The organism is Colwellia demingiae (assembly GCF_007954275.1).
GTDB lineage: Bacteria > Pseudomonadota > Gammaproteobacteria > Enterobacterales > Alteromonadaceae > Colwellia > Colwellia demingiae.
The window spans coordinates 1-97,438 of sequence record NZ_VOLT01000016.1 but is presented as its reverse complement, the minus strand read 5'-3'; the positions used below and the strand labels follow the sequence as shown (position 1 = coordinate 97,438).

Genomic DNA, 97,438 nt, shown 5'->3' with positions numbered 1-97,438 from the left:
TACTGCTCAATGAATTCTGTCGTGATACCAACCGAAGTTGATATCGCATTACATAGTCGCTACCCATCTAACTAAAGATACGTAACTATATTTATTTGCATGAACATCATTCATTAAGCGTTTTTTTTGTTCTCCCCGAAAGGAAAACTATGTAAAACAACATTAATGTGAGTGCTCACACAAATTGCATGATAACTAATTGTTAAAGAAAACGTTTCGATTGAAACGTAGATGAGAGTCACATTCGCTCTACACCTGAGCTACCTAAGCAGCGTTGTTCGTTGCTATTGCCTCGAACTGGATGCGTATAATACGCTTCCGAGCTTTAATGTCAACGTTTATTTTAAACTATTTTAAAAACGTTTAAAACTTGATGTTAACTTACGTTATTTCTCGCTAAAGCGGGTAGATAACGTATCAAAACAGTTCTTTGATGATTCATTTTGTGTGAACCCCTTGGAACTGGAGCGCATTGTAAAGAGTTCTTGGTGTAGCACAAGCACTAATTTCATTTTAAGGTTTGTTTGCACAATAAAAAAGCAATTGCATCGACGTTTTCTCATACTGGTGAATATGTCAGGTTTCTTTACAATACATTAACATTCACCAACAACATCACCAATTAAAATCAAAACCAACAAATACAATAAGATAAGTCTTATTTTATTTTTTAATTATCAATTAAAGTAACTGTAGTAATTATATTTACAGATTACTCCTACTAATTATGTAAAATAATTTTACATAATTTACAATTTTATTAACTAAAAGGTCTTGAAAATCTTATAAAAACGGCTACACAGCTCGAATGTTAACACTTTTGCAACAAAGGCATTATTATTGCTTGTAATAACTACTCGCTATTTTTCATTGACGCTTTATCAATGACAATAAAGAAAGTGTAATAAATATGCACAGCGACGACATAATAATAAAACGGAGATAAACATGCATTTTAAGAAATCCTTAGTAGGGAGCCTGATTACTTTAGCAATCACAGCTACCGCTAGCACAACTGTTGTTGCCAACGAAGTATCAGGTGATATCAGTAAATTCAAGTCAGTGGGAAGTGAAGTTAATACTAAACAAAAAGCAACAGGCTATATTGTTCAACTTAAAGGTAAGACTGCAATTGCTCAAGCTCAAGATATTGGTGAGCTTTTACCTACCAACCAATTAGTTGCCAATACAGGTAATCGTTATAACGCTCATACTCCTGCAATGAAGGCTTATACTAAAGCACTTGAGAATAAGCAAAAGCAAGTGGCTAGCTCTATTGATTCAATCAATATTTTGCATTCTTTCAAGCATACTTATAATGGTTTCACAGCCAAGTTAAATGCAAAGCAAAAAGCTCAGTTAGAATCTCACCCTGATGTTATCGGTGTATATGAAGATAGATTGGAAGTAGTTAACACTGCAAATACTCCTGAATTTCTTGGTTTAACAGGTGCTGGTGGTCAACACGCCATGAACATCAAAGGTGAAGGCGTCATTATCGGTGTTATAGATACAGGTGTTTGGCCTGAAAACCCTAGTTTTGCTGACGATGGTTCTTATTCAGACCCTGCAGACTTAGGTTGGTTAGGTGCATGTGATACAGGGACTGATGAAGAGTTTGCCTGTAATAACAAATTAATTGGCGCAAAATATTTTGATTCAAGCTTTAGTAGCCAATATGATATTCAATATGACCTAGGTGAATTTGATTCTCCTCGCGATGCTGATGGTCACGGTAGTCATACTGCAAGTACAGCGGGTGGTAATGAAAATGTAGCCGCTATGCTTTCTGGTACGCCGGTAGGTACAGTTTCAGGCATGGCGCCACGTGCACGTATTGCTGCTTATAAAGTTTGTTGGAACAGCGATTATAAAAACCCTGAAGGCGGTGATGAAGCGGGTTGTTTCGGTGGCGATACTATGGCAGCAATCGACGCTGCGGTTACTGATGGTGTTGATGTAATCAACTATTCTATTGGTGGTAGCAGAACAGATTTAACAGTACCTGCTACTGCAGCAATGTTAAATGCAACGGCTGCAGGTGTATTTGTTGCTGTTTCTGCTGGTAATGATGGTCCTGATAAAGAAACTGTCGGTACTCCAGCTCCTTGGGTGACAAGTGTAGCAGCATCTACTTATAATGGTACTTCAGCTATTGTTGGTAAAGCGCTTGATATTACTACAGGTTCTTTAGCTGGCACTTCAATCTTATCAGTACCTTCTGGATTTTCTCCAGCAACAGTAGGTCTTTCAGCTGAACTTGCTTTAGCAGAACCAGTACAAGCATGTAATGATGCCCCATTGACTAACGGCGATGATTTAGCCGGGAAAATTGCTCTTATTGCTCGTGGCTCTTGTGCTTTTACTGAGAAGTTTCTCAATGCACAAAATGCAGGTGCGGTAGGTGTTGTTATTTATACTACAGAAGGTACTTCTCCATTTTCTATGGGCGGTACTGATCCTGCAGTAATTATTACTGGTTCAATGATTTCTTTTGCTGATGGCCAATCGTTAACTGCAAGTATTGAAGATGGAAGTACATCGGTTGCATTTACTGATAATACAGCCGCGGGTGAAGCGGTAGAAGTTGGCAATACCATGGCTGATTTCTCTTCACGTGGTCCAAACTTAAATACTTACGATATTATCAAACCTGATATTACCGCTCCTGGTGTTAAAATTTTGGCGGCAACAACTTCTGCACCAATGTTCGGTACTCAAGGTGAGACATTCAAGTATCTACAAGGTACTTCAATGTCTAGCCCACACATTGCCGGTTTAGCTGCACTGTTTAAAGAATCAAACAGTTCATGGTCACCAGCACAAATTAAATCAGCAATGATGACAACAGCTCGTCAAAACTTAACTAAAGAAGATGGTACTACACAAGCAGACCCATATGACTTTGGTTCTGGTCATGTAGCTCCTGTTTCTGCTTTAGATCCAGGTTTATTGTTTGATACTAATCTTGCTGATTATTTAGCATTCCTTTGTGGTCAAGACAAAGAAGCTTTTGTTTCTGGTTACGACACATCTTGTGCTGACTTAACAAGCACTGGTTTCAGTACTGATGCTAGTCAATTAAACCTAGCTTCAATTGCTATAGCTGAGTTGCTAGATCCTGAAACGATCTTTAGAACTGTTTCTAATGCTACGCCAGTTGCTTCATCTTACACTGCAACAGTTGAAGCTCCAGCTGGTTTTGACATTAGTGTTCAAACTTTTGATGCTAACGGCGATGAAACTGAAGTTTCAACATTAGATGTTGCTGCTGAAGGTGGAAAAGCGAGCTTTGCAATTACGGTTAGTCAAACTGATACGACTGAAATCGAAGCGTGGAAGTTTGGCGCTATTACTTGGACAGACGGCGCTGGTCATTCAGTACGTTTACCTCTAGCTATTAAAGCGATACCAAGCGTTCAAATTGAAGTACCTGAACTAATCGCTGGTGACCTTAACCGTGGACGTTTCCGCTTCCCTGTTAAAATGCTTTATTCTGGAAGAACAAGTATTGAACATGCTGGTTTAGTTGCTCCATTTGGAACAGCGGGTACTGTTGAAGCTGATCCTGCACAAGAGTTTGAATTCTTAGGTGCTGGTACTAATTACCACTTGTTCCATATTCCAGAAGGAACACAAGTAGCACGCTTTAGCTTATCTGACGCTTTAGTCACAGAAGAAGGTAGCGACCTTGATTTATACGTTTACCGATGTGATAAATGGAGTTGTGCACAAGTGGCTAACTCATTAAACGGTGGTTCAAACGAAGATGTTGTACTAACAAACCCTGAACCACGTGCAGATGTTGATGTTGGTGACGTTTATGTAACTATGATCCACGGTTACTCAACCGGTGATGCTACAGAGACTGATTATACTATGGTAGGTTGGATTGCAGATCAGGCTGAGAAGACTACTCGTGTAATTTCAAGCCGTAGAGCAATTAAAGGTCGTTTTAACTACACCACAATTCTGACAAGAGGTTTACCTACAGGCACTACATATATGGGTGCGGTAACTTACTTTAATGGTGAAGGTGAAGCTGAAGGAACTACTGTACTAGAATTAAAGAACTAGTATTAAAATCATGTCATACTAAAAATACGTTATGTTGTTAGTCACATAATAGAATTAAAGCCCGCTTAGCATAATTTAAGCGGGCTTTTTATTGTCCTTTAATCAATGGAACTGATTCATATTTAGTTATTATTCAACGTCTCTCCTCAGCCCCACTCCAATTTTAATTAGCTAGTTAAGCTACGACATATTAAAACAACTTAGCGAAGGGTTTTAATCAATCAGTAATACCTTTATCAACTCAGTAAATAACATGTACTTATAGCAGTACACTACCCTTTGTATTTCCTAGTTTCAGTTTATTCCTAAATTAAGCTATGTAGAAGTAAATTAAAATTCCTTGGTATTAAATCAAAAATAAGTAATGGTAAATATATTCAATGGTGTCAATTAACATATGTTATGTTCAGGTTTAGTAAGGACTAATTAGAATTGCCCTGAGCTATTAACCCGATCGACAATATTTATGTGAGTATCCGTCTTTAAATAGTTACTCAAAGATAAGGCTGAGAATTAAAGCAAGATAACTGATCCAAAGTACAAATATCATAATTGCTACAGAGATTAGTTTTGACGCTAGTAAAGGTAGCTTTTGTTATTTAGTCGGAGGGAATTAATAAATACTAAAAGGAGGGTAGCTAAACTTGATCCCTTATACTTTCTTTTAAAAAGTTATAATAGACATAAAAAAGGCCTTACCTAAGTAAAGCCTCTTCGTCTTATTTTAATAGCTCACCAATTAATACGAGAAACTATTAAAAAATAAGAGTTTGAAATTAGCTGTTTTTACGACGTGCCGCTAAACCAGTAAGAGCAGTTAAAAACAATACTAACGTAGCTGGAGTAGGTACTGTAACATTACCTAAAGAAATCTGCTCAGAGTAAATAAAAACACCGCTATTGTCAGATATGGTAAGAACATTGTCATTGAATCCACTAAATATATCTCCTGCCCAAGCAAAAAAACCAAACTGTTCAGTAAGCTCAAAGTTTAAAGTATCTAAACCTACTGCTAAATCATCATGAAAGTAAGTAGCATCAAAAGACAAGAAGTCAAAAGTATAAGCAGTTAAATCATATCCATAAATTTGAAAATCTGTAAAATCTTGTACAATTGATATTCCTTCAATTGCATCCCATACAAAAGAATCGTCAGTATCTATAGTGACATTACCAATTACTGCACCATTATCAAGAATATCTTGGCTAATTAATGTTGCATTAGCAGCACCAGCAAAACTAAAGGCTAAAGATAACGACAATAATGCGTTTAAAACTAATTTATTTAACATGTTATTTCCTATTTATAATATGGCTGTTTTATTTTTATTGTAATAATAGCGGCATCACTTAAAAAGTAATCAACGACTTTATAAGTCTTTGCCGACATTGCATTGTATAAAGCAATAATCACGCCCAAATAAACATAACCCTTAATTACAGTAACTTACCACCAAATAAACAATAAAATTACATTTATTTAACATACACAGATAGGAGTGTAAAAAAAGTTGACACTTTACTAAATAAGCCAGTAATATTAAGTATTTGTTATTATATTAATAATTTGCTAGCTTATGAGCATAAAAATAGGGCTATACTAATTACAGCCAAATTTGCTCGATATATGAGCTAAGTATTCGTTTTACTATTACCTATACGTTATCAATAAGGTTTTTCTATGAAAATAAAAACATTATCTTTTACTGCAGTATGCTTAGTAGGTGCGCTACTCACCTCATCAGTTGTTAACTTTGTAAATGCAAAAGAAATAGCCATTTATCGTTGGGTTGATAAAAACAACATAGTGCATTTTAGCCAAAACCTCCCAAAAGGTGATGAATATAGAGAATTTAGTACTATTTCATCTTATAAGGCATTATCTAAAACTGAAAGAGAAATGATTGCTGAAGAAGATAAAGTGGCACAGAAAGTTGCAGTTCAAGAAAAGCAGCAAGATGATGTTATCGCTAAAAATAAAGCTACATTTGAGAAAAACTGTAAAGCAGCGCGGCTTAATATTAAAATGTTAAATTCTTTGAATGATATACATATTAATGAAGAGAAGAGTGATGGAACTATAGGCAGTCGTCCATTAACCACTCCCGAAAAAGCAGAAAAGATGGCATTAAGTAAAAACCACGAAAATCTTTACTGTGATAAGTAAAAGACTAAATTAACTTAGCCCTACTGACAATACAGTAGGACTAAGTAACAGTACTATTAACCTTATTATCCAAACTATCAATAAGGTTATTTAGCAGAAAAAACTAATTGTTCTTCCTCAACACTCACTTCAATTGTACAACCCTTAGTAAATTCATTACCAAGTATCTTTTGGGCTAATGGGTTTTCAACACCTTGCTGAATTGCACGTTTTAATGGCCTTGCTCCGAATATAGGATCAAACCCCGCAGAAGAAATGAGTGAAAGTGCCTCTTCACTTATAGTTAAATTTAACTCTTGCTCGATTAATCGACCTGCTAACGCTTCAATTTGTATTTTTGCAATTTGCTTAATTTGTTCGGCAACCAACGGATGGAATACTACCGACTCATCAACACGATTAATAAACTCAGGTTTAAAGTGCTGGCCCAATATGTTCATTACTTGCGCTTTCATTTGTGTGTACTCACTATCGCCCGCAAATTCTTGGATAATATCTGAGCCAATATTTGAAGTCATGATGATAACGGTATTTTTAAAATCTACTGTTCGGCCTTGCCCATCTGTTAATCTGCCATCATCAAGCACTTGTAATAATATATTAAAGACATCAGGGTGGGCTTTTTCTATTTCATCGAGCAATATTACTGAGTAAGGTTTTCTACGTACCGCTTCGGTTAGATAACCGCCCTCTTCATAACCAACATAACCAGGAGGTGCTCCTACTAGGCGTGCGACCGAATGTTTTTCCATAAATTCTGACATATCAACACGAATTAATGCATCTTGTGAGTCAAATAAAAACTCTGCAAGTGCTTTAGTTAACTCAGTTTTACCAACACCCGTTGGGCCTAAAAATAAAAACGAGCCTATTGGCTGATTAGGATCGCTCAAACCAGCACGGGATCTCCTAATAGCATTAGATACTGAGGTTACAGCTTCATGTTGACCAATAACATTTTGGTGCAAATAATCTTCCATATGCAATAATTTGTCACGTTCTTGTTCCAACATTTTAGCAACAGGAATACCGGTAGCGCGACTAAGAACATCAGCGATTTCAACATCGGTAACTTTATTGGCTAATAAGGTCATTTCTTGCATTTCAGCTTGGCTAGCTAAGTCTAACTGCTTTTCTAATTCAGGTAATCTTCCGTATTGTAGTTCAGACATGCGATTTAAATCACCGGTTCTTCTTGCTGCTTCAAGCTCAATACGTGCTTGTTCAAGTTCTTCTTTTATGGTGTGAGCGCCATAAAGTGCAGCTTTTTCTGTCGTCCAGATTTCATCTAATTCATCATACTTTTGCTGATTATTAGTGATTTGCTGTGAGATGATTGCCAAGCGCTTGATAGACGCTTCATCATCATCTTTTTCTAGCGCCCTTTGCTCCAATTTTAATTGAATTAATCGCCGTTCAAGTCTATCTAAATCTTCTGGCTTAGAGTCCATTTGCAAACGAATACTGGAGGCAGCTTCATCAATCAGATCGATAGCTTTATCTGGTAATTGTCTATCGCTGATATATCGGTGAGACAACGTTGCTGCTGCTACAATAGCAGGATCGGTAATATTTACCGAATGATGCAGTTCATAACGTTCTTTTAAACCACGCAATATTGCAATGGTATCTTCGACGCTAGGCTCTTCTATTAGCACTTTTTGAAAGCGTCGCTCAAGTGCTGCATCTTTTTCAATGTATTTTCGATATTCATCAAGCGTGGTAGCACCCACACAATGTAAATCACCACGAGCTAATGCAGGTTTTAACATATTACCAGCATCCATTGCACCGTCAGACTTTCCAGCACCTACCATAGTATGCAGTTCATCAATAAAGAGAATGACTTTCCCTTCCTCTTTTGACAGTTCATTTAACACCGCTTTTAAACGCTCTTCAAATTCACCTCGATATTTTGCCCCTGCAACAAGAGACCCCATATCCAGTGACAAAACTCGCTTATTTTTCAATCCTTCTGGCACTTCATGATCAACAATACGCTGAGCTAACCCTTCAGCAATTGCCGTTTTACCAACGCCAGGCTGTCCAATTAGAACGGGATTATTTTTAGTACGTCGTTGTAAGACTTGCAAGGTCCGACGAATTTCATCATCTCGGCCGATAACAGGGTCTAGTTTTCCTTGCTCTGCAAGTTCTGTTAAATCAACTGTATATTTATTTAAGGCTTGGCGGACGTCTTCTGCATTTTGATCGTCAACATTTTGACCTCCTCGTATATGATCGATTGCTGACTTTATCCGTTGCTGGTTTGCGCCTAATTCAGCGAGGATTTGACCTAAAGGACCTTTATCATCGATAACCGCGAGTAAAAACATCTCTGAGGAAATAAATTTATCTGACATTTTTTGCGCATGCTTATCGCAAAGATTTAAAATTCGACCAGAGGCTGCTGATAGTTGTACATCCCCAGCGCTGTCTTGCACTTGTGCTAATGAACTTAAAGCTTCTTCAAGTTTCTGACGTAAAGAGCGCACATCAATACCTGCACTTTTCAATAGCGCAATAATTGAGTTGCCGTTTTGATTCAGTAACGCCATCATTAAATGAACGGGTTCTATGAACTGATGATCTTTGCCGAGGGCAAGTGATTGCGCATCCGCAATGGATTCTTGAAATGACTGGGTAAAGCGATCTAATCGCATTTTAACTCTCCTAACTTTCCCTATTACATAGTTAAGTTATAAGGCTAAAAGATTATTTTTCAATGAAATTTCAGATATATGATTGATATAAGTCAATAAGCTGTTCGTTATTACTTTGGTTAATGAACATAAGTATTAACGTCTACAAATAAGACTCGCCATTCGACCCGTTATTTGTTTTTTTCTATATGAATAATATTTTTCTGTTTCTTGGTAGGTGCACTCTTCGAGACTAGCAATTACAGTGACACCTAAAGATGCTAACTGTAGTCGTGCAATTTGATGTAAATCGGCTAAGTATTTTCCGTTTTCTTGCTTTACAAAAGCATTATTAAAAGCCACGTCTAGTTGAGTAAATGCTAGTTTTACATCACTACCTACTTCAAAAGCATCCTTACCGATGCAAGGGCCAAGCCAAGCAACAATATCAGAAGGCATGCTGTGCATTTTTGCTATTGTTTTAGCTATTATATTAGCAGCGAGCGGACGCCAACCGCCATGGATTGCAGCAACTTCACTGCCAGTCTTATGACTTAATAATATTGGCAAGCAGTCTGCTGTCATTATAGCCAAAACTATCTTTTTCTGACGAGTGATACTGGCATCAGCAACCATAGCTTGTTCATCTACGCTAGTGACTGTCACTACTTCACTACCATGAATTTGCTCTAACCACTGAATTTTTACGTCATCAATTAGTTCTGTATTCGACTTTACCGTCTTATTGAAGAGCTGTTGACTAATAAAATGTTTTAACACATTGCGATTGTGGGAAACTCGCTCCGCGTTATCACCAACATGCATGCCTAAATTAAAATCACCATAAGCTGATGAAACTTGTTCGCTTAACGATTGATTTAATGACAATTGAGGATAGAGACGTGATGTTTGTAGCGCGAGGACTTTATCATCGAGGGAATGTGATGGGTTTAATGGCCATTTTACCAACTCAACAGTAGCGTTGGTAAAATTAGCCAATTTACTATTACAAGTATTCGTCTTTGGCATTAAGCTTATTATCTTCTTGAAGAAGTTCAATTAACTCAACAAAGTCTTCTGGTAACTCTGCATGCCATGTCATTTCTTCTCCTGTAATAGGATGGAACAAAGATAACATAGCCGCATGTAATGCTTGACGTTTGAAGCTACGCAACTTCATTAATAACGCTTCTGTTGAGTTTTTTGGTGGACGAGGACGACCGCCATAAACAGGGTCACCTACTAGTGGATGTGTAATATGAGACATATGAACACGAATTTGGTGTGTTCTACCTGTCTCTAAACGTAAGCGTAAACGCGTATGTAAACGATATTTCTCCATAACTCGGTAATGTGTTACCGAAGGTCGGCCAATGTAAGAGACTGCCATTTGCGTTCGCTTAGTAGAATGGCGTCCAATAGGCTCATCAACTAAACCGCCTGCGGTCATCACACCGTTTGCCACTGCTTCATATTCACGCGTGATTTCACGTAATTGTAAAGCATCAACCAAGTTGGTTTGTGCTGCAATGGTCTTTGCCACAACCATTAAACCAGTAGTATCTTTATCAAGACGATGCACAATGCCAGCTCTAGGGACTACGTTAAGAGCAGGATAATGATGCAACAAAGCATTAAGCAATGTACCGTCTGGATTACCAGCACCAGGGTGAACAACTAAACCTGCTGGTTTATTTATCACTAAAATATAGTCATCTTCATAAACAATATTTAACGGGATATTTTGTGCTTCAAAACGTATCTCGGCTTCAACTTTTGCATTAATATCAACCTCTTCACCGCCGTACATTTTTTCACGAGGAATGAGTAGAACCTCTCCATTTACTCTCACCTGCCCGGCTAAAATCCAATCTTTTATCCGCGAACGTGAATAATCAGGAAACATTATCGCTAATGTTTGGTCAAAGCGTTTACCTAAACACGATTCAGGTACGGTATCTTGATGTTGGATGATCTCTGGCATTAAATTCTCTTTAAACTCGATTAAACCTAGCGTATTAATCAAATTACCATTTGCACTGTGCAAGGTAAGATTGCTAGGGTAGAATGCATATTCTTAAATATATAAGCATTTTACCCGTTTACGCGATGGTTTGATATTTATTTTAATTAAAACAAAGTAGCGATAATAAATTTCATGGATAAATTGACAGTAAAAATTATTTTGACCGTTCTAGCATTGGCCTTAACTGGCTGTTCCTCTTCTGAAAACGAGATAGACAAGGTACCAGATAAATCAGCACAATCTTTATTTGTTGATGCTCGGACAGCCCTTGATAATGGGTTATACCAAAAGGCTATTCAAATACTTGGCGCAATTGATTCTCGCTTTCCTTTTGGCCCTATTTCACATCAAGTACAACTTGATTTAATTTATGCTTATTATAAAAGCGGAGATGCTGCACAAGGCATTGCTTTAGCTGATAGGTTTTTACGTTTAAATCCCAATAACTCCAATATTGATTACGTTTATTATATGCGTGCGCTTATCAATATCTCTACTGAAGAGAACCTATTCCAAGATTTGGCAGGAATAGATCGTGCCGATCGTGATCCTGAGGCTTCACGCAGTGCTTTCAATGATTTTAAGAGCATAGTCACTGATTACCCTGACAGTAAGTATGCTGCAGATTCACGCAAGCGCATGATTTCAATTAAGTCTCGCCTAGCGCAATATGAAATTGACGTTGCTAAATATTATGTAAAACGTGAAGCTTATGCTTCCGCGGCCAACCGTGCTCGCTACGTAGTTGAATACTTTTCGCCCAGCCCAGAAATAGAGCAAGCATTGGAAATTATGGTTAATTGTTACGATAAGTTGGGTCTAACAGACTTGAAGAAAAATGCGATGCAAGTACTTGCTGCTAACTACCCAAATAACAAACTAATGAACTAGTAAGAACAACCGCAACTACCTTTAGGTTAGTGTGAAATAAAAAGCTAAATTATTTAAATAATTTAGCTTTTTTTATATTTCAACATATTGAAATCTGCTCAGTATTATCTCTCAGTTGATATATACCCGTTACCAATCAAAGTGCAGAATTTCAGTGGGAATTAAAACCACTTTAGGCAAGGAAAATAATTTAAGCATAGTCATTCTATGGTTTGATTATTTAACGCCGACTAAAGTGATTTTAAACCCATCAAAGAAGCGCTTGAGCAACCTCACTTCATCGTTGCTGTGACTTATAATGGAGCAACCATTATTTCATCACAGCGCCTTGAATTGAAATTGCTCAAGCACTCTGAAACCTACATCTTGAATGGTAACGGGTATAGTCGATAAACTGAATTGTTATCGTATTACTTAGAGAATGCTTACACTGATAGGAGAGAGTATTGGTTTAGCGAGTAAAGTGAAAAATATCAAAGAGATGCGCGACTATAATGATATTACAGTCGCGTTACATAGTTAAGTTAAGCTTAAATTAGATAGCTTCTCGGTTCTCTTCACCCGTTCTGATACGAATAACACGTTCAACATCAGTAATGAAAATTTTACCATCACCAATTTTTCCGGTTTGTGCCGTTTCTAAAATAGCATTAACACAACGCTCTACATCTTCTTTAGCAATGACGATTTCTAACTTCACCTTAGGTAAAAAATCGACCATATACTCAGCACCCCGATACAACTCAGTATGGCCCTTTTGACGGCCAAAACCTTTAACCTCAGAAACAGTCATACCGGTAACACCAATTTCGCCAAGGGCTTCTCTTACATCATCCATTTTAAATGGTTTAATAATCGCTTCTATTTTTTTCATCTGCGTTGCTCGTCAGTTAAAGTTGTATTGATTAGAATAATAAAGTTATTACAGCGTGTTTAATACAATTTAGCAATATCCAATTGGCTTTTAATTTTGTTAAACTAGTGAAAATTAAGTTCTTCACAGACAAGCCTTGCTAGGAAACCCTATGGATCAGCAAATTATCATTGCCGAAATGAAAGTTTTACCTGAAATTGATGTTCAATTTGAAATAAACCGCCGTGTTGCCTTTATCAAAAAACAATTAGTGCAATCTGGACTAAGTAATTTAGTGTTAGGGATTAGCGGTGGTGTTGACTCTTCAACCTGTGGCCGCTTAGCTCAACTTGCTATTAATGAACTCAATGAGCAACAAAGTGAGAGTGAAGATAAAACAAACTATCAATTCATTGCAGTACGTTTACCCTATGGCATTCAAGCAGATGAAGATGATGCTCAACAAGCGTTAGACTTTATTAAACCTAGTCATTGTTTAACAACCAATGTGCTTGCGGGTGCTGATGGCATTCACCATGAAGTATTACAAGCCATGAGCAAAGCGCAAATATTAACGTCAAGCGATGCCCAAATAGACTTTTCTAAGGGTAATGCAAAAGCCAGAATGCGTATGGTAAGCCAATATCATATTGCAGGTATCATTGGTGCTTTGGTTATAGGTACAGATCATAGTGCAGAAAACATCACTGGTTTCTTCACTAAATGGGGTGATGGCGCATGCGACTTAGCACCACTTTTTGGTTTATCAAAGAGACAAGTTAGAGCCCTTGCTAAGGAGCTTGGTGCGCCAAGCATCTTAGTAGACAAAGCTCCTACTGCTGATTTGGAAGAACTCGAACCGGGTAAAACAGATGAAGATGCCTTAGGTATTAGCTACGAGCAGTTAGATAACTTTTTAGAAGGTAAACAGGTCACTACTGCCGTTCGCGAACACATCATCAATATTTATAAAAAAACTCAACATAAAAGACAAGCAATACCAACAATTTACAGTTAAATGTAATTTTGTAGGCTATCAATGCTTCGCATAATCCATTTTTATTACCTATAACTGAATGACACAAGGCAGTTAATAAAAATGGATTTTTTATGCTTTATACTCAGTCGAATTGTGAAAAAAACACACCGAAAAAAACGTCTAGTACCTCTCATCAATTAAAATTATCGTTAGGAATGACATTAATTGAACTGATGATAAGTATAGGAATTACCTCCATACTTACTACAATCGCTTTACCCAGCTTCAATGATTTTATTGTGCGATTACGAGTCGATAATGAAATCTCACTTCTTAGCCGTCTATTACTTTCGGCACGAAATCATGCAATAAATAGCGGAGATAACGTTATTATTTGCCCCTTAGACAAGAGTGGCACATGCACGGTCTATTGGCATGAGCAGCTCAGTGTCTTTATTGACACTAACAATAATCAGCAATTTGATATCGCCAACAATGAACTATTAATTACCACAAAGAGCCCAGTGACATCAGGTGACATATTGATATATGCGAAAAATAGAAACAAAATAACTTATCAGGCAACGGGGCATTTGTTTGGGTTAAGCAATGGAACGCTAAGATATTGCCCGAAAGACAATGCAGAAAAATCAAGGGCTATAGTGGTCGCACGGTCAGGCCGATTTTACGCGACTACAGATAACAATAAAGATGGCGAAGATGAAACGCGGAGCAACCAGAAAATCATCTGTGAATAATTCAATATTATTAATGCCTTGTCTAAAGACATTTCTAATTCCAGCTGAAACCTGCGTCTTAATGTGATTTGGCTATAGAGTTTATTAAAAAGTATAAGTACTAAATTTTACCTATAAAAAAACCAGCTAAAAGCTGGTTTTTGATTTTAATATTAACCCTACTGGGCTATTTTTACTCGGATCTTATTCTTAGCAACTCTTGTTTCATGCAAACTAGATAATGCTACTTTTGCTTCAGCTTCATTAGGCATTTCTACAAAGGCAAAACCTTTCGATTTAGCTGTTGCTTGGTCTAAAACTAAGCTACATTCTGCGACTGTGCCATGGGCGGAAAATAAAATACGAAGTTCTTGCTCGGTTGTTGAGCGAGAAAGGTTACGAACTAAAAGTTTCATAAAGAACCATTGGATTGTTATTGCGAACTAAATTGTCTCATATATTTGCAATAGACCAAGCTATATTATGCATTTAAAACAAAATAACTTATTGTTAGGGCTCTAACCATCGATAATCGTCTCCCCACAACTAGGAATAGTAATGCCACACTTTATAATGGACTGCTCACAAAGCGTATTAGAATCTCATAAAGAAGAGTTTATCATCGAACAAGTTCACCTTATTGCCTACTCAACAGGGTTATTTGATGAAGGTGATATAAAAGTCAGAATAAATCCCTTTAAGAAATTTATCGTTGGCAATAAAGCTGACGATTTCATTCACGTTTTTGCTCATATAATGCAAGGCAGGACAACTAAACAAAAATCTGATTTATCAAAGCTGGTGGTAACTATGCTTACAACTATGTTTCCTGACATTGCTAATATCGCGATGAATATTAGTGATTTTGAAAAAGCCACGTATTGCAATCGTGCTATGTTGTAGCGGTTTCAATTGGAAAGAAAAGCGCAATAGTGAATAAGTAGCACTTAGCTTGAGACTAATATTAATTTTTACTGCATAGTCACTGAGTTTAAGTATATTACTTCAGCGCTAAGTTGCCGTTAATGATGCACAGACCCTATTCCTTCCTTTATTTTTAGCGATATAAAGCTGTTTGTCTGCTTGTTTATATAAATCTTCTATAGAAGTATTTTCTGTATTCAGTTCAGATATACCTAAACTAATAGTTATATCTATCGAAGTAGTATTATAAATAAAAACTTTATTTTCTATTGTTAAGCGCATCTTTTCAGCAATAACCTTTGCTCCCTCAAGCGACGTATTATTGAGTAAAATTGTGAATTCTTCGCCTCCGATACGAGCAAAAACATCACTGTTACGCATAACCTTTTCTAGCTCTTTTACTAAATCTATTAAAATATAATCTCCAGCTTGGTGCCCATAATTATCATTGACTCTTTTAAAGTAGTCGATATCAAGCATTATTAGCGAAACTGGTTTTTGTTCTCTAAATGCTGTAGCAATTAATTTCTGGGACATTTCAAAAAAATAACGTCGATTATATATATTAGTGAGATTATCCATTATCGATAACCTATGTAATTCATCGACACTTTTTTCTAGATCATCATGCGCCTCAATACTCGATAAACGACTATTGTAAATCGCACTTGAAAGTAAAATTGTAGCGGGTATATAAATAAAAATTAATACAACTAAACCAATATGTTGATGTTCTCCAAAGGAAATCATAATTATGATTTGAGGAATTATCATTGAAAAGAAAAAGACTAAATATGCCTTATATAGTGATGACATAGAGAGTGCCGCAGCAGTTATAATGCCTATGATCATAATCAAGCTAACCAATTCATAGGGCTGAGGTGCATATACAATGGATAAAACTGAAGATATTGTCCACATAAAGGCTTGAAACACATTAGAAAGCATGAAATATAATTCATTTTTTTCTATTTTCTCATGAGACTTTTGTGCTAAATATTTTTTAAACATTGTTGCATTATAAAAGCGATATATAGCCAAAAATATTTGAAAAACAAACCAAACAACTAAAATTGCAACGGGAACAAATCTAATAAATATCCCAAAGTAAGCAGAAGACACTATTAACATAGCAACCATTGCTCTTGGTGTTTGATCAACTAAACTTTGGATAAGTTTAGGATGGACTGCAGCCATGATTCTTCCTAGTGTTTTTATCTATATCACACTAATAAATGATTCATTAAACTATAGTCTAAAGTTATCCTTTATTTACTGATTTCAATCAACTAGTCCTTAAGTAATAAGCTTATTTGATCACAAATAGAAGTATTTTGGGGCAGATATTTAGGCACTCAATTTTCGATAAATGGTGCGGACTTTTATTCTAATTTACTACCGTTAAATGATAGCTCCCTTTACCGCTATTTTTTACTTGGTATAGTGCTGCATCTGCATGTTTAATAATGTCTTCAGATGAACATTCGCTAAATGATGATGTCGTAATACCTATGCTAATCCCAATGGTGAACCTGTTATTATCAATAACAAAAGGTTGAAGAAATTCAGCTAATATATTATTTGCTAGTACTTTTAACGACTCGATAGAATAAATGTTCTCTATTATTACAGAAAATTCATCACCTCCAACCCTAGCAATGACATCACTTTCTCGAAAATGATTCTTTAACTTCTTGGCTACTGCTATTAATAGAGCATCTCCTACAGGGTGACCATAGTTATCATTGATCTGTTTAAAGCCATCCAAATCTAACATCAAGAATGCCAAGGTAAAGTTTTCTCGATGCTGACGTAACAGTGAATGCTTTAAACTCTTCATTAACGAATATCTATTATCTAAACCCGTTAAGCTATCGGTTAACGCAAGTTGCTCTAGTGATTTTTCAGCTTTTTTTCGCTCAGTAATATCAAGTATTGAACCTACAATGCCTTCGATACCTTCGGCGTGAAAATAAGCCTTGTGAAACATAACATCATGAATTGAACCATCAGCATATTCCACCTTAGCTTCATAAATTTGCGTACCTTTTCTTTCAAATAGCGCATTGTCTGCTTCGAAGTAAGTTCTAGCTAGGTCATCATCAAAGAGTTCTAAGACACTTTTACCAATTAATTCATCACGGCTTAAACCAATATATTCTTCAAAGGCTTTATTGCATCCTAAATACCGACCCGTTGCATCTTTATAAAAAATGGGCGTTGGAGCAGCATTAATAACTGCTTGCATAAAGTCTATTTCATTAACGTCAGGTGATACCATGAAAATATCTTATCCTTTTGAATTAAGCTCTTATTGAATTGACAAGTCTGCACTGGCTGAATTGTCGATGATTGTTGAACAAACAATTACTCACCCGTTATTGACGATTAATACTCACTGATAACCTTTAATTTCATATCTAGGTCACTAGAATTTCTAGCTAATAGCTGCAAGAAGTCATCTCCAGGTATGGGCCTTGAAAAATAATACCCCTGCCCATAATCACAGCCAGCATCAATGAGTAACGTCCTTTGTTCTTCTGTTTCGATACCTTCTGCTATTACTTTCAATCCTAACTTTTGAGCCATTGTAATGATAGCTTCAGATAAAATCATATCCTCAGAGCCTGGCGCTATGTTTCTCGTAAATGACTGGTCAATTTTAAGATAATCAAGCGTAAATTTTTTCAAGTATGATAGTGATGAATAGCCTGTTCCAAAATCATCCATAGACAGCCCAACACCCGCAGCTCTAAACTTAGAAAGCCGCTCCATCGTGCTTGTATTATTATTCATTAATAGACCTTCTGTGATTTCAATAACAATGTTTTCGCCAGGTAATTTATTTTCAGCAAGATAAGCTAGCCAATCTAATTGGTCTACCGATTCTCTAAATTGTACCGGTGATTTATTGACACTTATTTGTATATCTAAACCAAGTTGGTCTTTACATTTATTAATATGTTGAACGGTTTGCTTAAATACCCAATCACCTATTTCGATGATTAATCCAGACTCTTCTGCCAGTGGAATGAATTCTGCAGGACTCACCATGCCTCGAACAGGATGTTTCCATCGCAAAAGAGCTTCAGCTTTACGAATAACACCTGTTTGTAATTCAACAATGGGTTGATAAAAGACCTCAAGTTGATTCAAACTAATAGCTTTACGCAAGTCGTTAATTAATTCTAAATGGTCTAGCGCTTGCTCTTGCATTGAGGCGGTAAAATAGCAAAACCTATTCCGCCCGAGGTTCTTAGCAAGATACATTGCTTGGTCAGCATTTTTTAATAGCTCCAAAGTGCTGCTTGCATCATTTGGATAGATAGTGACCCCTAAACTAGCTGAGATATAGGTATACATTTTAGAAATATAAAAAGGCTCACTTAAGGCAAGCAATACTTTCTGACAAATTAATTCAACATTATGTATATCGGATATGTCAGACAAAAGAATAGTAAATTCATCACCACCTAATCGAGCCACAGTGTCGACTTCTCGAATACAATGAGTAATGCGTTTTCCGGCCTCGATAAGTAGTGCATCACCATAGATATGACCTCGAGTATCATTTATTTTTTTGAAGTTATCTAGGTCAATAAAAATCAAAGCGAACTTTTGCTTTTTACGATGAGACACTTTAATTTCTTGTTCCAACCTATCAATAAACATTATTCGATTGGGTAAGTTAGTCAAACTGTCATACTTAGCTTGTCTTAATATCAAAGCATCCTTTTTTTTCTTTTCAGTAATATCTGAAAATAATGCAATCCGTCTGTATACGTTGCCATAATCATTATAAATGGTGTTAATTGAAAGCCATTCAGGATACTCCTCGCCATTTTTCTTAGTATTCCAAATTTCACCTTGCCATGTACCGGTTAGCTTTATTTCTTCCCACATTAATTGATAGAATTCTGGATTTTGCTTACCGGAACTAAAGACATTAGGATTTTTTCCGATTAATTCGCTTGTGCTATAACCTGTAATTTCAGATAAAGCAGGATTAATCGCAATAATTTCATTCTTACTATCAGTGATCATCATCGCTTCAGAGCTATTTTGATACACAATGTCTGCCAGTTTTAAATCTTCTTCCTGCTGACGTTTATTTGTTATATCTTTGCTGATGCCGATCAAACCAACAACCTCACCCTGTGCATTTTTTAATTTTACTTTCGTGATTTCAAGAATGTATGGTTTTGCATTTGAACGAGGGATAGTTTCATAAGAAATATGAGGAGAATCTTGTGCTAAAGCCGCTCTATCGGAATCTAAGCAATGCTGTGCTATTTCATCCCCCAATAGTTCAGCTAAATTAGATGAAGGAGTATTTAGCATATCCTCTTCCTCTATTCCTGCTAAGTTACAAAATGTCTTATTAACGAAATGATAACGACCGTCTATTCCTGTAAACCAAATGCCTATTGGCGAATTATCAATAATGGCGCGTAGTCTTGAACTTATTTCTTCTTTATCAGTCATTAGATTTTGAAAGGATGTCGCCATTTCATTAAATCCAAGCGCTATATTATTGAGCTCATCATGAGTATCAAGCGTTACACGAGCATCAAGATCACCACCGTAAAACTTACCGGTAACTTGAGTGAGAGAGTTAATACTTCTAATTGTTGAGAAATGCAGTCCTATTATAAAGTACAGTACAATAAGAAATAGTGCTGAAGAAAAACCAATACTGACAATTAATTGAGTGTTTGCTTGTTTAACTCGACTGCGAAGTAAAGTACTTAAGGTAAAAGAGAGTGAATTATCTAAAAATTGATAACCGACATCAATAACGGAAGTAGATTGATTATAAAGCTCAAGAGAGCTCAAAGAAGTGGTATCAGCTAAGATCCCTTCTAAGGTAAATTTGATGTGACTCTCAATTGATTGAATTAGCTCCTGAGAGGAAAGGCTTTCTCCATCCGAAATCAATTCCCTCTTAACCTTGTGTACATTCTCTTTAAATACATCAAGAGGCACAATGGTTTTTGATAAGAGTGATATCATGTTTGCTCTAAATTTTACCTCCTTATTAACCAGGTATGAAACACCAACAGCACGTGCCTGGCCAAGTAATTCTAAGGTAATGGGTATAGTGAATAAAAAACTATTTGTTAAATAATAAGAATCAAGATCATTCATTACAAGCAAGTAATAATAGTCAGCCACTTTTAGCTGAAAAGAATTTAAATTGTGAATTAATTCTGTATGTAAATTAAAACTTTCATTAAGTTCTAACGTAACTCCTTTAGAATCTAAATATTGCCATTGCTCAACAATAGTAGACCATTTAGCTACTTGCTTTAACTCTGAAGGCAAGCCACTGCTGACTTTTAAAAAATTTTCATCGACTTGATTATTCACTGACATCTGCTTATCAGCACTGTCACTAACACCTGCAATAACAGCCGCAGACATTCCTCTGTGTTGTTGGAGTGATTGAATTAGTCTTGATGTTTTTTGTGCCTGCTTCAAGCCTTCTAACTGCTGATTAGCAGTACTAATTGATCCAGATAAATAGACTAATAAAGAAATTGAAACAATCAATAAGGAAAGGAGAGAAAGTCCACCAAGTACAATTAATTTACGAGGGTAACTCAGATTGTTCATTAAATTTATAGCGGGGTTGAATAACTGTTTCACAAATATACCTTACATAATTTATGAGTGTCAAAGCGACATATTATACCTATACATTTCCAGATGGGATGTCTTAGATAATTGAAAAATAAAATTAATTGTTCTGTTAATTGTTTTAGCTGTATCAGGAAATATTGATATAAAAAATAAAATTGTTTACCGTCTAAATTATTTCATCACAGCACAGTGCAGACTATTTTCCGTCTATTTATCCTGCACTTTTCATAAGCTATTTATCGATTTTAAATACAGAATAACTTGTTGGATAGACATACCTGAAGCATTATTAAAGGCTCAATTCAAATTGTTCATTTAGAGTTAAATGAGCAATATAATGTACGATAATCATGCTCCAATGGACATATAAAATCATCTTTAGAGTGTCTACCCTTAAGTTAATACACATCAAAATATTAATTGAAGAGTGATAAGCATAACACTATGATTTTAAATGAAAAAATAAAGTGATTTTCATTCTCTTATAATTAAAGGAATAAATCCCCACTTTCAGATCTTTATTATTACATATTTAAATCACGAGTAAGTTGCTTCAATCGAGTATTTCTTGTAAAAACCTTGGTAACTAAACGGTCTAATACAGATGTTTATTCACTTTCATAGAGTCTATCGAAATGGTTAGAGTCACACAAAAAAAGCCTAAAAAACCATGATTCGAAGAAAGTGATTGTTGATGAATTTCACCCACAAAATAAATTAAATAAAAAAAGTTAATATCCAATGTTTTTCGCCAGCATTGCTATGGTAATTAAATTTTGTTTTAATCAATTAACGAAATTTTATTAAGTTCGTGTTACGTTTACTACAATAAAGTTAATGATTTCGTTCATGAGTTATTAACTTAAGTTTTCTATATGCCAAATGGATGAGGATATATATAGGGTCCCCTCATAAATAAGGTATAAGCTCAAATTTAAAAAAATTAATCACAAGCTTGTTTTTACATTTTTATCTATTTCTTTAACACCGCTCATTATTTTTGCCTATATCAGTATCAATATGGCAAGCGACTCCATTCAGGCACAAGCATTTAGTCAATTAGAATCAGTACGCTCGATTAAAAAATCTCAAATATCTAACTACCTTTCTTCATTAAAAGCCAGTTTGCAGGTATTAAATGATGATCCCTATTCATCCGAAGCTTTCAATGCCTTTGATCAAGCCATAACTTCTGCTGGTTTAAATAGTGATGAATGGCGACAAGCAGAAAATAAATATGCTGATCGCTTTATAAAAATTAATAAAGTGAATGCTTGGTATGATCTCTTTTTTATCAATTTACAAGGTGACATTGTCTTTACTGCCGCAAAAGAGTCTGATCTAGGCATCAATATTCCTCAATCTCACATTAACCAAACCAGTCTGGGCGATGCATTACAAAAAACACAGCAAAATGGCTTAACTGAAATATCAGTTACCGACTTTAAACCATACCCACCTTCCAACGATGAGCCAGCTGCGTTTATGATGACAAAGCTTATTAACTTAAGTGGAAAGCACATTGGTTATATTGCTCTACAGTTTCCTTTAAATAAAGTTAATGAAATCATGCAACAACGAGATGGTATGGGCGATACGGGAGAAACTTACCTAGTGGGTGAAGACCAAAGAATGCGCTCAGATTCTTATTTAGACCCTAAAGGACATTCTGTAATTGCATCTTTTGCTGGTGATATTAGTAATAATGGGGTGAATACCGATGCGGTAAAAGCTGCATTTAACGGTGAGACAGCAAGCCGTATTATTATTGATTACAACGGTAATAGCGTACTCTCTTCGTTTACCACTGTAGACTTGGGAGACTTTAAATGGGCACTTATTGCTGAAATTGATGAAGCAGAAGCTTTTGAAACATCCAATAATCTCATTAATATATCAACAGCCATTGTCGCTGGGGTATCAGTCGTTATTGGTTTTATAGCTATCTTAATTGCTAAAAACATTAGTGGCCCTATCGTGCAGGCCGTTGCTATAGCGCAACGAGTATCTTCAGGTGATTTAACGGCAAAGATTGTCGTTAATCAAAATGATGAGTTAGGTTTATTACAACAGGCTATGCACGACATGGTAGCTAAGTTGAAAGATATGATTGAGCATATTTCTAGTTCTGCCGATCAGCAAGCCACTGCATCTCAAGAACTATCTAGCATTACCGAGCTAACCAATGCAAATGTGTCTCGACAACACCAAGCAACAGAGCAAGTTGCTACCGCAATAAATGAAATGAGTGTTTCAATTGACGAAGTAACACAAAACACCTCTGAGGCTTCAAATGCCGCAGATACTTCAACCAAACTGGTAAAGATTAGCTCTATCGCAGTTAATGAGACCATAGGCCAAATCCTCCAATTATCAGATGACATCACTAAATCTAAAATTTTAATTGATGACGTTCAAGCGGGAACCAAAGATATAGCGAATATTTTGGTCACCATTAAAGGCATTGCTGATCAAACAAACTTGCTCGCATTAAATGCAGCAATAGAAGCAGCGAGAGCAGGAGATCAAGGTAGGGGTTTTGCAGTCGTCGCTGATGAAGTGAGAAATTTAGCACAAAACACACAAAATTCTACGGTAGAAATCGAAAAAATGATTAAGTCATTAGAGCTAAACGTCAGTGCTGCAACCGACTCCATGGTTGCAGGTACAACACAAGCTCAGCTCATCGTTGATAAAACAAATGAAGTAACACAGTCATTAACAGAGGTTGAGTCGTCGGTATCAATGATCTCTGATATGAATATTCAAATATCTACTGCCACACAACAACAAAGCTCGGTTGCGCGAGATATAAACCAGCAAGCAACAGAAATAAGTAACATTTCAATTGAGACCGGTGAAAGTACTAAAGAAATATCTTCTGCGAGTGACGAACTAGCGGCTTTAGCAGTAGAACTGACTAATCAAGTTAAAGCGTTTAAAGTATAAGTTTCAATAGCAAATATTAATTATTGAAACTAGTCATTGATAGTAATCAGTTGATATTAGCGGTTTAATAGTTAATATCATTTTGACAAAGCGCATTCACAATAGTGTCAGATGCACACATAAAAAAGCCCTAGCAGACGAGAGTCACTAGGGCTTTTTAATTTTACATAAGGACTTATTAGTTAATTATTAATAACTAATAAGACACTAAGACACTAAGACAAACATATCTAAATAGAACATTGTCATTATCCTAGTTGCTCAGCCTTTTCAATTTCTTTGGAAATGGCTTGCGGTGAGCCGGTATTACGACATAACCAATAATATGCTCCTGGCACAATAAACAAGGTAAATATACTCGCCAATGATACACCAGAAAAAATAACCACACCGATAACCATTCGGCTTTCAGCGCCAGGCCCAACGGCTAGCACTAAAGGAATTGCACTTGTTACTGTGGTAAACGTAGTCATGACAATTGGACGTAATCTTTGCTGAGCGGCACTAATTAATGCTTCTTCAAAAGCAATACCTCTATCACGTAACTGGTTAGCAAACTCAACAATTAAAATACCATTTTTTGCCGCTAAACCAATCAACATAACAATGCCAATTTGGCTATAAATGTTTAAACTCATGCCCATAAGCTCTAACCCAGCAAGGGCTCCAACCAGCGCCAGTGGCACGGTAAGTAATATAACGAAAGGATGAATAAAACTTTCAAACTGCGCGGCTAACACCAAGTAAGTAATTAAGAGTGCAAGTAAGAAAACAAACAAGATGGAGTTACCTGATTCTTTTAGTAATAAAGACTCGCCTTTATAATCAACTTGCACATGCTCTGGCAGTTTATTTTTAGTAACATCAACAAGAAAATCTAACGCATCACCTAAGGCATAACCATCAGCTAAGTTTGCTGTCACCGTGATGCTACGTAAGCGATTATAACGGTTGAGCCTCGACGAGGTCGCATTCTCACCAATATTAAGTAAGTTAGCTAATGGAATTAGTTTTTCCGTTGTGCGAGAACGTACATAAAGATTATCGATATCAGTCGGGCTTTGAAATTGTTTTTCATCACCTTCAACAATTACATCATACTCTTCACCGCGATCAACGAAGGAAGTAACGCGACGTTGACCTAACATTGTCTCTAAGGTTTGAGCTATATCTCCTACTGGAACACCTAAGTCATAGGCACGTTCACGATCTATTTGCACTAATAGCTGAGGATACGTTTCTTTATAATCACTATTAATATTCGACAAGTTAGGGTTCTTTTGCGCTTCCGTGATCAAAATATCACGCCATTGAGCCAGCTCTTCAAAGGTATTCCCTTGTAATACAAAAGACACTGGCGCATTACTACCGCCCCCGCCACCAATACCACGGCGCATAATAGCAAACGCACGGACATCGGTAACATTTTGCACATCACGATTTATTTTGTTAATAAAACTAAAAGTATCAATACTTCGTTTATCCCACTCAGGTAAGCCAACAATGGCAATACCACCACTGCCACCAAAACCAGGAACTCGCACTAACACACGATCTAATTCCCCTTCAGCTTGATAACCTAGAAGTTTCTCTTCAATCTTATGCATGTTTTTTACGTTACTTTCATAACTAGCTCCTTCAGCACCCTGCATAATTAAGAAGAAATTACCGCGATCTTCCTTAGGTGTATATTCAGAAGGTAATTTATTAAACAATAAAAATACTGCCGCTAATGATAAGCCCAGCACAAGCACAATTAACAGAGGTTGATGAATACTACTTGCTAATGCACGGCCATAAGCGGCTTCAAAGCGAGCAAAAGCGCGGTCAAGCTTTTGTCCAAATGAAGAACTTCGCTCTCTATGCTTTAGCATTTTTGAACACATCATGGGCGTAAGTGATAACGCTGTGAGACTCGAAAAAACGACAGCGGCGGCGATAGCAATGGCAAATTCGGTAAATAAACGTCCCATATTGCCAGAGAGAAAGACCAGTGGGACAAATACAGCAACCAATACTAACGTGGTGGCAATAACCGCAAAAGCGACTTCCCTGCCCCCTTCGTACGCAGCCATTAATGGCGCTTGACCATTTTCAATACGGCGGTAAATATTTTCAAGTACTACAATAGCATCATCAACAACAAGACCAATGGCGAGTACCAAGGCTAATAATGTTAGCAAGTTAATGGAAAAACCAAACCAAGATAACGCCATCATTGAGCCAATTAAAGCAACAGGTACCGTCACGGCTGGAATTAAAGTAGCACGAACGTTACCTAGGAATAAAAAGATAACTAAGACCACCATTAACATGGCAATAATTAAGGTGTTGTACACTTCATCGATAGAACCTTGAATAAACACCGAACTATCATAACTATTAGTGATCGTTGTTCCCACAGGGAGAGAGTCACGAATAGCGATCATTTCTTTCCTAGCGGTTTTCACCACATCCAAGGTGTTGGCTTTAGATTGCTTGATGACACCCAAGCCGACCATATTTTTACCATTACCGCGGAACATGTTTTCATCATCTTGCGCACCAATAAATACTTCAGCAACATCGCCTAATCGCACTACTGACTTGCTCTCAGAGTGATTAATGACCATATTGGCAAAGTCTTGCGCTGTTAAATAGCTACGCTCAACGCGAATAGAGAAATCTCTGTCGATTGACTCTATACGCCCTGCAGGTAACTCAACATTCTCATCACGTAAAGTACTTTCAATATCTTGTACGGTAATATCTCGCGCAGCCATAGATGCACGATTCAGGCGAATTTTCATAGCATAGGTTCGACCGCCACCAACGCGTACACGGGCAACACCATCCACCACGGCAAAACGGTCAACGATATAACGATTAGCGTAATCGGTAAGCGCTAACGTGCTCATGGTTTCACTTTGTAAAACGAACCAAACAATTACGCTTTCATCGTCATTAGCTTTAGATACTTCAGGAGGATCAGATTGTTCTGGTAGGTTATTTAATGCACGAGAGATGCGATCGCGTACATCATTTGTGGCCGCATCAATATCGCGGTCTAAATTAAACTCAATGGTAATGCTTGAACGACCAACACGACTATTAGAGTTAATCGTTTTAACCCCCTCAATGCCGCTAATTCTATCTTCAAGTAATTGGGTGATTTTAGTTTCAACAATGGCTGCAGAAGCCCCTGGATAGGAAGTGCTGATATTAACAATCGGTGGATCAATGTCCGGATATTCCCGTAAGGGCAACATTAAAAAAGCAACAATACCAAAAGTTATAATAAGTAAGTTTAATAAGGTAGCGAAAACAGGTCTTTTAACCGATAGATCAGAAAGAATCACTAGGTTTTGCTCCCGTTTTCAGCGGGTGCTTTATTGGTCTTTTCGTTAGCTGACTTAATAGCCTTATCTTTTATCTCAGCTTCTACCTCAGCTACTTGACCAATGATACTGACTGCTGAGCCGTCTCGAAGCTTAAGTGCCCATTCAACAACCACATGCTCACCTTCAACTAAACCTGATAAAACTTCTACTAAACCAGGATGACGTCGGCCAATTTTTATTGCTTTTCGAATGGCTTTCCCTTCCTTTTCAACAAAGACATAATGGATATCTTCAATAGGAATGATACTGCTTTCAGGTAACTGTAATATATTCTCTACTTGTAACAACACACTAATATTGAGCAACATGCCAGGGTGAAGTTTTAATGCTTTATTACTGATAGTGGCGCGCACTTTAATACTTCGCGTACTTGAGTCAATTCGACTATCAATGGCAGTTATTTTACCGATAAATTCTTTATCTTTATAAGCGCTGTTTATCGCGCTAACTTGTTGTCCAACATGAATATGGGTTAGTAAACGCTCAGGTAAGTGAAAATCAACTTTGATAATACTCAAGTCATCTAAACTAGTAATGACATCACCCGCATCAATATAAGCACCTTTACTCGCCTCACGAAAACCCAATACGCCAGCAAATGGCGCACGAATAGTTAAGTCATTTAATTTAGCGCGCGCACTAACGAGTTGTGCTTCAATCGCCTTAGTTTTTGCTTCTTGTTGCTCAACTAAAGACTTCGAAGTAGCTCGACTGGCGAGTAGCTCAGATAATCGCTTTAAATGCGCCTGTGACTCTGACAAATTAGCTTTTAATTCATTAACCTTTGCTAACTCTTCTTGGTCATTCAACTTAACTAATTTAGCGCCTTTTTTAACTCTCTGACCATCGTCAAAATAAATTTCATCAACAAGATCTGAATATTTACTGGTAATAACAACTTGCTCATTAGCTCTCGCTGTACCAACGGCTTCAACGCTTTCAATAAATTCGGCAAGTAATACCGGAACCATTTTTACCGCAACGACACGCTTGAATGTACTTTTTTCTTGCTTAGCTTCTGGCCATTGCAAATAAGTAATTAAGGCCACTAGGATGGCAACTATAATAAATAGGGGTAAACGGCTGATGAGAGACGGAGTACTTGCAGGCGCTGTAGACACAGACTTATTTGGCATAAAATTCTCTAGTAGCATATTGATAGTGAAGTATAAAGCGTATATACCCACACTACATGAAGATGCAGGTTTCAGCTGGAATTAGAAACACCTTTAGGCAAGGCATTGATTGAAAAAAATAGTTATTCTATTGTCGAAATCAATAACGTAGCATAAAGCGTTTCTAAACCAGCCCTACGGGAACTCCTGAGCAATTTATGCTCTTCGTTGCCTCGTTTTTTAAGGGAATAACCATTAATAAAAAGAGGCGCCTTGATCATAATACGCTCAGGTACCCTGAAATACGCAGCTTCAAGTGGTTTGGGTATAGTTTGTACACAAATACTATAACCTATAGCCTACTTAATAGCATTTACCTAGACGGTAACTTAGCTTAAAATATTAACCACTTAACGCAAATTAATGCAAATGAGATAACCCTTTGAACAAATTAGCCGTACTAGCCTTTGCCTTACTATTATTTTTTAGCACCATGTTATGGTATCTCGCGAATAGCTCTTTAAATGATTACCTCAAAAGCCAAGTGATATTGCAGAGCCATTACTATAGCTCGCAAGAAGCAAAACTACTCAGTGCTGATTACTCAGATAATACTGGCATCACTAACTTTACTGACTTTTCTCTGAGCAATATTGATGGCTTAACCCAGCCTTTACTTTTTAAAGCAGATAATATTAGTGCACAACTAGCAAAAGTACCCACCCGCCAGCTTGATTCGCCCAGCATACAGAAGAAAACAACCACTATCGTTCACGTAGAAGAACTTCGCCTAGGCAGCTTACAGGCTTGGTCTGAGATCCCTAAAACAAGTGAAGCAGGTAAAACTAATTTAGAAATTTTGTTTGAGCACATTAATACCCAGCTAGCTACTGATTACCCAGCTTTATATCCACAAATCAGCGCAGGGCTTTATGCAAAAATGTATCCTGAGCGAAGCGAAAGATTGGCCTTAGAAGAGTTAGATACCAACCCAAAAGTACAAACGGTTGAAACCAACCAAGCAGTAATCGCCTCTAATGAAGCTAAGCAGAAAAAACGCTTGTTAGGTAAAGCGCTAACACGGGTAAAAATAAGCTCTGTAATTATTGAAGACTTGACTCTAACCGTCATTAAAGATCATAAAATATTAACCAAGCACTTTAGCAATATACAGTTAGGCAGTTTTGGTAATGAGAATGGTCTAGAGAGTAATCAGTTGGGTGGCGAGCTACTTAAACAAATTCTTGATAACTTAATCAGTATAGAAAACGCTGACTCCATGAAAAAATAAGCGAGTTAGAATAAGCAGTTTTAATAAATTATATACAGAGTTTATATAATTTACTAAAAATTCATTAAAGTTCACTCTCTGCTGCCGATATAGATCAAAACAATAACTTTTTATCACTGTTATTATTAACTTAACCACTTTAAGTTGTGCAATTTATGTCATCTACTATGAAACAATTAATTACTGTTACCGACTTGAAGGGTAATTATACCTATGTAAATCAAGCATATTGCCAAACAACCGGCTATCAAGAAAGTGAACTGCTCAATACGGATACACGTAGTTTAACCCATGAAAAAATGCCAAAGATGGTGCTTGATGAATTATCTGCAACCTTGGAAAAAGGTTTTTCATGGCACGGTTTATTACAACTAAAAAGCAAAACAGGTAATCCAATTTGGCTTGATGTTTTTATTACGCCGCAATATAGCCAAAATAAAATAACGGGTTTTCAATGCATTAGTTCCATCGCAGACACTTCACTTGCTAGCAATGCTGAACAGATCTATCAAGCACTTAATAAAAATAACAGCTGGGTAACCTTTGAGTTTACTAAAAACCATAAGTTTGCTTTTCTAGTTTTACTGTCGATTGTAGCGCAAGGGTTTATTTTTACTCAGCTCGGCTTGTTTGCCTCCATCGTTGCAGCGCTTAGCGCCATTACCCCTGTTCTCGTTTTTTGGTCTGATATTATACCTACCGCAATGCGTGCCCAACGTATGCAAAGTGTGTTTGACTCCGTATCTCGCAAAGTGTATTTCGGTAAGGGCACGTCCAGTGTTTTTGACTTTAATTTTTTACTGTTAAAAACCAAGATTAAAGCCATTATTGAACGCACGCTTGACGCTGCTAAACCGATAAAAGCCGTTATGGGAAAAGTGAGTCAAGGCCTAACAGATACTCGAACAACATTAGCGCAACAAAAAAATGATTTAGAACAGCTCAGTACTGCAATGACTCAAATGCAGGAGTCTACGCAAGATATTGCCCAAAATACGGTCAATGTTGCCAGCGAATTAGAAGTAACTTTCGAGCACTGTGAGCAATCTCAGCAAAGCATTTATGAAACTAGCGATAAAATAAGTCATTTGGCACAATCGGTAGAGAGTGCTTCAAGCTCTGCAGACAGCTTAACGCAGTCGGCAAATAACGTAGGTGCGTTGATGGAAGAGATTCAGTCGATTGCCGACCAAACAAACTTATTGGCATTAAATGCTGCCATTGAAGCCGCACGAGCCGGTGAACACGGCCGAGGTTTTGCCGTAGTTGCCGATGAAGTACGAAACTTGTCATCACGGACCCAAGACTCAGCGGTAAAAATTCATCAACGCCTAACCATTATGCTTAATACCATAGAGGAATGGGTTGCCTTGATGAATAAAAATAAAGATGAAGCGCAATTCTGTGTTGATAGTGCTCAGGCATCGCATCAGCAAATTAATTCAGTGGTCGAAAAAATGCAAAATATTAACCAAGCAGCGACTCAAATAGCGACAGCAGCTGAAGAGCAATCTTGCGTGTCTCACGAAATAAATAGCCACTTAACGGATATTGCACAAAATACCGAATCTACTTGGCAGCAAACTGATAATGTCGCCGAGCAAATGGAAGAACTGGCAAAAAGTGTTGATGATATTGCCGACTTGGCAAGCACCTTTGTCCCCAAAAAGTAATTAATACCACTATCATTATGTTTGTGGCCTTGTTGTACGTAGAAAAAATAATTCAAGGCAAGGCGCTTGAATGAGTAATAGCTGGCTATTGGGATTGAGAGCAACGCGGTCTTGGAGCATTTTAACCAGTACAAGTGGACAATAATTTAATGAAATTGGTATAAGGATTGATCATGACTTGGAAAAACACTCAAAATCACTATGGTTCGATTTCAATTAAAATGCACTGGTTAATGGTGGTTTTAATGATTTTAGTTTTTGCTAGTATTGAAAGCAGAGTATTTTTTGAAAAAGGTACAGAGCTGCGAGACCTCTTCAAGATGTGGCATTTCATGCTAGGTTTATCGGTTTTTATTTTAGTCTGTGCGCGCCTCTATTTACGCAGTGTACAAGTTATTCCCCAAATAACCCCGCCACTTTCAGCTCTTCAAGCTCGGGGAGCCCACATGGCACATCTAGTACTTTATGTTTTCATGATTGCTATGCCAATCTTTGGCTGGTTTGTACTCAGTGCAAAAGGCAAAGTAATTCCTTTTTTCGGGCTAGAGTTACCTGCACTTATTTCCTATGACAAACCTTTAGGAAAATTATTAGAGGGGTGGCATAAAGAGATAGGCTCATGGGGTTATTACCTTATTGCTTTTCATGCGGTGGCAGCATTAGTACATCATTACATTCAAAAAGATGACACGCTAACGCGTATGTTACCGGTAAAGAAAAAATACTAAGGCAGTAATTCTTCACTGGTTTCTATAAAAACAGTTTTACTGCCATCACAATGTAAGTCTGCAATTAACTGTGGCGAGCCATCATCATTAAGCTCTAAATACCCCAAGCCACTTTTAGGTTGCAGCCGTTGATGACCTAACTTCAATTTCTGTTCTTGCTCACCAACCATTAACTTACGTCCTTTAATACGCATAGAGCGACGTTTGGTGAATAAATTTAGTGGTGAATAAGGTCCATAAAACCAACGATTCATCCGATCAAATAAACCAATGAGCGGTTGAGGGAATTGGTTCTTAATACCACTGGAAGTAATTTGCCAAATATGCGGCGAATGGTGACGAAACCTCAACTCAACATCGTAAACAAAAGAGTAATGCACATCGCCTGAAAGAATAACAAAATGTTCTGGTGTTTTTGGATGTTTGAAAATATTTAACAAGGTACTCGCGGCCCCTGGATGCGCCATCCAATTTTCAGCATCTACCGCTAATGGGTGCCCTGCTAACGTGGCAATACGTTGAATAGTTTCAATGACCTTAACACCAAAAATAGGCGCCGGTGATACCAACAAGATAGAGTTATGCCCTATCAACTCTTGTTGTAATTCACACAAAGCTTCCCAATCCATTAATCCTGAAGGGTCGTCCAACGCCTGTTCTGAGCGCCAGCGACGTGTTCGACTATCAAGCACGACGAGTTTAGGATGACTATCAAGCGTGTATTGCCAATGAGAAAACGTTAATAAATAATCAATAAAGATGTCTTGTGGACATAAGTCTTGCGAATCACTGTCTTGTTGCTCTGAATTTGATTCGTTTTGATTAGCATTTGCCACTTGGTAATCATTGGCAACTTTATAAAAATCCCCTTTGAATTGTTTAGGATCATTTCCCCAACCTTGGCATAACCAATAAGCAAACAAGCTATTACCGATAATGCGTTTTGCCAACGGGTCTTGATAAGCAGCTTGTTCCCATGCCGCAGTTAAATTCCAATCATCGGTAACATCATGATCATCAAAAATCATGTACGTTGGCGTGTGCGCGAGTAAGCGTTGAACTTTATCTAAGCCGCTAACAAAGTCTTTAATGGCAGCTAACTCTTGCTGATGAACCGCTTTGTATTTTACAGGGACATTAAAGCCCTCCAATTTCACCTGCTGCCATAAAGTAGGTGACCACACTAAAAAATACATGGCCATATTCTCAGCAAATGTCATCACATGATTATGAGAATAGGTGGAGGTAAAAATGGGCTGTTGCTTTCTTGATGTAAAAAAAGCGGGTCTAAACCAATATGCTGGCGAACTGCTTTTAGGTAACAGTAGCTCACGTTGAAAGTATTGTTCACTAAACTGGTAAAGCTCACTACCGCAAGTAATGCCTTGCTCAGCTAAATATTCATCACTAAAGCTCTCATCATTTAATCCTAATAAAACGATAACTTGATGAATAGCATGAAGGGTAACACCAGCAACATGATCAGCATAAATTTGATCACCAGACATCATCAATAATGCTGGTCTTTGCTCAACATCTGTTAAGGTTTGTCCAACTAAATGATCGCCCGCTAATAAACTATCTGGACTCTCGTGATGTGGATTACGACAAGAGCCATGCAGTAAATTATTTATATTTTTTTGGATAATAAAGGAGGGGCGAATTCTATCGTCAAAGGCTAAATGAGGGATAATATCAGCTAGGTTTTTGGTGCTAACTTCGGTGCTATTTAAGGAACTACCACTGCTTGTATCAAACGAGTCACTTGCATTTACTAACAGCAAGTCATACTCAATATAAGTCTCTACCGGTAAGTTAATGCTTACATCTAACAAATGAACAACGGCTTTTTTACCAACTCGAAAAGTCGTTAAATTATTATCATCAAGCGGTGCTATGAAAGTTGGCTTATCTTTAGTTGAAGTATTAGCGGTAGTATTTGTTGAGTCAGCACCACCCACATTCTCTTCATCTAAGTGCTCATCACCTAGGTAACAGTGAAGCGCTCCACGACACTCAAATGGGCTAATCCACCACAGCACTAATTGTTGTGATGTTAAACGTCGTAAAATTGGCCCCACTAAAATATCTGCTAACACCTAAGTCTCTATTATTTATCTAAGTTAGTTATATTAAAATAACGTATTAAGGGTGTTTATCTCGTAAATTGCCCTTAATAGCAAGATGAAATTGTTACCTTCTGTGATTCCCCGAACCACCCAATATTGACTGTTAAGAAGTTTACTCCTTATACCTTGTCACAATGCTGTTACAAATCCTTCATCGTTCATTCATCTTTACTTTACCAAACTGTCATTTTTAATCACTAGGATACTGGGGATGTTAATGCATGCGCATTAGCAATAATAATTAACCTTAATTCCTAACTTCTAACCTTAAATTAAAAAACAAAGGAAGCACTATGAACTCAATGTGGGTTTCACTTTCAGCTTTGTCATCATTTTTACTCTCTAGCGTCGCCGTTGCTGGAGTTTTACCCAATGTGCAAAAAGACAGTCAGTGGTTTGCAGATGGTCAGCAATCTGTTATCGCTAAAACTAAACTAACACCACGTAATAAAGCAAAAAATGTCATTTTATTTGTCGGTGACGGCATGGGGTTATCTACCTTAACGGCGGCACGAATTTTAGCCGGACAGAATGAAGGTAAATCAGGAGAAGAAGGTTACTTAAGTTTTGAAACCTTTCCTTATTCAGCGCAAGTTAAAACCTACAATGTAGATGCTCAAACGCCTGACTCTGCTGGCACAATGACGGCAATGATGTCAGGCGTAAAAACAGATGTTGGTGTTATTGGTGTTGATGAAGATATTGCCCGTGGTGATTGCTCCACGGTTGCAGGAAATGAGTTAGTGACCTCGCTAGAAGCTGCTGAAATTAAGGGCTTATCGACGGGAATCATTTCAACGGCGCGCATAACCCATGCAACGCCAGCTGCTACGTATGCAAAGTCTGCCGATCGTAACTGGGAAGATATCTCTGATATGCCTGAAACAGCTGTAACAGCTGGTTGTGTTGATATTGCAACACAACTTATTGATTTTGAGAAAAACTTAGAACAGCGCTTCCAGGGCATTGATGTTGATGGCATTGAAGTTGCTTTTGGTGGTGGTCGCAGACACTTCCTACCAAAAGATGAAAGCTACAACAGCGCCGATGCTAACAGTGCCATTGAAGGCGATCGTACTGATGGTGTTGACCTAACAGCCAAGTGGCAAGAACAATATCAAAGCGGTAAATATATTATCGATCAAGCTGGTTTTGACGCTATTGATGCCAGTAACACTGAGCGCGTGTTAGGACTTTTCAATGAATCTCACATGCAATATGAAGCCGACCGTAAAAATGATATTGCTGGTGAACCTTCCCTCACTGAACTTACCAGTAAAGCCATTGATATATTAGATAACAATGACAAAGGCTATTTTCTTGTTGTTGAATCTGGACGCATTGACCATGGTCATCATGCGGGCTCTGCCTACAATGCATTAACCGATACCATAGAGTTTTCAAATGCGGTACAAGCGGCAATTAACAGTACTAATCCCGAAGAAACCTTAATATTAGTGACCGCGGATCATAGCCATGTATTTACCATTGCAGGCTACCCTAAACGTGGTAATCCGATATTAGGTAAGGTTATTAATGTAGGTAAAACAGAGCCAGCGCTCGCTGATGACAACATGCCATACACCACCTTAGGTTACACAAATGGTAAAGGTTTTAGAAATTTAGTCAACGAAACCAATGCCGACCTAACTTATAACGATGATGCCGTTGCCGGTCGTCAAGATTTAACAACCGTAGATACAACATCGACAGGTTTCCATCAAGAAGCGGCGGTGCCATTAGGTTCAGAAACCCATGCTGGCGAAGATATTAGTCTACACGCTTCAGGTCCAGGTGCTCATTTAGCGCAAGGTGTTATCGAGCAAAGTGTTGTTTTTCACATCATCAATCAATCTCTTGGCTTAATTGCTCAATAACTTGCTAATAGAAAGGAATTAACAATGAAAGCCTTAAATAAAAAATCAAATAAAACATTAAATATAACATTAAAATTAACCTCATTAGCCTCGTTAGCCGCGTTAGCCGCGTTAGCCGGTTGCGATGGCAGCGACGGTACAAATGGCGATAACGGTACACAAGGGTCAAACAGTTTAATCAACCAAACGCTAGTCAGCGTTGGTCATGAACAATGTCTTAACGGTGGCGTACAAATTGACTCAGGCTTAGATAGCGATAGCTCAGGTGTTTTAGACGCTGGTGAAATTGAGACAACAGAATATGTTTGCAAACCAACAGTTACTCAGATGCAGGGTTCATCATTAACCGCAACTACCAACAACTTATGGTATGAACAAGGGAAGAGTATTTTAAGCCAAGCCCAGCTAAATGCTAAGTCTTTGGTTAATGCGCGCGGCAAAGCCAAAAATGTCATTTTATTTGTCGGTGATGGTATGGGTTTATCAACTGTTACCGCCGCACGTATATTAGCGGGTCAACAATTAGGAAAATTGGGTGAAGAACATGAGCTAAGTTTTGATAAATTCCCTTACTCTGGTTTTGCTAAAACTTACAATGTTGATGCACAAACTCCTGACTCTGCCGGCACAATGACTGCGATGATGTCAGGTGTTAAAACTGATGCTGGTGTCATTGGCGTGAGTGAAGCAATTAGCCGCGGAGAGTGCTCCACAGCATCAGGTAATGAGCTAGTAACGGCATTAGAGTTGGCGGAGATTGCAGGGAAATCAACGGGTATTATCTCTACTGCTCGTATTACTCATGCAACACCCGCAGCAACCTATGCTAAGTCTGCGGAGAGAAACTGGGAAGATATTTCAGATATGCCTGCAGAGGCTATTACAGCTGGTTGCGTAGACATAGCTTCGCAACTTATCAGCTTTGAAAGTGATATTGAAAGCCGCTTTTCCGGTACTGATGTTGATGGTCTCGACGTTGTTCTAGGGGGAGGAAGACGTCACTTTTTACCAAAAGACGCCGCATATAATACTGCTGATGCTACAAGCACCGTTGAAGGTGATAGAACCGATGGCCGAGATTTAACAGCTGAATGGCAAGCCCAATATCCAACGGGCAGTTTCGTGATTGACCAAGCAGGTTTTGATGCCGTTGATACCAATGCTACGCAACGTTTATTCGGTTTATTTAATGAATCACATATGCAATATGAAGCCGATCGTAAAAATGATATTTCGGGTGAACCTTCTTTACGTGAAATGACCAGTAAAGCTATTGATATACTTGATAATAATAAAGAAGGTTTTTTCTTAATGGTTGAAGCTGGGCGAATAGATCATGGCCATCATGCTGGGAGTGCTCACGGGGCATTAACCGATACCATTGCTTTTGCTGATGCGGTACAAACTGCTGTTGATAACACTGACCCTGAAGAAACCTTGATTATTGTTACTGCCGATCATAGTCATGTATTTACCATGGCAGGTTATCCAAAACGTGGTAATCCAATTCTAGGTAAGGTAGTTAATGTAGGAAAAACAGAACCAAGTCTAGCAAAAGATGGTATGCCTTACACAACTCTAGGTTATACCAACGGTAAAGGTTTTAGAGATTTAGGCTCAGAGACTGATGCCGATGAAGGTTATAACGGTGATGCGATAACTGGCCGTCAAGACCTAACGCTGGTTGATACAAGCTCAACAGGTTTTCATCAAGAATCCTTGGTACCAAGAGGTTCAGAAACACATGCAGGTGAAGATGTCGGTATTTATGCAATGGGACCTGGTGCTCACTTAGTCACAGGAACAAATGAGCAAAGTATAATTTTCCATGTAATGGATTATGCCGCTGATTTAGTGAAACAAGCTGAAAAGGCAATGAATTAGTTAGTTAGTTAAAGACCAGCTCTTTTAAAAGTAGCACCCAAGGAAGTTGTCACCTTTTGTACAAAATAGGCAGCTTCCTTTCGTTTACTCTAATTAGCTTTAACTTATTCTAATTTACTTTAATCAACTCACTTCTTTCTTATGCGAGTAATCTTAGTATGAAAATTATCTCTTTATCACGATTGACCCTACTACTTTTCACTATAGTAGGAGTAACTACATCAGTCAGCAGTACTGCCAGCGAATGCAAAATATTACCCAAAGTACTAAGTGCTTATTATGACTTTAGCCAACAGAAAACCAATAATATAGAGGAACAAAAAGCACAGGTAACCTCAGCTAAAAAAACACAGTCATTTGAATTACATCGATACAATAATAGAGTCTTGCAGCGAGATCTTAGCCAAGGTGTGAATGATATTTGGTCGCACAATGGCAATCGCTTATCGTTAAATAGAGCTTTTGAGCAATACCAACATACCATTGAGTACCAATCAAATGAATTAAGATATCAGCCAAAGTGGCAAGATATTTTTCAATTAGTATCGACACCTGATCTTAGTAAAATGCAGCTTGTTGGGCAAAAAAATTCAGGTTGTCAATTAGAACAACATTATATTCATAAAACACAAACATCAGAATATCAACTAGTTTGGTTACCTAACCTTCAGTTAGTAAAGTTCTTCGAGCTCAAAAGCGCAACCTCGACTCGCCAGTGGTCATTAACAAATTATCAAGGTACCGTCGAACAAATCGCTTCACTCTTTAATGAGTATTCACGCTATCAAAGTACTGATTATGCTGATGTTGGCGATAACGAATCAACGCCCTTTTTAGCGGCGATGATTAATCAAGGCTTTTCAGCCAGCCAGAATACTCAAGCGCTACATACACATCACAAGGCACATTAATACTAATTCTATTAAATTATTGCTCACTTGTGCTGGTTAAAATACATCACGCCTGCGTTGCTCTCAATCCCAATAGCTAGCTATTACTCAATCGAGCGCCTTGTCCTGACATATCTTTCCTGCGTACACCAAGATCACAAATTTAATGTAATTGGTATAAGTGTAGAGTTTTCCTATTAATCAGGAGTGAAGTTGAAATAAGTTAAGGCTGTGACTTTACTATTATTTCAACTCACTTCTTAACCTTCTTTTTAACTCTATGATTAACTCACTTATTAATAAGCTTGAGTAGTTAGCTTATTAATAGTCTGAGCCGTATAAAGTCTTCATCACAATAGCTAACCCTTCGGTAACTTCTGCTTCGTTCATTGCCGCAAATCCTAACCGGATAAAGCGGTATTCTTTCTTAGGTAAATGGCTTGGTATATTCTCCGGTAAATTCTCTGGTAAATTATTCGCTGAGTTACTCGCTAAGCTATTAGTGAGCTCATCCGGTAACACTTTAAACCTACAAAATTCTACCTCAGTTTGTAAGTACACTTGATGTGCGAGTAGCTTCTCTTTTAACCCGACAATCGACTTACCCGTATCAAGCCATATTGCCATACCGCCAGCAGGTACTTCGAAATGTATCGGTAGACCTTGTTCTTGATAGGATCTTAGCTGTTGAACCATAAAATCACGACGTTTTTGATATAAGCGCGTCATGCGGCGCAAATGTCCTTCAAAGCCCCCTTGCTGCATCCACTTAGCCACAGATTGCTGAACTAAGACATTACACTTATGGTTCATCACCATTTTATAAGCAGCCACTTGCTCAATTAAGGCATTATTTGCCACAACATAGCCAATACGTGCGCCACCAAACATCAGTTTTGAAAAAGTAGATATATAGATAACCAAACCTGCGGGATCATCAGCAGCCATAGGTGCAATCGGCTGGCTATCATAATGAAACTCATGATCATAATCATCTTCTACAATGGCGACACCGTATTGCACCGCTAATTGATAGATTTGCATACGCCTAGAGATATCTAAAGAGACAGTCGTTGGGTATTGATGTAATGGTGTAAGATAAAGCAACTTGACCTTACCTTGAGCAAAGACTTGCGCTAAATGCTCAGGGTCTATGCCCCGCTCATCTTGTTTAATTGCAATTAATGTCGCGCCCGTGCGCTCAAAAGCAGCCCAAGCAGGCGGGTAACCTAGTTGTTCAACTGCAACTTTATCTCCAGGTTGTAAAAGTAACTGAGAAATCATATACAAGGCTTCTTGTGAGCCATTGCAAATCATCAATTCTTTTTCAGTTATCGAGCGAACGCGTCGTAAATATCTGGCTATTTCTTCAATAAGCTCAGCTTCTCCACGACTATCACCGTAACTTAAATCATCAATTTTAGGACGCTGGCAAGTTTGTGAAAAATGACTTTTAAACTCATCAAAAGGAAACTTCCTGATATCGGGTTGACCACCGGAGAAATTATAAGGATATTCGCTCGCTTTAACTTTTGGCGTAACAGCACAATTTTGTTTTACTCGAAATTTCCAATCAAAACTTTGCGGTGTTTTCGCCATTTTATTTATGGCACGACTTCCTTGAATTGGCAGGTTTGCTACCACTCGGTAACCTGAACGTTCTTTTGCTTCAACCCAGCCTTGCGCCACTAATTCAGCCAATGCCGCCATAACAGTATGACGATTTACCGATAACTGCTGAGCCAGTTTTCGCGCTGAAGGTAAAGCTTCAGTCGGTGCAATATGACTTTCTTTAATCGCTTTTCTCAAGGCATCAGCAATCGCCAAGTACTTTACTTGTTTCCCTGACAGTTTATTTGGATCTGAGTTTTCACAAAATACTTTTAACGTTAACGCTTTCAATCTGGTCTACCAAGTTATTGATATCTGGTTGTAGTAGTTATACCAAAGGTAATCATAATAACAACTATTACCTAACCTTTTATGGAACAACTTATGTTACAACCGACACTAAAACCCATCACGCTAGAAACCAGCTTAATAAAATTAGAACCAATGGGTTTGCAACACTTAAATGGTTTTTTATCAGCAGGAAATCACCCACAAGTTTGGCAGCATATGCCATTAAATCGTTGTCAAAGTCCAGAAATTGCATCGGCATGGATGAAAGAAGCGATCGATGAAATGACGCAAGGTTTACAGATCGCCTTTGTCACCATTGATAAGAGAGCCAACAAAGTCATCGGTTCAACACGTTTATTCCGTTGTAATGATATAGATAAAAGCATTGAGGTTGGTCATACGTTTATCACGCCTGAATTTCAACGAAGTTACGTTAATTCTCATGCAAAATACTTAATGTTAAAGCACGCTTTTGAACATTTAAAAATGGCACGTGTTGAAATCTGTACTCATGAAAATAACCAACAATCTCGACAAGCAATTGCCCGCATTGGTGGGCACTTTGAAGGTGTTTTAAGAAAAAATCGTCGTGCACCTAATGGTGACTATAGAAATAGCGCCCTATTTAGCATCATTGATGATGAGTGGCCTCAAGTAAAACAGCACTTGTTAAGCACAGGAAAAAACCAAGAGGAATTTAGTCATGTACCCAGCTAAGCATTATCAAGCAAGCGAGAAAAACATTACCCATTATCATGACATTATTGAGAGTAACCCTTTAGCCACATTAATATTTAGTCATGGTTCAGAGATTGACGTTAGTCATATTCCTTGTCACTTTTCTCTCAAGACTACTAACACTAACACACAGCAACTAGTGAGAAGTACGCTTACGGCTCATGTGAGTAACCTACACCCATTAGCCGAACTACTCCAACACTCACCAACAGTAGCTCTTCAATTAGTTTTTCATGGTGACGATGCCTACATATCACCACGGGATGTTCCTAAACAACATAGCCGCGCGCAAAGCGTACCCACATGGAATTATGCCAAAGTACATGTATCAGGTACTGCTCATGAGATAAAAGATATTGATGATAAATATCAATATATGGCAGCAAGTACGGCTTACTTCGAACAACGCCTATCGAAAAACAACATGAATCAACCCTGGTCAATAGAAGAAGCACCAGCGATTGCCATCCAAAAAATGCTTAATGCTATTACCATTTTTAGTATCACGATTACTCATCTGGAAGGCAGATTTAAGCTCAGTCAAAATAAATCCAAAGCAGTACAAAAAGAGATTGCAGAACAATTGACAACAAGGGGCGTTGAAGAACTTGGCCAGCTCATGCTAGCGCTTTAACATAAAGAATAGTGATAAAAAAAGTTAATACTCAATTTATTGAATATTAACTTTTTAGTAGCAACTGATAGTTGCCTATAATTAGGTTCTAACATTTTGGTGCTAAGGCTGTATTTCTAGACTCTAGCGCTATGATTTATGCTTTTACCCTTACCTTTAAAATTGCTTTTAAATTTATATTTAAAAGCACGCTTAAAAGTAATAACCAAAATTAATATTAAATCTTGTTTGCCAATCATCACTATCGCCTGCCATGGTGCCGCCGACGAATGGCTGATTTTTTGCTCTAACAAAATCAACATAGGTATACAGTCCACCCGCTGAAATAGCGACGCCCAAGACGTTCATAATGGTGTCATTATTAAAATCGCCCGATTTATCCGTCATCAAATTATAATTATTATAAAAATTTAATGAGGTAATAGGTCCAAACTCAACAGGTTTTAAGTAGGCGACATTAACAGTATAAAGCTTAGCCTCACTTGGAATGGAATCATAAAAACTATAAGCACCAACAGCAATTGAGGGTGAGTATTCATCAAAATCATACTCATAGTCGGTATACTGTAGCTTTACATTCCAGCGATCAAATTGTGCATCACTGTGTATAGCATAAGCAGTTCGCTCACCTATCGACGAACTTGAGTCACGTAAATCACCGCTCAAGTAAGAGAAGCCCAGTTCAACATTTGATAACTGATAAGCATAACGTAAACTTATTGTATTATGTTCGGCAGCTGCACTTTGTGGTTCGTCATAAATGCCTTCATCATTTGCACGAACACCAACAATATCGTAAGAATATCTATCAGATCTATCATCTACGTAGCCATCAATTCCACCCATTTCATCTGTAAAGAAGAAGGCGATCCTTAAATCATGTTCATCAGTTTTTCTAATAAATTTGATACCTGCATCATAATCATCTTCTAAACCAACATAATAATTACTACTAAAAAAGTAGTTATGTGAGTTGTAATTCAAGTTACCAAACGGCACTCGTGTTATACCTATTTGACCTTGCCATTTTTCATCAAAATCATAGCCAGCCCAAGCATGATGAATCACGTTCATATATTGAAACCAGCGATATTGGGCAGATAAAATCACCCCGCCAACCTCACCATTTAAATCAAGGCGGAAAACATCAAAATCTAAATCGCCTCCTCGGCTGGTATTGTCATCATTATAGTCTTCATAAGAATACTGAAACCTGACTGCCCCACCTAATTTAATGCCAGTATCTTCTTTTTTATCTACTTCTTTATCTACTTCTTTATCTACTTCTTTATCAGCAGAGCTAACTGAATCTTTTAGCGCTTGTATTTCTATTTCTAATTGATTAACTTTTTTTATTAATTCTTCATCATCAGCCGAAAAACACGATGATGAAAAAGACATGATGACTAAAGTAATGGCCAAAAATTTCATAATTCCTACCTAGATATATTTCATTAAAATATTGCGTACTTTGCTAATTATTACATATGTTTACACTTTATATGAATATAGTTACAGTATTTCACTGGTTAGAAATGCTCAAAGCAAGTTTAACAGTGCTTATTAGTAGTAGTTGAAATATGTTTCTTTAGCAAATTTAACTAATAAAAAGAAACTGTTATAAAAAATAATACAGGCTTTTTCTTTGTCTGAAATCACTCAAAATGCCATATTAACCACTTTGAATACTCAAGACCTGACACTGGATAAGCAGTAGTCATCCATAAGCTTAATTCTGTTAAGCTCGACTGATTTACTAATCTGTTTTCTTTGGCAAGTTGGAACTTGCGCCCTTATTAAAACTCATTAATTTTCCTTATTTAAAGATCCAACTCTAACGTGTCTTGAGCAGCTCTTGAGACGCACAGACACATAAGCTTATTTACTTTGTCGGTGTTGGTTAGACATTCATCTTTGTGGATGATATTGCCTTTAACTACCGATACAACACACGTTTTACATTCGCCCGTTTTGCAACTGTAAGGTACGTTAATACCTTGAGCTAGCACCGCGTCTAAAACAGATTCTTGAGCAGACACAGTGAATTGCTTTGCTGAGCGATTAAGTTTTAACATAAAGGATTTTGCCGTAGCATCTAGCTTATGCTCAAAGCGCTCAAAATGCAGACGGCTGCTTTCAATGCCATGCTTTTGAGCAAGATAAAGCAACTGATCTATCATCTTTTGTGGGCCACAAAAATAAAAGTGTGCCTTCGCAGGAGCGCTAATTAATAGCTTATCAAGATTTAGTTTTTTGCCTTCATCGCTCGCATATAAATGTAATTTATCGCCTAGTTGCCTGCTTAGTCGATCACTGAAGGCCATTTCATCAATTGAGCGACCGCAATAATGCAATGAAAAATCACGCTGCTGACTTGTTAATGTTAAGGCCATCGCTTTAATAGGTGTAATGCCAATACCGCCAGCAATCAAAATGACAGGCGATGTTGACTGCTCGAGGGGAAAGTAATTTTGAGGTTGTGAACAGTTTAACCTGAGCCCAAGTGTGAAATGCTGGTGGATAAGCTCAGAACCACTTTGATCACTTTCTTTATAGTTTGATTTATTAGCTTCTTTTAGATCCTTATGATGCTTTAGTACTGCAATTTCATAACAATCAGTTCTACTCGGATTTGAACATAATGAGTAATGTCTGTGCGTAATTTTTCCATCACTTAATACCACAGGTATCGCCAAGTGTGCACCGGCCTCAAAAGCAGGTAAGGTTTCACCCATGGCATGTTTGAGTTCAATAGCTCTAATACGTGGGGTCAATTGTCTAATGCCACTAATAACTAACGGTAACTCCCCTTCCCCTGATATTTGCGGATAATCAGCGAAACTTACTTTTGGTAATGAACTGTCTTGCGATGAAGCTTCATTCGATGAAAAGGCAAGCTGCTGCGACTTCAACTGTGCTTTTACTTCTGATAGTTCATTAGTTAGTGGCGTAATGAACGACTCAAGTTCACTTTCACTATATCTAGGCGTTATATGCTGTGGGCAATTCCAATCGAACGCTTCAACTTTAATGACGAAACCACGCTCTACTTTAGCTCTATAATGATCATCTTCAAGACTGGCAAGTGTTTGCCAATCATCTTCGGCTACTTGACTGATTCTCCCCATCAATTTTAAGCGACGTTTATTAGGATAATCGACAAAAATTAAAGCAACACGATCATTATTGCGGAAGTTTCCTGCACTTACATACTGGCGATTACCTTTATAATCCGCAAAACCTAATGTGGAAGCATCAAGCACTTTTAGAAACCCTTTAGGTCCGCCACGATGTTGAACATAGGGCCAATCAGTTTCACTAACACTTGCCATATATAAGCTATCTCGCTGGGCAATAAACTCTGCTTCAACAGCTGATAAGAGAAAATTATAATCCTCCCCTTGATCCATACTGGCATAGCCTGCTCGACTATTCTGCTCCTGCTGCATTGCTCTTACTGTCTCAGTAAAGGCTAGTTGTGCGTATTTATGTGCCATGATTCGACTCCTGCTGGATCACTAAATTCATTATTAGACTAAGTAGATGATATTTGAAGATAACTAGAGCATTTTGATAACCATCACCTTTTGATAAATAAAGCTTTAGAATTAGAATAGTTCAAACGAACTCTTTGTACGTTTGAACTATTAATCCTAAGATGCTTTTTGCAGGGCGATTTTAGGGAAATCGATAGAGACACGACTTGCCTTACCCAGAATGTTTGTCATGATATTCATCCCTACATGAGTAATAATTTCAACAATCTCAGCATCTGAATAACCAGCATTACGGATCTCTAGTAACTCAGCCGTTGTCACTTCACCATTATGCTCAGCTAAAGAACGAGCAAACTTAACCGCGATAGCAGCTTGTGCATCTTGACTACCACCCGCTCTGTTTTCAGCCATTTCATCTTCAGTTAAACCTACCCCTTTACCTATTGCAGTATGTGCTGAAACACAGTATTCACAGGCATTTTGTTCAGCCAAACCTAAGGCAATACGCTCTTTAGTTTTAGACGTTAACTCTCCCTCGTTAGCGATAGAGTGTAAACCTAAAAATGCTTTTAAGGCTGCTGGTGAGTTAGCAAATACTTTTAAGAAGTTTGGCACCATACCAAGTTGGCTTGTGATGGCAGCATAAAGCTCTGTTTGCTCTGGATTTGCTTGCTCTGGGGTAACTAAATTAATACGACTCATTGTTCTTCCTTATTTTCATTAAAATATAAAATATAAACTGACAGTTAAACGTCATGTTCTTGATTATGTTGCTGGTTATCTTTTCAGCAACGATTTTTTCCTATATTGCTCTTCACTACTTGCAATATCGCACTTAGCTGTTGTCATCTCATCTGAAGATTTAATGCTGTAACCAAGCGATGAAGCTATTGTGAAACAAAACGGTTTAATTAAGAATAAGCATGATTTACAATTGATTATTCCAAATAATGAAATAATCAGTAGAGAGACACACAATGGATACACTTCACTTAATGAAGGTCTATATTGCCGTTGCTGAAGAGCAAGGTTTCTCAGCTGCGAGTCGACGTCTCAATATGTCTGCTCCTACCGTTACCAGAGCAGTGGCGCACTTAGAGGAAATATTAAAAGTAAAACTGCTCAATAGAACCACGCGTTATGTCAGAATGACTGAGGCTGGCGCTCGTTATTTGGAAGATGCAAAAAGAATTTTGCAGGACGTAAATATTGCTAACGAAGCTGCTTTAGGTATCAACTCTACCCCACAAGGGAAAATTAGTGTCACTGCCCCTGTGCTTTTTGGCCAACAGTTCGTATTGCCAACTATCACCGACTATTTAGTTCGTTATCCGCAGACACAAGTTAATGCTGTTTTCTTAGATAGAGTGGTTAATTTACTCGAAGAAGGTCATGACGTTGGCATTCGTATTGGTGAACTGCTTGATTCAAGTATGCGCGCCAAAAAGGTCGGTAATGTTAGGCTCATACTTGTTGCTTCTCCTGAGTATTTAGCGAAAAATGGTATACCAAAAAACTGTCAAGAGCTGGCACAACATACGCTCATTGCCGCGAATACCGGTAGCCTTAACCCTGATTGGCAGTTCCTGGTAAATAAGCAAAACCAAACAGTAAAGATCAATCCTAGATTGACCGTTACGACAAATCAGGCAGCAATTAATGCGGCAAAAAATGGCTTAGGAATAACCCGAGTTATTTCATATCAAGTTGCTGAAGAACTTAGAAATAATAAGCTTAAAATACTATTAGAAACTTTTGAATATCCTGCTAAACCCATTAATATAGTACACAGAGAAGATAAGTTTTCTTCTGCTAAAGTGAGAAGTTTTATCGACTTACTCGCTGAGAACTTACAAGCTAATTCCGCTTTAAACTAAGTGAAGGCATGCCTGTTAGCTAATATGAATGCTAAGTGCGGGCAATGAGCACTCAAGGTGCTCACTTCAGTGATTTTTTCAGCATAAACAGTCAAAAGCTATATCTTAATTTTTCCATAAAACTCGCCGTTTTAGTCCATACCCAATAAACACCTTCTTCTAGTTCAGCTGTCGACATATTTTTAGGTTGGTACACGGCGTGGCTGCCATCATATTGCGACCAGTCTTTTGTTAGTATTCTATTTTCCTTATCAAGTTTTTTAAACGTTTCCGAACCTGGAAATGGGATCATAAAGTGCGGAATAACCTTATCCACTTTAATTTCCTTCACAAAATCTACCGTTTCTTGAAAGATAGTTGAGGTATGTTCATCAAAGCCAAACAAAAAGTCGCCCCAAATTTCTATATCGTACTTTCTAATTATTTCCATATAGCTTTGCATTTTCTCAGGTTTAACAAAGCCCTTTTTCTGTGCTTTTAACGCTTCAACTGACGGTGTTTCTATGCCCAACAATAGTGCCTTTACTCCGGCATTTTTTGCCGCCTGCAACAACTCTTCATCTCTTGCAATTAAGACAGTTGTTTCTCCATAAAACTTTAACCCTAATGGGGCAATCGCTTTAAATAGTTCCAGAGCATAGTCTCGATTATGAGTAAGATTATCTGAATGAAGCTCAACCCACTTTATGCCTAATGACTTTAAATGTTTTAACTCTTCAACGATATTTTCAATCGGTCGCATTTGAAATTTATTAAAAAATTGATGTACCAAACAAAAGTCACACTTAAAGGGACAACCGCGTGTCACAACGACTGACCATGTATAGTTGTAAGTTTTGGGAGAGATTAGATCAGTCGGATATGGGTTAAGCCTACTTAAATCAAGAGGTGCTTGGCTTTGATAAATGTCTTTCAACATTCCTTGTTGAAAATCTTCTAACAGTGTTTCCCAATAGTTTTCAATTTCACCTATGATTAACGCGTGGCAATATTTTGATGCCTCATCTTGGTTGAACATTGTGTGTAAGCCGCCAAGGATGACCGTTTTGCTTTTATCGACAAATGTTTGTGAGATCTCATACGCACGGTAGGCATCGGGTGTTGACGCGAATATAACAATTAAGTCCGCATCAGAATCAAAATTGGTTTTCATGCCAATGGTCTCATCGGCCATTTCAACTTGATATTGCTTTGGTGTTGCTGCCGCCGCTGCAAAAATATTCTGAGGTGGCCCGCCAGTTTCAGCTTTATACTTTGAATAATCACTACCCGTTGAGGCTTTGATAAAATAAATTTTCATAATAATGATTCCAATTAACCTAACCTTGTATGGATAAAAGACAAATTATTCACCAATCACCTGCTGTGGGTATTAACTCGCTGCACTACCGAGTGTTGGCTTATCTTTTACTCAAACTCTATTCATTCAATAAAGTACAATGCTGTTATTACTCGCTAGAAAAGAAGCAGCTAATACCCAGAATAATCCATCCAGAAACGGCTACCCAATAAAGCATTGGCTCTTGATCTCGATAAACAACGTCATACAAAAGTGTGTAACCAAAATAAATGTCCCATGCAGCCCACAAAAACAAAGCAACACCAACAACACGCCAAAAAATAGTCATAATATTTAACACCTTAATTAATTTTTAACAACTGAGATAACAACAACTTCAATTGTGCCTAGCACTATAAAAACGAACAGCATGTGCCACCACTTAACCGAAGCATTCTTGGCGATAATGCCTTCACTCCAGCACCAAACAAAAATCAGCACAAGCCATAACCAATTTGATGTGATTGGCATCAGTACAAACACGAATAATACACTCGCAAAAAAAACATTTATTAAAATGAGCGCTAACATGGATCCCTTGTTTCCTTAAGATAATAAGTTCAGCAAATAACATCACAATTCATCAGCATTTAAAATGTGAGGTCTTTTAACCTCAAAACCTCCTCTACACACCAACAGCACAATTGACGTAAATAGAGTTAATAGCTGAGTTATTCTGCTCATATTCTTGCCTTACTACTATCGAACTATCGTATATTTTCATACTGACAATTTATAGACTACCTTAATTCACCTTTAATTGTCAACGTGACAATTAAAGGTATTTATTATACTATTGCTGGTAAGTTAACTTATTGTTGGGGAAGGTTTATGGCAAGGCCAAGTATGGCAGGACAACGCAAAGAAGAAATATTAGATGCGCTAGAACAATGTATCTTAGATAAAGGTATTCAAGCGACATCACTAGAAAACATTGCAGAAATCGCCAAGATGAAACGCACTATTTTACGTCATTACATTGGTAATCGTGATGATATAATTTGTGCATTAAGTGCAAGATGGACAAGTAAATACACGCAACAATGGCAAGAGCTATTAACATACCTCCCTACGTCAAACAGAGTTGAAGCGCTCATAGAATCTATCTTTTCTAACCGTAGTAAAGATATGATGAACAATACTATTATTGGCGAAGCGATATTTTCTGAAGCGAAAAGGTTAGTAACAATCAAGCTTCATCAGAAACAGATCATGCAAGAATTTATTCAGCACCTTGTCAATGAATTTTCAACACAATACCCAAATGTTAAACAAGATAAAATCGAACTCATTGCCTACGGAATTTACGCTAATTATTTAATGAGTGAATCACTATTACCATTAGGGATGTTTGATGAAATGTATAAGTTAAAACAAACCTCAATGTTATTAAGTTCACAATTATCAACACAACATTAAATTTTCATATTGACAATCAATAACTAGTTACGTAAATTACACAACATAATTTATGTTTAGGTGTGTCGTATGAGTTTATTCAATTCAATATTAACTTCTTTTATTATCGTGGCTACTTTTTGGGGATTAGCCTTATTTCAAGGTAAAATAGCGCATGCAATTCAGCCGCAAAAAATCATTCAAGAGGTGCAAAAAGAAGTAAAAGAACCGTCTATTGTAAATCTAACAAAGGCAGTGAAACCTGAGTCCATTGATATCACAGGTATTCGCCAACAAGTTGAATTAGCTGATATTCAGCTTTTATGGCAAAAGTTTAATAACAGTACCAAACTACACAAACACCTTAAATATCAGCCAAAAAAAGTTTATGTTTTATATCAGAAAATTTCTAAAGACTATCAGCAAGCAGAGGTAACCATTGGTTACGATATAAACGAAATGACTCAGTTTAATAAACACTACTCCATTGATATCAGTCATAACTCTGTATTATTACCTGAAAATAAGTACGATAAAACACAGCTATCTGACGCTTGGGAAAAGATAAACCACCAAAAAATAAAAGAGTACGTACTTGAAGTGCATGCATTAAATCAACAAGGCGAAACAACTACTACACAAGTATTTGTGTCGTACCAATAGGAGCATACTATGGATTTTTTAACTGGAATTTTTTCGCCTGACGAGATTTGGGGCATAGAAGTATGGATGAATGATTGGTTTTTTGTACTTGCTATTGGCTTTTTTATTGTCGAATGTCTTCGTTATGCCGTAAAGAAAGAATTCACCAAAAATTTCCTTGGCGATAGTATTGCAAACTTTGCCACCTTAGGTTTATTTATAATCATTCTGGCTATTGTCGGCGCAGCTTACGCAGGTGTGTTTTTATATATCTATGACAACTTTAGAGTGACTGAGCTCCCCCTTACTGGTTGGACGATTCTTTGCTGTATTGTCTTAGCTGATCTTGCTTATTATTGGGAACACAGATTTTTACACATGAACGGTTTTGGTTGGGCAACTCATACGGTACATCATAGCTCGCCCCACTTTAATATTTCAGTGGCCTATCGTCATGGTCCTATGGATTGGTTTTTTCCTTTATTCTTCCATTTACCGTTAGCCATTTTAGGCTTTCATCCCTTTATTATTTTCTTGGCTGAAATAATTGTGCAATTATTTCAAACCCTATTACACACAGAGACTGTAAAAAAACTACCTCGCCCTATTGAAACACTATTTAACACGCCTTCTCATCATAGAGTTCACCATGGCACTAACAAGCAATATTTAGATAAAAATTATGCCGGTATTTTTATTATTTGGGACAAGATGTTTGGCACGTTTGCTGAAGAAAAAGAACCTGTATCCTATGGTGTGCATCCTCAACTAAATAGTGTAAACCCGTTGAAAGTGTTTTTTTCTGGTTATGCAAAACTAACGAGTCGATTATGGCATGCACCCAACTGGGGTTACCGCTGGAACTTACTGACTAAATCACCAACGTGGGCGTGGCAACAAGAACAAAATTTAAAAAGCAGCATCAAGTAAATACACTTATTATGCTCACTACTTTGATATAACAGGTAGATTTTGTAAAAAGGCTAATAGACTTCAACAGGCATGTACCTTAATTCTTATGCTTCATTATGGCATTTCAGTCATTATAGCGTCGGTACATGCTGCTCGTGCCTCAGTCTGATCTCGTTCGCCTTGACTGTTTTTCCTACAATCTAGATACATTGAAATATAACTATTTAACAGCATTTCACCATGATTAAAGTTTTTTGCAACTAGCTCTTCGATAAATGAGCGCGGGCCCACTTGAAAATGTTGATAATCAACGGGGTAATTCCAATAACCACCCCAGACAAAAAATCCATGCTCCGCAAAAATATCAACGACATCCTCGGCCATACCTGAACGCTTCGGTTTACCTGGACGATGATTTAATCGGTTCACGGCAAGGTGTGCGCTTTTTGCAGGAGTGATTTTCGCCGTACCATCTTTCTCTATATCTATGAATGGATTTTGTATAGGATTTATATCAATCGCAACGCCATAAGCATGAAGAGACCAGCGTGAACCTCCCGTGATAGCTCTCCCATTGAACGCAGAAGTATTATTATCATCCATAGAAGCATTGTCATCACCAAGGTATGATTCTATCGGACGGGCTTTACTAATGACGAAACGTTGTTTCAGCAATTTCTCCATTAGCACCATAACTTTAGGTGCAAGAACATCGAAAACGATCAGTACTCCATCTTGCTTCACTACGCCTAATTCATTTATGTAACTAAAGTTAACCCGATTAAGTCTATTACAAGGTATAGGATTATTTTTTGTAATGACATTATCTCTAAATAACTGGCTACATTCTTTATTGGTTAACTTGGAAAACGTAAATTCATCAAAAGCTATCCCCTGTTTTGCATTGCAAAAAATGCTGATAGTTAGACCGAGAATAATTACAAATAGCTTTGAATAAGTTTTATCCATTATTCGAGCTGTCATCGCACTTCCTTTGGGGTTTTATTCGAGCTAGTTAACTAGGTTTCATGCAGACAATTAATTTGATCAATGAATCGTTCTACAGAACTGTGAACTAAGGCAACATCGTAGTTATTATATGAAATAGCTACCCAGTCATGAGCATAGACAATGTCAGCTATGTATCTACATAACAATGATTAGCTGACATATACGTCAATAGATTAGCTAATGTTTAGTTGACGAGTACAAGCTATTACTTGAGCACTTTGACAACATTTTGAACTCTTTCTGTAAGGCTTTACCCTCTTCTGTTTTCTCCATTACATTCTCTCCTGCTGCCCAAGATTGCATGTTTGGATAGACATCAACAAACATAAATCCATTATGATTACCTACTCTAGGCTCCATATCATAGGAGTTAATCCCGCCACCCTTTACATTTGCATTCATGAATTTAACCCATTTTTCATTCAATGCAGCTGCGTCTTTCATCGTTTTATCTTCTTTCAGCTTACATTGCCAAACATCGACAATATTTTTTTCGGCGTAACAATTTGCGCTAAATATAAGTATTAAGGGGATAGTAAACTTTATTAAGTTATTCATTATGATTCCTTGATTAAATTGACCAAAGAAAACGAGGGGAAAGCGATTACCCAAGACATCATTCTAAAAATTACTTCGTGTCAATTATTGTTCACATAAATTGTTAATGCAAATAACTGAAATTATCAGACCTGCAAACTCAAACAAAAATTGATTGCTTTAACATAATTTATGGTAATGACTGGCAGGTTAGTTACAAAGGTTGATATCAAAAGAAGGAGTAGCGCTAGTAAGAATACTAGCGCAAAGCATTGAAAATGCTAAAGAGTACTTAGTGTTTTTTCAGTTCATTAGCTTTTAATAACATCGATTTACTTTCTTCAAGGAAATCTCCGGCATAATCACCAAACCAACCTGAAACATTATTAAACATATCAACAAAAGCATCCTTATCATCAAGGCTAACATCTTCAAGTAACTCTAAAAACCGGTAGGCAAAACGTTTCATCATGCTGACATTATCTTTGTTAGCAAAAATAATATCCGCATAAAGCGTAGGATCTTGAGCAAATAATCGTCCGACCATAATCAACTCTAATCGATAGATAGGTGAACTCATCGCGACTAGATTTTCAATATCAGCCCCTTCACTCATCAAGTGATAGCCATAAGCGATGGTAGAGAAATGTCGCATAACTTGTACCATCGACATGGCTTCATCATGCTCATGCGCTTGCACCGGATAAATTTTAGCGCCCCACACTTCAAACTGCTCAATGAGCCATTGATATTGTTCAGGGTTACGCCCTTCACAACTAATAATGGTTTGTTTAATTAAGCCTGTTACATCTGGACCAAACATAGGATGTAAACCAACGACCGGACCAGCATGCACCTTTTTCATTTCAAACAAAGGTGACTCTTTAATACTGGTTAAATCGGCAAGAATACACTCATTTGGTAAGTTATTAAGATGATTAATAACCATAGTCGTTAGGCGAATTGGCACAGCAACAATGACTAAGCTCGCATCAGCTAAAATAGCTTCGCTGTTGGGCCAGTCATTTTGCTCAATAATAGCAACTTGATAACTCGATCGCTGAAATAAGTCGACAAAAACAGAACCTAATTGCCCTTTACCGCCGACTACCACAACCTTTTTACATTCAGGGTTAACACAGCGATAGCCACTAGCATCTTGACTGACATAAGAGTCTCGCATTAAACGGCGTAAAACATCTTCAATTAAGTCAGGTGATAGACCAGCGTCACTTGCCTGCTGACGACGTTTAGCAAATAAACTTGCCTCGCGCTTAGCATCATAAATAGGTCTGCCAACACCACTTTTTAGTTGACCAACTTTACTGGTAACGGCAAGCCGTCTTTGCAATAACTTGACTAAGTCACTATCAATTTCATCAATTTCGTCACGTAAACTTGTTAACTTTTTATCAAAGTCGGGATCTGAATTTGTCATTAATGTCTCTTATCTACCACATATTATTTGAAGCATATTACATGATGCCTTTAAAATAGAAAACGCGACATATACCCATTACCAATCAAAGTGCAGGATTTCAGTGGGAATTAAAACCACTTTAGGCAAGGCAAATAATTTAAGCATAGTCATTCTATGGTTTGATTATTTAACGTAGTATAAAGTGATTTTAAACCCATCAAAGAAGCGCTTGAGCAACATCACTCCATCGTTGCTGTGACTTATAATGACGGTACAGGAAGTACCTTATTAGATAATGCAGGAGCAATTATCCTGAACAACCATTATTTCATCACAGCGCCTTGAATTGAAATTGCTCAAGCACTCTGAAACCTGCATCTTGAATGGTAAAGGGTATATACCCGTGCACTTTGATTGGTAGCGGGTATAAGTCACGTCTAATTAAAATATCTTACCTAGCAACGTTAGGCAAATAACCTTTAGGCTGTACGTGAAGTTAAACAACCTGATAGGCGTGCATTAGCATCATCTAATAGCTGTTCGGTTTCAGCAAAATCAATACAAGCGTCGGTTACAGACACACCGTAAGCTAAGTCTTCTTTTGCTAAATCACTGCTTTGATTACCCGCGTTAATATTACTCTCTAACATTATACCAATAATTGATTTATTACCCGCACAAATTTGTTCAACAACATCTTGTGTTACCAGTGGTTGGCGAGTGTAATCTTTACTTGAGTTACCGTGACTACAGTCAACAATAATACCTGGGGAGATATCTTGTTTAGCTAGGGCTTGCTCGCACTCTGCAATACTTTTTGCATCGTAATTAGGCGCTGTACCACCTCGTAAAATGACATGGCCATCAGGATTGCCGCTAGTTTGGATTAAAGCAACCTGCCCTTGACGGTTTATACCCATAAAGTGATGTGGTGAAGCTGCTGATTGCAATGCGTTTACTGCAACACTTAAGCTGCCGTTAGTACCATTTTTAAAACCTATTGGCATGGATAAACCACTTGCCATTTCTCTGTGAGTTTGCGACTCAGTGGTACGCGCGCCAATAGCTGACCAGCTGAATGCTTCAGCAAGGTATTGCGGGCTAATCGGGTCAAGTGCTTCCGTTGCTAAAGGCAAACCAAGCTCTGTTAAGTAAAGAATCAATTCACGCGCTTTTCGAAGGCCCGTTTCAACATCAAACGTACCATCCATATGTGGGTCGTTAATCAAACCTTTCCAACCTACTGTTGTCCGTGGTTTTTCAAAATAAACACGCATAACAATAAATAGTGAACCTTGGTATTTATTGTGTAGCACTTTTAACTGACGAGCATAATCTTTGGCTGCTTCAACATCATGCACAGAACACGGGCCTGAAATAACGAGCAAACGAGGATCTCGTTTGTGGATTATGTCACTAATCGTTTTACGTGACTGCTGAACAAACTCACGACCTTCTTCTGAAAGTGGTAATTCAGCACGTAACGCTTCTGGGGTAATTAATACATGCTCAGCGTTAACATGAATGTTATTTGAGCTGGTCGGCACGGCAGATAGTTCGTTGGCTGTTGTCATGATTTTTCCTCAATGTAGTTCTTTTTTCACCAAGTGGATCTTTAAAGTGTGTTTACGCTAGCTAAATAAACAGATTAAACATGTGAAATTCAAGGTAGGAAAAAAGCGACTAAATAAGGGCTACAGCTCAACCAAAAACAAAAACAAGAAATCGTAAAGATTTAATTACGCGATTTGTATTGTTATTTTTACACTCTTTTTTACGTATGTATAGTGTTAATTTGTAAAATGTAGAGAAAATGGAGTAAAAAATTTATCGATGAGAAAAAATAGTCGAAATAGGTAGTTTGCTAGTAAAATTATGTGAGCTATTTATCTAAGTCGACACACAAAAATATACGCCATAAAAAAAGCGCCTTTCGGCGCTTTTTATTAGTTTACGAATGATAAGCCGTTAAGGTTTATGCACCGTGAATGATACGTTTCTCAATCAAGTTTTCAACAACACTTGGGTCTGCCAATGTTGAAGTATCACCTAAACTATCTACATCATTTTCAGCAATCTTACGTAATATACGACGCATGATTTTACCTGAACGTGTTTTCGGTAAACCCGGTGACCATTGAATGTAATCAGGTTTTGCAAAGCGACCTAATTCTTTAGCAACAAATTCACGTAGCTCTGCATTTAACTCGTCTGATTCAGTAGCATTGCCCATTAAGGTCACGTAACAATAAACGCCTTGGCCTTTAATTTCATGTGGGTAACCAACAACAGCCGCTTCAGCAACAGCTGGGTGAAGTACTAAAGCACTTTCAATTTCAGCAGTACCTAATCTGTGTCCTGATACGTTAAGTACGTCATCAACACGACCTGTTATCCAGTAATAACCATCTTCATCACGTTTAGCGCCATCACAAGTAAAGTAATTACCTGGGTATTGACCTAAATAAGTTTGATAGAAACGATTATGATCACCATAAACGGTACGTAATTGTCCTGGCCAACTTGCCGTCATTACTAACAGACCTGCGTTTTCACCTTCTAAGGTATTGCCGTCTTTATCAAATAATGCAGGTTGTACACCAAAGAATGGCTTACCCGCACAACCTGGTTTCATGTCGACTGCACCAGGTAGTGAAGTAATTAAAATACCACCTGTTTCTGTCTGCCACCACGTATCAACAATTGGACAATTACTCTTGCCAACAACTTCATAATACCAATGCCATGCTTCAGGGTTAATTGGCTCACCTACCGTACCTAACAAGCGTAAAGAGGATAAATCAGCTTGGTTAACTAAATCATCACCAATACTCATCAATGCACGAATGGCAGTAGGAGCAGTGTAGAATACGTTAACTTTATGTTTTTCACATACTTGCCAAAAACGACCTGCATCTGGGTATGTTGGTACACCTTCAAATACTAACGTCGTTGCACCGTTTGCTAACGGGCCGTAGAAAATATAAGAGTGACCTGTGATCCAACCAGCATCGGCAGTACACCAGTAAACTTCGCCTTCTTTGTAATCAAACACATACTTATGTGTCATGGCTGCATAAAGAATATAACCACCACACGTATGTACTACACCTTTTGGCGTACCCGTTGAACCTGAAGTATAAAGAACAAATAATGGGTCTTCAGCATCCATTATTTCTGGTTCACATACTGCTGGTTGTTTGGCAACGGCTTCTTCGTAATTGATATCTACTTTGTCATTCCAAGCAACATCACCACCCGTGCGGGCAACAACAATTACTGAATGAACATTTGGACAATCTGTAACCGCTGCATCAACATTTGCTTTAAGCGGAATACGTTTACCACCACGTAATGATTGATCAGCTGTGATAATCACTTGGCAATCAGCATCAAGTACACGAGCTTTAATCGATTCAGTAGAGAAACCACCAAATACAACTGAGTGAATAGCACCAATACGTGCACACGCTAACATGGCGTAACCCACTTCAGGGATCATCGGCATGTAGATACAAACGCGATCGCCTTTTTTAACGCCACGCTCTTTTAATAAGTTAGCCAAACGACAAACATGGTCGTGTAACTCTTGATACGTTACTTTTGAGTCATCATTTGGATCATCACCTTCAAAAATAATAGCCGTATCATTTGCTTTAGTCGCTAAATGACGGTCAATACAGTTATAACTTACGTTAAGTTTAGCGCCAGAGAACCAGCTAATTTCAGAATTTTTAAGATCAACTTTAATTACGCTGTCCCAAGGTTGGTACCAATCAATAAATTCTTTTGCTTGTTCGCCCCAAAATTCATCAGGTTGCTCAATTGATTTCTTGTACATAGCATCGTATGTAGCTGCATCAATATGAGTATGCGCTTTGGCTTTCTCTGAAACTGGATAACAAGATTTTAATTCTTTCATTTTCTCTTCCTTCGGACTTAACTTGAGGTTATTAATACCATTGGTGTTAACTAAGTAACTCTATGTTGACCCATTAATTAACACATTTGGTATAACATGAAATATCTCTTCTTTATATTTATTATTCTTCAACGCTAAATGTTCTTTGCACATAGTTTTAACGTATTATTTTCTCTATTTCCAGCAATAAAACTATATGTGTTTTATTGCTAAAGATAATTTGATAACTAACATGCTAAAATTTTTAACTCGACTTTAATATACAACTTTAGTATTAAATTAAGTTTTTACTCTAAAAAATAGTAAGCGAAAATGGCTGGGCAGCACCATAACATTGAAAATAAAACATGACAACGCTGTCATTTCTAACCTGAATGTTTACCATAAAACAGCACCTGGCATGAGTTATTAGCTTTGTGCTTCTTTTATTTACTTTAGGGCATAAAAAAACCGAGCACATGGCTCGGTCATTTATTAACTTTAAACATTAGCTATGTGCTAATTAGTCTTCAAGGTCACTTTCATCTTCATCTCTTGGCGTAAAGGTTCTAATACCTTCTTTCGCTTCGATTTCAATGTAAAATGACGTTAAGCCGTCCACTTGAGTTTGATCAATGCGTTTATTAATATCTGACAATTGAACTGGCTCTGCTTCTTCTTTGGTATTACCAAATTGGCAATCAAAATCCCAAAAATCAGCACCTGCTGGTAATTTTTTATTGCGTTCTCTTTTAAGGTATTTTTTAACCTCATGCTTTACAGCGTCAACGCGTCTTTCAAGTTTTACTTTCGGGTGGGTCAATTCAAACGTTTTTTTCATGGATGGCCTATAAGTCTCTGGCTACAGTTGCTCGTTTATAAGACGAGAAAAAGGTGTAAATAGTATAATGTCGGCTATTTTACGTTACTTTCACGCAAGTAGCGAGGTAGTGATGACAACACAAGCATAAAAAATTTTGCTTTGTTGTCATAAACGAATGTTATAACGCTAACATTGCTTGAGTTGCCGCGATCAAGTGATGCTTAGTGTTTGGTTCAACCGAGGCATGTCCCGATGCCTCACTAATAACAAGACTCGATTTAGGTAACTGTTGATGTAATAACCAGGCATTATCAGCAGGGCAAACAATATCATAACGACCATGAACGATAGCCGTTGGAATATCTTTTATTTTGTCGCAGTTCGCTAAAATTTGATTGTCAGTTAAAAAACAATCATTAACCATAAAGTGCGCTTCATGACGAGCTAATGTCCAAGCATGGTCATCACCCGTTGCCGCATCAACAAAGGCTTGATCGGGTATTAATGTACAACAACGAATTTCCCAAATACTCCAAGCCGTTGCTATTTTTTGCGCTAGGGCTTTATCATCACCAATTAACATTTCGTAAGCTGCTTTGGTTGTCGCTTGTTCTCTACCTAGCGGAAGTACATCAACATAATCTTGCCAATAATCTGGGAAGATACGTGTTGCCCCGCCACCTGAAAATGTCCAGTTGGTATCAACATCGCGTCCAAGGAAGATACCGCGTAATACTAAACTTTTAACACTTACCGGATGCGATTGAGCATAAACCAAGGATAACGTAGAACCCCATGAACCACCGAAAACATGCCACTGTTGAATATGTAAGTGTTGGCGAATTTTTTCGATGTCTTCGACTAAATAATTCGTTTCGTTATTCTCTAAACAACCGTGAGGTAATGAACGACCGCAGCCACGTTGATCAAATAAAATTATATGGTATTGCTCAGGATCAAAAAAACGCCTGTCGTTAATTGAACAACCGCCTCCAGGGCCGCCGTGAATGAAAAGCACAGGTTGACCTTTAGGATTACCACATTGTTCTACATAGATTTGATGTTGACCATCGACATCAAGTAAAAAATCATTAAACGGGGATATTTCAGGGTAAAACTGATTCATGTTATTCATACTATAAATTCTCTTCAGGCATATTCTGCTATTAAGCTAAGACTTGAATTATTTTGATTACGTTACTTTGATTACGTTAAGTTAATTAACTGATGTTGATTAACTTAAGTCTAATGCAAATTTTTTCAATATCTCAATAGGCACTATTTCTAAGGCTTTAATATGCGTCTTTCTCAAATGAACTCTTGGTGCTCTATCGCCTTGATAAGCCTCTAACCAGCGCTCTGCACATAAACACCAAGTATCTCCAACTTTTATCCCTTCAAAATTAAACTCAGGTCTTGGCGTTGATAAATCATTACCTTTAAAGCGAGAAAACTCTAAAAACTGCTGACTTGCTTCAATACAGATGGTATGCGAACCAACATCTTGATCCGAGGTATTGCATTTATTATCACGAAAAAATCCAGTTACGGGATCTCCACCACAGCCTACTAACGCTTCACCAAAAACGTTAATTGATTCATCCATTTCCATTATTTATTCCCATTGCTACAACTAATAAGCTCACAGTATACCCATGTTACCTCGAAATGTAGAATTCAGCCGAATGCCTAAGAGAATAGTTCGAACTGCTCTCTGTTACACCCTAGGTTCTCATCCTATATTCGCATCCTAAAAGTATTGAAAACATAAAAGGATCATAGAAGAAGTCTTAGTAGCTTTATTGCAAAACAGTGCTGCGCATTCAAAAGTAATCGTTAATATTACCGTGCTGATTAATGGTTTGTAGAACCCGTTGATTTTTGCCCATACCGCCAATCGTTAATAACTGTTCATCTATGAGTAGTAAACCGCGGTGATCCATTGTTGCGGTACTTGTTGTTTTAACTTGCCAACCTTGGGTTTTAATATCATAAATCCAGACGCCATTATCGGGAGATGAAGCCTGACCGTTATAACCTATACCATTGAAGTTATAAGGATTGTCGCTGCCACCTATAAAAACAATTTTTTGATATTTATCAACACCTGTTGCTGCCATGCGGTATCTTGATTTTCCTGTCGGGTGGGATAATAACTGCCACGAGATTTCACTTCGATTTTGTCGATCTATTTTTCCTAAATAACAATTTGCTTCAGCAGCATAACTTCGGCGCTTACTGATATGAACATCGACTCGTACGCCGTCACAAATAACCAGAGTATTGCCGACAATTCCGCCTGCATGTCCAAACACAGGTTTACCTGGAAATGGACTAGCTTGCTTCCAAGTGTTTGTTTTTATGTCGTATAACTGAACCAAGTTAACATTACCATCATTATGCCAACCACTGACTAAATAGATATATCGGTTATCGTAAGGTAGCGCAACGCTATCATCGACAGGCACAGGCATTGATGCCAGCTTTTTATAGTTAGCATTAATCACATCATAAGAATAAACATCAGGTACTGATACTTCACTATGATCTTTAGCAACGGTATAACCGCCAAAAACATAAGCCTTATTTTTTATGCTCGTTGCAACACTAGCCAAGCGCCCCGTTAAACCCTTAATCGGTTTTTCAATCGGAACAGGAGCAATAGACGTCCATTTTTTCAGACTAACATCATAGATAAATGCCTTATTATGAACATCTTGATAAATTTTATTTTTACCTAAACCAGAAAAAGACAATAAATAGTGTTTATTCTCGATAGAAACATGAGTAACAGCATTATTAGCGACAGGCTCAGGTAACAAAGCTAAGTCAGTTTCATTTAGTGAATCAGCCCGAGCAGATAGGGTAAAACTAAACAGAACAGTAAAATAAAAGATCACCTTTGTACTTTTAGTAAAGATATTAGCAGTGTCAAAAAATGGTTTAGGCATAATTATGTTCCGAATGTTTAGCATGTTTAGCATGTTATATGGGTAATGAGTCAGCAGCACCTATCAAGACAAAGTCTTTAGGCGCAAATTCCCTGCCATTAAGTATGATTGATACTTGGTGTTTTCCTGGATATAACACTCGTGTGCTTATCGCTTTAAAACTCTGCTTTCGCTCCACTTTATGTGACTCGTTAGCCGCAAGATTACGTTCACTGATTTTGAAAACCTTTTTCGACAGTTGACCGTTCTTTTTCATAAAATACAGTCCATATTCCAAGCGTATTTTTTTACTTATTGTTGAGGTGTTTTTTAAGGAAAAACTGAATTGAGCGTACTCGCCAAAATTAACCTCATTAGTTAGTATTTCAAATTCAGTGAGTTCAATACCCGTGCTGTCATAACCAAAAAGTGCTAATGCTTCTGGGCAAGCTTGTTTTAATAACGTTCGACAAGCATGTTTAAGCGTTCGGTCAAACTGTTCACTTTTACCTAGGTATTCTTTGACAAAATCAATCACCACTTGCGGATTATCTTTGGCGATATCATTTAAGTTGTTAGCAGCACTACGGCGCACAATTTCTGTTGGGTCATCAATTAGGCGATGTAATATGGGTAAGAGTTCAACGGGATTTTTCTTATATTCCTGCAGAGCTATAGCCCACGGTAGACGAGGCCGACTGCCTTCACTGGCTAAACGCCTAACCGAGTAATGCTCATGTTGGCTCCATAAGATCATCTGCGCCAACATTTTATTACCGTATTTAATTAAGAAAGGTCGAACCGCAAATTCACCACTGGTAAATTGCGTTACCTTCTCCATAACGTCAACCGATTCTTGAAAGTGATCTATGCCATAGGTTTCTATATATTCCGGTAAGAACATATATTCAACACTGCCTTCTGTAATGCCTACCTTGGTCAAACTGGCGATTAACTTAACTAAAATTTCGGCGGCTTGGGGGAAGTCAGTTGGCATAAACTGATGCATTATGGCTTTGGTATGGCTCATGCGCTCTTTCAGCTCTAATGCCTCAAAATTATCGCATAACATAAGCGCCATGAATTCTTGCTCATCAAAGTCTGGCAAACATGCTTTTAAATGTATCGATAAAGTGAGATAAAAGCCTTCATTGTATAAATTTTTAAAAGGTTCCATAGTGATTATTTGAATCCAACTTTTTTCAATGACTAAGGTATTAGGGTATATCGCTATACTGCACTAAAACTGTATATAAAAACAGTTACTTTTACTTGTCTATTTTACTCGACATACAGAGTAACCATATCACTATTTCCTTGCTGGTCTTGCACTATGATCTGCTGCTTACCAATGGTTGATAATAAGTGCTCTTTGGCTTGGTTTGGCTTAATTTGATAGCTATGTTTGCCATTGATATACCAATTGTGCGTGCCTAAGCCGCCAATACTTTTTAGCCATACACTGGGTGTTTTACCTTTATTTCCTGATTTTCGATAAATACTCCCCTCTTCAATACCGGTAATTTTTAAGGTCGCACTTGAGGCTATATCAGGACTGGCGCACTGAGGGTCTAGCATAGGTATCAATTTAAACCGTCGGTGTTTTATTTTAATCCACGGCTCTAATACTTTAGGCCAAACAGCGACACTGTTAACTTTTTTCGGCAACATTGAGCAATCCATAGAAACTCTCAACTTGCTCTGTGGGTTACTCCAAAAGGTAAAAAGACCGCTTTGCCATGCATCTACATCACTGGTGTGCCAAGTAGGCGGCACAGTATCGTCAATAATCCATGCTTGGTGTTCTACCTGACAATCACTCACCCGATTTTCGCTTTTTCTTGTGCCTAAAGGCCAGCAAATAGTCTCTTTTGTTACCTTGTCAGGTTTTGTTATTTGTTGTGCACTTAAATTAAGACGATCAGCCACGTTAAATAATAAAGGCCCTGCACTAACACTACCATAATGCCCTGGCATTGCGGTGCCATCTGGCCTGCCTAGCCATACGCCTAGGGTGTATTCTTTAGTTACTCCGATAGCCCAAGAGTCACGAAATCCATAACTTGTACCGGTCTTCCATGCCATATTTCCTTCCTGTAAAGATGAAGCAAAGGTATCGATACTGCCGGGTCGCTCAATACCCGCTAAGAGTTCTTGAATCACCCAGGCACTCTCAGGAGAAAGTAAATTACGTGTTTGTTTATCTTGCATTAACTCTTTTTGCAAAAAGCGTAGTTGGCTTACTTTACCTTGGTTAGCAAAAGCCGAGTAACTTTCAACAAGTTGCTCTAGTGAGGTACCTGCGCCACCTAAAATAATAGCTAAGTTAGGCTTTCCTCCAGGGATAGATAAAGTTAACCCTGCATTTTCTAGTTGTGCAACAAAGCGATTAACGCCATAGCGTTCTAATAGGTCAACGGCAGGCATATTGAGAGAACGCTGTAAGGCATCGGCGGCTGCCACTGGCCCATTAAAGGCACCATTAAAATTACTGGGCCGATAATCTCCCCAACTGCGCGGTACATCAGCCAGTAAAGATTGTGAATGAATTAACCCCTCATCTAATGCTAAGCCATAGATAAAAGGTTTAAGTGTTGATCCCGGTGAACGTATGGCCTGCACCATATCAACATAACCATGTCGTTGAACATTGGCAAAATCTGCGGTGCCAATATAGGCCTTTACTGCTGAGCTTTTATTTTCTACCACTAAAATAGCCGCTGAGCTTTGTTTGGGTAAACCTGTCATGTAAGAAGTGAGTGAATCTTGTAACGCCAGCTGTAAATCACTATCGATAGTGCTTTTTACCACTGACTGACCGTTTGAATGATTCAATAACCGTCGAGCCAACAGAGGCGCTAATTGTTTAGGTCGATAGTTAAAGCTAAAAACTTGCTCTAACAAAGCATCATCAACAATGTCTTGTCGCCATACATCAAAGTCTACCAGCCGTTGTAATACTTTATTTCGTGCATTTTGAGCTGCTTGGGCGTGTAAATCAGGACGATATCGTGTTGGCGCTTGTGGTAATACCGCCAGTAACGCAGCTTCAGCATGAGTAAGTTCTTGTGCCGATTTATTCAAATAAGTAAAACTTGCCGCTTGTACTCCCTCAATGGTTCCGCCAAAAGGCGCGGTATTAAGGTAAATCTGTAGGATCTGCTTTTTATCTAGCTGCCATTCTAGTTGTAGGGTTCTTAATAGTTGTTTACTTTTCCCCCATAAACTTCGCTTATGGGGGTGTAAAATCCTCGCCACCTGCATTGATAGCGTAGATCCTCCTGAGACAATTTTATTATTGGTTACGTTCTGTATTGCCGCTCTAAGCAATGAAAGTGGGTTGATGCCTGGATGATGCCAGAACCAACGATCTTCATAATTAATTAATGCTTCGATATATAGCGGGGATACTTGATGTAATTTTATTGGGTAGCGCCAAATACCATTTTTATCGGCAAAGCTGCGCAATGGTCGATTATTTTCATCCACCACTACTCGCGCAAATAGCTTGTTATTTTCAGGTAAGTTTAAAGGAAACAGACTATCGAGGGTAAACAGTATAGGAATAGATATAAACAAAGCTAACGCCAAATAGGCCATTATTCGTTGATGTTTACACCAACGAATAATAGTCGTTAAACCTTGTTTAATCATGACAGTACCAATATGCATTCCTTTGGGATTAATAGTTTTTATTGTGCATTTACTGGCTAATACTTATATCGCCAGTAGCACCACCAATACCTCTAAGCTCTGGTCGATACATATCTTCAACCAAAGGCGCTGGTACCTTGTAAACGCCTGGTGTTACTGCTCGCACTAAATAGAACAAGTGGGCTGTACGACGTTGACGAACTTCAAGTGCCGCAACAAAACGATCATCTCGATACTCTTGATAGCTTATTGGGGTGTGCTTTTGCCAATATTCAATCGTTTTACCGTCAACGTTAAGCTCATCTAACTTTATCGAATGGGAAAGGTTTTGATTTTCCAACTCAAAACCAGCAGGTAATAAGTCAACCACCAGTGCATCAGGTGTTCGCTGCTTTGCGGATACTTGCAGATGAACCAAGAATAATTGTCCAACTTTGACTTGCTCAATACTTGTTTCTTTACCTTTTAAGCTTAACCACTGCCTTTGAATCGACAAACCATTTGCGCTTTCTTTTGGTGGTTTTTTACCGTAACCACTAACGTTAATATTTGCTAACAAAGGGTGTTTATTTTCTGAGGTGATAGTCACTTCATGCTGAAGTGTCTCACTAGATAAACCTTGCTGATAAACCGACGTTTGGCTGATTTTATTTTTAGCCGCGCCAAGAATAACGTTCGCAGACCATGGTTTCCCTTCAAATTTTTGTAATGATAAGCCAGCTAAGAATAAGGCATTACGCTCTTGCGTACTCAAATATTGACGTATATTGACCTGTTTAGCCAAGGTAAAACTAAGGGCAATAGCCTGCTCTTTAGCCTGTTCATGCTTTAACATTAAATGGATTATTAAAGCTAAATCACGTATTTGGCTACCGTAATCAGCTAGGTATTGTTGTCGCTTTTTCGGTAAATTATTTAAAGCGATAGCCATTAATTGATCGCCACGCTTTTTATCACCCATATTAAATAATGCCAATGCTAAGTGTGTTTGCGACAACCCAGTTTTGGCGTTAGCACTATGGTTTTTAGCCAAATTACGTAAGGTGCCTAGCGGCGCTTGATTAACCCGAGACAGTACATAAGCAGCATAAGCCTTATAGGCGAAGTAATAATGTTTGCCATCATCGCTCCAACGCTCGTTATAAAAAGGTCGAGTGCGCGCTAAGTAGCTTTGCAAACGCGTTAAGGTTTTAGCTAACATTTCCTCAGGTACAGCAATACCCATATCACGGGCATTCAGTAAAAAGTCAGCAACATAAGCCGTTAACCAGTGCTCTTCTGCTGAGGTATTATCCCATAAACCATAACCACCATTACTCAGCTGTAACATCGCCAATCTTTCGATGCCTTTATTGATCATGTCCAAGCGTTTATCTTCACTAACCGTTTTAATTCCCATACTTTTTTGTTTATCTGGCGTAGCAAAAAGCAATGGATAAGCACGACTACTGGTTTGCTCTAAACAACCATAAGGATATTGTAATAAGTGAGTCAATTGTGCTTGAAGGTCAATGTTTGCTCTAGGCGATATAGTCAAAGAGGCTTGCACTGTTTCAGGAAATAACGCTTGAGCTACTTTTGGATCAAAACGTAAGCTTTCACCTTGTTGAAGTATTTTCTGACTACTTGTTAGCGTTGCTGGATAAGCGGGTCGTAAGCCTAAAGACCAGTTTCGGTTAACATTCTCAAGTAACTTATTGCCAGATACAACCAATGAAAACGTTGCTTTTCCTTCATGTGCTAAGGCATTAACAGTATAATTAAGAGTGGTTTTCTCACCATTTTCTAGGGTGATGTTTTTAGTGCGTTCAAAGGCTTTTATTGGACCTGAGCCATTAAGCTGTACCGTTAACTGCTGTTGTTCACCACTAAGGTTGGTCACATCTAAGGCCAGCGTAGTTTCATCTCCCATCGCTAAGAACCTCGGCATAGCCAGTTGCGTAACAACGGGGGCTGCTATGGTAACTTCTTTATCGTTATGACCAAATTTATCGGCAGAAAAGCTTAACGCCATTAATCGAATTCGACCATTAAAATCAGGAATATCTAATTCAATGATGGCCTCACCCTTTTCATCTAGTGACACTAAACCACTAAATAAAGAGACTATTTGCACATCCGATTGTGGCTCCTTGCCGCCTCGAGTTAAATCACTATCACCACCAAAACGTAAACGGGCATTGTCAGCCTGATTCACTTCAATAACTTGGCTATAAACATCACGAGAATCGACTTCATAGCGGCGCTGTCCAAAAAAAGCTTCAAAAGGATCAGGCGTTTTAAAGTCACTAATACTTAATACGCCAACATCAACGGCAGCAAGTGTTACATAAACTTTATCTACTAAGCGCTCCGCTTGTGGCTCATAAACTGCTTTTCCTGAGCTATCATTATCAGTGGTTACGTTAGTTAAAACATTAGTCACTTTATTAGTCGCAGCGTTAGTCACTTTTATTTTTACGGGTAAGGTTTTATTAGGTAGCGCTTTTTCAGCGACCTCAAACTCAATATTGAGCTTTTTCGATTCACGCTGAAGTGGTAAGTGAACCAAGCCAAAACTACGTTTAGGGGTTATGGTTTTTATTTTATCACCTGGCTGTAATACCAGCGCACTGATATAGATGTTGTGCTGTTGCCAGTCTGCCGATACAGGGATTTCAACAATGGCACCTTCAGCAGGAATAAACTGCCGCTTTGACCAAAGCGGAGTATTTCCTTCCACTAGAATAATCGCTTCACCAGCTTGTGGAGGAACAATGTTCACTTTAACAAGATCACCAGGAGCATAATTTGCTTTATCCAGCGCCATGGTAACTTTATCAGGTCTAGCAGCGCCGCTGCCTGATTGGCTCTTTTTCCAATCTGCATACCAATTTGTGCCCGCATAAAACTGCACACTCGATAATAAACCGCTGTTAACATCACGCACTTCTACGCGATAACTGCCCCAAGAAACAGGAAAATCAACACTTGCTGTTGCACCCTCTTTTATAGTCAACGAGCTCGTTAGCTCAACAAACTCATTATCATTCCATTCATAATGCCAGCCTCGATTTTGAGAATAGACCCAAAAATAACGTCGGTCTTCTCGAATTAATTTAATATCTAAAGCAGTGGCGGCATGCTTAGTGCCATCAAGTGAGGCTTTAACAAGTTCAAAACTGACCTTTGAATTTGCTGCGGGGTTGTCATCGCCAAAACTGGTTCTAATGCCTAACATTTTCTCGCTAGGCCAGACTAAAGCAGAATATGCACGTGTTACCGGACGACCACCCGATTCAAAAAGACTACTGATAAAGTTAACTCTTAGAGGGCTATGTAAACCATTCCAATCACCTTGATAGCTTATGTTCGCTTGTCCCTTGGCATCTAATTCAATATCTTTAAGTTCAGTACGACTATTAAAACGTGTTTGTCTGATATCGCCAAATTCAAATTTTGGTAATGCTTCAACTGGAGTTCGCCACTGGGTTGTATTCACTTGGGTAGAAAGTCGATTACCTGACGCTGGTGCACCAAATAAATACTCGCCTAAAATAGGTAACTTAACTTGTTGTTTTTTAGATGCTATCAACCTTTCATTTGGCGCTTTAGCATTAAAGGTGATTTTTAAGCGTTCAGGTAAAAACTCTTCAACTTTAAAGTCATAAGTAAATATTTCCCGATTAACATTCACCACTTCAAGTTGCCAATTTCCTAATTGAGCACTCTTTGGGATTTGCCATTGATAGTGGTAATAGCCTTGTTGCTCACCTTGCCACTTAAAGGTTTTTATTTTGCTGCCATCAGGACTTTTAATCGCAGCAGATAAGATACTTTTTGCCGTTAACTTACCATCATCACTACGTAATAAAGCATTAAAATCGACAAACTCTGCTGGACGATATAAATTTCTAGGAGAATATATAAATAGCTCTTGAGCTCGATATGGGCGGAGACCAAGATCAAAATCAGATAGATCCAGTGCCGGTTTATTAAGTTCAATAATTGAAAAATGCTGCTCATTTTGCGCAATGATTAATGAAGCTGATTTTAAATTACTGGCAAATGAAGCTTCGCCGCTTGGCGAGGTAACACCTTGCTGTAATATGTGCCCTTTGTCATTCACTAAGGTAATTGCTACTTTTTCTATGGCTTTACCAGTTTTTAATGACGAGGCATAAACGTCTAACTGTTCATTATAAAAACGGGCATGCAAACCTATATCGGTTACAGAGAACCACATAACTTGGTGATCATCGTAAGCGCCCGCTTGGGTCATCACGGCTAAATAGATACCTGGCTCTGCCAGCTCAGCAATGCCTTCAATGTTGATACTGCGTTTAACGCGGGTATTTTTAGGTTGGTCGAGATCGTATCGCCCACTATAAACAAGCTAACTAAATTGCGTAATTCGCTTCATATCCCAGCGATAGTTTTTATAGGACACTTCTTGTAAAAAGTGTTGACGATCTTTTTCTTTTACTTGATAAAAGTTAAGGTCTACCGCATCTATGTTCACCGATACTACCGGTAAACCATTACCTAATCCCTGAGTTAAAAAGGCGCCTGTAGTATCAAAGTTAATACTCGCAGTGAGGCTGCTCGTTTTAACCTTCTTGTTTATCGTTTTACTTAAAACTTTGCCATTTGCGGCCACTAACCCTTGATAAATGGTTACATCAAAAGAAGCGTCGGGATCAACATACGGAAACCAAATGGTTTTACCTGACTTTGAAATAACCCATGCACCGTCAATGGCACCTTTGCCTGCAGCGCTAATGTTGAAATATTGTTGATGGTTTTTTGATGGGTCAAGCGGTACGGATAAAGTAATGGCAACAGAGTTTCTACCCTCTTTGTTACGCTCAGAAACGTCTAATACGGTAAGTGATGTTTCGGCATAATCTTTTTGTACTTGCTGTAAATTAAAACTGCTTTCATTAGGTTCGGCGGTAGCTATTGTCTGTTTTGAACTTACTTTTGCATCAACTGAAACGTTAACATCAACCCCCTCTTCCGTTGGCTTAGTATTTTCATCCCCACAGCCGATCAGCATCATATTAGCGAGTAATAATAGCGTCCACAGAATGATTGGTGATATGAGTTTAGTTTTCATTAAATACCCTTTAAAAGTTCACAGTTTCCATAAATAGGATTATCCCTAAACCACCTGAATATAGCTGTTCAAGTGATTTGGATTATATACCCCTTGAATAGTTCAAACTCAAAGTATTTGTATTAAAAGAAATATACTTCAAAAAATAGGCGTACTAACCACATAAATGATTGGGATTGAAAGAACGTAAATATTGAGACGTAGATAATAAAAACTCAAAACAAAAAAAGCGCCCTTAGGCGCTTTTTCATTGTCATACTTTAACCGTGCGTAAACTAATTAAGCATGGCTAGCTGTACTTTATTATGTTGTTGCTCTCGCTCAACATACTTACCCCATTGCAAAGCTGTTTTTTTAGTACTGCTAAATTGGGTCGCTTTCGCAAAAGATGCCAAAGAACGTTCAAAGTTTTTTAGGTTAAAGTTCGCCATACCCATAATTAAATGCATATTGGCAATATCCTTAACTTGATTACCTTTATTTTTCTTATGCTTAGCGTATCGAGCTAAGGCTAACGTTGAAGAGTTTATCGCCGCTTGCCATTGCTCAGTATTTAAATACGTTTGTGCTAATAAGGCATCGTGCTCGCCTGATTGGGCAATGTCGCTCACGCGAACCAATACTTCGGTCGCTTTATCATATTCTTTAGCGGTCAAATAGGCACGAGCCAACATGCTTAGGTTATCTTCATCCGCAAAAACACTGCCTTGAGCAATTGAGTCTTCCAAAACCGCAGCGCTTTTATAGGGTGCACCATGGAACAAATAGAGTTGCGATAACGTAAGAATATCGCTCGCCTTGCTGATATAACCCGCTTGATAAGCCGCTTCCATCACCGCCATTTGCTTATCTTCTTCACCAATTTCACCGTACATACTTGAAAGTTGTAACCAGTATTGTGGTTTATCATATAAACGTATCAGCTTTTCCATTACTTTAGTCACTTGCTTAGGCTGCTTTAGTTCATAATAAGTAGCGCGCTGTAAAGTAAGCCAATTCTCTTTAGGTTTTTTATTTTTCGCTTCAACCAAACTGATCGCCATTTCACTATGCTTTAAGCTATTAACAAAATCTTTATCTTGATAATAAACTTGTGCAAATAACATTTCTTGCGTGCCAGTTAACTCTTTAGCATTAATCTCTCGCCACTGAGTTAAGTATGCAAGTGCCTCTTTATAATTTTGTTGCTGCATGCTTAATTGCGCTAAAGAATAAAGCGTAGAAATGATCAAACTGTTAGGTATTGCTGTTTCAGCAATGACTTTGTTAAAGCTATCAACCGCTAATGTTATATCTTCATTGGCGTAATACATAAAACCGTAAAAATTAAATAACATCGCACGTTCATAACTATTTAAGCTATCAACTCGCTCTTCTACTTCAGCTAATACTTCAAAACCTTCAATGTTGTCACCTTCATCAGCTAACTGCTGTGCCCGGGCTAGTTGTGCGTATACACGATTACGCATTGCAGGTACTTTTTTGCTGACACGGTAGCTTTTTTTAGTGACGTTTTTTTTATCAGTGCTGTTTTCATCTGCTTTGACTGTTGCTGTTTCAGCAGCGAAAACATTGCTGGTTGTTATAGTGACAAGTAAAGTAAATACGGTTGTCAGAAATAAGGAATTTTTACTTTTCATAACTTGCTCCTTAATTTGCTACTAATTAACTATTAATTAGTAATAAGTGATTTGTAAGGTTATGCCATGGGGCTTAACCATCAATTTCAAAACTAATTTTGTTCTGTACGCCAGCCACTTCCATGGCAACACCATCAACAACACGTGGCTTGTATTTGAACTTAGCAACAGCATCAAGGGCAGCTCTATCAAAGACCCCTTCAGGTTTTGCTTGCACTACCGTGGCATGACTTACTGAGCCGGTTTTGGTCACAACAAACTCAACAATAACAAAGCCTTCAATACCACGAGATTGCGCTCGACGTGGATATATAGCGGCGACCTTAACAATTGGCAAATAATCACCATCGCCACTGTCTAAGCTCAAACCACCCGATAAACCAATATCCCCTTGAATGTCCGCTGCAAAACTACTTTTTACCGCATTAGCATTGGGGTTGGACTGCTGCATTTGAGGTGCATTCATTGGTGGTGGTGGCTCTTTCGGCTTGGCTGGTTTTTGTGGCTTACGCTCTTTTTTAACAATCGCTTCATCTTTTTTTAAACGGATAAAATCAAGAACACTGCCTTTGGCAGGGTCTGTCATCACTTCATTTCCACCAGCAATTAACTTTTGCATTCCCCAAAGTAAGAGAAAGGTCATGCTTAAGGCTAATGCGCCAGCAATAAGGTATCGAGCGCCACTGCGCACTATGATTTGTTGCGACGTATCGGTTGGCATGTTTGTTGACATGTTAGCTCCTTAACCTATTTTTAGGCTTCTTGCGCGGCAATAGATACATCATAAACACCAGCGGCACGCGCAGAATCCATCACCTTAATTAAGGTATCAGTGGTCGATTTTTTATCGGCTTGGATCACAACAGTACCTTGTGGATTTTCTGCCTTTAAACGCTCAATATTGGCTTGTACACTGCGAATATCTACTTTGCGTTTATTGATCCAAATATCACCTTTATCGCTAATAGCGACTAAAATATTGGCACGCTCTTTTTTTACTGCTGTAGCGGCTTCGGGGCGATTAACATCAATACCTGCTTCTTTAACAAATGAGGCAGTCACAATAAAAAATATTAATAAAATAAACACCACATCAAGCATGGGTGTCATATCAATTTCTTCTTTTTCATCTTGGTCTTGTAACATTTGGTTTAAATGACGCATAACTAACTCCAACAATTTCTATTTTGAGAAGCTATTTCACCTGAGGTTAAATAGCTTCCATTATTAATTTAATGCTTAATGATTAACCGCTAAGCTATCAGCGAGTAATTCGGCTTCTTTTTTAGCATTTCGGCGTAACCAAGTTGCGGTAAATACGCCAGATAATGAACCGACCATACCAGCCATAGTCGGGATAGTGGCGCGTGAAACACCTGACGCCATAGACCTTGCATTACCGCTTCCCGATATTGCCATCACATCAAATACTTCAATCATGCCTGTTACCGTGCCCAATAAACCTAATAGCGGACACAAGACAACTAAGGATTGAATAAGCGCTAAATTACGATTTAACTTTGTAGTACCACGAGAAATTAACGCGTTGCGTATTTGTTCGCTGTACCAAGATGTTTGATCTTTACGACCTTGCCATACACTGATCATGTGTTTCTTTACACTGCGATAGCTGTAAAAAACAAAAACAAAGCGTTCAAAAATCAACAACCACATAATGAAGATAACAGCAGCAATAACGATTAAGACTTGCCCTCCGGTATCCATAAATTCATTAATGGCATCGTACATTTCCATTAAGGCAATCACTATTTATGCTCCTTGACCTGCAAGTGTTTGGCGTTGGGCTAACTCTGCTGATTCAGCATTTTCTGCAATGATGCCCGTACTTTCTTGTTGTAAAATATTAACAATGTTACGACTACGACCATTTAAGTAGGCAAAGATAAAGACCATTGGAATGGCAACAACTAAACCGAGAACGGTAGTGACAAGCGCTTGAGAAATACCACCAGCCATCAGTTTAGGGTCACCGGTACCAAACAAGGTAATCGCTTGGAAGGTATTAATCATACCCGTTACCGTTCCGAGTAAGCCGATTAGCGGTGCAACCACTGAGATGATTTTAATTAAGGTTAAGCGTTTTGATAACTTAGGCACTTCTCTTAAAATAGACTCAGACAACTTAAGCTCTAAGGTTTCTGTATCTAGGTCTGGATTGTTATCTTTAACCTGCATAACACGACCCAAAGGATTGTCACTGGATGCAGTAGAGGACTTAAGTTGACGTTCAACCTTAGCGCCAATAAGCACTAAGCTGATGAGGCGTTCTAACGCGATAAGTAGACCAACTAAACCAATCGCTAAAATGATGTAACCCACTGGACCACCTTGGTCTACACGCTCTTTCAAGTCAGGTGCTTGTACTAATAAACTTAAAATTGAACCACCTGTTGGGTCTAAGGCAAAAGAAGTCGTATTGCCGCCACTGTTAACCAAATCACTTGTCGATGCTAAGTATCGGTTAGAGGGTTGTCTAATAAGCTCAGCAACCGTACCTGTTTCATCAATATATTCTAAATATTTGCCATTAGAGATTAAGTTAAAACCACCGACACGAGTAACTGCTGCATTGTTACGATCACCATTGGCTAAGACAATTTCACGATTAAACGTGGTTACTTTGCCGCTTTGTGTCATTTCGCGTTGTAATTCAAACCATAAACGCTCTATTTCTGCAATGGATGCAAGTTTTGAACTGGAACCCATGCTTTGTGCAAATTCATCTAAAAATTGACCTCGACCTGGTATTTGTGCAGAAATAACAGACGTTTGAAATTTACTGCGGGTATCACCTGATACTTGCTGTAACACACCAAACAATTCTTTTAATTCGCCTAAACGTTTATCTAAAGCCTCAGCCTTATTTGCCAACTTAATTTCGTTATCAGCAAAATTTTGTTCAAGCTGTACACTGAGCACTAACGCATTATCACGCTGGTAGCTCATATCATTCAGCATATTTTGTTGCTGATTAACTTTGGCTTTAAATTGACTTTCTCTTGCTTGGTTTTGCTTAGTTTGGGTTATCTGGCCTTGTTGTAGTTGATTTAATAAATCATCAAGAGTAACCGCATCTTGTGCATAACTAAGCGCACTTAAACTACTCAAGGAAGCAAACGTGATTGAAAGTGCAGACACGGCTAGCGCTTTTTTGCTTACATGTCTTAACTTATTAACACCTTGGCTTAACGTTTCATTGATTGTTTTTGTGACTGTATTTTTTATTGCGCTCTTTATTTCATTAGGATAAATAGTCATAATTATTACTCTGCTTGTGTCGATGTTTCATTAATAGACACCGGTACCGCTGATACTGGTACGAGAATTAAATCTGGTGCTAGCTGTTTACGGGCTATACGTAAGGCTTTATTAATGCCTAAACGGTAATCTTGTGACAGTGATTGCCATTGGCCCTGTCCTCCTGAAGATTGTTTCCATTCACCTAAACGGCTACCGTCACGTGTTTGATAAACCAAACTCACGCGGCCAATACGTAGAAAATCAACATCCATTTTTTTACCATCAATAGGTAATATTCCACTGTACGCTTCAATAGTACGACCGTAATCCACTTCAATTTGGTACGCTTCTAACACTCGACGAAACTTTTCAGAAACGGCAATATCAGCACGATTCATCATGGTTTTTAAATCTTCAACACGTTTGGTTCTTTCACTAGGCAAAAAAGGAACATCAAGCTCAACAAAGGTATCTAACGTGCTAATCATACGTGCCATTAATGGTGAGATTTGACGCTCAATAACACTGACCTCTTCCATTGACTTAGCTAACTGAGCTAGCTCAGTCATTTGGCTATCAAGCTGTGTTTGCATCTGCTGGTTATAAACACTGAGGCCATCAACTTCTTTTGTTACCACATGAAATTGCTGTAATTTAGTTTGTGCTTGGTCCGTCAAGGTGTTTACTTTTTGCTGTGACTTAGCAGCTGAATGATTGATTTGCTGACCTGCATTAACCACCTTATTTAATGAGGTGCTGGTCAATGATGTATTAGCTGAGGAATCACTTGCTGGGTCAGTAGCACTTACTGAGGTAGCAAAGATTAAACTACTCGTGGTAAGGCTAAATATTAGGCTTGCTTTAGTGAGTTTAGACAACGTCATCGGTTTACCCTTTCTCTTTTAACTCTTAATTCATAAGAGCGTCATAAATTATAAATACCAAGCCTAACCTTCATATTGAAAACAAAGATTTTTTATTGGCATTCAAGAATGTGACAAAGTGTACCGAGGAAATATGACAGTTAAACTGCATAAGTATGACGCTTATGTTGCATTAACATTTCAGTTTAATGACAACCAGCAAAGCAGAAATAACTTCACAAAGAGCAAGAAAATAAAGACAACTACAAATTTTGTCGAGGCAAGCATCGACCTACTGGTAAATTAACTTGATATTGGTAGGTCGGCACGAGTGCAGTGAGACCCGACAACTTATACGAATTTTGTCGAGCTTTTTCGAATTTTGTCGAGGCAAGCATCGACCTACTGGTAAATTAACTTGCTATTGGTAGGTCGGCACGAGCGCAGTGAGGCCCGACAACTTTACCGATGGTCAATTGTCGAGCTTTGTCGAGGCAAACATCAACCTACTGGTAAATTAACTTGATATTGGTAGGTCGGCACGAGCGCAGTGAGGCCCGACAACTTTATCGATGGTCAATTGTCGAGCGTTGTCGAGGCAAGCATCAACCTACAGGTTTACTTGAGTAGCTTAATTTTCTTTGTATATAATCGAAAGTTCAGTTAATTCATCTTTGTTTTTTATTGAGAGTTCAGTAAAATAGTTAGTCTTTAATAGTTCTATAAAGGTTAGTGATGAAACGCATTGTTTTATATATTTCAGATAAATGCCCCCATTGCCGTGAAGCTCAAAAATACTTGGATGATAATGGCATTAAATACCGATTAACAAATGCGAAAATGCAGCGCGGTAGAAAAGAGCTTGACGCTATAGGGGCTAGCTCTGTACCAGCCCTTAAAATTGGTAATGAAGTAATGATTGGCTGGAATCTAAAAAATTTTAAGATACTTTATGCCGAAGATTAAGAAGCGGAGTTATCTAATTAGATAATTGAGCAACCAATGGGCACAGAGTTATTGATTACTCTATTTCGAGTGGATAACAAAACATAGAGGAGCGGAGCATCATATAATCCGCCCCTTAGCATTAAAACAACTGTTGATTCACCATTAAATTAGCGTATTCTAAATAGTTCTATATTTATTCATTTGGAAACATTATCTTGAAAAAAATTGCACAAAGTTTTTTTTGGCTATCCGTGATTTTTAGCTTATCTGGCTGTATTGCGGCTACTGTTATATCTGCCGCGGTAGATGTCACTACTACGGTTGTTGGTGGAACTATCGACGTTGTCGACACAGTGACTCCAGATATTATTGATGACGATGATGAACGAGTAGAAGACGATGGTAACGACTAGGGAATAAGTTAAACGGCTTGGTTTGATAAACAAATCGTCGAATACAGTCAGAGTTTCTCTTCGCGTGACACCTTTCTCATTATTTCTGAAGATCCACAGCCTCCTGTAATTACTTATATACCCGCTCCACTTGGAGATGCTCGTTTCAGGAAGTCTGAGCGATTCATAATCAAGGCGCATTTTTTTATTAAGGGTCATTCCCTTAAAAAGAAATGTAACGCAGAGTATGATTTTCTCAGCCTTCCCCAAGGGGCTGGTTTAGAAACGCTTTATGCTGTGTTATTGATTTCGACAATAGAATAACTATTCTCTTCAATCAATGCCTTGCCTAAAGGCGTTTCTCATTCCAGCTGAGTCATGCATATTCAAGTGGAACGGGTATAGTAATGACCCATAGCCATTAGTTTCGATTTCTTACTGTTTAAATAAGCGTTTGAAGTGCTTGCTCTCTATTGTCGAATTGATATTTTTTGTCTAATAACGTTTCTAAAGATAACTTCTTTAATGATTGATTAGTTTTCTCAGTGCCCGTGATAACCAATACTTTTTTATTTTTTATTTTAGTACGCTCTATAAGATCGGTGATCATAAGTGCAGTTGTTGTTCCTATCAATTTAGCGCTCGATAAATCAATCACTAAGGTGGTGAACGCTAGGTTTTCAGTAAAGCGACGAGATAACTCTCTAGAAACAGCAAAACTAACGGGGCCGTCAATTTCTAGTAAAAGTGTGTTTGCTAAGGATTTACTCAGATTGTTTTGAATATCATCCGTTAACGCTATATTCGCCTTGTTTGATGTCATTTCACTGCTTATTTCACTAAGTAATTCATCCCCTCTTTTAAAGGTAATATTATCAAGTTGAATATGCGTTAAACGGTCTAGTGTCACCAAATTAGCAATGAACATGCCGACTAACACCGCAGTAATTAAATCAACAAAAACGGTGAGCAGCAAAACCAATAACATTAAAGAAGCCGAAAATAGTCCAACTTTTTTTATCTGAAAAATAAAACGCCAATCAATAATATCAAGACCCACTTTAATTAGCATACCTGCCAGAACGGTATGGGGAATATACTGTGCGTAATCTCCTGCCCAAAGAATAACAATGAGTAAAGTAATAGAATGTATGATGCCAGATAAGGCTGTTTTACCGCCTGCACGAATATTAATGGCTGTACGCATGGTCGCGCCAGCGCCCGGTAATGCACCAAAAAAACCCGCAATAGTATTCGCAATCCCTTGGCCAATAAGCTCTTTATCACTATTGTGATGGGTTTCGGTCAGGGTATCAGCAACCATTGAGGTGAGTAATGAATCGATAGCGCCTAATACCGCTAATAAAAAGGCGAAATAACTAACCTGATACAGTGTATCTAACGATAGGCTAGGCATTAGCAAACTAGGAAATCCGGTCGGAATTTCACCAATAACAGAAATACCTTGCTGGGTAAAAAAAGTCGAACTAATAATGGTTAAAGTGATTAATGCAAACAGTGGTGCTGGGATTATTTTGGTCCATTTTTCAGGCCAATAAATCATGATTAACAGCGTGATCACACCAAGTACAGTAGCAAAAGTATTTTGCTGATTAAATGCGTTTGGAATATTAGTTAATGCAGCTAACGCGTTGCTATCGCCTGCGTTGCCTAACAGTGGTGATATTTGCAGCAGAATAATAATAATGCCAATGCCTGTCATAAAGCCAGAAATAACAGGATAAGGCACCATAACAAAATATTTACCTAGCTTGAGCAAGCCAAATAATATTTGGAATAAACCGGCTAAAATGACGCAGGTAAAAGCTAATACTAAGCCAGTGTCAGGGTGACTCGCGATTAATTGAGTGAACACTAAAGCCATTACCACACTCATAGGCCCTGTTGGACCGGATATTTGAGTGGCAGTTCCGCCAAATAGCGCCGCAAAAAAACCAACAAAAATAGCGCCGTAAACACCGGCTATAGCCCCTGCCCCTGATGATACGCCAAAGGCTAATGCTAAGGGTAACGCAATTACTGCAGCGGTTAAGCCGCCGAAGATATCACCTTTAAGGTGCTGAACAGATATTTTGTTGATTAAAATAATGATTGTCTTTTATGGGTAAGAGAGAGTCCTAGTATAAGCGCGACTCAAAAAATTGTAATTATACCAATCGTACTAATTTATTGATCCGTTTGGAATTAGACCTTGGTAGGCAAACTAATATGAACGGTAACACCATCAGGGTTTTGATGATTATAAGCGCTGATTTTTCCGTGATGAAATTGACAGATTAATCGCGAAATATATAAACCTAAACCAAGGTGTGGCACAACTTGCTTATGATGAACTTTTTGGTTTTTATCACGTAATGACACCATAGAATCAAATAAACTTTCGCTTAATTGCTCTGGTAATAAAATGCCATTATTACTAATGAATAGTTCAGCATTGTTCTTATTAATGCTCTGTTTCAACTCGATTTTGATGATATTATCTTGGCTAAATTCCACGCCATTACTGATCACCTTGTCTAACAGTTGCACTATATGTTCAGGTGAACCATGCAAATTAAATGTGCTTATTTTGGGAGTCTTAGGGTCGATATTCAAGATGAACGTCATGCTTGGGTATATTTGCTGATAGCCAGAAATACAGCCTTTAACAACTTGCTGTAAATCAAAATCAATTTTTTCAGTGCTTGATAACATTTGTTCAAGGCGAGTTGCTTCACTCATATTGGTGAGAATTAAATTTAAGGTATTAATGCCAGTTTGCGCTCTTTCAATATAAGGACTGTTGCTTTTATCTGCTTGAGAGCGCTGCGTTTCTTGTAAACTTAAGTTATCTAATGAGGTTTTAACCACGGCTATAGGGGTTCTTAATTCATGAGATAAACGAGAAGACATGTTTTCTAAATAGTGATTGTACTCACTTAAGCGGTTAACTGCGGTGGTAAAACTGCGCGATAAATCTCCTATTTCATCATTACTGTTGGAAGCCTCCATTTGGCCAATAATTCGTCCTTGCTTATCAATGGCTAATTCGGCTTGACTAGATAAATGCCGAATACGTGATGAAATGCGAGAAGCAAATAAAATAAAGGCCAAGGCGCCTAAACTCATAATAGCTAAAATGACGGTAAATAATTTTTCTAACGCGCGATTTCTTAAGCTACGAATGCCATTAGTTGTTTCTTCAACAATGACAGCACCTTTTACTTGGTTGTTAATAAAAATGGGGTAAGCAGCAGAAAGTACTAACGCTTTTTTATCGGTCGTTAAACGCCATTGAGAGGTTGCCTTGCCACTTAACGCATTAACTATATGCGAGCCTTGTAAATGTTGTGCATCATAGAGTTGATCAATAAAGTCTGTTGACGGTTTAGTCAATATTTTATAATACAGTGGTAATAATAGTTGTTGCTTAAATTGATACCAAAGACTGTTTTTTTCATCTTCTTTAGGCTGTTTTTCCTTCGCATGCCATACGCCACTGGCTGACTTTAGTGAACCTGCGCTAGCGAGCACTCTGTGGTGTTGATCAACCACCCAAATACTAGAATTAGTATAACGCATGCCTTTAACTATACGTTCAATCTCGGGCGAAGGTACCACAATGGTCCCCAAACTTTCTTCTTTGCTTGGATCCGCTGAGCCGATTGCAGAAACTGCTTCGCCATCGGTTTTATCTACATCATAAAAAGCAAAAGCAATGTTATCGCCTAAATTATCTAAGGGTACTCTTAACTCGACATTATACCCTTGTGGCGTTAATAACCAGTGTCCTTGAATCTGTGGCGCAGGAGTAGAGATTTCATCCCCCGTAAGCGAAAAAGCTGATATCCAACCCGCCGCTTTATTACTAATAATAAAACGATTTAAGGTATTGTTACTATCACTAAAAGACAGAGCTAAGTAATCGTTATTGGTGATGCTGCGGGTATTTTTACCCCGAAAGATCATGTGGTTATCAACGACCTGAAAAAACAAATACAGATAATTATCGTATTTACCTACACTCGCTTTAAAGTTAAGGCTTAATGGCTCGTTGGCAAATAGCTGTTGTTGATGGTGATAAAAGTGTGTGCGTTGGTTAAAGTCAGGCCAATCGTTATGTAAACCGTCTAATTGAACGGCTTCCGTCAATTTATAACCATAAAGATCTTTACCTTGTTCAACATCAGGTAAAAAACTCGCTTGATTATTAAACAGGTTTTCACGCTCATGCAAAGCAGTAGCTAGCGCTCGTGCGGTACCGACTAATGTTTGCTCTTGTCCAAAGCGCAAATACTTTTCCATTTCCCAAACATATTGATAACCAAACCAAGGAATAACAAACAGAAAACTTGAAAGCAATAATAGCTTTGATCTCAGACCAAAACGTAATTTGAAACGTTTACCATTAACCATATTAGGCATATTAACCTTCATCATCGGTAGTGTTTTCAGCACTCAACCAGCGATAGCCCATACCATAAACCGTTTCGATACAGTCAAAGTTATTATCGTGTTGCATAAATTTTTTGCGTATTCGTTTGATATGTGAAGTGATAGTACTGTCATCAACATATATTTTGGAATCACTCATCAGTTGTGTTCGATTTTTAACATGACCAGGATGTTTGGCTAATGCATGCACTAACCAAAATTCGGTAATGGTTAAATCAATAGACCTGTTTTGCCAAGTAATACTCATACGTTGGCTATCAACCGTAAGCGCACCAGTTTGGGTGATATGTTCATCGTTAACAGGTTTTTTTAATGCTTCTTCGCGACGAAATAATGCTGATATGCGTGCGGTTAAATGAGGCAAGCTAATATCTTTGGTTAAATAGTCATCGGCACCAATGCGCAAGCCAGATACCGTATCAAAATCATTGTCACGTGCGGTTAAAAAAATAATAGGTAAGGTAGCCGACTTAGCTCTAAGTTGCTGACACAAAACAAAGCCACCGTCATATTCATCATGTAAACCTATATCTAAAATGACTAGGTTGGGTAAATGTAGATTAAAGGCTTGGGTAGCAGAAGATCTATCGGCATAGGTCTGCACTTGGTAGCCTTGGCTACGTAAGACATCTGCGTAGTTTTCTCTAATGGCCGCTTCATCTTCTACGATGGCAATTCTTTTACTCATTTGTATTCACTTTTGATTAGCTTGATTGTCTTGATAAATTGAAACGGAAATTAGCTCTTATGCCTTTTATTACGTCGACTATATCTAACTTTACCTGTTAACGCGCTTAATTTCTTAAATTGCCATATTGTTGCCACAATTGCTCACTGCTTTGCCTTTATTCGAGCACAGCAGTGCCCCTTTTTTGCGGTTTAATAACTCCTGTCAACAACACAGGCTTATCAACACATATTTACTAACACTACTTAACAATACTGTTTAACAACAAATACTGCATAAAAAGGGAACATCATGAAAAACACGAATCAATTAGCTCAAGCTCAACCATACAAAATTACGGGAAAAAAATTAATCGTCACCACGGCACTTATTGCGGCTTTAGCAACAAGTTCCGTTAATGCGACAGAAAATACCTTAGCGCCAGAAAAAATTCATCAAGAAGCAACAAATGATGAAAATATTGGTTTTGGTACCGGTGCTGTTATTGGTGCTATTGTGGCTGGCCCCTTAGGCGCTATTGTGGCAGGAATAGGTGGAGTATTTGTTGCCAAGTACATTAATGTTAATGATCAAAATGACGAATTAAGTACGGCGTTAGTGAATGAACAACGCAAGCAACGATCTAATGAGCAAATACAAAGCCAATACCAAGCTAAATTACAGCGTTTAGAAGCCTCGTATCAGCAACAATTAGTCGCCTTAGAAACACAACAAGATAACTCTGGCCAATTACAAGCAGATAACCTGTTAATGAGCCTACAATTCTCTACTGGCTCAAGTGATATAGCGCCGCACTATCAAGAACAAGTCGCGGCCCTTGCACAAATATTAAATAGCTCACCTGAGATGAAAATTGACTTGTCTGGTTATACCGATTTAATCGGTGAACAATCACTTAATCAAACGTTATCACAAGCCAGAGTTGAGTCAGTGAGAACCTTGTTGATGGCGCAAGGCGTCGAAGAGCAACAAATAGCGACCTTTGCTTTTGGTGAAGAGTCACCTGTGGTGGCCAATAATGAAAGTGAAGTTAGCTTTTATGATCGTCGTGTCGTGCTGAAATTACATACACCACCATCAAAAGAAGAGTCTCAAACGATAAACAACCAGATGGCTAATAATCAATAACCATTCCGTTCAATAACTCCCAGTCAGTCGTTGTGTTTATAAAAAAAAGAGGAGGTGTTTATGGCAATTTAATTACGATAAGAAATCTATCTCAGTAAAAAAGCAATGAAAAAAGCAATGAAAAAAGCCGCCAATTAAGGCGGCTTTTTATTTATATCTTTGCTAAATAATCAACTCAATTTAGCTAGAGCTATTTAGTGAGAGTCAGCCGCCTGAAAGTCTTCAGTTTCAAAATATAAAGGTTTTATCGTGCCACAATTTATAAATTTATATTGAAGTTCAGTTTCTTTTGGTACTGGCGATGACGTATTAAATCGGCTTAAACATCCCGCTTCTAAATCAACACCCAATATATGATCAAAGCTAGGTGCTTGCTGTATTTTGTGAATATAAAATTTATAATTTTTTCTTAATGAAACAACATCATACTCTTGTTTTGTGCTTGAAGGTTTAATGTCGTCAAACGTACGAACATACAACTGCTTATCAAAAGACAATGAAATATTGTCATAAACTAACATGCCGTCACGCTCAAAATGCCCCGCATATAAGTCAGCCTTTATGACCATTTTCTCTCCACGCATTAAGCGTTGTAAATTAAATGGTTCAGGCTTAATAGTAATGAGTTGACTGTCTCTGACCGTTTGTAATACCGCCAAATCATTATTATCTAATTTATAGAGTAGCTGCACGTTATGAGGCTTGTTATAAAGCGGCAAATGAGACGCGTAAATGCTAGAGCCATGTGTAATTAAAACCATACCATGTACGCCCATATAACTAGGATCTAATGGTGGTAATTTTTTGACTTCATCCTCAGCAAAACACACTTGACTTAATAAAAATAAAAGACCAAATAACACTTTTTTCATATAAAAATTCTCACTATATATAGGCTGATGGTATTTCCATCAACCAAAATTTCAGATCAGATTTCTACATTGTAATTGATTTTTCAAGTAAAAATATCGTATCAAGGTAAGATTTTAAAATTATTTTTTTATTAAATTACTTGATGCTTTATCTTATCTTTTTAAGACATCAAATAATTTAATGCTTATCTAGTTAACTCAGGACCTTGCGTAAACGTCATCTTCGAAGTATCTGTTCAGACCGTCGCATGGATGCTACTCATTAGACAATGCAGGACGCATTTGGTCCTGAGGCATCACTTTTTAGAAATTGGACCCCCGATTAATACACCTCGGGGATGACATCCTTGAGACCTGTGCCTAGGGACGGGTATGACCCCAAACTCGATGCGGGAACAGTGTTGCTTTAATTAAGGGGTATAACGTATTAAGCAGCGGTCACTTTGACATATTGTTGATCGACTGCTTCAAACAATGGCGCCAATTGTTCTGTGGATGATTGGAACCAAAAATCACGATACTGCGGTAATATAATGACTGGCATTCGTTGATGATATTCAGCGCACTTAGCATTAGGCGCTGTGGTAAGTGTTACCAACTGTTGTTTGGGCTCTGGACTCAACTTTTCGTTATTACTTTGCTTAGCATACCAAATTCCTGCCATGAGAAAGGGCTCGTCATTAACATGACTGAATAAGTACTTTTGTTTTTTATCCCCTTCAGTTCGCCACTCATACCAGCCAGAGCAAGGAATTAAACATCGATGTGTTTTAATTGCCTCTTTAAACGTGCCTTTACTGAGCACAGTTTCACTTTGCGCATTAATAAGTAATCGCTTTGACCAGCTAGGCTGAATGCCCAACGTTGCATCAAGCTGTTTGAAAATAGGTTCATCAAGTGATCTACTTTGCGAGTCATTATTGGTATCACCACTAACCAGCGTGGCAATTGTCTGACCAGGACTAAGGTTGTTGTTTGATGGTGCGCTAAAGTCACAGCCAAAAAATTCACTGATTATTTTAGTGTGTTTATTATCAAAGTTCATTCTTCCGCACATAAAAACCTCAATGATTAACATTATACTTCAATGAATATTCTTCATCGATTAGATTAATATTTCGTGGCTAGGTACGTCATTGTATCAGCGTATTAAATTGCTAGGAATGTTAATTTATTTGAATAAGAAGAGAGCTAGTAAAAATTGTTAATACCCATATAAAAAACGCAGTACAGCCATTGAGATAGCTATACTGCGTAAATAATGAATACAAAGAAAGTGCTAATTATTGCAGAACCACCTTATTACTAGGCTTACTTAAAAGTCCCATTTCAAGGCGACTTCAAAAGCAACACCTTTGGTTTCACTGCGCATCAAAGTATCTTCAAACTCAATTTCTTTTTTCTGATTTAAGATGTTTTGTACCTTAAATTTCACTGTTGATGAGTAAGTCGGATAGTAGGTATATACCATATCAAGTGAATGGAATGGTTGCTCATAAGCGTCATCCTTACCGTCAATGCCCGGTATAATAATACGTTCGGCAAACACGTTATAAGCAAGGGTAGCACTGTGATTACCATTGGGCGCATCCCAACCTAAGTTCATATTCACTACCCAAGGTGAGTGACCTGTCATGGCACGCGTTGGATTGGTAATTGAGGTAGAAACTCCTGTTTGTTCAACCACGTTCTGGGTATCTATATTTATTTCGGATTCACTTACCGTAAAGTTACCCGATAAGAAGAAGTCTCCCCCGCTAATGCCAGCAAAGTCACCCAAGAAGCCAAAGTCTTTTAAAAACTCTACCTCAAGTCCGTACACATAACCGTCTTCTGCATTGGCAATTCTGATCAATGGTGGGCCATCTTGTGCAGGTGATTGTACTGCTTCTATTGGCTGATCCATGTCTTTGTAGAATAAACCGAACGAAAGGTTATCTCCCGTAGGTAAATACCATTCCCAACGTAAATCATAGTTATCAATAGCGGTACTGGTTACACTTGGCGTTCCACCAATCGGAAAACCAGTAAGCGGATCAATATAGGTCGCCGGCGCTACTTCACGGATATCTGGACGAATGGTCGTTTGTGCGTAAGAAGCACGGAACTGCATTTCATCGTCAAGCAAGTAAGTGAATGCTAACGCACCAAAAACATCATCATCTTTAAAGGCCAGTGCAGCTAAATCTTCATTAGTAGGTTTTGCCGGTAAATCGAACTTACCTGTTGCAGGGTCTAATGGTGCAACAACTTGGCGAAAATCTTCATAACGTAATCCTAAGTTCACTCGCCACTTTTGCGCGATGAAAAAATCAGTATCAATAAAGTAAGCATCAACCAGTTGAGCAGAGTAGTAATCATCTCCGGCAGCGGTCGTATCACGAATGATTAATTCATTGCCCGATAAGGGATGATTTAGCATGACATCATCATTTAAAATGACGCCCATTTGATGGCCCGTTAGATCTAGATTATCAAAAGCAAGTGTATTGACATCTATGCGTCTTGCCATAGCGTCACGTGTCTTTTCAATAAAGTTTCCGCCTGCTTTTATTTCTAGCTCTACGTTGCTAAAGTTAACCGGCAATGAAAAACTAAGACCATAGTTTTCAACATCATCGTCTAAGTCTTGAAAGCTATAACGAGAAGAAGTGGTCGCTTTACGTAAAGAACTCTCATTGATGGGGTCAAAAATACCGTCTTCTGCTTGACCATTTGAACCATCGGCAATGATATAGCGGGTTGAGATATTCCCAGGAGCATAGCGGTTGGAGCGTGCATCAGAGTAAAACCAATCAGCACCTAAGTTCCAAAGTCCTGAGAAGTTATGCGTACCTCTGATTTGATTCGCGATCATTTCTCGCTCTTCATAAATAACATCGCTATCACGTACTCGCAAACCGTCACTGATAGTGACATTGTTGGTGTTGCCGAGTTTATCGCGTATTTCATCACGGGTATCGTGCAAAATTAACGAGCTGAAATCAATGCGGTGATCTCGTTGAAATTCTAAGCCAACGTTGAACATGCCAGAAAAGCGTACCGTATGTTCTGTCGATTTAATATCATCAAAACCACGCACTAAAGCCCAACTACTCTCTCCGCCATCAACGCCTTCTTGATAGGTAAAATCCTGTCCTTCGTATTCTTCTGATACTTCCCATTTATTGTCATAGGATACCGCGGTAAGGAAACCTAAACGAAAGTCATCAAAATCGTATCGATTACCTAAGGTGACATCAAAACCAGTATTAGGGTTAATGCTAGTCGCTTTTGGATCATAATCGCGATTCATCTGCGCTGCAATTTCACGGTTATCTTGCTGTGATAAATCATTTAAAGGGCTATGATTTTTCCACAACTTTTGCAATGATGCAGGGGCTGCACGAGTGCCATCATCTTTACCGTACCAATCGTCGTCTCCGCCATTATAGGATAAACCATCATCAAAGTTATTGGTGTTACCGCCAAGTTTGCCTTGCATGGTAAAAACAAAGTCAGAAGGAATTGTTTTCAAACGCACATCGACATTACCGCCAGCAAAATGGGCAGGCATTGAAGCAGAATAGGATTTTTGTACCGACAATGACTCAATGATTGACGAAGGAAATAAATCGAGTGGAATAACCGTACGCGTTGGATCTGGGCTTGGTACTGCCGCGCCATTTAGTTGCGTGCTGGAAAAACGCTCACCTAAACCTCGTACATAAATGTATTTGCCATCCACCAAGGTGATACCCGTAACACGGCGTAATGCCGCAGCGGCATCTGAATCACCAGTACGTGCTATTTGCTCAGCGCCAAGAATGTCGGCAATAAAGGCCTGATTTTTACGCTCTTCCATTACCGCACTAGCAGTGCCTTTTAAGCGACTTGCTTTGACAATTACCTCTTCCATGGCTTGTTCATCAGCATTTTCTTCTATTGCATTTTCTGCATAGGCGCTTGATAAACCACAGCTTGTAGCAAGTGCCAAAGTTAAAATGGATAGTTTGAATTTTTTTCTCATTGGAAACCTCTTGAAACTTCTTTACTGAGAGAAGCAAGACCCGCTTCAAACTTGTCATTCCCAAGTTGCATTAATCGGGAATGACAGTTTTTTTTGTACAAAGTAAAGTGATGTAAAAACTAAAAAACGAGTAAAATTAAAATGCTGTAACGATTCTTTTCGCTACAGCATTGAGTATCATCGTATCTTAATCTTCTAGGCCAACAGTCCAGTTAGCCGTCCAGTCATTATCCGCAGAGACAGCACCGATGTGCTTCGCATTTTCAAAAAACGCATGACCAGTAAAGTCTTTTGCTGGTGTGGTATCAATCGTGAATATACCGTCAAGTACTGCCGACGTATCCTGTGCGGTTGTATTGTTCACATTCACCGTTGGGTTTTGATTTAGCACCCAGTCTTGTGTATCAAGCAATACTGATTTATCTTCCGCTTTGGCACTTTTGAAGTTTTCTGCACAAGCAAAGACAGAGTTTGAAATTACCGTTTCACCGGCAACGGCTTGGTCTACGGTAACAGAAGTTGTGGTGCCGCCTTCGATTTCAAAACACTCGCCCATGCCCGCAGGACCCGTTACCACAAAGTTATGTAACTGTGCTTTAGTACCTTCACGAAGGTAAACACCCTCAGAGTCTTTACCTGGTGCGGTAAAAGCGTTGCCTATGATAGTCATGTTGGCAATCGTTGGGTTTGACTGTGGCAGTTTATTCGGGGTACTTCCGTCGTTATCACCTTCAATGCCACGGTTAGCTTCACCATTGCTGTCAGCATGTTTAACCAATACATACTGTAAGTTACCGCGGTAACCGTTATCCCAATCAACGCTGTCATCTTTGTTTGCCGTAAGCACTACATATTTCGCATTAACGGTACCGCCAAAGAACTCAATACCGTCATCCGCATTTTCATGTACTTGGATGTATTCCACTTTAGTACCTGAGCCTACTGCACCAAAGGTAATACCATTTAATTCGTTGTCTGTTCTAACTTCATAACCTGCATGCTTAACCACAACATAGCGTAACGTACCTGAACTGTCGGTATCGTCAGTGCCGCCAAATACCGCGCCTTCTTCAACACCTTCAACTTGTAAAGCACAGTCACTACCGTCAGTTGGACACTTATTTGATTGCGCATTACCTAGAAGAACAATACCGCCCCATTGACCAGCACTGGTAACACCACCGCTGATATCTTCACTCGAGGTAAAAGTGATAGGTGAGCTAGCACTACCATTTGCTTCAATTTTTGAGTCTCGGCTTACTACCAGGTAATCATTACCTGAACGACCAAATACGGTTGTACCTGCTTCAATGATTAAGATTGCGCTTTTGGCAGTATCAGAAGTCGTTCTGTCTTGACCGACAAAAACAGGGCCACTTAAGGCATATAGATTATTAGCCGTTAACGTTAAATCACTAGTGATATCGCCACTTAGCTGACAGGTAGTTGTTACACCATCAGCAGGTGATATAGCGCTAGTACCCGCTGGACAACCTTCAACTTCTGCTTGGGCAGTAACAACACCACCACCAAAACCAAATGCCCAACCTTCTCGCCAATCATCTACATCAGCACCATTAAGTGCACCAATATAGTCAACCGTGTCAAACCAAGCATTTTGTGTAGAAGCAACATCTTGTCCGGCATTTTCAGCAATTAGCGGTGAGCCGCTATCGGGTATGCCACTTTCGCCAATAAGAACAGAAGTACTAATGCTATTAGAATCTTCAGCTTCAAACCAAGTTGCTAAATCAAGTAACACTGATTTATCTTCGGCTTTTGCATCTTTAAAGTTTTCACCGTTATTACAAGCCATCACCACATTTTGCATAACAATTTTATCGCTATTGGCATTATCAACGGTAACCGATGAGGTTTTGCCACCTTCAAACTCTAAACATTCACCCATTTCACTTGGGCCTGTTATGACCGTATTGAAAATTTTAGCTGCGGTGCCTTCACGTAAATAAATACCTTCAGAGTCTTTATCGCTGGTAGTAAAGTTATTACCGATAATGGTCATGTTGGCGATAGTAGGATTTGATTGCGGTTCTTTCGCTGGGCTTGAACCGTCGTTATCACCTTCTATAGCACGGTTTGCTTCGCCAGCGTTTTTCGCATGTTCAATATAAACGTGCTGAAGCATTCCTTTAAAACCGTTATCCCAATCAACACTGTCATCTTTGTTAGCCGTTAAGACCAAATGTTTTGCATTAACTGCACCACCAAAGAACTCAACACCATCATCAGCATTGCTGTGTACTTGAATGTAATCAACTGTGGTGCCTGAGCCAACGCCACCAAAAGTAATACCATTTAATTCATTGTCTGGTTTAATTTCAAAACCAGCGTATTTAACGACAACATATTTTAAAGTACCTGAGTTATCTTCCCAGTCTGTGCCGCCAAAAACAGCGCCTTCAGCTACACCTTCAACTTGTAAGGCACAATCACTGCCGTCAGTTGGACATTTATTTGAAGGCGCGTTACCTAAAATAACTAAACCACCCCACTGTCCTGCTGTCGTAGCTTCGCCCTTAACATCTTGCAGTGATGTCATGATAATTGGCTTAGTTTTACTACCTTCTGCCATGATTTGTGCATCACGGTGAACAACAATATAGTCATTACCTGATTGACCAAATAATACCGCGCCTGGTTCGATAGTCAGCACAACATCTGTATCAGGATTACGCGCTTTACTATTAGTGCTACGTGATTGTGCAGCCTCTACTACTGCGCCGCCTACCTCAAGTCCACCACTAATGGCATACATAACGGTTTTGCCATCAATACTTGCTACTAAGGTGGTACTTTCTTTAATGATGCTGTCGAGTACTTGAACCTGTACGTCAAAACCAAGGGCTGCTGATACTTCAGTACTTAATGCTGTATTGGCTTTACCAGGTAATGACTTACCCGCATCAGGAGTTGGCGCTGGGTTTTCAATAATGGTATCGCCCACTGATTCATCAACATTAGAGTTTAAATTAATGTCACCACCACAAGCCGCTAAGCCCAAGGTTAAAGCTGTTGCTATCATACTGTATTTAAAAAGTTTTTTAGTTTGCATTTCATTTGCTCCGCAGCAATTGATGAATAATTAACTGTTCCTTGCAGATACACCCTTTATCAAGTTATGTATCTCTAGGTAACAATTGTTCACATAAAGTAAATTTGACTACATACTAAGGTGAATAAATGACAGAAATGTTTTAGAAATGTGACTATTTGATGTCGTTAATATTGCAGAAAAATGACAGTGGGAGATTGAAACAGGCACAAAAAAAGCGCCGAAGCGCTTTATTTAAATGATGTACTGAAGTAACTGATAACAGTTATTAAGTATTAATAACTACACCCTACAAGTGATAACCGACTTCTTCATGTTCAGCCTGATCTAAACCGTTAGACTCTTGCTCTTCACCAACACGTAATCCATCCGTCATCAAACCGACCACTTTAAGAATAATATAAGTCACTACAGCGGTATAAATCAGTGTAGAGAATATACCGATAAGCTGAACACCAATTTGCTCCGCCATAGTAGCAATGCCTTCAGCAAAACCAAACCCACTAAATACACCAAGACTTGTCGCTGAGAAAACACCCACTAATAACGTACCTAAAATACCGCCAACACCATGGACAGGAAATACATCTAACGAATCATCAATTTTTAATTTTTGCTTAATATAAACTGTTGAATAAAAACAAACAAAACCAGCACTAATACCAATAATCAAGGCGCCACCTGGGCCGACAAAACCTGAGGCTGGCGTGATGGTACCTAAACCTGCGACCATACCGGTAACAGCACCTAAAACACTGGCTTTACCAAATTTTTTCCACTCAATGGCAGCCCAAGTTAATGTACCTGCGGCGGCAGAAATATGCGTAACAAGCATAGCCATAGAAGCATCACCATTAGCGGCTAGCGCACTACCACCATTAAAACCAAACCAACCAACCCATAACATACCTGCACCCGTAACAGTCATGGTTAAGTTATGTGGCAACATAGGTGTTTTAGGAAAACCTCGACGTGGACCAACAACAAGAGCAGCAACTAAAGCCGCCGTACCCGCCGTGATATGTACAACAATACCACCAGCGAAATCATAAACGCCCATTTGTGCTAACCAACCGCCGCCCCATACCCAATGAGTAATAGGTGCATAAACAGCAAGTAACCAAATACCACTAAAGAGTAATACCGCTGAGAACTTCATACGTTCTGCAAAACCACCAATAATAAGCACTGGCGTAATAATGGCAAAAGTCATTTGAAACAGCATAAATAAGCTTTCAGGGATATCTCCTGCTAAAGCATCTTTAGGAATGCCGTGCATCATCACCTTACTAAAATCACCGATAAAGGCATTACCTTCACCAAAGGCTAAACTGTAACCTACTAATAGCCACAAAATTGATGAAATTGAGCCGATAGCAAAACATTGCATTAAAATTGATAACACATTCTTTTTACGTACTAAACCACCGTAAAAAAGAGCTACCCCCGGTAAGGTCATCAATAAAACCAATGCTGTAGACGTTAATATCCAACTGGTGTTTGCACCATTTAGCTGCCCTTCGTCCGCCCAAGCGGTGCCTGAGATAAAAAAGCTAAGTAAGGTTAAACACAAGATTAATGCTTTGCTCATAGTCGTTTCCATAATAAATCATTCAATAACTGTCATGAACAAAGCACAAAACAAGCCAAAAAATAAAGCATTAAATTTCAATACCTTAAAAACAGCATGCATTAATATAGTGCCATAGCGCACCATAAGAGCACAAAACACGCAACTAACGCTCTAAAAGAGTGCAAGACGCATGAATTAAGTGAACCTCCTACCTAAACCAAGCTAAACCAAGCTAAAGCCATTTTAATTCCCACTAGATCCTGCACTTTGATACAATAACCGCCATATACTTAATGGTTAATCGACGGTAAGAAAATGGACTCACAACTAAGCTCGACTGCGAACATTGAAATCACACAAATCATCGCGTTTTTCAAAAGCCTACAAGATAGAATTTGTCAGGCATTAGAAGAAGCTGACGGTACTGGAAAATTTATTGAAGATAACTGGAAGCGCAAAGAAGGCGGTGGTGGTAGAACTCGTGTAATGACCAACGGCACTATTGTTGAGCAAGGCGGGGTAAATTTTTCTGTGGTATCAGGCGATAAATTACCGCCATCAGCCACAGCTCATCGCCCAGAGCTTGCAGGTAGAACTTGGCAAGCTTGTGGTGTTTCACTCGTTATCCATCCGAAAAATCCAAACATTCCTACTTCACACGCTAATGTGCGCTTTTTTATTGCTGAAAAAGAAGGTGAAAAACCAGTTTGGTGGTTTGGCGGTGGTTTTGATTTAACGCCTTTTTATGCCAACGATGAAGATATTCAGCATTGGCATCAAACAGCACACGATTTATGTCAGCCTTTTGGTGACAATGTATATAACGATCATAAAAAATGGTGTGATGAGTACTTTTATTTAAAACACCGTGATGAAACGCGTGGCGTTGGCGGTTTATTCTTTGATGATTTAAATCAGTGGGATTTCGACACCTGTTTTGATTATGTTAAAGCCGTTGGCCAAGGTTTTATCGATGCTTATGTTCCTATTATGCAGCGTCGTAAGGATGAACTTTATGGTGAACAAGAACGTCAATTTCAACTATATCGCCGTGGTCGTTATGTTGAGTTTAACTTGGTATTCGATAGAGGCACATTATTTGGCTTACAATCGGGCGGTAGAACTGAATCGATTTTGATGTCTATGCCACCACTTGCACGTTGGGAATATAACTTCCAAGCTGATGAAGGGTCTGCTGAAGCTAAATTAGCTGATTATTTAAGTCCGAAAGATTGGCTTAACGTATTGAAATAAAGTGTGTTGAGTATTTAAAGCTTAGATAATGTTTTGAACGAAAGTCTTATTTAATATCGGCTAGTGTTAACTAGTTAAGCCGCCATTAAATAAGACTCTCGTCTTACATTTTTAGCTTTACGCTGATATGAACCTTTACCTTTTTTCGCTTTAACCACCTGCATCTTATAAACCTTTGAAGTGACTAATGCGGCTAAAAAATTCCCTTTAATTTGTCCTCTTCCTAGTTCTGTTTCACTTTTATTTACTTTAACAGTGCCCGCATGCACTAATGGCTTTTTCTGCTTACTCATGATTTATCCCTTTTAAAATGTCTTACTTGTTACGTTAAAATTATAACGTCAAAGTCATTACAAAAATGTAATGCCTGTTTATTATACGCTAAATCATCAATAGTAAGGCTATACTATTTTTCTTGTGATTCAATGCGTAAACTGGCTATAAATAACAAAGGTCTAGCGCCTTTTTCCGTTATGCTTTTTCTATTATTAAGTACAAGGACATATAAATACTAATGATCATTCAACAGCACAGCACTGATATTGAAACCCCAACGGGAACTATGCGTACTTATGTTTATCGTCCTCAAGCATCCGGTAAGTTTCCAACTATTGTCTTTTATTCTGAAATATTCCAACAAACTGCGCCAATAGCAAGAACGGCAGCCTTGATGGCAGGACATGGTTTTGTGGTATTAGTACCTGAGGTTTTTCATGAACTAAACCCAATAGGCACGGTATTAGGCTACGACGATGCAGGTAAAGACAAAGGTAACCAAGATAAGTGGGCTAAACCTTTAGAGCATCACGACAGCGATACACAAGCCTTAGTCAATTTTATTCAACTGCAAGATTACTGCACGGGAAAAATTGGCACTATGGGTGTTTGCATTGGCGGTCACCTTGCTTATCGCGCCGCTTTAAATGAGCATGTTTTAGCTGCCGCCTGCTTATACGCCACCGATATTCATTCAGGTGATTTACCCAGTGCAGAAGGCAACGATTCACTGACGCGTACCAAAGATATTAAAGCGGAGTTAATGATGATTTGGGGTAAGCAAGACCCACATATCCCTGATGAAGGCCGCATGATGATTCATAAAAATCTATTAGCTTCAGGTAACGTTTTCTCATGGCATGAGTTTAATGCTTCGCATGCCTTTATGCGTGATGAAGGTGAACGTTACGATCCTCAACTTGCATTAAGAGTTTACGGCATGTCTGTTGAGTTATTTAATCGAACATTAGCTTAACCGAACGTTAGCTTAATCTCACATTAATTTAACCCTGGCCAAACTTAATATGGCTCTATCTGTGAATAGCTCTATTGATTATAAGTGAAGCTCCTTAGTAGAAAGGGGCTTCCAAAAGGTATTATCATTGAGTTATTTTATTAAAGCATAAAAAACACCCACTCTAAAACACTTCACATTTTCAGTTACTCAGTATTGTACTAATGACCAATATTTTCACCCCATTAAAGAGAAAATGATTAACTACCGCTATAATTTCAGTTAAGAATTTATATTAATCGCATCTGATATTCATCAAGGAATCCATCAACACGATTCCTCAAGTGTTTGGTTGTAACGGTGTTATTCACCTGTTTGACGTCGTAAATGGCTTAGTTGCCCCTATCGGTAACGTCTTACACTTAAACGGTTGAAAACTGTTCGGTTCTGAACAACAACACGAAAAACGTAACTAAATATAAAAACAAATGCGAATTATCTTTTGGAGAATAACTAATGAAAACATCCATCCCATTACTTGGTTTATTGTTAGCAAGCTCAACAACAGCCTGGGCGGCCACAGAAACCACTAAAATTGAGCGACTAGAACAACTTGAGAAGCAAGTTGCTGAGCTTAAAAAAGAAGTTAATACCAATACTAAAACCGCTACAGATTTAACACCTAAAATCAAAGTTGGCGGTGCCGTACGTTTTCAGTATAGCTATGAAGATTACGATGATGACAATAAAGATCGCGGTGGAGATTTTGATTTTGACGTCTTTCGTTTAGATGTAAACGGCAGTATTGGTGATGTTAAATTATCAGCTCAATACCGCTGGTATCAATACATGAATGTAATTCATCACGCCGATGTAGCCTACC

Annotated in this window: 70 protein-coding genes and 2 pseudogenes; 25 read left to right on the top strand and 47 right to left on the bottom strand. The window is 38.3% G+C overall.

The genetic code is table 11. The annotated features are described in order from the left end of the window. The first annotated feature begins 948 nt into the window (after window positions 1–948). Window positions 949–4,077 (top strand): S8 family serine peptidase, encoded by a 3,129-nt coding sequence (locus ESZ36_RS21435; RefSeq protein ID WP_146791657.1) that lies wholly within the window; start codon window positions 949–951, stop codon window positions 4,075–4,077. 776 nt (window positions 4,078–4,853) lie between these two features. Here the strand turns inward: ESZ36_RS21435 and ESZ36_RS21430 are convergent. Beyond that, a complete protein-coding gene (locus tag ESZ36_RS21430) occupies window positions 4,854–5,369 on the bottom strand; it encodes a PEP-CTERM sorting domain-containing protein (protein ID WP_146791655.1) in 516 nt (171 codons plus the stop codon). A 389-nt stretch (window positions 5,370–5,758) separates the two neighbouring features. Here ESZ36_RS21430 and ESZ36_RS21425 point away from each other — a divergent pair, with 389 nt between their 5' ends. Continuing rightward, window positions 5,759–6,244: a DUF4124 domain-containing protein gene (locus ESZ36_RS21425; protein WP_146791653.1), complete on the top strand. Its 486-nt coding sequence runs from the start codon at window positions 5,759–5,761 to the stop codon at window positions 6,242–6,244. Between the two features lie 86 nt (window positions 6,245–6,330). On the opposite strand, the gene clpB is transcribed toward ESZ36_RS21425, so the two are convergent. The 3 genes from clpB to rluD form a co-directional block, all read right to left on the bottom strand. Further along, window positions 6,331–8,907 (bottom strand): ATP-dependent chaperone ClpB, encoded by a 2,577-nt coding sequence (gene clpB, locus ESZ36_RS21420; protein WP_146791651.1) that lies wholly within the window; start codon window positions 8,905–8,907, stop codon window positions 6,331–6,333. 135 nt (window positions 8,908–9,042) lie between these two features. After that, on the bottom strand, window positions 9,043–9,915 hold the full coding sequence (gene pgeF / locus ESZ36_RS21415) for a peptidoglycan editing factor PgeF (protein WP_146791649.1): 873 nt from the start codon (window positions 9,913–9,915) through the stop codon (window positions 9,043–9,045). Continuing rightward, window positions 9,893–10,870, bottom strand: coding sequence for a 23S rRNA pseudouridine(1911/1915/1917) synthase RluD (rluD, locus tag ESZ36_RS21410; RefSeq protein WP_146791647.1), 978 nt, complete (start codon window positions 10,868–10,870; stop codon window positions 9,893–9,895). The genes pgeF and rluD overlap by 23 nt, the downstream gene beginning before the upstream one ends. A 174-nt stretch (window positions 10,871–11,044) precedes the next feature. On the opposite strand from rluD, the gene ESZ36_RS21405 reads away from it, so the two are divergent. Then, complete coding sequence (locus ESZ36_RS21405) at window positions 11,045–11,803, top strand: outer membrane protein assembly factor BamD (RefSeq protein WP_146791646.1); 759 nt, start codon at window positions 11,045–11,047, stop codon at window positions 11,801–11,803. A 535-nt stretch (window positions 11,804–12,338) separates the two neighbouring features. Here the strand turns inward: ESZ36_RS21405 and glnB are convergent. Continuing rightward, a complete protein-coding gene (glnB, locus tag ESZ36_RS21400; RefSeq protein ID WP_011044661.1) occupies window positions 12,339–12,677 on the bottom strand; it encodes a nitrogen regulatory protein P-II in 339 nt (112 codons plus the stop codon). Window positions 12,678–12,828: 151 nt separating this feature from the next. Here glnB and nadE point away from each other — a divergent pair, with 151 nt between their 5' ends. Both nadE and ESZ36_RS21390 read left to right on the top strand, forming a co-directional pair. Beyond that, window positions 12,829–13,674, top strand: a complete 846-nt coding sequence (nadE, locus tag ESZ36_RS21395) for an ammonia-dependent NAD(+) synthetase (RefSeq protein ID WP_146791644.1) — start codon at window positions 12,829–12,831, stop codon at window positions 13,672–13,674. Between the two features lie 92 nt (window positions 13,675–13,766). Next, a complete protein-coding gene (locus tag ESZ36_RS21390; RefSeq protein ID WP_146791642.1) occupies window positions 13,767–14,393 on the top strand; it encodes a GspH/FimT family pseudopilin in 627 nt (208 codons plus the stop codon). 158 nt (window positions 14,394–14,551) lie between these two features. Here the strand turns inward: ESZ36_RS21390 and ESZ36_RS21385 are convergent, their stop codons facing one another. Continuing rightward, on the bottom strand, window positions 14,552–14,788 hold the full coding sequence (locus tag ESZ36_RS21385) for an RNA recognition motif domain-containing protein (protein WP_011044664.1): 237 nt from the start codon (window positions 14,786–14,788) through the stop codon (window positions 14,552–14,554). 142 nt (window positions 14,789–14,930) lie between these two features. Between ESZ36_RS21385 and ESZ36_RS21380 the strand changes: the two genes are divergently transcribed. Next, the gene (locus ESZ36_RS21380; protein WP_146791640.1) at window positions 14,931–15,275 is read left to right on the top strand and encodes a 5-carboxymethyl-2-hydroxymuconate Delta-isomerase; all 345 of its coding nucleotides are present in this window, start codon (window positions 14,931–14,933) and stop codon (window positions 15,273–15,275) included. A 108-nt stretch (window positions 15,276–15,383) separates the two neighbouring features. Here the strand turns inward: ESZ36_RS21380 and ESZ36_RS21375 are convergent, their stop codons facing one another. The 3 genes from ESZ36_RS21375 to ESZ36_RS21365 form a co-directional block, all read right to left on the bottom strand. Further along, window positions 15,384–16,493: a GGDEF domain-containing protein gene (locus ESZ36_RS21375; protein WP_146791638.1), complete on the bottom strand. Its 1,110-nt coding sequence runs from the start codon at window positions 16,491–16,493 to the stop codon at window positions 15,384–15,386. A gap of 190 nt (window positions 16,494–16,683) precedes the next feature. After that, window positions 16,684–17,577, bottom strand: coding sequence for a sensor domain-containing protein (locus ESZ36_RS21370; RefSeq protein WP_146791636.1), 894 nt, complete (start codon window positions 17,575–17,577; stop codon window positions 16,684–16,686). A gap of 107 nt (window positions 17,578–17,684) precedes the next feature. Further along, complete coding sequence (locus tag ESZ36_RS21365; RefSeq protein ID WP_146791634.1) at window positions 17,685–20,945, bottom strand: EAL domain-containing protein; 3,261 nt, start codon at window positions 20,943–20,945, stop codon at window positions 17,685–17,687. 1,014 nt (window positions 20,946–21,959) lie between these two features. On the opposite strand from ESZ36_RS21365, the gene ESZ36_RS21360 reads away from it, so the two are divergent. Then, window positions 21,960–23,888, top strand: coding sequence for a methyl-accepting chemotaxis protein (locus ESZ36_RS21360; protein WP_246129203.1), 1,929 nt, complete (start codon window positions 21,960–21,962; stop codon window positions 23,886–23,888). A 248-nt stretch (window positions 23,889–24,136) separates the two neighbouring features. On the opposite strand, the gene ESZ36_RS21355 is transcribed toward ESZ36_RS21360, so the two are convergent. Both ESZ36_RS21355 and ESZ36_RS21350 read right to left on the bottom strand, forming a co-directional pair. After that, window positions 24,137–27,226, bottom strand: a complete 3,090-nt coding sequence (locus ESZ36_RS21355; RefSeq protein WP_146791630.1) for an efflux RND transporter permease subunit — start codon at window positions 27,224–27,226, stop codon at window positions 24,137–24,139. Then, window positions 27,226–28,404, bottom strand: coding sequence for an efflux RND transporter periplasmic adaptor subunit (locus ESZ36_RS21350; protein ID WP_146791628.1), 1,179 nt, complete (start codon window positions 28,402–28,404; stop codon window positions 27,226–27,228). Before ESZ36_RS21350 ends, ESZ36_RS21355 begins: the two co-directional genes overlap by 1 nt. A 421-nt stretch (window positions 28,405–28,825) precedes the next feature. Between ESZ36_RS21350 and ESZ36_RS21345 the strand changes: the two genes are divergently transcribed. The 3 genes from ESZ36_RS21345 to ESZ36_RS21335 all read left to right on the top strand — a co-directional run bounded on the left by ESZ36_RS21345 (window position 28,826) and on the right by ESZ36_RS21335 (window position 32,075). After that, window positions 28,826–29,674, top strand: a complete 849-nt coding sequence (locus tag ESZ36_RS21345; protein ID WP_146791626.1) for a hypothetical protein — start codon at window positions 28,826–28,828, stop codon at window positions 29,672–29,674. Between the two features lie 155 nt (window positions 29,675–29,829). Then, a complete protein-coding gene (locus tag ESZ36_RS21340; protein ID WP_146791624.1) occupies window positions 29,830–31,347 on the top strand; it encodes a methyl-accepting chemotaxis protein in 1,518 nt (505 codons plus the stop codon). Between the two features lie 173 nt (window positions 31,348–31,520). Continuing rightward, window positions 31,521–32,075, top strand: coding sequence for a cytochrome b (locus ESZ36_RS21335; protein ID WP_146791622.1), 555 nt, complete (start codon window positions 31,521–31,523; stop codon window positions 32,073–32,075). Here the strand turns inward: ESZ36_RS21335 and ESZ36_RS21330 are convergent. Continuing rightward, the gene (locus ESZ36_RS21330; RefSeq protein ID WP_146791619.1) at window positions 32,072–34,174 is read right to left on the bottom strand and encodes a metallophosphoesterase family protein; all 2,103 of its coding nucleotides are present in this window, start codon (window positions 34,172–34,174) and stop codon (window positions 32,072–32,074) included. The genes ESZ36_RS21335 and ESZ36_RS21330 overlap by 4 nt on opposite strands. 323 nt (window positions 34,175–34,497) lie before the next feature. On the opposite strand from ESZ36_RS21330, the gene ESZ36_RS21325 reads away from it, so the two are divergent. The 3 genes from ESZ36_RS21325 to ESZ36_RS21315 all read left to right on the top strand — a co-directional run bounded on the left by ESZ36_RS21325 (window position 34,498) and on the right by ESZ36_RS21315 (window position 38,876). Continuing rightward, window positions 34,498–36,081 carry an alkaline phosphatase gene (locus ESZ36_RS21325; protein ID WP_146791617.1) on the top strand — a complete coding sequence of 528 codons (1,584 nt, stop codon included), beginning with the start codon at window positions 34,498–34,500 and terminating at the stop codon, window positions 36,079–36,081. 24 nt (window positions 36,082–36,105) lie between these two features. Continuing rightward, window positions 36,106–37,965, top strand: a complete 1,860-nt coding sequence (locus ESZ36_RS21320; protein WP_211357840.1) for an alkaline phosphatase family protein — start codon at window positions 36,106–36,108, stop codon at window positions 37,963–37,965. A gap of 158 nt (window positions 37,966–38,123) precedes the next feature. Continuing rightward, a complete protein-coding gene (locus tag ESZ36_RS21315) occupies window positions 38,124–38,876 on the top strand; it encodes a hypothetical protein (protein ID WP_146791615.1) in 753 nt (250 codons plus the stop codon). A gap of 300 nt (window positions 38,877–39,176) precedes the next feature. On the opposite strand, the gene pdxR is transcribed toward ESZ36_RS21315, so the two are convergent. Then, window positions 39,177–40,757, bottom strand: a complete 1,581-nt coding sequence (gene pdxR, locus ESZ36_RS21310) for a MocR-like pyridoxine biosynthesis transcription factor PdxR (RefSeq protein WP_211357839.1) — start codon at window positions 40,755–40,757, stop codon at window positions 39,177–39,179. Between the two features lie 93 nt (window positions 40,758–40,850). On the opposite strand from pdxR, the gene ESZ36_RS21305 reads away from it, so the two are divergent. Together ESZ36_RS21305 and ESZ36_RS21300 are read left to right on the top strand one after the other, a co-directional pair. Continuing rightward, window positions 40,851–41,474, top strand: coding sequence for a GNAT family N-acetyltransferase (locus ESZ36_RS21305; RefSeq protein WP_146791613.1), 624 nt, complete (start codon window positions 40,851–40,853; stop codon window positions 41,472–41,474). Continuing rightward, the gene (locus ESZ36_RS21300; protein WP_146791611.1) at window positions 41,461–42,129 is read left to right on the top strand and encodes an FMN-binding negative transcriptional regulator; all 669 of its coding nucleotides are present in this window, start codon (window positions 41,461–41,463) and stop codon (window positions 42,127–42,129) included. The genes ESZ36_RS21305 and ESZ36_RS21300 overlap by 14 nt, the downstream gene beginning before the upstream one ends. Window positions 42,130–42,321: 192 nt before the next feature. On the opposite strand, the gene ESZ36_RS21295 is transcribed toward ESZ36_RS21300, so the two are convergent. From ESZ36_RS21295 to ESZ36_RS21285, 3 genes are all read right to left on the bottom strand, one after another. Continuing rightward, complete coding sequence (locus ESZ36_RS21295) at window positions 42,322–43,560, bottom strand: porin family protein (protein WP_170235913.1); 1,239 nt, start codon at window positions 43,558–43,560, stop codon at window positions 42,322–42,324. Between the two features lie 389 nt (window positions 43,561–43,949). Beyond that, complete coding sequence (locus tag ESZ36_RS21290; protein ID WP_146791609.1) at window positions 43,950–45,626, bottom strand: 2Fe-2S iron-sulfur cluster-binding protein; 1,677 nt, start codon at window positions 45,624–45,626, stop codon at window positions 43,950–43,952. Between the two features lie 156 nt (window positions 45,627–45,782). Beyond that, on the bottom strand, window positions 45,783–46,328 hold the full coding sequence (locus tag ESZ36_RS21285; protein WP_146791607.1) for a carboxymuconolactone decarboxylase family protein: 546 nt from the start codon (window positions 46,326–46,328) through the stop codon (window positions 45,783–45,785). Between the two features lie 275 nt (window positions 46,329–46,603). Here ESZ36_RS21285 and ESZ36_RS21280 point away from each other — a divergent pair, with 275 nt between their 5' ends. Continuing rightward, on the top strand, window positions 46,604–47,503 hold the full coding sequence (locus tag ESZ36_RS21280) for a LysR family transcriptional regulator (protein ID WP_211357838.1): 900 nt from the start codon (window positions 46,604–46,606) through the stop codon (window positions 47,501–47,503). A 91-nt stretch (window positions 47,504–47,594) separates the two neighbouring features. Here the strand turns inward: ESZ36_RS21280 and ESZ36_RS21275 are convergent, their stop codons facing one another. From ESZ36_RS21275 to ESZ36_RS21265, 3 genes are all read right to left on the bottom strand, one after another. After that, window positions 47,595–48,803 (bottom strand): B12-binding domain-containing radical SAM protein, encoded by a 1,209-nt coding sequence (locus ESZ36_RS21275; protein WP_146791605.1) that lies wholly within the window; start codon window positions 48,801–48,803, stop codon window positions 47,595–47,597. Window positions 48,804–48,951: 148 nt separating this feature from the next. Further along, window positions 48,952–49,131, bottom strand: coding sequence for a hypothetical protein (locus ESZ36_RS21270; protein WP_211357837.1), 180 nt, complete (start codon window positions 49,129–49,131; stop codon window positions 48,952–48,954). A gap of 17 nt (window positions 49,132–49,148) precedes the next feature. Next, a complete protein-coding gene (locus tag ESZ36_RS21265; protein WP_146791604.1) occupies window positions 49,149–49,373 on the bottom strand; it encodes a hypothetical protein in 225 nt (74 codons plus the stop codon). Window positions 49,374–49,673: 300 nt separating this feature from the next. Between ESZ36_RS21265 and ESZ36_RS21260 the strand changes: the two genes are divergently transcribed. The 3 genes from ESZ36_RS21260 (at window position 49,674) to ESZ36_RS21250 (ending at window position 51,812) form a co-directional block, all read left to right on the top strand. After that, a complete protein-coding gene (locus tag ESZ36_RS21260; protein ID WP_146791603.1) occupies window positions 49,674–50,261 on the top strand; it encodes a TetR/AcrR family transcriptional regulator in 588 nt (195 codons plus the stop codon). A 69-nt stretch (window positions 50,262–50,330) separates the two neighbouring features. Further along, complete coding sequence (locus ESZ36_RS21255) at window positions 50,331–50,903, top strand: hypothetical protein (RefSeq protein ID WP_146791602.1); 573 nt, start codon at window positions 50,331–50,333, stop codon at window positions 50,901–50,903. Window positions 50,904–50,912: 9 nt separating this feature from the next. Beyond that, window positions 50,913–51,812 (top strand): sterol desaturase family protein, encoded by a 900-nt coding sequence (locus tag ESZ36_RS21250; protein WP_146791601.1) that lies wholly within the window; start codon window positions 50,913–50,915, stop codon window positions 51,810–51,812. Between the two features lie 96 nt (window positions 51,813–51,908). Here ESZ36_RS21250 and ESZ36_RS21245 read toward each other — a convergent pair whose 3' ends face one another. The 19 genes and pseudogenes from ESZ36_RS21245 to ESZ36_RS21155 all read right to left on the bottom strand — a co-directional run bounded on the left by ESZ36_RS21245 (window position 51,909) and on the right by ESZ36_RS21155 (window position 76,953). Then, window positions 51,909–52,778, bottom strand: a complete 870-nt coding sequence (locus ESZ36_RS21245; RefSeq protein WP_146791600.1) for a M15 family metallopeptidase — start codon at window positions 52,776–52,778, stop codon at window positions 51,909–51,911. Between the two features lie 204 nt (window positions 52,779–52,982). Next, entirely contained in the window at window positions 52,983–53,363 is a 381-nt protein-coding gene (locus ESZ36_RS21240; RefSeq protein WP_146791598.1) for a hypothetical protein, read from the bottom strand. A gap of 271 nt (window positions 53,364–53,634) precedes the next feature. Then, window positions 53,635–54,780 carry a bifunctional chorismate mutase/prephenate dehydrogenase gene (tyrA, locus tag ESZ36_RS21235; protein WP_146791596.1) on the bottom strand — a complete coding sequence of 382 codons (1,146 nt, stop codon included), beginning with the start codon at window positions 54,778–54,780 and terminating at the stop codon, window positions 53,635–53,637. 461 nt (window positions 54,781–55,241) lie between these two features. Beyond that, window positions 55,242–56,336 carry a 3-deoxy-7-phosphoheptulonate synthase gene (locus ESZ36_RS21230; protein ID WP_146791594.1) on the bottom strand — a complete coding sequence of 365 codons (1,095 nt, stop codon included), beginning with the start codon at window positions 56,334–56,336 and terminating at the stop codon, window positions 55,242–55,244. A 401-nt stretch (window positions 56,337–56,737) separates the two neighbouring features. Next, window positions 56,738–58,684, bottom strand: coding sequence for an acetate--CoA ligase (gene acs, locus ESZ36_RS21225; protein WP_146791592.1), 1,947 nt, complete (start codon window positions 58,682–58,684; stop codon window positions 56,738–56,740). Between the two features lie 502 nt (window positions 58,685–59,186). Then, window positions 59,187–59,504, bottom strand: coding sequence for a DUF6172 family protein (locus ESZ36_RS21220; protein WP_146791588.1), 318 nt, complete (start codon window positions 59,502–59,504; stop codon window positions 59,187–59,189). Between the two features lie 160 nt (window positions 59,505–59,664). Continuing rightward, window positions 59,665–60,621, bottom strand: a complete 957-nt coding sequence (gene pip, locus ESZ36_RS21215; RefSeq protein WP_246129202.1) for a prolyl aminopeptidase — start codon at window positions 60,619–60,621, stop codon at window positions 59,665–59,667. Between the two features lie 99 nt (window positions 60,622–60,720). Next, a complete protein-coding gene (locus tag ESZ36_RS21210; RefSeq protein WP_146791586.1) occupies window positions 60,721–61,098 on the bottom strand; it encodes a DUF2237 family protein in 378 nt (125 codons plus the stop codon). A gap of 211 nt (window positions 61,099–61,309) precedes the next feature. After that, window positions 61,310–62,437, bottom strand: a complete 1,128-nt coding sequence (locus ESZ36_RS21205; protein ID WP_246129201.1) for a Kelch repeat-containing protein — start codon at window positions 62,435–62,437, stop codon at window positions 61,310–61,312. Between the two features lie 34 nt (window positions 62,438–62,471). Then, window positions 62,472–63,593, bottom strand: a complete 1,122-nt coding sequence (locus ESZ36_RS21200; RefSeq protein ID WP_146791582.1) for a DNA alkylation repair protein — start codon at window positions 63,591–63,593, stop codon at window positions 62,472–62,474. Window positions 63,594–63,697: 104 nt separating this feature from the next. Further along, window positions 63,698–66,070, bottom strand: coding sequence for a penicillin-binding protein 1C (pbpC, locus tag ESZ36_RS21195; protein ID WP_211357836.1), 2,373 nt, complete (start codon window positions 66,068–66,070; stop codon window positions 63,698–63,700). A gap of 49 nt (window positions 66,071–66,119) precedes the next feature. Continuing rightward, complete coding sequence (locus ESZ36_RS21190; protein ID WP_342779758.1) at window positions 66,120–70,295, bottom strand: alpha-2-macroglobulin family protein; 4,176 nt, start codon at window positions 70,293–70,295, stop codon at window positions 66,120–66,122. A gap of 15 nt (window positions 70,296–70,310) precedes the next feature. Next, a pseudogene (locus ESZ36_RS21185) lies at window positions 70,311–71,108 on the bottom strand (hypothetical protein); the annotation flags it as partial. A gap of 335 nt (window positions 71,109–71,443) precedes the next feature. Next, a complete protein-coding gene (locus tag ESZ36_RS21180; protein ID WP_146791576.1) occupies window positions 71,444–72,808 on the bottom strand; it encodes a tetratricopeptide repeat protein in 1,365 nt (454 codons plus the stop codon). A gap of 73 nt (window positions 72,809–72,881) precedes the next feature. Next, entirely contained in the window at window positions 72,882–73,541 is a 660-nt protein-coding gene (locus tag ESZ36_RS21175; protein WP_146791574.1) for an energy transducer TonB, read from the bottom strand. A 20-nt stretch (window positions 73,542–73,561) separates the two neighbouring features. After that, the gene (locus ESZ36_RS21170) at window positions 73,562–73,972 is read right to left on the bottom strand and encodes an ExbD/TolR family protein (RefSeq protein WP_011044717.1); all 411 of its coding nucleotides are present in this window, start codon (window positions 73,970–73,972) and stop codon (window positions 73,562–73,564) included. A 75-nt stretch (window positions 73,973–74,047) separates the two neighbouring features. Beyond that, a complete protein-coding gene (locus tag ESZ36_RS21165; protein WP_146791572.1) occupies window positions 74,048–74,575 on the bottom strand; it encodes a MotA/TolQ/ExbB proton channel family protein in 528 nt (175 codons plus the stop codon). Window positions 74,576–74,578: 3 nt separating this feature from the next. Next, window positions 74,579–76,087 (bottom strand): MotA/TolQ/ExbB proton channel family protein, encoded by a 1,509-nt coding sequence (locus ESZ36_RS21160; RefSeq protein ID WP_246129200.1) that lies wholly within the window; start codon window positions 76,085–76,087, stop codon window positions 74,579–74,581. A 5-nt stretch (window positions 76,088–76,092) separates the two neighbouring features. Beyond that, a complete protein-coding gene (locus ESZ36_RS21155) occupies window positions 76,093–76,953 on the bottom strand; it encodes a DUF3450 domain-containing protein (RefSeq protein ID WP_246129199.1) in 861 nt (286 codons plus the stop codon). A 714-nt stretch (window positions 76,954–77,667) separates the two neighbouring features. On the opposite strand from ESZ36_RS21155, the gene ESZ36_RS21150 reads away from it, so the two are divergent. Further along, entirely contained in the window at window positions 77,668–77,898 is a 231-nt protein-coding gene (locus tag ESZ36_RS21150; RefSeq protein WP_146791569.1) for a glutaredoxin family protein, read from the top strand. Between the two features lie 197 nt (window positions 77,899–78,095). Next, window positions 78,096–78,293, top strand: a complete 198-nt coding sequence (locus ESZ36_RS21145) for an NF038104 family lipoprotein (protein WP_146791567.1) — start codon at window positions 78,096–78,098, stop codon at window positions 78,291–78,293. A gap of 421 nt (window positions 78,294–78,714) precedes the next feature. Here ESZ36_RS21145 and ESZ36_RS21135 read toward each other — a convergent pair whose 3' ends face one another. From ESZ36_RS21135 to pdsR, 3 genes are all read right to left on the bottom strand, one after another. After that, window positions 78,715–80,337 carry a SulP family inorganic anion transporter gene (locus ESZ36_RS21135; RefSeq protein WP_281285064.1) on the bottom strand — a complete coding sequence of 541 codons (1,623 nt, stop codon included), beginning with the start codon at window positions 80,335–80,337 and terminating at the stop codon, window positions 78,715–78,717. Window positions 80,338–80,477: 140 nt separating this feature from the next. Then, on the bottom strand, window positions 80,478–82,688 hold the full coding sequence (pdsS, locus tag ESZ36_RS21130; RefSeq protein ID WP_146791661.1) for a proteobacterial dedicated sortase system histidine kinase: 2,211 nt from the start codon (window positions 82,686–82,688) through the stop codon (window positions 80,478–80,480). Between the two features lie 10 nt (window positions 82,689–82,698). Further along, window positions 82,699–83,415 (bottom strand): proteobacterial dedicated sortase system response regulator, encoded by a 717-nt coding sequence (gene pdsR / locus ESZ36_RS21125; RefSeq protein ID WP_146791563.1) that lies wholly within the window; start codon window positions 83,413–83,415, stop codon window positions 82,699–82,701. Between the two features lie 291 nt (window positions 83,416–83,706). Between pdsR and pdsO the strand changes: the two genes are divergently transcribed. Further along, a complete protein-coding gene (pdsO, locus tag ESZ36_RS21120; protein ID WP_146791561.1) occupies window positions 83,707–84,543 on the top strand; it encodes a sortase-associated OmpA-like protein PdsO in 837 nt (278 codons plus the stop codon). Window positions 84,544–84,737: 194 nt separating this feature from the next. Here pdsO and ESZ36_RS21115 read toward each other — a convergent pair whose 3' ends face one another. The 5 genes from ESZ36_RS21115 to ESZ36_RS21095 all read right to left on the bottom strand — a co-directional run bounded on the left by ESZ36_RS21115 (window position 84,738) and on the right by ESZ36_RS21095 (window position 94,088). Then, window positions 84,738–85,415, bottom strand: coding sequence for a hypothetical protein (locus ESZ36_RS21115; protein ID WP_146791559.1), 678 nt, complete (start codon window positions 85,413–85,415; stop codon window positions 84,738–84,740). A gap of 427 nt (window positions 85,416–85,842) precedes the next feature. Then, entirely contained in the window at window positions 85,843–86,460 is a 618-nt protein-coding gene (locus ESZ36_RS21110) for an SOS response-associated peptidase (RefSeq protein ID WP_246129198.1), read from the bottom strand. Between the two features lie 270 nt (window positions 86,461–86,730). Beyond that, entirely contained in the window at window positions 86,731–89,424 is a 2,694-nt protein-coding gene (locus ESZ36_RS21105; RefSeq protein ID WP_146791555.1) for a TonB-dependent receptor domain-containing protein, read from the bottom strand. Between the two features lie 187 nt (window positions 89,425–89,611). Further along, window positions 89,612–92,497: a hypothetical protein gene (locus tag ESZ36_RS21100; protein WP_146791553.1), complete on the bottom strand. Its 2,886-nt coding sequence runs from the start codon at window positions 92,495–92,497 to the stop codon at window positions 89,612–89,614. A gap of 289 nt (window positions 92,498–92,786) precedes the next feature. Further along, on the bottom strand, window positions 92,787–94,088 hold the full coding sequence (locus tag ESZ36_RS21095; RefSeq protein ID WP_246129197.1) for an ammonium transporter: 1,302 nt from the start codon (window positions 94,086–94,088) through the stop codon (window positions 92,787–92,789). A gap of 297 nt (window positions 94,089–94,385) precedes the next feature. On the opposite strand from ESZ36_RS21095, the gene hemF reads away from it, so the two are divergent. Beyond that, the gene (gene hemF, locus ESZ36_RS21090) at window positions 94,386–95,324 is read left to right on the top strand and encodes an oxygen-dependent coproporphyrinogen oxidase (protein ID WP_211357835.1); all 939 of its coding nucleotides are present in this window, start codon (window positions 94,386–94,388) and stop codon (window positions 95,322–95,324) included. Between the two features lie 74 nt (window positions 95,325–95,398). Here hemF and ESZ36_RS21085 read toward each other — a convergent pair whose 3' ends face one another. Then, on the bottom strand, window positions 95,399–95,617 hold the full coding sequence (locus tag ESZ36_RS21085) for an alternative ribosome-rescue factor A (protein WP_146791549.1): 219 nt from the start codon (window positions 95,615–95,617) through the stop codon (window positions 95,399–95,401). Window positions 95,618–95,838: 221 nt separating this feature from the next. Here ESZ36_RS21085 and ESZ36_RS21080 point away from each other — a divergent pair, with 221 nt between their 5' ends. Both ESZ36_RS21080 and ESZ36_RS21075 read left to right on the top strand, forming a co-directional pair. Further along, complete coding sequence (locus ESZ36_RS21080; RefSeq protein WP_146791547.1) at window positions 95,839–96,576, top strand: dienelactone hydrolase family protein; 738 nt, start codon at window positions 95,839–95,841, stop codon at window positions 96,574–96,576. A 495-nt stretch (window positions 96,577–97,071) separates the two neighbouring features. Further along, a pseudogene (locus ESZ36_RS21075) lies at window positions 97,072–97,438 on the top strand (OprO/OprP family phosphate-selective porin); the annotation flags it as partial.

What these genes read in the sequence shown, in the direction of transcription:
- ESZ36_RS21435 (WP_146791657.1), top strand. Translation starts at nt 949, where the DNA reads ATGCATTTTAAGAAATCCTTAGTAGGGAGCCTGATTACTTTAGCAATC.
- ESZ36_RS21430 (WP_146791655.1), bottom strand. Translation starts at nt 5,369, where the DNA reads ATGTTAAATAAATTAGTTTTAAACGCATTATTGTCGTTATCTTTAGCC.
- ESZ36_RS21425 (WP_146791653.1), top strand. Translation starts at nt 5,759, where the DNA reads ATGAAAATAAAAACATTATCTTTTACTGCAGTATGCTTAGTAGGTGCG.
- clpB (WP_146791651.1), bottom strand. Translation starts at nt 8,907, where the DNA reads ATGCGATTAGATCGCTTTACCCAGTCATTTCAAGAATCCATTGCGGAT.
- pgeF (WP_146791649.1), bottom strand. Translation starts at nt 9,915, where the DNA reads ATGCCAAAGACGAATACTTGTAATAGTAAATTGGCTAATTTTACCAAC.
- rluD (WP_146791647.1), bottom strand. Translation starts at nt 10,870, where the DNA reads ATGCCAGAGATCATCCAACATCAAGATACCGTACCTGAATCGTGTTTA.
- ESZ36_RS21405 (WP_146791646.1), top strand. Translation starts at nt 11,045, where the DNA reads ATGGATAAATTGACAGTAAAAATTATTTTGACCGTTCTAGCATTGGCC.
- glnB (WP_011044661.1), bottom strand. Translation starts at nt 12,677, where the DNA reads ATGAAAAAAATAGAAGCGATTATTAAACCATTTAAAATGGATGATGTA.
- nadE (WP_146791644.1), top strand. Translation starts at nt 12,829, where the DNA reads ATGGATCAGCAAATTATCATTGCCGAAATGAAAGTTTTACCTGAAATT.
- ESZ36_RS21390 (WP_146791642.1), top strand. Translation starts at nt 13,767, where the DNA reads ATGCTTTATACTCAGTCGAATTGTGAAAAAAACACACCGAAAAAAACG.
- ESZ36_RS21385 (WP_011044664.1), bottom strand. Translation starts at nt 14,788, where the DNA reads ATGAAACTTTTAGTTCGTAACCTTTCTCGCTCAACAACCGAGCAAGAA.
- ESZ36_RS21380 (WP_146791640.1), top strand. Translation starts at nt 14,931, where the DNA reads ATGCCACACTTTATAATGGACTGCTCACAAAGCGTATTAGAATCTCAT.
- ESZ36_RS21375 (WP_146791638.1), bottom strand. Translation starts at nt 16,493, where the DNA reads ATGGCTGCAGTCCATCCTAAACTTATCCAAAGTTTAGTTGATCAAACA.
- ESZ36_RS21370 (WP_146791636.1), bottom strand. Translation starts at nt 17,577, where the DNA reads ATGGTATCACCTGACGTTAATGAAATAGACTTTATGCAAGCAGTTATT.
- ESZ36_RS21360 (WP_246129203.1), top strand. Translation starts at nt 21,960, where the DNA reads ATGGCAAGCGACTCCATTCAGGCACAAGCATTTAGTCAATTAGAATCA.
- ESZ36_RS21350 (WP_146791628.1), bottom strand. Translation starts at nt 28,404, where the DNA reads ATGCCAAATAAGTCTGTGTCTACAGCGCCTGCAAGTACTCCGTCTCTC.
- ESZ36_RS21340 (WP_146791624.1), top strand. Translation starts at nt 29,830, where the DNA reads ATGTCATCTACTATGAAACAATTAATTACTGTTACCGACTTGAAGGGT.
- ESZ36_RS21335 (WP_146791622.1), top strand. Translation starts at nt 31,521, where the DNA reads ATGACTTGGAAAAACACTCAAAATCACTATGGTTCGATTTCAATTAAA.
- ESZ36_RS21325 (WP_146791617.1), top strand. Translation starts at nt 34,498, where the DNA reads ATGAACTCAATGTGGGTTTCACTTTCAGCTTTGTCATCATTTTTACTC.
- ESZ36_RS21320 (WP_211357840.1), top strand. Translation starts at nt 36,106, where the DNA reads ATGAAAGCCTTAAATAAAAAATCAAATAAAACATTAAATATAACATTA.
- ESZ36_RS21315 (WP_146791615.1), top strand. Translation starts at nt 38,124, where the DNA reads ATGAAAATTATCTCTTTATCACGATTGACCCTACTACTTTTCACTATA.
- ESZ36_RS21305 (WP_146791613.1), top strand. Translation starts at nt 40,851, where the DNA reads ATGTTACAACCGACACTAAAACCCATCACGCTAGAAACCAGCTTAATA.
- ESZ36_RS21300 (WP_146791611.1), top strand. Translation starts at nt 41,461, where the DNA reads ATGTACCCAGCTAAGCATTATCAAGCAAGCGAGAAAAACATTACCCAT.
- ESZ36_RS21295 (WP_170235913.1), bottom strand. Translation starts at nt 43,560, where the DNA reads ATGAAATTTTTGGCCATTACTTTAGTCATCATGTCTTTTTCATCATCG.
- ESZ36_RS21290 (WP_146791609.1), bottom strand. Translation starts at nt 45,626, where the DNA reads ATGGCACATAAATACGCACAACTAGCCTTTACTGAGACAGTAAGAGCA.
- ESZ36_RS21285 (WP_146791607.1), bottom strand. Translation starts at nt 46,328, where the DNA reads ATGAGTCGTATTAATTTAGTTACCCCAGAGCAAGCAAATCCAGAGCAA.
- ESZ36_RS21280 (WP_211357838.1), top strand. Translation starts at nt 46,604, where the DNA reads ATGGATACACTTCACTTAATGAAGGTCTATATTGCCGTTGCTGAAGAG.
- ESZ36_RS21275 (WP_146791605.1), bottom strand. Translation starts at nt 48,803, where the DNA reads ATGAAAATTTATTTTATCAAAGCCTCAACGGGTAGTGATTATTCAAAG.
- ESZ36_RS21270 (WP_211357837.1), bottom strand. Translation starts at nt 49,131, where the DNA reads ATGACTATTTTTTGGCGTGTTGTTGGTGTTGCTTTGTTTTTGTGGGCT.
- ESZ36_RS21265 (WP_146791604.1), bottom strand. Translation starts at nt 49,373, where the DNA reads ATGTTAGCGCTCATTTTAATAAATGTTTTTTTTGCGAGTGTATTATTC.
- ESZ36_RS21260 (WP_146791603.1), top strand. Translation starts at nt 49,674, where the DNA reads ATGGCAAGGCCAAGTATGGCAGGACAACGCAAAGAAGAAATATTAGAT.
- ESZ36_RS21255 (WP_146791602.1), top strand. Translation starts at nt 50,331, where the DNA reads ATGAGTTTATTCAATTCAATATTAACTTCTTTTATTATCGTGGCTACT.
- ESZ36_RS21250 (WP_146791601.1), top strand. Translation starts at nt 50,913, where the DNA reads ATGGATTTTTTAACTGGAATTTTTTCGCCTGACGAGATTTGGGGCATA.
- ESZ36_RS21245 (WP_146791600.1), bottom strand. Translation starts at nt 52,778, where the DNA reads ATGACAGCTCGAATAATGGATAAAACTTATTCAAAGCTATTTGTAATT.
- ESZ36_RS21240 (WP_146791598.1), bottom strand. Translation starts at nt 53,363, where the DNA reads ATGAATAACTTAATAAAGTTTACTATCCCCTTAATACTTATATTTAGC.
- tyrA (WP_146791596.1), bottom strand. Translation starts at nt 54,780, where the DNA reads ATGACAAATTCAGATCCCGACTTTGATAAAAAGTTAACAAGTTTACGT.
- ESZ36_RS21230 (WP_146791594.1), bottom strand. Translation starts at nt 56,336, where the DNA reads ATGACAACAGCCAACGAACTATCTGCCGTGCCGACCAGCTCAAATAAC.
- acs (WP_146791592.1), bottom strand. Translation starts at nt 58,684, where the DNA reads ATGAAAGAATTAAAATCTTGTTATCCAGTTTCAGAGAAAGCCAAAGCG.
- ESZ36_RS21220 (WP_146791588.1), bottom strand. Translation starts at nt 59,504, where the DNA reads ATGAAAAAAACGTTTGAATTGACCCACCCGAAAGTAAAACTTGAAAGA.
- pip (WP_246129202.1), bottom strand. Translation starts at nt 60,621, where the DNA reads ATGAATAACATGAATCAGTTTTACCCTGAAATATCCCCGTTTAATGAT.
- ESZ36_RS21210 (WP_146791586.1), bottom strand. Translation starts at nt 61,098, where the DNA reads ATGGAAATGGATGAATCAATTAACGTTTTTGGTGAAGCGTTAGTAGGC.
- ESZ36_RS21205 (WP_246129201.1), bottom strand. Translation starts at nt 62,437, where the DNA reads ATGCCTAAACCATTTTTTGACACTGCTAATATCTTTACTAAAAGTACA.
- ESZ36_RS21200 (WP_146791582.1), bottom strand. Translation starts at nt 63,593, where the DNA reads ATGGAACCTTTTAAAAATTTATACAATGAAGGCTTTTATCTCACTTTA.
- pbpC (WP_211357836.1), bottom strand. Translation starts at nt 66,070, where the DNA reads ATGATTAAACAAGGTTTAACGACTATTATTCGTTGGTGTAAACATCAA.
- ESZ36_RS21190 (WP_342779758.1), bottom strand. Translation starts at nt 70,295, where the DNA reads ATGTGGTTCTCTGTAACCGATATAGGTTTGCATGCCCGTTTTTATAAT.
- ESZ36_RS21180 (WP_146791576.1), bottom strand. Translation starts at nt 72,808, where the DNA reads ATGAAAAGTAAAAATTCCTTATTTCTGACAACCGTATTTACTTTACTT.
- ESZ36_RS21175 (WP_146791574.1), bottom strand. Translation starts at nt 73,541, where the DNA reads ATGTCAACAAACATGCCAACCGATACGTCGCAACAAATCATAGTGCGC.
- ESZ36_RS21170 (WP_011044717.1), bottom strand. Translation starts at nt 73,972, where the DNA reads ATGCGTCATTTAAACCAAATGTTACAAGACCAAGATGAAAAAGAAGAA.
- ESZ36_RS21160 (WP_246129200.1), bottom strand. Translation starts at nt 76,087, where the DNA reads ATGACTATTTATCCTAATGAAATAAAGAGCGCAATAAAAAATACAGTC.
- ESZ36_RS21155 (WP_246129199.1), bottom strand. Translation starts at nt 76,953, where the DNA reads ATGACGTTGTCTAAACTCACTAAAGCAAGCCTAATATTTAGCCTTACC.
- ESZ36_RS21150 (WP_146791569.1), top strand. Translation starts at nt 77,668, where the DNA reads ATGAAACGCATTGTTTTATATATTTCAGATAAATGCCCCCATTGCCGT.
- pdsS (WP_146791661.1), bottom strand. Translation starts at nt 82,688, where the DNA reads ATGGTTAATGGTAAACGTTTCAAATTACGTTTTGGTCTGAGATCAAAG.
- pdsR (WP_146791563.1), bottom strand. Translation starts at nt 83,415, where the DNA reads ATGAGTAAAAGAATTGCCATCGTAGAAGATGAAGCGGCCATTAGAGAA.
- pdsO (WP_146791561.1), top strand. Translation starts at nt 83,707, where the DNA reads ATGAAAAACACGAATCAATTAGCTCAAGCTCAACCATACAAAATTACG.
- ESZ36_RS21115 (WP_146791559.1), bottom strand. Translation starts at nt 85,415, where the DNA reads ATGAAAAAAGTGTTATTTGGTCTTTTATTTTTATTAAGTCAAGTGTGT.
- ESZ36_RS21110 (WP_246129198.1), bottom strand. Translation starts at nt 86,460, where the DNA reads ATGAACTTTGATAATAAACACACTAAAATAATCAGTGAATTTTTTGGC.
- ESZ36_RS21105 (WP_146791555.1), bottom strand. Translation starts at nt 89,424, where the DNA reads ATGAGAAAAAAATTCAAACTATCCATTTTAACTTTGGCACTTGCTACA.
- ESZ36_RS21100 (WP_146791553.1), bottom strand. Translation starts at nt 92,497, where the DNA reads ATGCAAACTAAAAAACTTTTTAAATACAGTATGATAGCAACAGCTTTA.
- ESZ36_RS21095 (WP_246129197.1), bottom strand. Translation starts at nt 94,088, where the DNA reads ATGAGCAAAGCATTAATCTTGTGTTTAACCTTACTTAGCTTTTTTATC.
- hemF (WP_211357835.1), top strand. Translation starts at nt 94,386, where the DNA reads ATGGACTCACAACTAAGCTCGACTGCGAACATTGAAATCACACAAATC.
- ESZ36_RS21085 (WP_146791549.1), bottom strand. Translation starts at nt 95,617, where the DNA reads ATGAGTAAGCAGAAAAAGCCATTAGTGCATGCGGGCACTGTTAAAGTA.
- ESZ36_RS21080 (WP_146791547.1), top strand. Translation starts at nt 95,839, where the DNA reads ATGATCATTCAACAGCACAGCACTGATATTGAAACCCCAACGGGAACT.